The sequence below is a fragment of the Plantactinospora solaniradicis genome, from assembly GCF_042658085.1.
Classification (GTDB): Bacteria; Actinomycetota; Actinomycetes; order Mycobacteriales; family Micromonosporaceae; genus Plantactinospora; species Plantactinospora solaniradicis.
The window spans coordinates 238,753-354,095 of the sequence record NZ_JBHSPR010000037.1 but is presented as its reverse complement, the minus strand read 5'-3'; the positions used below and the strand labels follow the sequence as shown (position 1 = coordinate 354,095).

The 115,343-nt window shown below is 70.9% G+C and carries 79 protein-coding genes and 1 pseudogene (1 of these 80 running past the window's edge); 44 read left to right on the top strand and 36 right to left on the bottom strand.

From position 1 onward, the window contains the following. Nucleotides 1-181 precede the first annotated feature (181 nt). The 3 genes from ngcE to ACFP2T_RS32955 are packed head-to-tail and all read left to right on the top strand — an operon-like array spanning nucleotide 182 to nucleotide 3,576. The gene (gene ngcE / locus ACFP2T_RS32965) at nucleotides 182-1,687 is read left to right on the top strand and encodes an N-acetylglucosamine/diacetylchitobiose ABC transporter substrate-binding protein (protein WP_377428695.1); all 1,506 of its coding nucleotides are present in this window, start codon (nucleotides 182-184) and stop codon (nucleotides 1,685-1,687) included. Nucleotides 1,688-1,703: 16 nt separating this feature from the next. Then, nucleotides 1,704-2,642 (top strand): carbohydrate ABC transporter permease, encoded by a 939-nt coding sequence (locus tag ACFP2T_RS32960; protein ID WP_377428693.1) that lies wholly within the window; start codon nucleotides 1,704-1,706, stop codon nucleotides 2,640-2,642. A 13-nt stretch (nucleotides 2,643-2,655) separates the two neighbouring features. Continuing rightward, nucleotides 2,656-3,576: a carbohydrate ABC transporter permease gene (locus ACFP2T_RS32955; protein ID WP_377428692.1), complete on the top strand. Its 921-nt coding sequence runs from the start codon at nucleotides 2,656-2,658 to the stop codon at nucleotides 3,574-3,576. A gap of 179 nt (nucleotides 3,577-3,755) precedes the next feature. Here ACFP2T_RS32955 and ACFP2T_RS32950 read toward each other — a convergent pair whose 3' ends face one another. Then, complete coding sequence (locus tag ACFP2T_RS32950; protein WP_377428690.1) at nucleotides 3,756-4,400, bottom strand: TetR family transcriptional regulator; 645 nt, start codon at nucleotides 4,398-4,400, stop codon at nucleotides 3,756-3,758. Between the two features lie 92 nt (nucleotides 4,401-4,492). Here ACFP2T_RS32950 and ACFP2T_RS32945 point away from each other — a divergent pair, with 92 nt between their 5' ends. From ACFP2T_RS32945 to ACFP2T_RS32930, 4 genes are all read left to right on the top strand, one after another. Next, nucleotides 4,493-5,008 (top strand): GNAT family N-acetyltransferase, encoded by a 516-nt coding sequence (locus ACFP2T_RS32945; protein ID WP_377428688.1) that lies wholly within the window; start codon nucleotides 4,493-4,495, stop codon nucleotides 5,006-5,008. Nucleotides 5,009-5,021: 13 nt separating this feature from the next. Beyond that, entirely contained in the window at nucleotides 5,022-5,639 is a 618-nt protein-coding gene (locus ACFP2T_RS32940) for a GNAT family N-acetyltransferase (RefSeq protein WP_377428686.1), read from the top strand. Between the two features lie 23 nt (nucleotides 5,640-5,662). Next, a complete protein-coding gene (locus ACFP2T_RS32935; RefSeq protein WP_377428684.1) occupies nucleotides 5,663-7,423 on the top strand; it encodes a bifunctional 3'-5' exonuclease/DNA polymerase in 1,761 nt (586 codons plus the stop codon). Between the two features lie 118 nt (nucleotides 7,424-7,541). Further along, a complete protein-coding gene (locus ACFP2T_RS32930) occupies nucleotides 7,542-8,141 on the top strand; it encodes a nucleotidyltransferase family protein (RefSeq protein ID WP_377428961.1) in 600 nt (199 codons plus the stop codon). A gap of 37 nt (nucleotides 8,142-8,178) precedes the next feature. Here ACFP2T_RS32930 and ACFP2T_RS32925 read toward each other — a convergent pair whose 3' ends face one another. From ACFP2T_RS32925 to ACFP2T_RS32910, 4 genes are all read right to left on the bottom strand, one after another. After that, complete coding sequence (locus ACFP2T_RS32925) at nucleotides 8,179-8,988, bottom strand: metal-dependent hydrolase (RefSeq protein WP_377428682.1); 810 nt, start codon at nucleotides 8,986-8,988, stop codon at nucleotides 8,179-8,181. A 321-nt stretch (nucleotides 8,989-9,309) separates the two neighbouring features. After that, nucleotides 9,310-11,388, bottom strand: a complete 2,079-nt coding sequence (locus tag ACFP2T_RS32920; RefSeq protein ID WP_377428680.1) for a serine/threonine-protein kinase — start codon at nucleotides 11,386-11,388, stop codon at nucleotides 9,310-9,312. Between the two features lie 175 nt (nucleotides 11,389-11,563). Continuing rightward, nucleotides 11,564-12,895, bottom strand: coding sequence for a glycosyltransferase family 4 protein (locus tag ACFP2T_RS32915; protein ID WP_377428678.1), 1,332 nt, complete (start codon nucleotides 12,893-12,895; stop codon nucleotides 11,564-11,566). A gap of 147 nt (nucleotides 12,896-13,042) precedes the next feature. Then, on the bottom strand, nucleotides 13,043-15,022 hold the full coding sequence (locus tag ACFP2T_RS32910) for an amylo-alpha-1,6-glucosidase (protein ID WP_377428676.1): 1,980 nt from the start codon (nucleotides 15,020-15,022) through the stop codon (nucleotides 13,043-13,045). Nucleotides 15,023-15,147: 125 nt separating this feature from the next. Here ACFP2T_RS32910 and ACFP2T_RS32905 point away from each other — a divergent pair, with 125 nt between their 5' ends. Together ACFP2T_RS32905 and ACFP2T_RS32900 are read left to right on the top strand one after the other, a co-directional pair. Further along, nucleotides 15,148-17,802: an MGH1-like glycoside hydrolase domain-containing protein gene (locus ACFP2T_RS32905; RefSeq protein WP_377428674.1), complete on the top strand. Its 2,655-nt coding sequence runs from the start codon at nucleotides 15,148-15,150 to the stop codon at nucleotides 17,800-17,802. 235 nt (nucleotides 17,803-18,037) lie between these two features. Next, on the top strand, nucleotides 18,038-20,341 hold the full coding sequence (locus ACFP2T_RS32900; protein WP_417629215.1) for a S8 family serine peptidase: 2,304 nt from the start codon (nucleotides 18,038-18,040) through the stop codon (nucleotides 20,339-20,341). A gap of 53 nt (nucleotides 20,342-20,394) precedes the next feature. On the opposite strand, the gene ACFP2T_RS32890 is transcribed toward ACFP2T_RS32900, so the two are convergent. The 6 genes from ACFP2T_RS32890 to ACFP2T_RS32865 all read right to left on the bottom strand — a co-directional run bounded on the left by ACFP2T_RS32890 (nucleotide 20,395) and on the right by ACFP2T_RS32865 (nucleotide 28,230). Further along, the gene (locus ACFP2T_RS32890) at nucleotides 20,395-21,324 is read right to left on the bottom strand and encodes an acetamidase/formamidase family protein (protein ID WP_377428672.1); all 930 of its coding nucleotides are present in this window, start codon (nucleotides 21,322-21,324) and stop codon (nucleotides 20,395-20,397) included. Between the two features lie 70 nt (nucleotides 21,325-21,394). Continuing rightward, nucleotides 21,395-22,276 (bottom strand): carbohydrate ABC transporter permease, encoded by an 882-nt coding sequence (locus tag ACFP2T_RS32885; protein WP_377428671.1) that lies wholly within the window; start codon nucleotides 22,274-22,276, stop codon nucleotides 21,395-21,397. After that, a complete protein-coding gene (locus ACFP2T_RS32880) occupies nucleotides 22,276-23,217 on the bottom strand; it encodes a carbohydrate ABC transporter permease (RefSeq protein ID WP_377428669.1) in 942 nt (313 codons plus the stop codon). The genes ACFP2T_RS32885 and ACFP2T_RS32880 overlap by 1 nt, the downstream gene beginning before the upstream one ends. Nucleotides 23,218-23,292: 75 nt before the next feature. After that, nucleotides 23,293-24,639 carry an ABC transporter substrate-binding protein gene (locus ACFP2T_RS32875; RefSeq protein WP_377428667.1) on the bottom strand — a complete coding sequence of 449 codons (1,347 nt, stop codon included), beginning with the start codon at nucleotides 24,637-24,639 and terminating at the stop codon, nucleotides 23,293-23,295. Nucleotides 24,640-24,853: 214 nt separating this feature from the next. After that, nucleotides 24,854-27,037 carry an alpha/beta hydrolase gene (locus ACFP2T_RS32870; RefSeq protein ID WP_377428665.1) on the bottom strand — a complete coding sequence of 728 codons (2,184 nt, stop codon included), beginning with the start codon at nucleotides 27,035-27,037 and terminating at the stop codon, nucleotides 24,854-24,856. A gap of 131 nt (nucleotides 27,038-27,168) precedes the next feature. Beyond that, entirely contained in the window at nucleotides 27,169-28,230 is a 1,062-nt protein-coding gene (locus tag ACFP2T_RS32865) for a LacI family DNA-binding transcriptional regulator (protein ID WP_377428663.1), read from the bottom strand. Nucleotides 28,231-28,740: 510 nt separating this feature from the next. Here ACFP2T_RS32865 and ACFP2T_RS32860 point away from each other — a divergent pair. The 3 genes from ACFP2T_RS32860 (at nucleotide 28,741) to ACFP2T_RS32850 (ending at nucleotide 32,891) form a co-directional block, all read left to right on the top strand. Then, complete coding sequence (locus ACFP2T_RS32860) at nucleotides 28,741-29,475, top strand: ABC transporter ATP-binding protein (protein WP_377428661.1); 735 nt, start codon at nucleotides 28,741-28,743, stop codon at nucleotides 29,473-29,475. Continuing rightward, a complete protein-coding gene (locus ACFP2T_RS32855) occupies nucleotides 29,469-31,961 on the top strand; it encodes an FtsX-like permease family protein (protein WP_377428659.1) in 2,493 nt (830 codons plus the stop codon). Before ACFP2T_RS32860 ends, ACFP2T_RS32855 begins: the two co-directional genes overlap by 7 nt. Nucleotides 31,962-32,114: 153 nt before the next feature. After that, nucleotides 32,115-32,891: a thioesterase II family protein gene (locus ACFP2T_RS32850; protein WP_377428658.1), complete on the top strand. Its 777-nt coding sequence runs from the start codon at nucleotides 32,115-32,117 to the stop codon at nucleotides 32,889-32,891. Between the two features lie 29 nt (nucleotides 32,892-32,920). On the opposite strand, the gene ACFP2T_RS32845 is transcribed toward ACFP2T_RS32850, so the two are convergent. Beyond that, nucleotides 32,921-33,958: a polyprenyl synthetase family protein gene (locus tag ACFP2T_RS32845; protein ID WP_377428656.1), complete on the bottom strand. Its 1,038-nt coding sequence runs from the start codon at nucleotides 33,956-33,958 to the stop codon at nucleotides 32,921-32,923. Between the two features lie 228 nt (nucleotides 33,959-34,186). On the opposite strand from ACFP2T_RS32845, the gene ACFP2T_RS32840 reads away from it, so the two are divergent. The 4 genes from ACFP2T_RS32840 to ACFP2T_RS32825 all read left to right on the top strand — a co-directional run bounded on the left by ACFP2T_RS32840 (nucleotide 34,187) and on the right by ACFP2T_RS32825 (nucleotide 37,744). After that, nucleotides 34,187-34,930, top strand: a complete 744-nt coding sequence (locus ACFP2T_RS32840) for an AMIN-like domain-containing (lipo)protein (protein ID WP_377428654.1) — start codon at nucleotides 34,187-34,189, stop codon at nucleotides 34,928-34,930. A 104-nt stretch (nucleotides 34,931-35,034) separates the two neighbouring features. After that, nucleotides 35,035-36,006, top strand: a complete 972-nt coding sequence (locus ACFP2T_RS32835) for an FAD-dependent oxidoreductase (RefSeq protein ID WP_377428653.1) — start codon at nucleotides 35,035-35,037, stop codon at nucleotides 36,004-36,006. A gap of 665 nt (nucleotides 36,007-36,671) precedes the next feature. Further along, nucleotides 36,672-37,328, top strand: a complete 657-nt coding sequence (locus tag ACFP2T_RS32830; RefSeq protein WP_377428651.1) for a YeeE/YedE family protein — start codon at nucleotides 36,672-36,674, stop codon at nucleotides 37,326-37,328. Continuing rightward, nucleotides 37,328-37,744: a YeeE/YedE thiosulfate transporter family protein gene (locus ACFP2T_RS32825; protein ID WP_377428649.1), complete on the top strand. Its 417-nt coding sequence runs from the start codon at nucleotides 37,328-37,330 to the stop codon at nucleotides 37,742-37,744. Before ACFP2T_RS32830 ends, ACFP2T_RS32825 begins: the two co-directional genes overlap by 1 nt. Before the next feature lie 53 nt (nucleotides 37,745-37,797). On the opposite strand, the gene ACFP2T_RS32820 is transcribed toward ACFP2T_RS32825, so the two are convergent. The 3 genes from ACFP2T_RS32820 to ACFP2T_RS32810 form a co-directional block, all read right to left on the bottom strand. Then, nucleotides 37,798-39,825, bottom strand: a complete 2,028-nt coding sequence (locus tag ACFP2T_RS32820; protein ID WP_377428647.1) for a putative bifunctional diguanylate cyclase/phosphodiesterase — start codon at nucleotides 39,823-39,825, stop codon at nucleotides 37,798-37,800. Between the two features lie 155 nt (nucleotides 39,826-39,980). Beyond that, complete coding sequence (locus tag ACFP2T_RS32815; RefSeq protein WP_377428645.1) at nucleotides 39,981-40,265, bottom strand: hypothetical protein; 285 nt, start codon at nucleotides 40,263-40,265, stop codon at nucleotides 39,981-39,983. Between the two features lie 70 nt (nucleotides 40,266-40,335). Beyond that, on the bottom strand, nucleotides 40,336-40,767 hold the full coding sequence (locus tag ACFP2T_RS32810) for a RusA family crossover junction endodeoxyribonuclease (protein ID WP_377428643.1): 432 nt from the start codon (nucleotides 40,765-40,767) through the stop codon (nucleotides 40,336-40,338). Between the two features lie 611 nt (nucleotides 40,768-41,378). On the opposite strand from ACFP2T_RS32810, the gene ACFP2T_RS32805 reads away from it, so the two are divergent. The 5 genes from ACFP2T_RS32805 to ACFP2T_RS32785 all read left to right on the top strand — a co-directional run bounded on the left by ACFP2T_RS32805 (nucleotide 41,379) and on the right by ACFP2T_RS32785 (nucleotide 46,861). After that, entirely contained in the window at nucleotides 41,379-42,665 is a 1,287-nt protein-coding gene (locus tag ACFP2T_RS32805; protein WP_377428641.1) for an ABC transporter substrate-binding protein, read from the top strand. Nucleotides 42,666-42,696: 31 nt separating this feature from the next. Continuing rightward, nucleotides 42,697-43,674, top strand: a complete 978-nt coding sequence (locus tag ACFP2T_RS32800; protein ID WP_377428639.1) for a carbohydrate ABC transporter permease — start codon at nucleotides 42,697-42,699, stop codon at nucleotides 43,672-43,674. Nucleotides 43,675-43,738: 64 nt separating this feature from the next. Continuing rightward, on the top strand, nucleotides 43,739-44,569 hold the full coding sequence (locus ACFP2T_RS32795) for a carbohydrate ABC transporter permease (protein WP_377428958.1): 831 nt from the start codon (nucleotides 43,739-43,741) through the stop codon (nucleotides 44,567-44,569). Nucleotides 44,570-44,575: 6 nt separating this feature from the next. Next, a complete protein-coding gene (locus tag ACFP2T_RS32790) occupies nucleotides 44,576-45,784 on the top strand; it encodes an ABC transporter ATP-binding protein (RefSeq protein ID WP_377428637.1) in 1,209 nt (402 codons plus the stop codon). Nucleotides 45,785-45,988: 204 nt separating this feature from the next. Beyond that, nucleotides 45,989-46,861 carry a DMT family transporter gene (locus tag ACFP2T_RS32785; RefSeq protein WP_377428635.1) on the top strand — a complete coding sequence of 291 codons (873 nt, stop codon included), beginning with the start codon at nucleotides 45,989-45,991 and terminating at the stop codon, nucleotides 46,859-46,861. Here the strand turns inward: ACFP2T_RS32785 and ACFP2T_RS32780 are convergent. Next, nucleotides 46,854-47,525 carry a GNAT family N-acetyltransferase gene (locus ACFP2T_RS32780; RefSeq protein WP_377428633.1) on the bottom strand — a complete coding sequence of 224 codons (672 nt, stop codon included), beginning with the start codon at nucleotides 47,523-47,525 and terminating at the stop codon, nucleotides 46,854-46,856. The genes ACFP2T_RS32785 and ACFP2T_RS32780 overlap by 8 nt on opposite strands. A gap of 98 nt (nucleotides 47,526-47,623) precedes the next feature. Between ACFP2T_RS32780 and ACFP2T_RS32775 the strand changes: the two genes are divergently transcribed. After that, a complete protein-coding gene (locus ACFP2T_RS32775) occupies nucleotides 47,624-48,715 on the top strand; it encodes a winged helix-turn-helix transcriptional regulator (protein WP_377428631.1) in 1,092 nt (363 codons plus the stop codon). A 57-nt stretch (nucleotides 48,716-48,772) separates the two neighbouring features. On the opposite strand, the gene ACFP2T_RS32770 is transcribed toward ACFP2T_RS32775, so the two are convergent. Together ACFP2T_RS32770 and ACFP2T_RS32765 are read right to left on the bottom strand one after the other, a co-directional pair. Beyond that, nucleotides 48,773-50,107: a sensor histidine kinase gene (locus ACFP2T_RS32770; RefSeq protein WP_377428629.1), complete on the bottom strand. Its 1,335-nt coding sequence runs from the start codon at nucleotides 50,105-50,107 to the stop codon at nucleotides 48,773-48,775. A 184-nt stretch (nucleotides 50,108-50,291) separates the two neighbouring features. Further along, nucleotides 50,292-52,304 carry a chorismate-binding protein gene (locus ACFP2T_RS32765; protein ID WP_377428627.1) on the bottom strand — a complete coding sequence of 671 codons (2,013 nt, stop codon included), beginning with the start codon at nucleotides 52,302-52,304 and terminating at the stop codon, nucleotides 50,292-50,294. Between the two features lie 308 nt (nucleotides 52,305-52,612). Between ACFP2T_RS32765 and ACFP2T_RS32760 the strand changes: the two genes are divergently transcribed. From ACFP2T_RS32760 to ACFP2T_RS32750, 3 genes are all read left to right on the top strand, one after another. After that, entirely contained in the window at nucleotides 52,613-54,025 is a 1,413-nt protein-coding gene (locus ACFP2T_RS32760; RefSeq protein ID WP_377428625.1) for an FGGY family carbohydrate kinase, read from the top strand. A gap of 98 nt (nucleotides 54,026-54,123) precedes the next feature. After that, nucleotides 54,124-56,685: a sensor histidine kinase gene (locus ACFP2T_RS32755; protein ID WP_377428623.1), complete on the top strand. Its 2,562-nt coding sequence runs from the start codon at nucleotides 54,124-54,126 to the stop codon at nucleotides 56,683-56,685. Beyond that, complete coding sequence (locus ACFP2T_RS32750; RefSeq protein WP_377428621.1) at nucleotides 56,682-57,104, top strand: roadblock/LC7 domain-containing protein; 423 nt, start codon at nucleotides 56,682-56,684, stop codon at nucleotides 57,102-57,104. Before ACFP2T_RS32755 ends, ACFP2T_RS32750 begins: the two co-directional genes overlap by 4 nt. Before the next feature lie 41 nt (nucleotides 57,105-57,145). On the opposite strand, the gene ACFP2T_RS32745 is transcribed toward ACFP2T_RS32750, so the two are convergent. Both ACFP2T_RS32745 and ACFP2T_RS32740 read right to left on the bottom strand, forming a co-directional pair. Continuing rightward, nucleotides 57,146-58,159 carry a phosphotransferase family protein gene (locus ACFP2T_RS32745; protein WP_377428620.1) on the bottom strand — a complete coding sequence of 338 codons (1,014 nt, stop codon included), beginning with the start codon at nucleotides 58,157-58,159 and terminating at the stop codon, nucleotides 57,146-57,148. A 94-nt stretch (nucleotides 58,160-58,253) separates the two neighbouring features. Continuing rightward, on the bottom strand, nucleotides 58,254-59,753 hold the full coding sequence (locus tag ACFP2T_RS32740) for a GH1 family beta-glucosidase (protein ID WP_377428618.1): 1,500 nt from the start codon (nucleotides 59,751-59,753) through the stop codon (nucleotides 58,254-58,256). A 1,079-nt stretch (nucleotides 59,754-60,832) separates the two neighbouring features. On the opposite strand from ACFP2T_RS32740, the gene ACFP2T_RS32735 reads away from it, so the two are divergent. The 3 genes from ACFP2T_RS32735 to ACFP2T_RS32725 all read left to right on the top strand — a co-directional run bounded on the left by ACFP2T_RS32735 (nucleotide 60,833) and on the right by ACFP2T_RS32725 (nucleotide 65,778). After that, entirely contained in the window at nucleotides 60,833-63,742 is a 2,910-nt protein-coding gene (locus ACFP2T_RS32735; protein ID WP_377428616.1) for a glycoside hydrolase family 48 protein, read from the top strand. 408 nt (nucleotides 63,743-64,150) lie between these two features. Continuing rightward, nucleotides 64,151-65,062: a phosphatase PAP2 family protein gene (locus ACFP2T_RS32730; protein ID WP_377428615.1), complete on the top strand. Its 912-nt coding sequence runs from the start codon at nucleotides 64,151-64,153 to the stop codon at nucleotides 65,060-65,062. 35 nt (nucleotides 65,063-65,097) lie between these two features. Continuing rightward, nucleotides 65,098-65,778: a maleylpyruvate isomerase N-terminal domain-containing protein gene (locus ACFP2T_RS32725; RefSeq protein WP_377428613.1), complete on the top strand. Its 681-nt coding sequence runs from the start codon at nucleotides 65,098-65,100 to the stop codon at nucleotides 65,776-65,778. 25 nt (nucleotides 65,779-65,803) lie between these two features. On the opposite strand, the gene ACFP2T_RS32720 is transcribed toward ACFP2T_RS32725, so the two are convergent. After that, entirely contained in the window at nucleotides 65,804-66,637 is an 834-nt protein-coding gene (locus tag ACFP2T_RS32720; protein ID WP_377428612.1) for a DUF1028 domain-containing protein, read from the bottom strand. A gap of 109 nt (nucleotides 66,638-66,746) precedes the next feature. On the opposite strand from ACFP2T_RS32720, the gene ACFP2T_RS32715 reads away from it, so the two are divergent. Further along, entirely contained in the window at nucleotides 66,747-67,727 is a 981-nt protein-coding gene (locus ACFP2T_RS32715; RefSeq protein WP_377428956.1) for an LLM class F420-dependent oxidoreductase, read from the top strand. Nucleotides 67,728-67,737: 10 nt separating this feature from the next. On the opposite strand, the gene ACFP2T_RS32710 is transcribed toward ACFP2T_RS32715, so the two are convergent. The 8 genes from ACFP2T_RS32710 to ACFP2T_RS32675 form a co-directional block, all read right to left on the bottom strand. Next, nucleotides 67,738-70,158, bottom strand: a complete 2,421-nt coding sequence (locus ACFP2T_RS32710; RefSeq protein ID WP_377428610.1) for a transglutaminase TgpA family protein — start codon at nucleotides 70,156-70,158, stop codon at nucleotides 67,738-67,740. Next, a complete protein-coding gene (locus ACFP2T_RS32705; RefSeq protein ID WP_377428608.1) occupies nucleotides 70,152-71,306 on the bottom strand; it encodes a DUF58 domain-containing protein in 1,155 nt (384 codons plus the stop codon). The genes ACFP2T_RS32710 and ACFP2T_RS32705 overlap by 7 nt, the downstream gene beginning before the upstream one ends. Before the next feature lie 10 nt (nucleotides 71,307-71,316). Then, nucleotides 71,317-72,312, bottom strand: a complete 996-nt coding sequence (locus ACFP2T_RS32700) for an AAA family ATPase (protein ID WP_377428607.1) — start codon at nucleotides 72,310-72,312, stop codon at nucleotides 71,317-71,319. 30 nt (nucleotides 72,313-72,342) lie between these two features. Further along, nucleotides 72,343-74,991: a fibronectin type III domain-containing protein gene (locus ACFP2T_RS32695; RefSeq protein ID WP_377428955.1), complete on the bottom strand. Its 2,649-nt coding sequence runs from the start codon at nucleotides 74,989-74,991 to the stop codon at nucleotides 72,343-72,345. Nucleotides 74,992-75,241: 250 nt separating this feature from the next. Continuing rightward, a complete protein-coding gene (locus ACFP2T_RS32690; RefSeq protein ID WP_377428605.1) occupies nucleotides 75,242-76,612 on the bottom strand; it encodes a tetratricopeptide repeat protein in 1,371 nt (456 codons plus the stop codon). A 130-nt stretch (nucleotides 76,613-76,742) separates the two neighbouring features. Next, nucleotides 76,743-77,321 carry an LURP-one-related family protein gene (locus ACFP2T_RS32685; RefSeq protein WP_377428603.1) on the bottom strand — a complete coding sequence of 193 codons (579 nt, stop codon included), beginning with the start codon at nucleotides 77,319-77,321 and terminating at the stop codon, nucleotides 76,743-76,745. A 139-nt stretch (nucleotides 77,322-77,460) separates the two neighbouring features. Then, nucleotides 77,461-83,415 (bottom strand): HEAT repeat domain-containing protein, encoded by a 5,955-nt coding sequence (locus tag ACFP2T_RS32680; RefSeq protein WP_377428601.1) that lies wholly within the window; start codon nucleotides 83,413-83,415, stop codon nucleotides 77,461-77,463. Between the two features lie 254 nt (nucleotides 83,416-83,669). After that, nucleotides 83,670-83,888 (bottom strand): hypothetical protein, encoded by a 219-nt coding sequence (locus tag ACFP2T_RS32675; RefSeq protein WP_377428599.1) that lies wholly within the window; start codon nucleotides 83,886-83,888, stop codon nucleotides 83,670-83,672. 205 nt (nucleotides 83,889-84,093) lie between these two features. Here ACFP2T_RS32675 and ACFP2T_RS32670 point away from each other — a divergent pair, with 205 nt between their 5' ends. From ACFP2T_RS32670 to ACFP2T_RS32655, 4 genes are all read left to right on the top strand, one after another. After that, nucleotides 84,094-85,641 (top strand): golvesin C-terminal-like domain-containing protein, encoded by a 1,548-nt coding sequence (locus ACFP2T_RS32670; protein WP_377428598.1) that lies wholly within the window; start codon nucleotides 84,094-84,096, stop codon nucleotides 85,639-85,641. 716 nt (nucleotides 85,642-86,357) lie between these two features. Beyond that, nucleotides 86,358-87,785: an arylsulfotransferase family protein gene (locus tag ACFP2T_RS32665; protein ID WP_377428596.1), complete on the top strand. Its 1,428-nt coding sequence runs from the start codon at nucleotides 86,358-86,360 to the stop codon at nucleotides 87,783-87,785. 16 nt (nucleotides 87,786-87,801) lie between these two features. Continuing rightward, nucleotides 87,802-88,842 (top strand): type III polyketide synthase, encoded by a 1,041-nt coding sequence (locus tag ACFP2T_RS32660; RefSeq protein ID WP_377428594.1) that lies wholly within the window; start codon nucleotides 87,802-87,804, stop codon nucleotides 88,840-88,842. Nucleotides 88,843-88,885: 43 nt separating this feature from the next. Next, nucleotides 88,886-89,539, top strand: coding sequence for a sulfotransferase family protein (locus ACFP2T_RS32655; RefSeq protein ID WP_377428593.1), 654 nt, complete (start codon nucleotides 88,886-88,888; stop codon nucleotides 89,537-89,539). A gap of 304 nt (nucleotides 89,540-89,843) precedes the next feature. On the opposite strand, the gene ACFP2T_RS32650 is transcribed toward ACFP2T_RS32655, so the two are convergent. After that, a complete protein-coding gene (locus ACFP2T_RS32650) occupies nucleotides 89,844-90,248 on the bottom strand; it encodes a YkvA family protein (protein ID WP_377428591.1) in 405 nt (134 codons plus the stop codon). A gap of 237 nt (nucleotides 90,249-90,485) precedes the next feature. On the opposite strand from ACFP2T_RS32650, the gene ACFP2T_RS32645 reads away from it, so the two are divergent. The 5 genes from ACFP2T_RS32645 to ACFP2T_RS32625 all read left to right on the top strand — a co-directional run bounded on the left by ACFP2T_RS32645 (nucleotide 90,486) and on the right by ACFP2T_RS32625 (nucleotide 99,316). After that, entirely contained in the window at nucleotides 90,486-91,232 is a 747-nt protein-coding gene (locus ACFP2T_RS32645) for a hypothetical protein (protein WP_377428589.1), read from the top strand. 650 nt (nucleotides 91,233-91,882) lie between these two features. Continuing rightward, the gene (locus ACFP2T_RS32640) at nucleotides 91,883-94,756 is read left to right on the top strand and encodes an ATP-binding protein (RefSeq protein ID WP_377428587.1); all 2,874 of its coding nucleotides are present in this window, start codon (nucleotides 91,883-91,885) and stop codon (nucleotides 94,754-94,756) included. Between the two features lie 260 nt (nucleotides 94,757-95,016). After that, a complete protein-coding gene (locus ACFP2T_RS32635) occupies nucleotides 95,017-97,227 on the top strand; it encodes a tetratricopeptide repeat protein (RefSeq protein ID WP_377428585.1) in 2,211 nt (736 codons plus the stop codon). Between the two features lie 3 nt (nucleotides 97,228-97,230). Beyond that, a complete protein-coding gene (locus tag ACFP2T_RS32630; protein WP_377428584.1) occupies nucleotides 97,231-98,061 on the top strand; it encodes an AAA family ATPase in 831 nt (276 codons plus the stop codon). 151 nt (nucleotides 98,062-98,212) lie between these two features. Further along, on the top strand, nucleotides 98,213-99,316 hold the full coding sequence (locus tag ACFP2T_RS32625) for a hypothetical protein (RefSeq protein ID WP_377428582.1): 1,104 nt from the start codon (nucleotides 98,213-98,215) through the stop codon (nucleotides 99,314-99,316). Here the strand turns inward: ACFP2T_RS32625 and ACFP2T_RS32620 are convergent. Then, a complete protein-coding gene (locus ACFP2T_RS32620; protein ID WP_377428580.1) occupies nucleotides 99,296-100,057 on the bottom strand; it encodes a MerR family transcriptional regulator in 762 nt (253 codons plus the stop codon). The two genes, ACFP2T_RS32625 and ACFP2T_RS32620, sit on opposite strands and share 21 nt — an antisense overlap. A 405-nt stretch (nucleotides 100,058-100,462) precedes the next feature. Between ACFP2T_RS32620 and ACFP2T_RS32615 the strand changes: the two genes are divergently transcribed. The 4 genes from ACFP2T_RS32615 to ACFP2T_RS32600 are packed head-to-tail and all read left to right on the top strand — an operon-like array spanning nucleotide 100,463 to nucleotide 106,641. Further along, complete coding sequence (locus ACFP2T_RS32615) at nucleotides 100,463-100,642, top strand: hypothetical protein (RefSeq protein WP_377428578.1); 180 nt, start codon at nucleotides 100,463-100,465, stop codon at nucleotides 100,640-100,642. A 50-nt stretch (nucleotides 100,643-100,692) separates the two neighbouring features. After that, nucleotides 100,693-102,459 carry a thiamine pyrophosphate-dependent enzyme gene (locus tag ACFP2T_RS32610; protein ID WP_377428576.1) on the top strand — a complete coding sequence of 589 codons (1,767 nt, stop codon included), beginning with the start codon at nucleotides 100,693-100,695 and terminating at the stop codon, nucleotides 102,457-102,459. Continuing rightward, complete coding sequence (locus ACFP2T_RS32605) at nucleotides 102,456-105,557, top strand: FAD-binding and (Fe-S)-binding domain-containing protein (RefSeq protein WP_377428574.1); 3,102 nt, start codon at nucleotides 102,456-102,458, stop codon at nucleotides 105,555-105,557. Before ACFP2T_RS32610 ends, ACFP2T_RS32605 begins: the two co-directional genes overlap by 4 nt. Nucleotides 105,558-105,561: 4 nt before the next feature. Beyond that, nucleotides 105,562-106,641 (top strand): enolase C-terminal domain-like protein, encoded by a 1,080-nt coding sequence (locus tag ACFP2T_RS32600; protein WP_377428573.1) that lies wholly within the window; start codon nucleotides 105,562-105,564, stop codon nucleotides 106,639-106,641. Here ACFP2T_RS32600 and ACFP2T_RS48135 read toward each other — a convergent pair. The 3 genes and pseudogenes from ACFP2T_RS48135 to ACFP2T_RS32590 form a co-directional block, all read right to left on the bottom strand. Next, a complete protein-coding gene (locus tag ACFP2T_RS48135) occupies nucleotides 106,626-107,006 on the bottom strand; it encodes a glycoside hydrolase family 15 protein (RefSeq protein WP_417629214.1) in 381 nt (126 codons plus the stop codon). The genes ACFP2T_RS32600 and ACFP2T_RS48135 overlap by 16 nt on opposite strands. Nucleotides 107,007-107,128: 122 nt before the next feature. Beyond that, nucleotides 107,129-107,410: pseudogene (locus ACFP2T_RS48130) on the bottom strand (trehalase-like domain-containing protein); the annotation flags it as partial. 445 nt (nucleotides 107,411-107,855) lie between these two features. Next, on the bottom strand, nucleotides 107,856-110,243 hold the full coding sequence (locus tag ACFP2T_RS32590; RefSeq protein ID WP_377428571.1) for an ATP-binding protein: 2,388 nt from the start codon (nucleotides 110,241-110,243) through the stop codon (nucleotides 107,856-107,858). A 184-nt stretch (nucleotides 110,244-110,427) separates the two neighbouring features. Here ACFP2T_RS32590 and ACFP2T_RS32585 point away from each other — a divergent pair, with 184 nt between their 5' ends. Then, the gene (locus ACFP2T_RS32585) at nucleotides 110,428-111,300 is read left to right on the top strand and encodes a DUF4184 family protein (RefSeq protein ID WP_377428569.1); all 873 of its coding nucleotides are present in this window, start codon (nucleotides 110,428-110,430) and stop codon (nucleotides 111,298-111,300) included. Here ACFP2T_RS32585 and ACFP2T_RS32580 read toward each other — a convergent pair. Both ACFP2T_RS32580 and ACFP2T_RS32575 read right to left on the bottom strand, forming a co-directional pair. Beyond that, nucleotides 111,225-112,883 carry a pectate lyase family protein gene (locus ACFP2T_RS32580; RefSeq protein WP_377428567.1) on the bottom strand — a complete coding sequence of 553 codons (1,659 nt, stop codon included), beginning with the start codon at nucleotides 112,881-112,883 and terminating at the stop codon, nucleotides 111,225-111,227. The two genes, ACFP2T_RS32585 and ACFP2T_RS32580, sit on opposite strands and share 76 nt — an antisense overlap. 283 nt (nucleotides 112,884-113,166) lie before the next feature. Continuing rightward, complete coding sequence (locus ACFP2T_RS32575) at nucleotides 113,167-114,198, bottom strand: fatty acid desaturase family protein (protein ID WP_377428565.1); 1,032 nt, start codon at nucleotides 114,196-114,198, stop codon at nucleotides 113,167-113,169. A 114-nt stretch (nucleotides 114,199-114,312) separates the two neighbouring features. Between ACFP2T_RS32575 and ACFP2T_RS32570 the strand changes: the two genes are divergently transcribed. After that, on the top strand, nucleotides 114,313-115,343 hold the 5' portion of the coding sequence (locus tag ACFP2T_RS32570) for a sensor histidine kinase (RefSeq protein WP_377428563.1). It continues 271 nt past the right edge of the window; 1,031 of the gene's 1,302 nt are visible here — the first part of the coding sequence; it begins with the start codon at nucleotides 114,313-114,315; its stop codon lies off the right edge, out of view.

The following is a 115,343-nucleotide window of genomic DNA, read 5'->3' as shown; positions in this document are numbered from 1 at the left end:
CCGCGACGGGCGGGCCGGCACCGGCCGGCGCGTCCGACGGTTCAACGTCGGGTCGGAGGCACCCCTATCTGCCGCTGGCCCGATCGTCCCCGGCGGGGACGAGCTACCGCACCGCTGGCAGGTCCAGGTCATCCGGATCCGTCCGGCTGATCCGACCCGATTCTCAACTGAGGAGATGAAGATGTCCGCAAGCCCCGACCACACGTCGGACCGCGTTGATCCGTCGGCCACCACCGGAGCGGGCCTGCCGGCCGCGCTGGGCGCCAGCCGGCGTACGGTGCTGCGCCGGGCCGCCGCCGCCGGACTGCTGGCCACTCCGGCCGCCGGACTGCTCAGCGCCTGCGCCACCAGTGGTGGCGACGACGAGGGCAGCACCGACCAGGACACCGGCACCAAGAGCGCCACCAACCCGCTCGGAGTCAAGGAAGACGCCGCGCTGGAGATCATCATCTTCAACGGCGGCTACGGCGAGAAGTACGCCACCGACGTCCACGAGAAGTTGTACAAGACGGCCTTCCCCAAGGCCGAGATCAAGCACCAGGCGACCCAGGCGGTCTCCACGGTGCTCCAGCCGAGGTTCGCGGCCGGTGACCCGCCGGAGTTCGTCAACAACTCGGGGGAGAAGTTCCTCGACTTCGGCGCGCTGGTCGCCGACGGTCAGATGCAGGACCTGACCGAGCTGTGGGACGCGCCGTCGGTCGACGACCCGAACAAGAAGGTCCGGGACACCCTCATCCCCGGCGTCGTCGAGCAGGGCATGTTCAGCACCGCCGACGGTTCGCGCAAGCCGTACGTGCTGTACTACGTCTCGACCGTGTACGGCATCTGGTACTCCGGCAAGCTGTTCAAGGACAACGGCTGGACCGCCCCCACCACCTGGGAGCAGTTCACCGCGCTCTGCGAGCAGATCAAGGGCAAGGGCATCACCCCGTTCGGCTACGCCGGGGCGAACGCGGCCTACTACATGTGGAACGTCATCCTCACCCAGGCCGCCAAGGTCGGCGGGCCGGACGTACTGAAGAACATCGACAACCTCGAGGCCGACGCGTGGAAGGCCGAGGCGGTCATCTCCTCGGCCAAGGCCTGGGCCGAGATCGGCGCCAAGTACGGCGACAAGAGCTTCGAGGGGCTCAAGCACACCGACGTCCAGCTGCGGCAGAACCAGGGCAAGCTCGCCTTCTACCCCAGCGGCGACTGGCTGGAGAACGAGCAGAAGAAGGACACGCCGGCCGGCTTCGAGTACCAGCTCATGGCGGTGCCCAGCCTGACCGCCTCGGACAAGCTGCCGGCCGGTGCGATCCGGGCCGCCGGTGGTGAGGGGTACTTCGTCTCGGCCAAGAGCAAGAACCCGCGCGGCGGCATGGAGTACATGCGCCAGATGCTCTCCAAGGCGGGTGCCCGGGGCTTCACCGAGACCGTCGGGGCAGCCACCGTGGTGCCGGCCGGCAGCGAGGGCTACCAGTTCCCGCCGGGGGTGGCCAGCTCGCAGGCCGCGCTGAAGGCCGCCGGTGCGAACGTCTTCAACATGATGTTCGACAACTGGTACAAGGAGCTGGACACTGAGGCCCGGACGGCGACCAACGAGCTGATGTTCGGTCGCGCCTCGGCCGAGCAGTGGGCCGAGCGGATTCAGAAGCGCGCGGACGCCATCAAGAGCGACAGCAGCGTCGCCAAGTTCAAGCGCTGACCGGAGCGGAGTGATCATGCGGCGGGGCAAGCTCACGGTCCTGAAGGCGCGCTGGCGTACGTACCTGTTCGTGATCGGCTTTCTGTTCCTCCCGGTCGCGCTGTACTCGGTCTTCGTGATCGCGCCGTACGCCCAGGCGTTCCAGCTCGCGATGACCAACTGGCGCGGCGTCGGGAAGCCGGAATGGGTCGGTTTCGACAACTTCCAGAGGCTGTTCCAGGACGAGGCCTTCTGGAAGGCGGTCCAGCACCACGGGATACTGCTGCTTGCCCTGCCGCTGATCACCATCGCCATCGCGCTGTACTTCGCGTTCATGCTGAACGTCGGCGGTGGCAGCCGCAGCGGGCAGCGGGTCGGGGTCCGGGGATCCGGGTTCTACCGGGTGGTGTTCTTCTTCCCCCAGGTCCTCGCGGTGGCGATCATCGCGGTTCTGTTCCAGATGGTCTACCGGCCGAACGAGTCCGGCCTGATCAACGGCGTGTTGATGAAGCTCGGACTCGATCCGGTCTTCTTCCTGATCAACCCCAACCTCGCCCTGTGGTCGATCATCGGGGTGCTGGTCTGGCAGGCGGTCGGCTTCTACGTGGTGCTCTTCTCGGCCGGGATGGCGTCGATCCCGACCGAGATCTACGAGGCCGCCGAGATGGACGGCGCCACCCGCGTCACGCTCTTCTTCCGGGTGACGCTGCCACTGCTCTGGGACACCCTCCAGGTGGCCTGGGTCTACCTGGGCATCGCGGCGTTCGACTGCTTCGCCATCGTCGCGGTGCTCTCCGTCGACAGCGGTGGCCCGGACGGGGCCACCACCGTGCTGGCGGTGGAGATCTACCGCAACGCCTTCACCTACAGCCGATTCGGGTACGCCTCGGCGATGGGTGTGGCGCTGTTCTTCCTGACCCTCACGTTCGCGGCCCTGACGCTGCGGGTGTCCAAGCGGGAGAGCATCGAGTACTGAGATGGGACCGCACATGACGACGAAGACCGACCGCCCGGCGCCCGGCCCGGGAACCCGGAAGCTGACCGCCGGAACCCGCAAGGGCCGGGACCGTCGGGTGAAGTCCGAGGTACGGCTGCTCTCCCGCCTGGGCCACGTGGCCCTGGTGGTGTGGGCGGTGATCGTCATCGTCCCGATCCTGTGGACCTTCCTGGCCTCGTTCAAGAACACCACGGAGATCTTCAGCAGCCCCTGGACCCTGCCCGCCGAGCTGCGCTGGGAGAACTGGAGCCGGGCCTGGACCCAGGCCCGGGTCGGCAAGTTCTTCGTCAACAGCGTGATCGTGGTGAGCTGCGGTGTCGCCGGCACCATGCTGCTGGGCTCGATGGCCGCCTACGTACTGGCCCGCTACAAGTTCGTCGGCAACCGGTTCATCTACTACCTGTTCGTCTCCGGGCTGGCGTTCCCGGTGTTCCTGGCGCTGGTGCCGCTCTTCTTCGTGGTGGACAACCTCGGACTGCTCAACACGCACACCGGGCTGGTCCTGGTGTACATCGCCTACTCGCTGCCGTTCACGGTCTTCTTCCTGGCGGCGTTCTTCAAGACCCTGCCGACGTCGGTGGCCGAGGCCGGCATGATCGACGGCTGCTCGCACACCCGACTGTTCTTCCAGGTGATGCTGCCGATGGCCAAGCCCGGCCTGATCAGCGTCGGGATCTTCAACATCATCGGGCAGTGGTCGCAGTACCAGCTCCCGCTGGTGCTGCTCTCCAACGCCGAGGACAAGTGGGTGCTCACCCAGGGCATCGCCGACATCTCGACCAACGCCGGGTACGAGGCGGACTGGTCCGGGCTGTTCGCGGCGCTGACCATGGCGATCCTGCCGATGATCCTCGTCTACGGCATCTTCCAGCGGCAGATCCAGGGCGGCCTCACCGCCGGCGCCCTCAAGTAGTCCTCGGCCGGCCGGACCGCTGCGGCACCCGCGGGGAAACCGGCCACCGGCCGACCACCAGACCGGCCCCGATCTCTCACGAGGAGATCGGGGCCGCTCGCTGGATGGCGGGGACGTGCGGATCCGACGGGCCCGCGGCGTGGCCTCAGGTCGACCCGGTGGCGGGTCTGTCGGGCCCGTCAGCCGTACCGGGGCTCGCCGTCCGGCCGTGGCGGCGGTGCGTCGTCGTGTTGACGATGGCGGCCGAGGCTGGCGAGTTGGTGGTGGACCGCGGCCGTGGTGCGTTCGACGTCCCCGGTGGCGAGCAGGTCGAGCAGGGCTCCACGCAGAACGCCGAGCACGAGGGTGCGCCGGGCGACACCGACCGGGGTGTGCCGCTCCTGCGGCGGTTGGGCGGCGGCGAGCACCTGGAGCCAGTCCTCGACGGTGGCGCGGGCGAACCCGGCCCATGGACCGTCCGGGTCGACCAGGGACCGGGCGTAACCCTCGACCCAGAGGGTGAGCAGAGCCCGGTGGTCCTCGTTGGCCAGCCACGTCCAGACCTCCGCGGCCACGACGTGCAACCCGGTCGGGCGCTTCTCGGTGCTCGCTTCGCGCAGGCGCGCCAGCAGGTCCAGTTCATCGGCACGGGCGCGGGCCAGCAGAGCCCGCACCAGCCCTTCCTTGCTGCCGAACAGGTACAGCAGGACACGAGGGCTGGATCCCACGGCGGTGGCCAGGGGCCGCAGCGACAGGTCGGCCAGGCCGTGCTCCAGGGCGTACCGGTACGCGAGGTCGAGCAACTCCGCCTGCCGCGCCGAACGGGGTGGGCCGTCACCGGTCATGAGGCTAGTCTGACATACTGAAACAGTCGTTTCAGTGCGTCGGGTGCAGGCAGGTGAGGACGGATATGGCCGACGGAGAAGGTAGGCAAGCGTTGATCCGGCCCCTGGGGCAGCCCGGCGATCTGGGCTGGGTGGTCATGGCGCACGGGGAGGTGTACGCGACCGAGTTCGGTTGGGACTCCAGTTTCGAGGCCCTTGTCGCCCGCATCGTGGCGGACTATGCCACCGACCACGACCCCGGTCGGGAAGCCGCGTGGATCGCCGAAGTCGACGGCCGCCGCGTCGGATGCGTCTTCTGCGTCGGCGGCGACGCCGAAGGTGCTACCGCGAAACTGCGCATCCTGCTGGTGCACCCCGACGGGCGCGGTTACCGCCTCGGCGGCCAACTGGTCGACACGTGCATGGAGTTCGCCCGAGCCGCCGGTTACTCGCGGATGCAGCTGTGGACCAACGACGTGCTGGCCGCGGCTCGGCACGTCTATCTCCAGCGGGGATTCAGGCTCACCCGGCAGGAGGCCCACCACAGCTTCGGGCACGACCTCGTGGGCCAGACGTACGCCGTCGATCTGACCGACAGATCGAGCACGCCAATTGAGGTCACCGAGTAGTCATCATTAACGGATGCCATCGCTCGTCCCGCCAGTGCTGCCCGCCGGCTCGCTGCACTCCCTCCGCCAGCCCCACCTCGCCGCCGAGGGCGGGCTGCGCCTGCGGCCGTGGCGCGTGGACGACGCCGCGACCGTACGAGCCGCGTTCGACTGTCCCGAGATCCAGCGGTGGCACATGCGTCGGCTGGACACCGACGCCGAGGCGCGGGACTGGACGGCCCAGTGGCCGGCCCGCTGGGCGGCGGAGACCGACGCGAGCTGGGCTCTCGTCGACGGGCCCGTGGACCGGCCGGTCGGCCAGGTCGGACTGCGCAACGTCACCCTGGTCGAGGGAAGCGCCGAACTCTCCTACTGGGTGCTGCCCGCCGCCCGGGGCGCGGGCGTCGCCGGGCGGGCGGTCACCGCGCTGACCCGCTGGGCCTTCGACACCCTCGGCATCCACCGGCTCGTCCTGCTGCACTCGACCCGGAACCGGGCCTCCTGCCGGGTGGCCGGCAAGGTGGGCTACCGGACCGAGGGGGTACTGCGGCAGGCGATGCTGCACGCGGACGGCTGGCACGACGTACACCTGCATGCCCGACTGCGCTCCGACGGGGACCGCCCGGCGGAGCCCGAGCCGGGGCAGCGCTGACCGCACCGGGGATGCCGGCGGGGATGTCGGACGGGGCGGGCAGAATCGTCGGCGTGCTGGTGGCGGTGGTGCGGGACGAGGACGGCGACGGGGGTCTCCTCCAGTCGCTGCTTCCGGACGGCCGGCTCGCCGGTCCCGCCGAGCGGGTCGGCGACCTCGGTGCGGCGGTCGCCGCCCGGGAGACCGCCGCCCGGAAGCCGGGCGAATCGCCGCGCTGGCTCTGGGCCTCCACCGCCGCGACCTATCCGGGGCTGCTGCGCCGGGGCGTCCGGGTGGACCGGTGCCACGACGTCGAACTGACCGAGGCGCTGCTGCTCGGCCAGGCCGGGCGCTGGGGCGAGCCGCGCGGGCTGCCCGCGGCATGGGCCCGGCTGACGGGTGCGCCGGTGCCGGCCGATCCGCCGCCCCGGGCCGCGGCGCCGCCCGGCGACGGCCAGGGCGCGCTCTTCGAGGTGGTCTCCGGGCCGCCTCCGCTCGGGCTCGACGCGCTGGTCCGGGTGTACGCCGACCAGCAGGCCCGGATCGCCGCGACCGCGCATCCGGGCCGGTTCCGGCTGCTGGTCGCGGCCGAGTCGGCCGGTGCCCTGATCGCCGCCGAGATGGGCGCGACCGGGCTGCCGTGGCGGGCCGACGTACACGACGCGCTCCTGGTCGAGCTGCTCGGTGAGCCGTCGCCGATGGGTGGGCCGCCCCGCCGGCTCGCCGAGCTGTCCGCGCGGATCGCGGCGGCGTTCGGCGTACGTCAGCTGCACGCCGAGTCGCCGGCTGAACTGCTCCGCGCCTTCGCCCGGGCCGGATTCGACCTGCCCAACACCCGGGCCTGGGTATTGCGGGGTGTGGATCATCCGGCGGTGCCGCTGCTGCTCGAATACAAGGAGCTGTACCGGATCTGGACCGCGCACGGCTGGGCCTGGCGGGAGGCATGGGTCCGGGGCGGCCGGTTCCGCCCGGAGTACGTACCGGCCGGGGTGGTCTCCGGCCGCTGGGCGACCCGGGGCGGCGGGGCGTTGCAGATCCCGAAGGTGGTCCGCCGGGCCGTTCGGGCCGATCCGGGTTGGCGGTTCGTGGTCGCCGACGCCGGCCAGTTGGAGCCCCGGGTGCTGGCGGCGGTCTCCGGTGACGCCCGGCTGGCCGCTGCCGCTGGGTCCGGTGACCTGTACGCCGCGTTGGCCCGGGACAGCTTCGGCGGTGACCGGTCCCGGGCCAAGCTGGCCCTGCTCGGCGCCATGTACGGGCAGACGGGTGGCGAGGCCATTCCCGCGCTGGCCGTGCTCCGGCGTAGCTATCCGACCGCCTTCGAGTACGTCGAGGCGGCGGCGCGGACCGGGGAGGGCGGCGGGCTGGTGCGTTCCTGGCTCGGGCGTACCTGTCCGCCGTCCTCGGTCTCGGTCCGGGACTCGGAGGAGGGCGAGGGACCGGTCGTCGAGTCGGCCGGCGGTGATCCGTTCGGGCCCCGGGCCCGGGCAGCCGCGCGGGCCCGGGGCCGGTTCACCCGTAACTTCGTCATCCAGGCCACGGCGGCGGAGTGGGCGCTGACCCTGCTGGCCGGGCTGCGCAACGGGCTTGTCGGCCTCGGGGCGGGACTCGCCGGGTCCGGCGGCGCCGAGCTGGTCTTCTTTCAGCACGACGAGGTGCTGGTGCACTGCCCGGCGGAGCTGGCCGACCAGGTGACCGCCCTGGTGCACGAGGCGGCGGCGCAGGCGGGGCGGTTGTTGTTCGGCGACAGCCCGGTCCGGTTTCCGCTCGACGTCTCGGTGGTGGACTGCTACGCCGATGCGGCATAACTCCAAATTAGTCCGTTTAGTGCCGATACCTGGTTGACATCCGCTCGTTGGGTCCGGTGTGCGTGCGAGGGGGTCGCACGACAGGCGGAAGGTGACGCAGCTGAGTCGGATCGCAGGAATGATCATCGCCGCGGGCGGGGGACGCCGGATCGGTGGCCCGGAGGCGTTGCTGCACCAGGGGAAGCGACCCCTGGTGAACCACGTGCTCGACACCATGCGCGAGGCGGGGTGCGGACCGTTGGTCGTTGTGCTCGGCGCCGCGGCCGACCAGGTCCGGGCGACCGCCGACCTCTCCGGGACGATGGTGGTCGTGAACCGGTCCTGGGGCACCGGAATCGGATCATCGATCCGACTCGGCCTGGACGCCCTGCCCGATCCCCGGATCGAGGCGGTGGTGGTGGTTCCGGTGGACATGCCGGGCCTGAGCACGGCGGCGGTCCGCCGGGTGGCGGCGCTGCCCTACCCCGAGGCGCTGGTCTGCGCCACCTACGAGGGGTTGCGCGGCTATCCGATGCTCTTCGGTCGCCGGCACTGGGCCGGCATCGCCGCACTGGCCAACGCCGACGTCGGTGCCCGCCCCTACCTGATGGCGCACAAGGACGAGATCGTCGACATCGCCTGTGACACCGTGGCGGACGGCAGCCGGGCGAACACCCCCGAACTGCTCGCCGCCTGGGGACTGACCGTGCCGGTGCCGGCCCAGCGGGTCGCGGTCTGACCGACCGACGAGCGCGGACCGGCGGCAGCCCGGTCGGTCAGACCTCGATGTTGAACCTCCGGAGCACCGACGGCGCCAGCAGGCCAGCCGTGGCGAGCACGGAGACCACGGTGAAGACGCCGCGCAGTACGACCGTCTCCACCTTGCCGCCCACCTTGACGGCGATCTTGTTCGGGATGCCGATCATCATCCACATCCGACGCTTGATCGGGATCGGCCAGAGGATCGGCACACCGGCGCTGGTGATGATGTCGCCCATGATGTGCACGAAACAGCCGACGCCGACCGCCAGACCCAGCATCGGGTAGCCCCGGTCGCCCGGCAGGTGCAGGAAGGTGAAGTAGGCCGCCGCCAGCGACACTATCGTGACGATCACCCAGCCGGCCCGCTTCGCCCACTCGTCGAACAGGCCGCGCAGGGCCAATCCGATCATGAAGAAGAGGATGCCGATCACCGCCCACTTCCCGTACGCGGTGCAGAGGGCGGTCGTGCCCCAGCCGACCAGCGCGGTGAACGGGAGGGTGTGGGTCAGGGTGCGGTGACCGTTGTTGCGGTGCGGATCCTTGCTCAGCTTGGTGGCGTGGTAGACGCCGAGGGAGATCTTCTCCATCACCTCGGCGAAGAACAGCGACACCACGCCGAAGGTGCGGGCGACGGTGGCGCCACCCTGGTTGCGGGTGACCTTGCCCGACATGTCGAGGTCGGGAAAGAGCGCCCCGCCCGCGCAGACCGCCGTGCCGACCGCGATCGCCAGTGGCGACTGCTCGTAGCCGGCGAACTGGTTCAGTGCCCAGGACCCGGCCAACCAGACCGCAGCACCGGACAATGCATGGGATGGCCCCATCATTTTCGTACGTCCTCCCCCTGGAGCATCCACATGGCTCCGCCACTGTGCCAAACGGCGGATCGGCAGGCAATCACCGTTTGATCCACAGTGCTGTCCGGGTCGTTCCGGACCGGACCGTCGGCCTGGCACAGCCGCGCCGAACGCGACAGAAGATCACGTTCATCCGCAGCTCAGAGTGGGTGTCGCGGGTGGTCCTGGGCCCGCCGACGGCGGCGCGTACGCCGGCCGGGAGGGGCACCGGCCGGTGATCCCCGGCGTGTCGCCGCGAGATCGTCGGGACCGCCCCGGTAACGGGCCGGCACGGACCCGGACGGGGTCGGATCAGGCGGCCGGTCGGAAACTTGTCTGCAACATCCGCAGATAGCTCTGGTTGACCCCCCAGTCGAACTCCCGGGTCAACCAGGACACCGTGTATGCCCGCCGGGAAGACGTGTTGATCAGCATTCGGGCGGTCTGCACCCGGTCGCCGAGGGCGTTGGTCCAGCGACACTCCCAGGTCGCACCGCCGGCCCCGATGTCCAACGGTCCGATGGCGACCTGTTCGTAACCGGTCAGCGCACCGCGCCCGAGCAGGCGCCTCTCCTCCGCGAGCCAGTACGCCTCCGCGTCCCGGGTCGCCGGAGTGGTCGGATCGATGCTCAACATCCGGGCGGTACCGGCCACCGGCTCCCGGAAGCAGGTGACCGGGCCGTCGGCGTACCGGCGCCATCCGATCGGGACGGCGATCCGGAAGCCGGACGGGTCGGTGTACCAGGTCCAGTTCTCGATGAGTCCGAAGCGCTCGTTCGGCGGATGCGGCGCGGCGGTCACCGTGCTGCTCTGCTTCGGCGGCGGAGCGCAGGGAAACGCGGCCGGCACCTGCACGGTCGGCCCGCGGGATCCGGCGACCTCGGACGGGGCTCCGTCGCCGCGTTGGTTCCACAGCATCACGCCGGCGCCGATCCCGGTCAGCACGGCGAGCGTCCCGGCCGTTGCCAACACCCACCAGGCGCGCCAGCCGCGTCGACGCCCGCCGGCGGCTCGCCCCGACCGGTCGACCGGCTGGCCGGAGCGACCCTGCCGGTCGGGCTGTTCCGCCGCCGGCAGCCGGTCCGGAGTACGGCGGGTGCCGAAGACCCGGTGCGGCGGCGGCTCGGCCCGTTGGTCCGGTCCGCCGGTCCGGTCCGGGGCGTCGGACCCATCCCGATCACCGGGCCGGTTCGGGCCGCCGCCCCGGGCCGGTCCACCGTGCTGACCCGGTCCACCGTGCTGACCCGGCCCACCGTGCTGACCCGGCCCACCGTGCCGACCCGGTTCGTCGTGCCGATCCGGTTCGTCGTGCCGATCCGGTTCGTCGCGCCGGTTCGGTGTGAGTGGCTGGTTCGGTGTGAGTGGCTGGTTCGGCCGGAGTCGTTGGTTCGGCTGGGGACGCTGTCCGGGCTGGGGGCGTTGGTTGGGCGGGCGACGCTGCTTCGGCTGTTGCCGCTGATCCGGCTCCGCGTCGGCCAGATCGTCGGGACCGGGCTGGACGGACTGCGGAGTGACCGGCGGTCGGCGGGCGAGGGTACGGGCCAGGGTGAGCGGGTGTCGCCCGGACCGGGCGGGCGGCGGCTCGGTGATCCGGCGCAGCAGCCGCTCGACCTCGTCGGCGGTCAGCCGCTGCCGTGGATCCCGGCGGAGCAGCCCGTTCAGTACCGGCCGGAGCGGACCGGCCAGCCTGGTGGGGTCCGGCGGTGCCACGGCGAGCGCGGTCAGCGTGGCCATCGTGGTCGGCCGGCGGTACGGCGACCGGCCCTCCACGGCGGCGTACAGGGTGGCGCCCAGCGACCACAGGTCCGACTCGACGGTGGACGAGCCGCTGGCGGCCCGCTCCGGGGAGACGTACTGCGGGGAGCCGAGCACGACGCCGTCCCGGGTCAGCGCACCGTCACCGCCGTCCACGGTGGCCAGGCCGAAGTCGGTGAGCACCACCCGGCCGTCGTCGGCGATCAGTACGTTGTGCGGCTTGACGTCCCGGTGCAGCACCCCGTTGCGGTGCGCCTCGCGCAACGCGGCCAGCACGGCGAGGCCGACCTCGGCCGTCCGCAGCGGGGTGAGTGGGCCGTCCGCGTCGAGTGCCTGCTGCACGGAGCGGGACGGGACGTACTCCATCACGATCCAGGGGCACTCGTCGGAGTGCACGACGTCGTAGATCCGTACCACGTTGGGGTGGTTCAGCCGGGCCGCGGTCCGGGCCTCCCGCAGGGTCCGGGCCCGCAACTCGTGGCGCTCCTCCGGGGTCATCCAGTTCGGCGGGACGACCTGCTTCATCGCTACGGAGCGGTGCAGCATCTCGTCCCGGGCCAGCCAGATCCGCCCCATTCCGCCGCTGCCGACGGTGTCCAGCAGCAGGTAACGATCCGCGATTCGTACCTGCTGCACCGGCGGTTTCCCCTCTGTTACCCGCCGTACACGATAGCGAGCGGACAGTGTCTCTCGCATCCTCCATCGCGGCGTAGGTACTGCTCCGTGTGCTGATCGGAAAGGATTTCACCGACGCCGCCGGCCGAGGAGCCGGCGGCGTCGGAGCGGGCGACGTCGGGGGAGTCGGCCGGGATCAGCAGGCGGCGCCGTCGAGGGCGAGCAGGTTCCCCTCGGGTACGACGATCGGCGCCGAAACGCCGCCCAGCGCACCACCCCCGGACCGGGTACGCCCAGCCGTGCCCCCGCCGGCCGCGCTGGCGTACACGGCCGCGGTGCGGGCGGCGATGCTCGCCCAGCCGTACCGTTCGGAGACCATGGTGCGGGCCCGGCGGGCGACCCGGCGCGCGAAGACCTCGTCGCCGAGCAGCGAGTCGACGGCGCCGGCCAGCGCGTCCGGATCGCTGTGCGGGAACGTGACCCCGGTGACCCCGGGCTCGACGATCTCGGCGAGCCCGCCGGTGGCGGCGACCGCGAGCGGTGCCCCGGCGGCGGCCGCCTCCAGGGCGACCATCCCGAACGGCTCGTAGAGACTCGGCACCACCGTGGCGTCGGTGGCGGCGAGCAGCGCCGGCAACTGGCGCTCGGTCATGAACCCGGCGAACCTGACGCTGCGGTCCAGCCCGAGCCCCCGGGCCTGGTCCTGCAACTCCGACCGGTACGGCCCGTCCCCGGCGATCACCACCCGCAGTTCGGGATGCCGCTCCCGCAGCCGTGGTACGGCGTGCACGAGGTGTTGCACGCCCTTCTCGTAGACGAGTCGGCCGGCGAAGCCGATCAGCGGCCCGGGACCGGCGAACCGCTTGCGAGCGGCGGCGACCGCCCGGGGCTGCGCCGACCAGGCCCGGTCGTCGACCCCGTTGGGTACCACGTCGACACCGCCGGCGGAGAGCCCGAACAGGGACGTCACCTGGTCGCGCATGTAACTGGAGCAGGTGATGACCCGGTGTGAGGCGTGGCTGAGCCAGTGTTCGACCGAGTGGATGGTCCGGTTCATCTCGTCGGGCAGCCAGCCCTGGTGCCGGCCCGCCTCGGTGGCGTGGATCGTGGTGACCAGCGGGATGTCCAGGTGGTCGGCGAGGTTGATCGCGGTGTGTGCGACCAGCCAGTCGTGGGCGTGGATCACGTCGTACCGCTGGGTCCGGGTGGCGCGCAGGGCGGTCCGGGTGAGGGTGTGGTTGAAGGCCATCGTCCAGGCCAGCAGGCTCGGGGTGGCCAGCGGGAACCCGACCGGGTCCTCGGGGGCGCGCAGCACGTGCACCCCGTCGACGTACGCCTCGACCGGGACGCCCTCGGCGTGCCGGGTCACCACCGTGACCTGGTGGCCGGCGGCGGCGAGCGCGGTGGCCAGGGCGTGTACGTGCCGACCGAGCCCGCCGACCAGCACCGGCGGGTACTCCCAGGAGAGGATCAGCACGCGTTGCGGGTGGGCCGCGGGGAAGTTGATGACCTCGGCGTTCGGTGACATGGCCCAGCCCCCTTTGAGTTGATTCCCAGGCAGGCGCGAACAGACACCTGATGCGGGTGCCAACGCGTCATTGGGTTGGGGCCAATACTGCCGTCAGCGGAAAAACCGGTGAAGACGTCGCCGTTGCGGGGATGTAACGCCGGTTGGTCAGCTTGGTCGTACCCGTAGAAGTTCCGCGACCGACCACGCCTGGAACGGGGCTCCGGTGCCGTCGTGCGGTGCCACCGCGTCCGCGGTCTCGCTCACCGACCCGAGGCCCAACTCCGGCAGGTGCGCCGTCAGCCCCGCGAAGAGCTCGTCGGTGGGCAGCCCGGCGCGGCGGCAGGCGTCGGCGTACGGGCCGATCAGCCATGGCCAGACGGTGCCCTGGTGGTAGCCGGAGTCCCGCTCGGCCGGACCGCCCCGGTGCCGTTCGACGTAGCCGGGACTGCCCGGGGCGAGACTGCGCGGGCCGAGCGGGGTCAGCAGCGCCTCGGCGAGCCGGCGCAGGGTCGCCGGATCCGGATCCAGCGGGGCGTAGGGCAGCGACCAGGCGAGGAGCTGGTTCGGCCGGAGCAGGTCGTCGTCGTGCCGGGCGGCGGCGCCACGCGGATAGGCCGGCGGTGGGGCGTCGACCACGTCGTACAGCCAGCCGGCCGGGGACGGAAACCGGCGCCGGAACGCCGCGCGGGCCCGGTCCCGGGCGGCGGGCAGCGGACCGGCATCCTGGCCGAGCAGTTCCGCCAGCTCGGCGACCGCGGCCAGCCCGTTGATCCAGAGGGCGTTCACCTCGACCGGCTTGCCCGCCCGCTGGGTCACCGGCTCGCCGTCGACCCGGGCGTCCATCCAGGTCAGCGCCTCCCCGGCACAGCCCTGGGTGAGCAGCCCGTCGGTCGGATCCACCCCGATGCCGTACCGGGCGCCCCGGAAGGCCGCCGGCTCGGCGGAGGCGGCGACCCGGGGATCGGTACGGAGGTGGCCGAGCAGCACCGCGCGCAACGCCGGCAGCAGTTCGGCGGCGAGGTCGGTGTCCTTGGCGACCGCCACGTGCCGGGCCACCGCGTGCAGGAACCACAGCGTGCCGTCCGTGGTGTTGTACTCCGGTTGGCCGGTGTCGGCGGTGTTGGCCAGCATCCCGTCCGCCAGCGCCCCGGCGTACGCCCGGAGCAGGTCCCGGCCCTCGTCCGGCCGGCCGGTGCTCAGGAACAGCCCCTCGTAGGCGATCATCGTGTCCCGGGACCAGGCCCCGAACCACGGGTAGCCGGCCACCACGTCCGGGCCGGCGGCGGTCCGGACCACGAACGCGTCGGCGGCCAGGGTCAGCGTCGCGGCCACCTCGTCCGCCGGCTTCCCCGCCGCCACCACCCGCCGGTTGCGCCGCCGGGCCGCCTCGATCACCTGGTCGGCCGGTGGCGGCTCGTCGGCCAGGTCGCCGGCCCAGGCGAGCACCGAGACGGTGTCACCGGGCTGGTCGAGCGCGCCGGCGAACCGCCCCGCGTACCAGAGGTCCTCGTCCGGGGTCAGCCCACGGGCCGCCTCCTCCCGGTGGTACACGCCGTGCCACCACTGCCCCTCCGGCGTCCAGTCGGGCCCGGCCAGCCGGAACGCGTCCTCGACCACCGCGCCGCCGGCCGTCGACTCGATCCGGGGCGGCGGTCCCGCCGCCCGCCGCTCGCCGTGGCCGTCCCGCCAGGTGACCACCGCCGCGAGGCCGAGCCGGGCCGGGCCGCCGGAGACGAGCCGGTGCCGGACCGCCAGGCAGGACCGGCCGTACGCCAGCGCCAGCTCGCGCTCCAGCACCAGGTCGCCGATCCGCCACCGCCAGCGCGGCAGCCCGTCGACCAGGTCGAAGCGTTCCAGCAGCTCGTAGCCGCGCGGGTCGACGTCGCCGGACCGCCACTCGTGGACGCCGAGCCGCACCGTGGCGCCGGACGGCAGGATCAGTTCGGGGTCCAGGCTGACCAGCCCGAGCCGGCGGGACGCCGGAGTGTCCCCCGCGACCGTCAGCAGTCCGTGGTAGCGGCGGGTACGCAGCCCGCTCACGGTGCCCATCGCGTACCCGCCCAGGCCGTCCGGGACCAGCCATTCCCGGTCGGCGCCGGACTCCAGGTGACCGCAGACCCGCGGCCCGAACTCGATCGGCAGCATGGCGCCCATGATGCCCCCTGTGGTGACGGGGCGCACACGGGTGGTGCTGCCCTTCCAGGTTCCTGGCCGGGTATGACCGAACCGATAACAATGATCGGTAAGGATGACCGGGAAGGTTCGGTCGGATGACGGGCGGGGATCGGATGGATGACCGGCGGGACGCGGAGCGGACCCGGCTGGCCCAGGCGGATGCCGGGGAGGAACCGTGGCGCGCCTGGGGCCCCTACCTGTCCGAGCGGGCCTGGGGAACGGTCCGGGAGGACTACAGCGAGCACGGTACGGCCTGGGACTACTTCCCGCACGACCACGCCCGCTCCCGGACATACCGGTGGAACGAGGACGGGATGGCGGGGATCTGCGACGAGTGGCAGACCTTCTGCTTCGGGCTCGCCCTCTGGAACGGCGCCGACCCGATCCTCAAGGAACGGATGTTCGGGCTGGGCGGTGACGGCGGCAACCACGGCGAGGACGTCAAGGACTACTGGTGGTACCTGGACTCCACGCCGACCCACTCCTTCATGCGCTGGCGCTACCACTACCCGCAGGCCGCCTTCCCGTACGACGAGCTGGTCGCCGTCAACGGCGAGCGCGGCCGGGACGAGTCCGAGTACGAACTGGTCGACACCGGGGTCTTCGACGACGACCGGTACTGGGCGGTGACCGTCGACTACGCCAAGGCGTCACCGACCGACATGTGCGTGCTGATCACCGTGGCGAACCGGGGTGACCAGGAGGCCCGGCTGCACGTGCTGCCCACGCTCTGGTTCCGGAACACCTGGTCGTGGGGGCTGCCGGGCCGGGACCAGGTGCCGAAGCTGGTCGGCTCGCCGGGCAGGCTGGTCGGCGAGCACTGGGTGCTCGGTCAACTCGTGCTCTCCGGCGACGGCGAGCCGACGACGCTGGTCTGCGACAACGAGACCAACACCGACCGGCTGTGGGGACTGCCGGGCCGGAGTGCGTACCCGAAGGACGGCATCAACGACCACGTGGTGAACGGCGCCGACACGGTCAACCCGACGGGGGAGGGCACCAAGGGCGCGCTGCACTACGTCCTGGACGTGCCGGCCAGGGGCGAGGCGACGATCCGGATCCGGCTCAGCCGTACCTCCCCGCCACCGGCCAACCAGCCCGCGCCCGAGCTGGATCTCGGCGCGGACTTCGAGGCGACGATGGCGGCCCGGCAGGCCGAGGCGGACGAGTTCTTCGCCCGGCTGATCCCGGACGGGGCGTCCCGGGAGGAGGCACTGGTGGCCCGGCAGGCGATCGCCGGGCTGATGTGGGGCAAGCAGTTCTACCACTTCGACGTGCAGCAGTGGCTGAACGGCGACCCCGCCGCCACACCGCCGCCGGACGGGCACCGGTTCGGCCGGAACAGCTCCTGGCGGCACATGAACAGCTTCGACGTCATCTCCATGCCCGACCCCTGGGAGTATCCCTGGTACGCCGCCTGGGACCTGGCCTTCCACTGCGTCACCATCGCGCGGGTCGATCCCGGGTTCGCCAAGTCGCAACTGCTGTTGCTGCTCCGCGAGTGGTACCTGCACCCGAACGGGCAGATCCCGGCGTACGAGTGGGCGTTCGGCGACGTGAACCCGCCGGTGCACGCCTGGGCGGCGCTGAAGGTGTTCGAGATCGACGGCGGGCGGGACTTCGACTTCCTCGCCCGGATGATGCACAAGCTGCTGCTGAACTTCACCTGGTGGGTGAACCGCAAGGACATCGGCGGCAACAACGTCTTCGAGGGCGGCTTCCTCGGATTGGACAACGTCGGCCCGTTCGACCGCTCCGCCGCGCTGCCGGTGGCCGGGGTGCTGGAGCAGTCCGACGGCACCGGCTGGATGGCCATGTACGCGCTCAACCTGCTCGACATGGCGCTGATCCTGGCGGTGCACGACCCGACGTACTCCGACATCGCGACGAAGTTCTTCGAGCACTTCGCGTACATCGCGGCAGCGGCGAACGAGGGGCTCTGGGACTCCGAGGACTCCTTCTTCTACGACGTACTGCGACTGCCGGACGGGACCAGCACCCCGTTGAAGGTGGGCTCGGTGGTCGGCCTGCTGCCACTGGCCGCCGTCACCCGGCTCACCACCGCGACGTTGAACCGGCTGCCCGAGCTGACTGCCCGGCTGCGCTGGTTCCTGTCCAACAAGCCGGAGTACGCCGGGGTGATCGGCGCCCGCCGGCTGGGCGGTGACGGGCGGCAGCAGCGGCTGCTCTCCATGGTCGGCCCGGATCAGGTGGTCCGGCTGCTGGCCCGGATGCTGGACGAGGAGGAGTTCCTGTCCCCGTACGGGCTGCGCACGTTGTCCCGGCGGCACCTGGAGCAGCCGTTCACGGTGGAGTTGGGCGGACAGGAGTTCACCGTCGGCTACGAGCCGGCGGAGTCGACCTCCGGTCTCTTCGGCGGCAACTCCAACTGGCGCGGCCCGATCTGGATGCCGACAAACTTCATGCTGATCTCGGCGCTCCGCGACCACGCCGCGTTCTTCGGCGACGACCTGCTGGTCGAATATCCCACCCGCTCGGGCAGCAAGCACACCCTCACCGAGATCGCCGACGACCTCTCCGCCCGCCTCATCGCCCTGTTCGTCCCCGACGCCTGGGGTCGCCGCCCGATCTACGGCGCCTGCGAACTCTTCCAGACCCACCCCGACTGGAAGGACCTGATCGCCTTCCCCGAGTACTTCCACGGTGACAACGGCGCCGGCCTAGGAGCCTGGCACCAGACCGGCTGGACCGCCCTGGTCGCCGACCTCATCCTCACGCTCCGCCGGTAGAGGTGTAAGGAAGGGCCCCCCGTTATCGCTTTTTGTCGATAAAGGGCCCCTTCTTAACACCTATGCCACGCTAAGTGACCCAGCGCACAGGGACCGGATGCCGACTGACCTGCTGTCGGTTACTGTCCGCCATTTATTAGCCACTCCCCGTAGTGTCCCCGTAGTCGATCTCCGAGGCGACGTCGCGGCACCGCCGCGCGGGCCCCGGCACCGGCGGGAGGGGAGAAGGATGGGGATGAGGATTCCCAGTAGGTTCCAGCACCGGCAGACGGCGGTACCGCTCGCGATCGGGCTGGTGGCCGCGCTGACCGCGACCCTGACACCTGTGGCACCCGCGTCCGCGGCACCCGCGTCTGCCGCACCCGTTTCCGGGGCGCCCGCGTCCGCGACATCGGCCAAGGAGATGATCCGGCACCTCGGTGGGCCCACCGTGGTCGCGGACAGCTATCTCGTGGTCTTCAAGGACGCGTCCGTCGCCGCGGCCTCGGTGACCGCCCGGGCGGACACGCTCGCCGGCCGGGTCGGTGCCCGGGTCGCGCGGACCTACCGGTACGCGTTGCGCGGCTTCGAGCTGGCCGGCGACGTCGAGGCGGCCCGGCGGATCGCGGCCGACCCGTCGGTGGCGTACGTCGAGCAGAACCACCGGGTACGGATCTCCGGAACCCAGACGCCGACCCCGTCCTGGGGACTGGACCGGATCGACCGGCGCCCGCTGGCGCTGGACAACAGCTACACGTACCCGAACACCGGCGCCGGGGTCCGGGTGTACATCCTCGACACCGGCATCCGGTTCAGCCACAGCACCTTCGGCGGCCGGGCGGTCTCCGGGTTCGACGCGATCGACGGCGGCCCCGCGGACGACTGCCACGGGCACGGCACCCACGTCGCCGGCACTGCGGGCGGGAGCATCCACGGGGTCGCCAAGGGCGTGACGCTGGTCGGCGTACGGGTGCTCGACTGCTACGGCAGCGGCACCTACGCACAGGTCATCGCTGGCATCGACTGGGTCACCGGCGACCACGATCCCAGCGAGCGCGCCGTGGCGAACATGAGTCTCGGCGGATCGGTCTCGACCGCCATCAACACGGCGGTGGCGAACTCCATCGCCGACGGGGTCAGCTACGCCGTCGCGGCCGGCAACGAGAACGCCGACGCGTGTGGTGGCTCGCCGGCCAGCACTCCCGCCGCGATCACCGTCGGGGCCACCGGGGGCGTACAGGGCGGTCCCGGCCGCAGCGACGAGCGGGCCTCCTTCTCCAACCACGGCCGCTGCGTCGACATCTTCGCTCCCGGCGTGGCGATCACCTCGTCCACCAACACCAGCGACACCTCCAGCGAGTCGTGGGACGGCTCCTCGATGGCGAGCCCGCACGTGGCCGGAGCCGCCGCGCTCGTACTGGAGCAGAATCCGTCCTTCACCCCGCTCCAGGTACGCGACCACCTGGTCGACAACGGCACCACCGGACTGGTCACCAACCCCGGCACCGGCTCGCCGAACGTCCTGCTGTACGTCGCCGACGCCAGGCCGCCGGCACACGACTTCGCCGTCTCGGTCTCACCGGCGACCGGTTCGGCCCCGCCGGGCGGTTCGGTGAGCACGACGGTGGCCACCCGGATCACGGCCGGCTCGGCCCAGACCGTCACCCTGACCGCCACCGGCCTACCGGCCGGGGTCACCGCCTCGTTCAACCCGGCGGCGCTCCCCGCCGGCCGGTCGTCGACCCTGACGCTCCGGGTCGCGGCGTCGACCCCGCCCGGCACCTATCCGCTGACGGTCACCGGCACCAGCCGGTACGCCAGTCACACCGTGGGATACACGCTGACCGTCCCGAACCCGCCCGGCTGCGTGGGGACGAACAGTACCGACGTCGCGATTCCGGATCTGTCGACGGTCGAGAGCGCGGTGGCGATCTCGGGTTGTCCGGGTCGGGCATCCGCGTCGAGTTCGGTTCGGGTACGGATCGTGCACACGTTCCGGGGTGACCTGGTGGTCAGCCTCGTGGCGCCGGACGGCAGCGCGTACGTGCTGCACAACCGGACGGGTGGCGGCGACGACAACATCGACCGGAGCTACCCGGTGAACCTGTCGAGCGAGGTGGCGAACGGCAGGTGGCGGTTGCGGGTGCAGGATGCGGCGGGCATGGACGCCGGTCACATCGACAGCTGGACGGTGAACCTCGGTGGCAACGGTCCGGCGTTCTGCTCCGGCGGCAACGGCACCGACCTGGCCATTCCGGACCCGGGTACGGCGCAGAGCACGATCGCGCCCGCCGGGTGCTCGGGCGTCGCGGCCAGGACCAGCGAGGTCGCCGTGACGATCCCGCACGCTTACGTCGGTGACCTCGTGCTGCGCCTGGTCGCGCCGGACGGCAGTTCCTATCTGCTGCGCGACCGTGCCGGCGGCTTCGAGGGCGTCATCGACCAGGTCTTCGTGGTGAACCTTTCGCGGGAGTCCCGCACCGGCACCTGGCGGCTGCGCGTCCAGGACACGGTGGCCGGGGCCACCGGATACCTGGACGCCTGGTCGCTCACGCTCTGACCGGTTAGGAAGGGCCCCTTCTTATGCAAAAAGCGATAAGAAGGGGCCCTTCCTTACATGCGTACGGCGCTGTCGCGGAGCACCGCGTGTACGCCGACGGTCTGGTTGACGATCTGGGTGACCCGGACGTCCACCGCGACGCTGGCCAGCGCGACCGCGTCGGGTCGGCTCACCCCGTGTAGCCGTTGCAGGAGGGTCAGCATCGAGTCCAGCGCGGCGAATGTCGCCTCGTCGAGCGTCGGGCCCACGCCCATGGTCAGCCAGGCGTCGGCGGTCCGGGCGACCGGACCGGTGACCGGAAAGTCGTCCCGCAGGTCGAAGGTCAGGGTGACCTCGTCCATCGGACATTCGACGGCGGTTCCGCCGACCTCGCCGTCGCCCTGCGCGGCGTGTCCGTCGCCGACCGAGAAGAGCGCGCCGTCGACCGGGATCGGCAGCAGCAGGGTGCTGCCGGCGACGAGTTCCTTGCAGTCCAGGTTGCCGCCGTGCGGTCGGGGCGGGATCGTCGAGTGTCGTCCGGGCTCGGCCGGCGGCATTCCGAGCACTCCCATGAACGGCCGCAGCGGGACGGTGTGTCCGTGCTGGTTCCGGCCGGTCATCGTGACCGGGTCGAGTTGCCAGGCGTGCACGACCCCGGTCTCCTCGACGTCGTACCGCTGGTTGAAGGGGCTGGGCCAGCCGCCGGCGACCGTGGTCCCCCAGCCGGCCGGTACGACGGCGTCGATCCGTACCGCCAGGGTCTTGCCGGCCTCGGCGCCGCGTACGGCCACCGGGCCGATCAGCGCGTGGCCGCAGTCGGGCTGGTGCTGCGGAACGCGGGGTCGGTCCCGGTTGCGTCCGCCGGGGTAGGGGCCGGCAGACCACCAGCAGTCCAGGGTTCGGAACGTCACGGTGTCACCGGGGTCGATGGTGAGCACCGGCGGGAAGTCCCGGGAGAAGTGGCCGTGCAGGGTCGCGTCGCCGGGTTCGAGGGTGTGCCGCATCCGGGCAGGCTAATACTCCGAACGTCACGTGATGGCGAGGACGCGGGTGGCGGGGAGTCGGCGATACGGCTTACCTGAGGCCTCCGACCGACAGTCCGCCGCGCCAGTACCGTTGCAGGCTGAAGAAGGCGATGATGAGTGGAATCACCGACACCAGCGCGCCGAGGATGATGAGACTCCAGAGGGAGGTCCCGCCCGCGTTGTTCGCGGAGGCGACTCCCTGCCAGAGGCCGAGTCCGACGGTGACCGGGAAGAGACGGTTGTCGGAGAGCATGGCCAGCGGCAGGAAGTAGTTGTTCCACGACGCCACGGCGGACAGGAGCAGCACGGTGACCACCGCCGGACGCATCAGCGGGAGAGCGATCTGGAGGAACGTGCGTACCTCTCCCGCGCCGTCGACCCGCGCCGCGTCCAGGATCTCGTCGGGAACCGCGTCGCGCGCGTACACGTGCATCAGGTAGACCCCGAACGGGTTGAGCAGCGACGGGAGGATGACCGCCCAGATCGTGTTCGTCAGGCCGAGTCGGGAGAACATGATGAAGGTGGGAATGACCAGGGCGGTGGCGGGCACCATCAGCGCGCCGAGCACGATTGCGAAGCTGAAGCGTCGGGCGGCGAAACGGTACTTGGCGAATCCGTAGCCGGCCATGACGGCCAGGACGGTGGCGCCGATCCCACCGGCGAGTGCGTACAGCGTGGAGTTGAGGATCCACCTGCCGTAGATGCCGCCGCCGTAGGTGAAGAGCTGTTCGAGGTTTCCGAGGTAGTCGATGTGGTCGGTGAACCAGAGGGTGTTGTCGCCGCCGAACAGGCCCGGGGAGTCCTTGGAGCTGTTGACGATGACCCACCAGAACGGCACGAGGAAGTAGACCACCAGGAAACCGAGGAGAATCTGCATGGGGAGGTAGCGCTGCGGCCGGCGGCGTGCCCTGGCGCTGGTGCGGTCAGTCATCAGAGGAAGCTCCTCCGCTTGCGGGTGAAGAACAGGAAGGCGTACACGCAGATGAAGACGACCCCGCCGAGGGCGAAGGAGATCGCCGACCCGTAGTTGAAGTTGGCGAGCGCGAACGCCTGCTGGTACGCGTACATGTTGGGAGTGAAGTCCGAACCGATGGTTCCGGCGGCGAGGTACCGCAGGATCTGTGGTTCGTTGAAGAACTGCAGGGTGCCGATGAGCGAGAAGACCAGGATCAGGATCAGTGCCGGGGCGATCAGCGGAATTTTGATCCGGACCGCGATCTGCCATTTCCCTGCGCCGTCCATACGGGCCGCCTCGTAGAGCGTCGGCTCGATGCCCTGTAGCGCCGCGTACAGAATGATCATGTAGTACCCGGCCCACTGCCACGTGACGACGTTGAGCAGGCCGTAGAAGATCAGGTTACTGCTGAGGAAGTCGGGCGCGGTCATGCCGAACAATCCGAAGATGTCGGAGAGCGGCCCGAAGCTCCTGCTGTACAGGAACCCCCACATCACCGCGCCGATGACCGTGGGGATCGCGTACGGGAGGAAGATCATGAGGCGGGAGAAGCGGGTGAACAGGGATGTCACCGCGTCCAGGATGAGAGCCATCGCGAGCGCGATGACGATCTGCAGTGGAATGGCGACGAGCGAGAAGCGGATGACGAACCAGGCTCCGGACAGGAAGCTCGGGTCGGTGAACGCCTTGGCGTAGTTGTCGAGGAAGACGAAGCTGGTGCCGCCGATCAGCTGCTTCTGGAAGAGGCTGAGGTACAGCGCGTACGCCAGCGGCGCGATGAGCAACGCGAGGAAGACGATCCCGAAGGGCCCGACGAAGAGCCATCCCATCAGGTGCTCACGCAGGTGTACCTTGCCGCGGATCTTGTGCGTTTCCGCTTGGGCGCGCGGTGCGCGCTTGCCGATCAGGAGAGTCATCTTGGGCTCCGGGACGTGTGCGCTGGGGGTCGAGGGTGGGCCGGCCGGTCGAGGACGGCGCGGCCCACCCTTTGATTACTGAACGGTGAATCCTTGCTCCTTGGCGTACTTCGCCACGTCCTCCTGCAGCCGGTCAGCGGCCTGCGCACCGGTGATCGAGCCCTTGATGACCTCACTGATCTGCTTCGTCATCGCGTCGAAGTAGTACTGGCCGAAGGGGCTGTAGGTCATGCCCTTGTAGGCCTTCGACGCGGGGACGTAGACCTCCTTGTTCGCCTGCTGGCCGCCGAAGAACTTCACCTTCAGGTCCACGAACTCGGGACTGTTGAGCGCCGTGAGGTTCAGCGGGAAGATGACCTGGTTGGTCCAGCCGTCGGTGAGCGACTCCTTGTCGGCGTAGAGGCCGTACGCGGCCTTCGCCGCCAGTTCCGGCTTCTTCGCCTGCTTGGTCACCGAGAAGGCCGACCCGCCCCAGTTCACCTGCACCGGATTGTTCGCATCCCACTGCGGCAGCGGAGCCACCGCGAACTTGCCGGTGTCCTGGCCCTGGCCGACGCCCGCGCCGGTCAGGTAACCGGGCGCCCAGGCCGCCGAGATGTACGTCGCGTACTTCCCGTTGATCACGCCGGAGATGTACTCCGGGGTGAACTGGTCCTGCGTCCCGACCAGACCCTTCTTGGCGAGGCCGCCCCAGTAGTCGAGCACGTCCTTGGAGCCCTGGTCGTTCATCTTCACGCCGATCGACTTCGGCTGTGCCGGGTCGTAGGCGAACGGAGAGGCGCCCTTCTGGATCTGTAGCGCCATCATCACCGCCGGCACATTCGCGCCGAGGTCGCCGAACTGGGGGCCGCCGGCGTCCTTCACCTTCTGTGCCGCCTGTTCGTACTCGGCCCACGTCTTCGGCGGCGTGACGCCGTACTTGTCGAAGATGTCCTTCCGATAGATCATCGCCATCGGACCACCGTCGACCGGGACCCCGTAGACCGCGTCACCGACCGAGACGTCCTTCCACGCGCCCTCGCCGTAGTTGGCCTTGACGGCGTCGAAGCCGTACTTCTTGATGTCCACGATCGCGTTCTGGATCTGGAAGTTCGGGATCCGGTCCATCTCGATCATGATCACGTCGGGTGCGCCGGTGCCGGCCGAGATGGCCGTCTGGAACTTGTCGTACTCGTCACCGCCCTGTCCGACGTTGGTCCAGCAGACCTGCACCTCGGTGTTCTGCTTGTTGAAGTTGTCGACGACGAGCTGCATGTTGGGGTACCAGGCCCACATCGTGACGACCGGCAGATCCGTTTTGGTGATCTTGTTCGTACAGTTGCTCGCGTCAGTTCCGCCTCCGTCCCCGTCCGAGGAACAGGCGACAAGGCCGCTCGCGGCCACGAGCACGGCCGCCGCGGCGAGTATTCGTCTTCTCTTCATTGACATGTTTCCCTTCGGGATCGCAGCGCCCGGGGATCCGGGCGCCGTCACTGAGGGCAAGCTGTCGACCGGGGACGGGCCGGGGTGGGAAACCGCCACCTGCCCGTCGTGCCGGTCCTCCTGCGGGTGCGCGACACACTCCCGCATCCGGTGGGGCCGTCACCGGGGGCAGGATCAGCCCTGCCCCCGGTGACGTCGCCTGCGGCGGGTTCCCCTAGCGCTTGAACAGTCGCGGCGCCAGGTCGATGAGGTTCTTCTGCCACACGTCCCAACCGTGTGGTCCGGGGGTGACCCCGTCGAACTCGTAACGGATACCGACGTTGTTCATCGTGGTCAGGGACGTCATGAAGCTCGGGTAGACGAAGTCGGTCTGGTCGCCGACGTACACGCGCAACATCTTGGTCCCGTTGTTGATCGCCGCCGGGTCGACGCCGGTGGTGCTGCCGAAACCGGCCGAGAACGCCGCGACGTAGGCGAACTGGCCCGGATACGCCTTGAGCACCCCGAACGCGTGACCACCACCCATCGACAGGCCGGCGATGGCCTGCTGTGACGGGTCACTGGAGATGTGGTACCGGGCGCGAGCCGTCGGAACGATGTTCTCCAGCAGTTCGCGGTTGAAGCTGGAGACGTTGCCGTTGCCCATCACGACCACCATGGGGACCAGGTCCCCGTCCAGGAACTGGTGGTCGAGGATCTGCTTGGCGCGCCCCATCTCCACCCAGTCCGTGTAGCTCTGGCCGGCACCGTGCTGGAGGTAGAGGACGGGGTACGGCTGCGCGCGGTTCGGGTCGTACCCGGGCGGAGTCCACACCAGAGCGGTCCGCTCCTGGTTGGCCACGGTGCTCCGATAGGTCATGCTGGTCACCTCGCCGCCCCGGCCGGTCGGTACGTCCGTGAGCAGGCGGGCCCGCTCACCGGGGAGGAGGAAGGTGCTCCACATCGGCTCGGAGGTCACCTTCGTCGGGTTCGACACGTCCTTGACCGCGACCCGGTCGACGATGAACCGGTAGTAGTAGAACCACGGGTCCAGCGGACCCACGGTCGCCCGCCACCGGTCGCCGTCCTGCGACATCGGAACGCGCAGCCAGCTTCCGCCGGGCGCGATGTTCGCCCACACCGTGACGTGCTGGGCGTCCTTGTACTCCGTCGTGGTCTCGAAGGTGACGAATCCGTCCTCGGTCACGAAGGGCGTCGGGGTGGTGCCGGCCGGCGGCGGAGCGAACTCTCCCCTCAGCGGCTGGTGACCCGCGCTCGGGCCGTGATCCGACACGTGGCGGAACAGCCGGGGCACGAAGTCGACGAGGTTCTCCTGCCAGGCGGCCCAGTTCGCGCCGCCGTCCGGGTTGACCCCGTCGAACTCGAACCTGACACCGGCCCGGTTCAGCGCCTTGGTCAGGTGGTAGGTGGCGTTGTACGCGGGATCGGTCACGTTCCCGGTGTACAGGCGCAGCAGCTTCAGGTTGCGGTTGATCGCCTTGGCGCTCTCCCGGCTGACCTTCTCCGTCGCAAGGCCGGAGAACGAGCCGACGTAGGCGAAATCACCCGGCTTGGTGAACGCGGCTCGCAGCGCCTGTGTCCCGCCCTCCGAGACACCGGCGATCGCCTGGTGCGCCGGGTCGCGATGGACGCGGTAGTTGTCGGCGACCGCCTTCCGGAGGTCCTTGCGGCCCTTGTCGTCAGCGGAGGCGTCGCCGTCGCTGACCACGACCACCATCGGCTCCATGGCGTTCCGGGCCGACAGGTTGTCGAAGATCTGCTTGGCCCGGCCGAGGTCGAACCAGTCGGTGGCGGCTTCGCCGTCGCCCGACTCCAGGAACAGCACCGGATAGCGTTTGGCGCCCCTGGCCGAATACCCCGGCGGCGTCCAGACCAGGGCAGACCGCTGCTCCTTCCTGACCCGGTAGGTCAGCGTCGCGACCTTGCCGCCCGTTCCCTCGGGTACGTCCGCCAGCCAGCGCGCCGAGTCACCCGATACGAGGAAGGTGCTCCAGAGCGGCTCGGACGCCACGCTGGTGCTGTTCGTCGGGTCCTTGAGAACCTTCGTGTCGTCGCCCGTGACCTGGTAGGTGTAGAGCCCGGGCTTGAGCGGGCCGAGAACTCCCGACCACACGTCACCGCGACGGGTCAGACCGAATTCCGCCCAACTGGACGAGGGACCGAAGTTCCCCTCGATGACGACCTGCGACACCTGGCCCAGGTGTTCCTGGACGTAGGCGGCCGGGACACTGAACGACGCGTAGCGGTCCTCGGAAACGTCCAGCCACGGCGCGTCCGCCGCCGCCGGTTGCGGCGCGATCAATGCCACCGCGACTGCCATGACTCCGGCGGTGACGACCGCCGAGAGCCGGCGCACGCCGGTAGGGCGGAAGCGCCCGTGATACAGTGTTGTTCTCACTCTCCACTCCTTTCATGCGCCGGCAGCGGATGCGACCCGACTTACCGGCTCAACTCATCGGTGGAATATCGCGCCATGGGTTACGTGCCTGTACCTCCTTCACGAATTCGGCACCTGTGCGCCCGAACTGATCAGGCGTTGCGGCCGGGTAACTGCACCGCTCGGTGTGAGTTGTGGTTTCGGGGGGCCTTGGGTGGTGCGGTGGAGCCGCGGACCACGAGGCTGGTCGGAAGCACTATTTGGCGAGGCCCCTCCCACTCACCGGTCACCAGCGACTTCAGCATGCGCGCGGCCTCGTATCCGAGGTGGTACATCGACTGGTCCACTGTGGTCAGGCCCGATTCGGTCAACGCGGACTCCGGGATGTTGTCGAATCCGACGACCGACAGGTCGCCGGGTACGGTGAGCCCCAGTTCCTTTGCGACCTTCAGAACCTCCAGGGCCATTCCGTCGCTCGCGGCGAAGACCGCCGTTGGCGGGTCGGCCCGTTTCAGCAATTCGCGTGCCAACGGCGCTGCGGACTCGGGGTTGAAGTCCCCTCGGCCGATCAACGCCGGTTCGACCGGAACACCGGCTCCGGTCAGCGCTCTCCGATAGCCCTCCTCTCGCGACCACGCCGCCGCGAGGCTGGATCGGCCCGCGATGAATCCGATGCGCCGGTGGCCCAGGCCGAGCAGGTGCTCGACCGCGGTGGTGGCGCCCGCCAGGTTGTCCGCTGTGACCGACGGCGCCGTCGAGTTCCTGGCGGGGTCGATGGTCACGACCGGAGTTTGGCTCTGCACATCGCCCCAGGGCGTGACCACGATGCATCCGTCGGTGAGGGTGCCCGACAGGCGGGTCAGGTGCCGCTGCTCCCAGCCCTCCGCGTACGTCCCGTAGACGTCGCTGTTGGCATAGATGATCAGGTCGAAGCCCGAGCGGGTCAGGGCCTGCATCACGCCCTTGAGTACCTCGGCGGTATAGGACTGGAAGCTGTGGGTCACGAGACCCAGGACGTTGGTGCGGCTGCGCCGCAGGCTGGTGGCCACCAGACTCGACTCGTAGCCGAGTTGCTCGATGGCCGAACGGACTCGGGCCGTGGTGCTGGCGCTGACGCCGTAGTGCCCGTTGACAACTCGCGACACGGTGGCGGTGGAGACGCCCGCCGCCTGGGCGACATCGCTCATTGTGATCGGCGCACTGCCTTGGGCCACGTCGCCTCCTCTGGATTGCAATCGTTATCGGTTACGTTTCCAGGATGTTGCCAAAACGTGAGTCGTGTGACGAGGAACGTAACCAACAACGAATCCAAAGACAAGAGTTCTCGGGCCCTCCCGATCATGGCCACGGGTCCTGACAGGAGGTTTCCGCAGGCGGGACGGGTGGCAGCGGGTCCTGGCCGAGGTGCCGGGTGCCTCGCGGTCGGTACCGAGGGGTCGAGCCGCGCCATCCGGCGGCGAGACCATCGAGCGGCTCACCGGCACCAGCGGCGGCCGCTGGCGGCGGTGACCAGCGACCCGGCCCGCCGGGTCGACCGGGTCTCCCTTGTCGACAGTGCGCAACCGGAAATGGCCGTTCGCGTGGGGTACCGACGGTGTACGTCCCGGGCAGTGGATCGGGCGGGATCCGGAGGAAACCCGGGACAGCTCAGGGTCACCCGGTCCGGGGGTTCTCAGGGTGCTATCTCATGCGTCGATCTAACAATCGGTGATTGGATGCTCGCCATGAAGCAGGCTGTGCGGCTGGAACGGCTGAGCAAGACCTACGGTTCGGGCCAGAACGCGGTGACGGCCCTGACGGAGGTCTCGCTCGACTTCCGAGCCGGTACCTTCACCGCCATCATGGGCCCGTCCGGATCGGGTAAGTCGACCCTGTTGCAGTGCGCGGCGGGTCTGGACCGGCCGACGAGTGGTCGGGTGGTCATCGCGGACACCGACCTGACCGGGCTGAGCGAGACGGCGCTGACCCTGCTCCGGCGGGACAGGATCGGCTTCGTCTTCCAGGCGTTCAACCTGCTGCCGTCGCTGACCGCCGAGCAGAACGTGGCGCTGCCGCTGCGGCTGGCCGGACGCAGGCCGGGCCGGGACGAGGTTGCGGCCGTACTCGCCGAGGTGGGACTGGGCAACCGGGGCCGACACCGGCCGGCGGAACTCTCCGGCGGCCAGCAGCAGCGGGTCGCGATCGCCCGGGCCCTGGTGACGAAGCCGGCGGTGCTCTTCGCGGACGAGCCGACCGGGGCGCTGGACACCAGCACCGGCCGGGAGGTGCTCGCGCTGCTGCGTGGGCTCGTCGACAAGCACGGCCAGACCGTCGTGATGGTGACCCACGACCCGGTGACCGCCGCCAGGGCGGACCGGGTGGTGTTCCTCGCCGACGGGGTGCTGGCCGGCGAACTGGTGGACCCGACGGCGGAGGCGATCGCGGCCCGGATGACGCGCATGGAGGTCGGCGCGTGCTGACCGTCGCACTGCAGACGATCCGGGTCCGCTGGGCCGCCTTCGTCGGCACGTTCGTGGCGCTGACCCTGGGCGCCGGGATGATCGCCGCGATGGGGCTGGAGATCGGCGCGACCCTGGGCCTTCCGGAGCGCGCGCCGCAGCGGTTCGCCACCGCCCCGGTGGTGGTCGCCGCGCTCGACCCGGAGTGGGACCCCGCCCGGCACGATCCGGGCAGCCGGTCCCTGATCCAGGCCCGGGGCATCTCGGACGGGCTGGCCGCGCAGGTCGGCGCGCTGGGCCGGACCGTTCCGGTCCGCTCGTTCTACGCGCAGCTCGCCGGCGGCGAGACCGACCAGGTGGGGCACGGCTGGTCGACGGCCCAGTTCGCCCCGTACGGCCTCGCCGCCGGGCGCGGGCCGGAGGCGGACACCGAGGTGGTGGTACCGGCCGGTGGGGCCGGGCCGGGCGAACGGGTCACGGTGTTCACCGCCGCCGGGCCGAAGGACTACACCGTGGCCGGGGTGACCGTGCCGGTCGGCTTCGAGTCGGCCGTCTTCTTCACCGAGGTGGAGGCCGCGCGGCTCTCGCCCCGGGTGGAGGCGCTGGTGGCGTACGGGGCGCCCGAGGCGGTCCGGCAGGCGGTCGGCGGGGACGCCGAGGTGCTCACCGGGGACCGGCGCAACGTGCTGGACCCGAGCTACAACGCCGACCGGGAGGCGATCGACAACACCCGTACCCTGCTGCCGATCACGGCGGTGGTGGCCGGCTTCGTCTCGATCTTCCTGGTCGCCTCGACCTTCGCCTTCGCGGTGGCGCAACGGCGCCGGGAGATCGCCCTGCTGCGGACGGTCGGCGCGACACCCCGACAGGTACGGCGGATGGTGGTGAGCGAGGCGACGGTGGTCGGCATCGCCTCGGCGGTCGCCGGCTGTGCGCTGGGGTTGGGCACGGCACCGCCGCTGGCCGGCTGGATGGTCGACCTCGGGCTCGCACCGTCCTGGTTCACCGCCCCGGTCGGCACGGGCCCGGCCGTCTGGGTGCCGCTGCTGATCGCCTTCTGCATGGGCCTGGGCGTGGCGCTGGCCGGAGTCTGGGCGGCCTCCCGCCGGGCCGGCGACGTACGCCCGATCGAGGCGCTCCGGGACGCCGCGGTCGACTTCCGGACGATGACGTCGGGCCGCTGGCTCTACGGGCTGCTGGCGCTGGCCTTCGGGTTCGTCACCATCGGTTGGGTGGCGGCGGTGAACCCGGGCATGGTGATGGTGCCGACCCGGTACATCGGGGTGCTGATGTTCCCGATCCTCGCCTTCGCCCTGCTGGCGCCGGTGGTGGTCAAGCCGATCGCCCGGCTCGTCACCTGGCCGCTCGGCCGGTTCGGCGGCGCCGCCGGGATGCTGGTCCGGTCGAGCGCGCTGACCGCGGTGCGCCGGACCGCCGCCACGGCCGCGCCGGTGCTGCTCACCGTCGGGCTCTCCATCTCGCTGCTCGGCGCCGCCGCCACGATCGACCGGGCCAAGGACTCCGGCCGGCGCAACCAGGTCACCGCCGACTTCGTCGTCACCCCGGACGGCACGCCCGGGGTCAACGAGGCGGTGACCGAGCGGGTCCGGGCGATCCCGGGCGTCGACGTGGTCGCGGCGCTGCCGACCATGGTGTACGCGAAGGACGACGCGCGGCTGGCCGACTACGAGGCCCAGACGGTGGACCCGGCGGCGCTGTCCCGCACCCTGACCCTGCCCGTGGCGGAGGGGTCGGCGACGGAACTGCGCGACGACACCATCATCGTCAACGAGGACTGGGGAGTCGGGGTCGGCGACACGGTCGAGGTGTTCCTGGCCGACGGCACGATCGCGCCGCTGCGGGTGGTGGCGGTGCTCTCCACGACCTCCGGCAGCAACGACGTGGCGTACCTGAGCAACCGGTACGCGGTCACCGCCCGGTACGCCTTCACCGGCCTCGCCCAGCGGGTGTACGTGTCGCTGCGTCCCGGCACCGATCCGGCCGCCGTCCGGACCGCTCTGGACAGCGCCACGGCCGGACTCGGGGCCCGGGTCGTCCCGGCCGGGGACTGGCTCGGCGAGGAGAGCGCCGAGAACAGCGAGACCACCGCTCTCGGCATGCTTCTGGTGCTCGGCATCGCGATCGTCTTCTGCTTCATCGCGATCGTCAACACCCTGGTGATGGCGACCTCGGACCGGCTGCGCGACCTGGCGATCCTGCGCCTGGCCGGAGCCACCCCGAGACAGGTGCTTCGGGTCTTCGCGGGCGAGTCGCTGCTGGTGGTCGGCGTCGGCGTACTGCTGGCGGTCGGTGCCTCGGCGGTGAACCTGGCGGGACTGCGGCTCGCCCTCGGGCAGCTCGTCGGGGCGACCCCGGTCACCGTGCCGTGGGGGACGGTGGTGCTGATCACCGCCGTCAGCGCCGTGCTCGCCGTGCTGGGCGCGGTGGTGCCGGTCCGGCTCGCGTTCCGGTCCCGCGCCGTCGAGTTGGCCGGCGTACGCGAATAGGCCTCCACTTCGGGCCCTGCTCCGGGCCGCGGCACGGAGCGTCCAACTCCGTGTCGACGGCGCGAGCCGGGTCCGGTATTTTGCCATGACCTGGTGCGGGCGCTCGTCCTGCGGTGAGCCTCCCGCCCGGCCGAGCAGAAGGGTCTCCCGTCGGTGACCACGTACGTCCCGCGCGCGACTGACGGCTCCTGGTTGCTGCGCTTCCGATCCGCGCCCCGACCGGCGGTACGGCTGCTCTGTTTTCCCCACGCGGGCGGGGGCGCGACGTCGTTCCGGAAGTGGATCGACCTCGTGCCCGACTCGGTCGAGGTGATCGGGGTCCAGTACCCGGGACGACAGAACCGCTACCGGGAACCGTGCATCGAGGACATGAACGTCCTCGTCGCCGAGATCGTCGCCGCGATCCTGCGCGAGGTCTCCGGACCGGTGGCACTCTTCGGGCACAGCATGGGCGCGGTGGTCGCGTTCGAGGTGGCGCGACGACTGCGGACCAGCGAACCGATCTCGGTGCTCCGGCTGTTCGCCTCGGCCGGGCCGGCACCGTCGGAGCGGCGTTCGCGGGGTGTGCACCTGCGCGACGACGACGGCCTGGTCGCGTACGTCCGGGAACTCGGCGGCGGTGCGGATCTGCTGGAGGTCGAGGAGATGCGGCAGATCACGCTGCCCATGGTACGCAGCGACCTGCGGCTGATCGAAACCTACCGGTACGCGCCCGGCGAGCCGCTGAGCTGCCCGATCACGGCCATCGCCGGGGACCGCGACCACACCTTCAGCGCCGTCGACGCCCGCCACTGGGCGGCGCACACCAGCGCGGGACTCGACATCCACGCGCTGCCCGGCGGCCACTTCTATCTGAATGACCAGGCCAACCGGCTGGTGCCGCTGATAGTCGAACGAATCCTTCCCGGGCGGTCCTGGGCCGTGGCCTGAGGGCGGGTCCGAGCACCGCTCGCCGTCACTCACTCCTGCCGGCCGACGATGAGTTGACCGATCGCGGCGAGTCGCCCGGTGTCCACCTCGGCGCGGGCCAGCTCCGCCAGCGTCTCCCTGGCCAGTTCGACCTCGCGCCGGGCCGCCCGCTCCGACCAGGCGCGTCCGCCGGCCTTCTCGACCAGGTCGGCGAGATCCCGCAGGTCGGCGTCGGTGCTGGGCGTCGTGTCCGCGTAGCGGGTCCGCAGCCGCGCCGCGGCCGGATTGTCGGCGGCCAGCGCGGCGACAACGGGCAGGCTCTTCTTCCGACGCCGCAGGTCCGCCATCGCGGGTTTGCCGGTACGCCTCGGGTCGCCCCAGATGCCCAACAGGTCGTCCCGATGCTGGAACGCCATGCCCAGATGACGGCCGTAGCGTTCGAGTAGGACCCGGGTCGACTCACCGGCGCCGGCGTAGAGGCCGCCGAGCGCGCAGGCGCAGCCGAGCAGGGCCGCCGTCTTGGCGGCGGACATCCGCTCCCCGTCGGCCACGCTGACCAGGTTCGTCTCCTCGAAGGACAGGTCGAGAGCCTGTCCCTCGATCAGCTCGTCGGTGGTGCGGGCGAGTTGGGCGGCGGCGGGTCCGGCCAGCTGTGGTGGCGTGCGGGCCAGCACGGCGAACGAGAGGGCCAGCAACGCGTCCCCGGCGAGGACCGCGGCGGCCTCGCCGAACACCGTCCACGCCGCCGGGCGGTGCCGGCGGACCGTGTCCTGGTCCATCACGTCGTCCTGCAACAGGGTGCAGTTGTGCATCAGCTCCACGGCGACCGCCGCGGGGAGCGCCGCCCCGATCTCGCCGCCCACGGCGGCCGCGCTGATCAGCGTCAGCGCGGGCCGGATCAGTTTTCCGGTATCGGCCTCGACCGGCCGGCCCTCGCCGTCACGCCAGCCCAACTGGTACTCGCAGACCGCTCGCATCTGCGGTCGCAGGTCGCCGATCGCGGCCAGCATCGCGGGTCGTACCGCCGCCTGGCTCTCCGCCAGCCAGCCGACCTCGTCGCGGTCGAAGTGAATTCCGAGTTTGGTCACGCCGTCTGCCCCCCTCGCCCGTGGAAAGCGTCCCAGCTCGCCGATGACGAGCGCACTCACATTAGATCCACCTCCATGGATTTTGCGCACCAGGCGTGCGACGGTGCCGAACGGAGATCGGCGGGGGACGGCACGGATCCGCCCCGGCCGGTCGGACCGGTGGGGTCTTCCGGCCCGACCTGGGATGGCCGGGGTAAACCGATCGTCGGGGTGGCGCGTCACAGCGGCATGACAAGTCAGCGCGTACCTCTGCTCGCTCTCGCCCTGCTCCTGGGGCTCACCGGCTGCGAACCGACCCTCGGCGGCGGCTCCGGCACACCGGCCGGACAACCTCCGGTGACCACCTCGCACCCGACCGAACCGGCCGCGACCGTGGCGCCGGGCAACGGCACCGGGCCACCAGGGAGCACGGGCAGGCCCGCGCGGCCCGGCCCGGACGACGACGTCACCTCGTTCCGCACCACGTACGGGTGGGGGGTTCCGGCCGAGCCGGCACTGGTCCGCCACCGGGTCCGGCCGCCGATCGCCCCGCCACCGGCGCCGCCGCTGCCGTACCTCGTGGAGATCCGGGCGGCCGACCATCCGGAGGAGCGGCCCGGCTACAGCCGGGTCTCGTTCACCTTCCGGGGCGGCTTCCCGTCCTACGAACTCGGATACGTCGCACAGGTCCCCGCCGAGGGGACCGGCGAGCCACTCCGGCTGCCGGGCAACGCCTTCCTCCGGATCCGGTTCATCCAGGCGCAGGCGCACGACGAGCGGGGCCGGTGGTCGGTCACCGCCTCGCCCCGACCGGCGCTCGGCTACCCCACACTGCGCGGGTACGAGTTCGGTGGCGACTTCGAGGGGTACGTCAGCTACGGACTGGGCATCCAGGTGGCGCCCGAAAGCGACCAGGCGCTGCCGGTGCGGGCACTGGAACTGACCCGGACGGACGGCCGCTACGTGATCGCGGTGGACGTCCGGCGCGGTTGACCGGCGGTCGTGGTCCCGGACCGCCATGCCCACGTCCGGCAGGACACCCGGCAGGCACGCCGATGGTGGTGGACGTCCGGCGGGTCCTGCGGCACGCTGGTCGAATGGCGGACGTGGTCGTGGTGGGCGCGGGAGTCGTCGGCCTGACCTCCGCGGTGCGGCTGGCCGAGGCCGGCGCCCGGGTGGCCGTGCTGACCGCCGACGAGCCGGCCCGGACCGTCTCCCGGGTCGCCGCCGCGGTCTGGTACCCGACCCGGACCAGCCCCGATCCCCGGGTGCTGGACTGGGCCCGCCGGACCTTCGACGAGCTGGCCGCCCAGGCCGGCAACGGAGTGCCCGGTGTGGTCATGCGGCCGACCCGGATGCTGCTCCGCGCCCCGGTCGACGGTGCCCCGTGGTGGTCCGCCGCGGTACCCGACTTCCGAACCGCCGAGCCTCCACCCGGGTACGCCGGGCAGTGGCGGTTCACCGTGCCGACGGTCGAGATGGGACCGTACCTGGACTGGCTCGTCGCCCGGCTCGATCAGCTCGGGGTGGAGGTACGCCGGCACCGGGTGGACACGCTCACCGAGGCGGCCGACGTCGCGCCGGTCGTGGTCAACGCGACCGGGCTGGCCGCCGGAACCCTGGCCGACGATCCCGCCGTGCACCCGGTCCGGGGCCGGATCGTGCTGGTGGCCAACCCCGGACTCGTCACCTCGGTCCGCGACGAGGGCAATCCGGCCGGGATCACCTACATACATCCGCGCAGCCGGGACGTGGTGCTCGGCGGCACCTTCGAACCGGGTGAGGCGGAGACCGAGCCGGACGAGGCCGTCGGCCGGGCGATCCTGGCCCGGTGCGTCGCACTCGTCCCGGAGTTGGCCGGGGCAGCGGTACTGGGACAGCTCGCCGGACTGCGACCCGCCCGGCACGGCGGGGCCCGGGTGACGGTGGATGCCGCTGCGACCGGCGGCGGATTCCGACTGGTCCACAACTACGGGCACGGCGGCGCCGGCGTCACCCTGGCCTGGGGCTGTGCGGACGAGGTGGCCGCGCTGGCCGATCCGGCCGCCCGGGTCTCCCTTCGGGCCTGACGAGCCTGCCGGCGGACACGGGTACGTCTGCGCCGCACCGCACGGCACCTCGGATCGACGGCGGTCGGCCCGCCGTGGGCGTACAACGCCGAGGCCGGTGATTTCATGATCAATGGTGGAATGCGAATATGCTGACGATGTTCTATGCTTGCTCGCTGGATCGGGCAATCGGGATTACGCCAGACCGCCAATCCGCTCGGTGACGCATGTCGATCAGACTGGAGCGATATGGGCTGCCCGCACACTGAACGATGCCCCTTGTTTCCACTGCTCAGAGCCAGTTTGCGCAGCTGGCGGGATTACTACTGTGACAGCGGGGACGGTTGGCGTGGCTGTGCCCGATACGAGCTGTCGCTCACCGGTGCCGTCGTGCCGATCGTGCTGCTCCCGAACGGCGCCCACGCGCAGCATCTGAGGCGCGCCGCCGCTGATGTCGATCGGGCCGGTCCGGCACAGTCGACACAGGCCCGGTGGCCAGGGCCGGATTCCCGGCAGGCCTGGGCTCCAGCGCCTCCGGCCAATTTCGAGGGGATCCGGAGCCCGGCCCAACCGGTGGAGCCCGCACCACCCGCACACGTCGTGCAGGTCCCAGGAAACCCACCAGCGGCGCCGGAAAGGCGGCGCGGCTGGTGGGCCCGCTTCGCTGATTGGATCTCAGGTCCCGCATGAGTGATTACTGGCCCTGGTGGGCGGGCGCGCTAGGGCTCGCCGTCGTCACCATCAACTACACCGTCACCACCGACCGATCGTTCGGGGTGTCCTCGGCCTGGGAACGCGTCCTGCAGTGGCGGGCCGAGCGTCGGGTGGAACGAATGGAAGCCCAGTTCACCGACGATCGCGTTCTCACCGAGGCTCTCGCGACGGCCACCGCTGAGCAATTCGGAACCCGCCCCGGGGCACCGGCCCCGCCGTACTCCGCGGCCGGCGAGGCAGCGGCACCCGGCCCGGAGGTCGGGCCGACCACGAGCGAGCGTGCCACGGCCACGAGCCCGCGCCCGGCACCGCTGGTCAGCCAGGCCGCCCTGCTCCTGTCGATCCTCGTCGGTGGATGGCTGGCGGCAGTCACCGCCGGCCGGTTCGACCTTCGGCTGGACATGGGCGACGGCTTCCGCGACGTGGTGACCGACAGCCCACCGCACATGATCGGCGTGTTGTTCGTCGGCGGTGTGCTCGTCGGCTTCGGCACCCGTCTCGCCGGAGGGTGCTCGTCCGGACACGGCCTGCACGGCTGCGGCCGACTGCACCCGGACAGCATGGTCGCGACGGCGGTCTTCTTCGGTACCGCCGTCGTCGTGTCGTTCCTCCTGTGGAAGGTGGTGTGATGCGTACCCGGGGTGGGGTTCTCGTCGCCAATATCATCGCCGGGCTCGCCCTCGGCTTCACCGTCGCCAACATCGGGTTCGGCGACTACGCCGAGCTGAACCGCATGTTCACGTTCCAGGACCTGCGCATGCTCCTGGCGTTCGGCGGCGGCGTGGCGATGATCGTGGTCGTCTTCGCGCTGATCCGGGTCCGCCGTACACCGGGGAAGATTCACGCGGGCGTGATCCCCGGCGCGGTGCTGTTCGGCACCGGGTGGGCCGTCTCGGGAGGATGCCCGGCGATCCCGATCGTCCAAGTCGCCACCGGCTACCTCCCGGCCCTGGTCACGATCGTGGGCCTCGTGGTCGGCGTCCGGCTCTGCCGCTGGGTCAACGCGAGATACCTCCACCTCGACGTCGGATCCTGCGGGCGGTAGGAATCGGCCGCGGCCGGCGTCGCAGCGTCGCTGGTCGGCGGGGACCTGTTCGTTCAGGCGATGGTCGCGGGCAGGCCGCCCCGGGCGGTGGTCCGTTCCATCAGCAGGTGCAGCGGCTCCGGTCGGCCGAGGTGGTAGCCCTGTCCACAGTCGACGCCGAGCTGCCGGAGCACGGGTACCAGCTCGGGCCGGTCGATGTGCTCGGCGACGGTACGCATCCCGAGCCCGTGTGCGGCGCGGACCACGGCGTCGATCAGGATGGGATCCGAGCCGCCATGGTCGGCCTGCCGGACGAACTCGCCCGCGATCTTGACCGTGCTGAACGGCAGGTGCTTGAGGTACACGAAGGATCCGTAGCCGGCGCCGAAGTCGTCGAGGCTGAACCCGCAGCCGGCGGAGGTGAGCGTGGACGCCAGCCGGCGCGCGGCGTCCAGGTTGGCGATGGCCGTGGTCTCGGTGATCTCCAGGCCGAGCTGGGTGGCGGGTACCGCGGCAGCGGCCAGGGTGGCGACCACCCAGTCTCCGAAACTGGGGTCCTCCAGTGACCGGCTGGAGATGTTCACGTCGAACCGGAGATCGACACCGGCGCTCCGCGCCGAGGCGAGCGCCTGGGTGGCGGTCTCCACCACCCAGCGGTCCAACTCGTAGATCATGTCGCCCCGCTCCAGCGCGGGTAGGAAGTCGCCGGGCCCGATCTGCCGGCGCTGGTCGTCGCGGACCCGCATCAGGAGTTCGTAGCTGCGTACCCGTTGGTCGGCGAGGTCGATGATCGGCTGCGCGTCGAGCTGCAACTGGCCGGTGTCGAGTGCCTTCCGGACCCGGGACACCAGGTCGACCCGCTGGGCGGCCAGGCGCTGCTGCTCCGGCGCGAACAGCCGGGCCCGGTTCCGACCCTCGCCCTTGGCCTGGTACAGCGCGAGGTCGGCGTGGGCGAGCAGCAGCGTGTCGCCGTCGGAGGTGTCCAGCGGGGCGGCCCCGATGCTCAGGGTCACCCGCAGCGGCTCTCCCCGTACCGCGAACGGGGTGTGCGCGACCAGGTCGCAGAGCCCGGCGCCGATCGCGAGCGCCCGGTCGGCGTCGCAGGACGGCAGCAGGACCGCGAACTCGTCGCCGCCGAGCCGGCCGAGCACGGCACCTGACGGCAGGTGATGGGTCAGCAGCCGGGCCAGCAGCCGGAGGACCTCGTCGCCGACGACGTGACCACGCAGGTCGTTGATGTCCTTGAAGTTGTCGATGTCGATCAGGAGCAGGGCGGCCGACGTCGGAGCCCCGGTCGAGGTCAGGTCGCTCATCCGGGCGGTGAGGGCCCGGCGGTTCGGCAGGCCGGTCAGCGGGTCGTGCTCGGCGAGGTACGCCAACTCGTCCTGGACCTGCCGGATCTCGGTGATGTCGTGCGCCGTGCCGAGCATCCGGAGCGGCTGGCCGGACTCGTCCGTGAAAACCTCGCCGTAGCACTCCAGGATCCGCATCTGCCGGCTGTGGGCCTGGAACATCCGGTGGGTGTAGGTGAACGACGTGCCGCCCCGGATCGCCTGGCTGAGGGTCGCCTCGATCATGTCGACGTCGTCCGGATGGATCATCGTCCGGTAGGTCGGGTAGTCCAGAGCGGTGTCCGGGGCCAGCCCGATCATGGACTTCAGGGTCGGCGACCACACCACCTGGTCGGTCGGCAGGTGCCACTCCCAAGTGCCGACCCGGGCAAGTTGTTCGATGTGGGTCAGCCGCCAGGCGTAGTCGTCGGCGCGGCGCCGGTCGGCCCGCTGCTCGGTCACGTCCGTCAACTCGTAGACCAGCCGGGCCGGTGTCGTCGGGTCCTCGCCCCGCAGCGGGGACAGCCGACGGCAGGTCACCCGCAGGTACCGGGTCGTGCCGCCGACCGTCGGACAGCGCAACTCGACCGGCGGACCGTCCGGGGTCGCCGTCGCGAACGGCAGCGAACCGACGTCGGCGCCGATCAGGTGGCCGAGTCGCTGCGCCGCCCGGTTGTGCCAGGTCACCTCGCCTTGCTCGGTCGCGGTCAGCAGCGCGATCGAGGTGGTGTCGAGCACCGCGGCGGGCACACTGGACGGCAGTGCGGGCACTGGGCCTCCCGTAGAGATCGACCGGATCCCGGCAGAGGACGCCAGACGAACACAGTCGGCCGTGACGGCGCACTGAGTGTACGGAGGCCGGCCACCATCAGCCAATGGGCAACCCGAGGCGGGGCGGCCGTCGGCATCGCGCCCCTCGGCTGTGGTCAACGGTCCCCGGGGATCTCGCGCCGGACGATCGCCACCGCCACCCGGCACAACTCGTCCATATCAGGGTTGAATCCCTCGGCGATGTCGTGATGAAGCCCTGCCCGGGTCTCGTCGAGCAGCCGTCGGCACACCTCTTCGACGGGTTCGCCGGCGTACTCCGCCCGGACCCGCTCGGTCGCCACCCGCAGTGCCGAGTTGAGCTGTTCCTCCAGCGGCCCCCGCAGGTGCTGCTGCGCCTGGTCGAGCTCTCTGGGATCGAGGGTGATGTGTGGCTCCGACATTGCTGCTCCCTCCGTCGCGGGTCCGGGTTACCCCGCCACCGGGGGTGACGAAACCGACGCTTCCCGGCACTCAGGCCGGCGTCGCCAGCGTGCTCACCCGGACCAGGTAGGACATCTCCTCGGCCGGCTCCTCCCGGTACGCGATTCGTTGGATCTGCCGGTCGTCGACGTAGAGCGCCACGTCGGCGAGCACGCCCAGGTGTGCCAGGCCGATGTCGGCGGCCCGCTTCTTGTCCTGGAGCACCGCACCGATCCCGCCGAGCAGCGTCGCCGCGTCGGCCGTACGTCGCCCCGGTGGGCAGCGCAGCACGACCTCCAGACCGACCGGCTCGGTCAGGGCGGTCCATCCGGTGCGCTGTGCCGCACCGCAGGCGGCCTCCAACAGCGTCCGGACCCGGGCGGCCTGCCGGTGCCCGGCCGCGAAGATCGACAGTGCCTCGGTCCTGACCGGTGGTGGCCCGGGAACTTCGAAGGACAACGTGAGCGCCCTGGTGTTCTGCACGGCGGCACCTCCTCTTGCAGACGATCCTGCCGAAAGGATCGCGGGACGGGGCGCGTTTCGGCGATCGGCGCGGGGTGCCGACCGGGCGGCATGCGCTGGTCCGGGAGCGTGTCGGCGTCGACGGCGACCTGCTGGGGCCGGAGGTGCGACCCACGCTAGCGGAGGCGGCGGTGCCGGGGAATACCACTGTGGACCCGATGGTGTCCGTCGGCGGCGCCGGCTTTTCGACGGGTGGGGTCAAGGCCCGTCAAACCGCCCATCCGGGCACTCGTCGAGGCCCCGGGCGGGACCGAGGTTTCGCCTCGTGGACGACCGGGCAGTGGGAGGCGCAGGACACCTACGCCCGGTCGGCAGTTCGGTTACGGCTGGAGGCGGGGTGCTTTCGCCGTGTGCCGGGACGGATGGCGTTCCGGTCGTCGTGGGAGAGGAAGGCGGCGTGATGAGCGGTCACCGGGTGCGCGACGTGTGGTCGGCGTGGTCCGAGCAGTGCTCACGATGCTCCGAGGTCGATGTGGGCGGGACGTTGGTGGGCCGGTGGTCCCCGACCGGCCCGGCTCCGGCCGGGGACGTTCTGGCCGGGACGGCTCCGGATCCGACAGCGGGGTGCCGACATGGCTGAACCCGACCGGGGCGGCCCGGTCCGGAGCGGCCGGCTGCGGCTCGCGGCCGGCGCGGTCGCGCTGGCCCTGTTGGCCCCGATGGCCGCCTGCGGTTCCGGCGAGGACGGCGGAGTCCCCACCCTCAACCTCTACTACTCCCCGGAACAGAATCTGCAGAAGGTGGTCGACGACTGCAACGCCCAGGCGGGCGGACGTTACGAGATCGAGTACCGGGTCCTGCCCCGGGCCGCCGACGACCAGCGGGTGCAGTTGGTGCGCCGGCTGGCCGCCGAGGACTCGGGAATGGACATACTGGGCCTGGACGTGACCTGGACCCAGGAGTTCGCCAGCGCCGGCTGGCTGCTGGAGTGGACCGGCGAGCGTCGTGCCGAGGCGGAGCGCGGCACGTTGGCCGGACCGCTCGAAACCGCCCGGTACGAGGACAAGTTGTACGCCGCGCCGAAGAACACCAACGTGCAACTGCTCTGGTACCGGACCGACCTGGTGTCCCAGCCGCCCCGGACCTGGGACGAAATGATCAACTTTGCGCTCGGTCTCAAGGGGCGCGGCCAGCCGTACCGGGTGATCACGATGGGTGCCCAGTACGAGGGCCTGGTGGTCCTCTACAACACGCTGGTGGCCAGTGCCGGCGGGCAGATCCTGAATTCCGACGGTACGAAGGCCGTCTTCGACGCCGGAGCGGTCCGGGCCCTGGAGGTGCTCCGCGACTTCGCCAACGCCGGAATCACCACCTCGTCGTTCTCGAACACGATCGAGGACCAGGCCCGGCTCGACTTCCAGGCCGGTGCCGGCGCCTTCCAGCTCAACTGGCCGTTCGTCTACCCGGCGATGCAGGAGGCCGATCCGGAACTGGCCAAGAAGGTCAGCTGGGCCCGGTTCCCGGGAGTGGATCCGAACACGCCGAGCAAGGTGACCATCGGCGGTGTCAACCTCGCGGTCAGCCGCTACTCCCGGCACCCCGAGGAGTCCTTCGAGGCCGCCGCCTGCCTGCGTAACCCGGAGCACCAGAAGTTCTCGGCGATCAACGACGGGGTGCCGCCGACCATCGAGAGCGTCTACGCCGAGCCGGAGATGGCCGAGGCGTACCCGATGCGGGACACGATTCTCGAGGAACTGAAGGACGCGGCGACCCGACCGCTCAGTCCGGCGTACCAGAACATCTCGACCGTGCTGTCGGCGACGCTCTCCCCGCCGTCCGACATCCAACCGGAGCGGACCGCGGACCAGATGCGCAAGGCGGCACAGGACGCGCTCGAGTCCAAGGGGGTTCTGCCATGAGCGAGCGCAGCGAGCGAAGCGAGGTGACGGCATGAGCACGGACTCCACGACTGTCGACCGGGCCGATGAGGCGGGGGCGGCCGTCCGGGTGCCGGCGCCTCGGCGGGGTCGTGGCCGGGTGGCACTGAGCGAGGGCAAGCGGGCCGAACGCAAACTGGGCTGGCTGCTCTGCGCCCCGGCCGCGCTGGTGATGCTGGCCGTCACCGCGTATCCGATTTTCTACTCCGTCTGGCTGTCGTTGCAGCGCTTCGACCTGAAGTTCCCGGACCAGCGGGAGTTCGTCGGGCTGTCCAACTACGTCACGGTGCTCAGCAACGACTACTGGTGGACGGCGTTCGGCGTGACCATGCTGATCACCGTCGTGACGGTCGCGGTCGAGCTGGTGCTGGGGATGGGCCTGGCGATCGTGATGCACCGGACCATCGTCGGGCGCGGGCTGGTCCGGACGTCGGCGCTGATCCCGTACGGGATCGTCACCGTCGTGGCCGCCTTCTCCTGGCGGTTCGCCTGGACGCCGGGCACCGGTTACCTGGCCACCCTGTTCGGCGAGGGGGCGCCGCTGACCGAGCGGGCCAGCGCGCTGGCGATCATCATGGTGGCGGAGATCTGGAAGACCACCCCGTTCATGGCACTGCTGCTGATGGCGGGCCTGGCCCTGGTGCCGGAGGATCTGCTCAAGGCGGCGTCGATGGACGGTGCCTCCGCCTGGCAGCGGTTCATCAAGGTGATGCTGCCGGTGATGAAGCCGGCGATCCTGGTCGCGCTGCTCTTCCGCACCCTGGACGCCTTCCGGGTCTTCGACAACATCTTCGTGTTGACCGCAGGCTCGAACGAGACGTCGTCGGTGTCGATGCTCGCCTACAACAACCTGATCCGTGGGCTGAACCTGGGGATCGGGTCGACCATGTCGGTGCTGATCTTCCTCACCGTGGCGATCATCGCGTTCATCTTCGTGAAGCTGTTCGGCACGGCTGCTCCCGGCAGCACCGACGAGGGAGGCCGCAGGTGAGCGCGAGAAGTGCGGCGGAGCGGAGCACCGCAGTCGCGAACGGAAGGAGAATCTGATGGCCGCCATGGACACCACGGCCGCGGCCAAGTGGCGGTGGGGGTTGCTGGACGTCGTCGTGGTGGTCTTCGCGCTCGTTCCGGTGCTCTGGATCGCATCGCTGTCGTTCAAGACCACCGGCACGCTCACCGACGGGAACTTCATTCCGCGCGAATGGACCCTGGACAACTACCGGACGATCTTCTCTACCAACCAGTTCGTCCGGGCGTTGGTCAACTCGATCGGCATCGCGCTGATCGCGACGACGATCGCCGTGGTGCTGGGCACCATGGCGGCGTACGCGGTCGCCCGGCTCGACTTTCCGGGCAAGAAGGCGCTGGTCGGGGTCTCCCTGCTGATCGCGATGTTCCCGCAGGTGTCGCTGGTCTCCCCGCTGTTCGAGATCGAGCGGTCACTCGGGCTCTTCGACACCTGGCCGGGTCTGATCCTGCCGTACATCACGTTCGCGCTTCCGCTGGCCATCTACACCCTCTCGGCGTTCTTCAAACAGATCCCGTGGGACCTGGAGAAGGCCGCCAAGATGGACGGGGCCACCCAGGGGCAGGCGTTCCGTAGGGTGATCGCGCCGCTGGCCGCACCCGGGGTCTTCACCACCGCGATCCTGGTCTTCATCTTCTGCTGGAACGACTTCCTGTTCGCGATCTCGCTGACCTCCACCGAGCGGTCCCGCACGGTGCCGGTGGCGCTGTCGTTCTTCACCGGGGAGTCGCAGTTCGAGGACCCGACCGGGGCGATCTGCGCCGCGGCCGTGGTGATCACGATTCCGATCATTCTGTTCGTGCTGTTCTTCCAGCGTCGCATCGTGTCGGGCCTGACGTCCGGCGCCGTCAAGGGGTGAATCGCAGTGGCTGACATCGTGCTGGACAAGGTGAGCAAGAGCTTCCCGGACGGAACGGTCGCGGTGCGCGACGTCGACCTGGAGATCGCCGATGGCGAGTTCGTCATCCTGGTCGGTCCGTCGGGCTGCGGTAAGTCGACCACGCTGAACATGATCGCCGGACTGGAGGACATCAGCTCCGGGGAACTGCGGATCGCGGGGCAGCGGGTCAACGACAAGGCGCCCCGGGACCGGGACATCGCAATGGTGTTCCAGTCGTACGCGCTCTATCCGAACATGACCGTACGGGAGAACATGGCCTTTCCGCTCCGGCTGGCCAAGCTGGACAGGGCGACGATCGAGCAGAAGGTCAACGAGGCGGCGAAGGTGCTGGAGCTGACCGCGCTGCTGGACCGCAAGCCGGCGAACCTCTCCGGCGGGCAGCGCCAGCGGGTGGCGATGGGTCGGGCGATCGTACGCAGCCCGAAGGCGTTCCTGATGGACGAGCCGCTCTCCAACCTCGACGCCAAGCTGCGGGTGCAGATGCGTACCGTGGTGTCCCGGTTGCAGAAGCAGCTCGGCACCACGACGGTGTACGTCACCCACGACCAGACCGAGGCGATGACCCTCGGCGACCGAGTGGTGATCATGCGGGGCGGCTCCGTGCAGCAGGTCGGCCCGCCCCAGGAGCTGTACGACCACCCGGCCAACCTCTTCGTCGCCGGGTTCATCGGCTCGCCGTCGATGAACTTCCTGCACGCGGCGGTCGAGGACGGCAAGCTGCACACTGCGGTGGGTGACGTGCCGCTCGGTGACCGGATCCGCCGGGAGTTGGCGGCGGAGGACGCCCCTCGTGAGTTGATCCTCGGCATCCGCCCCGAGCACTTCGAGGACGCGTCGCTGATCGACGACGACACCCGGGCCCGGGGGATGGAGTTCGAGGCGCCGGTCGAGATCGTCGAGTCGATGGGTTCGGACAAGTACGTGTACCTCACCGTGGAGGGCGAGCGGGCCAGCGCCGCGGAGTTGGAGGAACTCGCCGCCGATGTCGGCGCCGAGGACCTCACCGGTTCCGGGTCCAGCCTGGTTACCCGGCTGTCGGCGGAGTCCACGGCCACCGAGGGGGAGAGCCGGCGGATCTGGTTCAACCTGGAGAAGATCCATCTCTTCGACCCGGCGAACGGCCGGAACCTCACCCTGCACGAAGGGCGGGCGGCCGGGGCACTCGCATCCTGACCGCCTTCTCCTCCGTTCCCTGACCGCGGCGCGACCGGGGACCCGGGTCACGGGGCTGCCACAGCACCCGCGACCCGGGTCCCCGGGTCACGGCGGGGTCACGTCGCACCGCGAACCGCCGTTGAGGAGAGCGGAGATCACGTAGCGTAACGACGTGCGTACGGTATCCGGGATGTCCCGTGGCGGCGGCGACGGGACCCAGGCGTGACGATCGCCGCGGTGCTGCTCGCGCTCGCCTCCGCGAGCTGCTTCGCGCTCGGGGCCGCGTTGCAGCAGCGTGCCGTACGCCTGGAACCGCCGCACGGTACGGCCGACCTCCGGCTGTTCCTCCGGATGGTCCGGCGCAGGCGCTGGCTGCTCGCCAAGCTCCCCGACTTCACCGGTACCGCCCTACAGGCTCTCGCCCTCCGGTTCGGGCCCCTCACCCTCGTCCAGCCCCTGCTGATCAGCGGAATGTTCCTGGCCATCCCTCTGGAGGCGGCGCTCGACCACCGCCGGCCGCACCCCCGGGACGTCACGGCGGTGGCCTCCTGCGTGTTCGGTCTGGGAGCCTTCCTCGCCGCCGCGCAGCCCAGGGCAGGTGTCTCCGAGCCCTCGCTGATGGGCTGGCTCGGGGTCGCGCTGATCGGCGGTTCGCTGATCGGGGTCTGCCTGGTCCTCGCTCACCGGGCCCGGGGTGCCCTCCGGGGAACCCTGCTCGGGATCTCCACCGGTCTGCTCTACGCCGGTACGGCGTCCGTGCTCAAGACCTTCGCCGAGCGGGTGTTCAGCGACCCGCTCTCGACCCTGACCGACTGGCACCTCTACGCGCTGGCCGTGACCGGGATCGCGGCGGTGGCGCTGAACCAGAACGCCTTCCAGAACGGTCCGCTCGCCGCGCCGTTGACGGCGATCACCCTGGTGGACCCGGTCAGCAGCGTCGTCATCGGTGTCACCGCCTTCCACGAGACGTTGTCGTTCGGCGGGCTCCGGCTGCTGGTCGAGGTGCCCGCCGTACTGGCGATGATCTTCGGTATCTGGCTGGCCAGCACCCGCCCGTCCGGCCGGGAGGGATTCGAGGGAGCGCCGACTACCTGACCGGTGGGGCCGCCGGGGTCGTCGGGGCGTCGCGTCGGGGCTCGCGCCACATCGGTTGGATGCCCGGCCCGCCCTCCGGCAACCAGATCGGCTCGCCCCGAGCCCGGAAGCCGTGCCGTTCGTACAACGCGCGGTTGCGGGGCGAACTCGCCTCCAGGTACGCACCGACCCCGGCGGCGTCGGCCCGGGCGAGCTGGTGGCGCAGCATCGCGGCGCCGAGTCCCCGGCCGCGCGACGCGGGTACGACCACCATCTGTTGCAGGTACCAGTGCGGCTCCCGCTCCGGGTGGCGTTCCCGGGTCAGTTCGCCGACCAGGGCCATCCGGGGCGCGTACTCGCCGTAGGCCCGCGCGACGAAGGCGGCCTGCTCGGCGGCGGAGACGGGATCGGGCCGGGCCGGACCGTCGGGGAGGAACTCCCACACCGACAGGCCGAGGATCTCCCCGGTGTCCTGCTGCCCCACCAGGATCTCGCCCGTGTCGAGCACACCGGACACCCACCCCTGAGCATGGTCGGTCCATGCCTCGACCAGGGCACGTCGGGCCTGTTCGTCCGACACCACCCAGCCGAAAACCGTCTCGTCCAACCCGGCCCGGCCGAGTGCTGCCGCGATCGCCCCGGCGTCGTCCCGCCCGGCCGGTCGTACCGTCATGGTCTCGGTCATCCTCACCCCACCACCTCGATTTCGGCGGGTACAGTGTACGCGACCGCGTGCGAAGTACGCGAGCCACCGACGGGGGCGAGAGTGGAGGGTGGGTGCGGATGGGAACCGACCAGAGCCACGGGCGCGGATCGGGGCTGGGCCTCGACCGCATCGTCCGGACCGCGGTCCGGCTCGCCGACGTGGACGGCCTGGAGACGCTCTCGATGCGGCGGGTCGCCACCGCGCTGGACGCCGGCGTGATGTCCCTCTACCGCCATGTGCCGGGCAAGAGGCAACTGGTCAGCCTGATGGTGGAGACCGTGTTCGGTGAGATCGACTATCCCGATCCCGGCCCCGCCGGCTGGCGGGCGAGGATCGAGTTCTCCGCCCGGCGGGAGTGGACGATGTACCAGCGGCACCCGTGGGTGCTGTCGATCGTCGCGGGTACCAGTCGGCCACCGCTCGGGCCGAATGTGCTGGCCAACGTCGAGTGGGTGTTGCGGGCGGTCGACGGCTTCGGGCTGGACCGGGCGACGATGACCCAGGTCTACTTCACCGTCAGCGACTACGTGCAGGGCGCCGCGCTGTACGTCCGGAACGAGACCGAGGACGAGCGGCGTACCGGCGTGACCGCCGAGCAGTGGTGGGCGGCCGAGACGGCGACACTGGCCAGGCTGCTGTGCAGCGGTCGGTTCCCGCTGGTGTCCGGGCTCTTCGACCAGGCCGCGAGCGCGCCGACCCTGGTGGTGAAGGACTTCGAGTTCGGCCTCCGGCGGGTGCTCGACGGCCTCGAGGTCTTCCTCACGCAGCAGCGACCCCGACCCGGAGCCGCCGGAGCCGGCGCGCCGACGCTCGAAGTAACCAAGTTTGAAAAAGTAACCAGTATTGGGGGCAGGTCGCCGTCCCCGGCCGCCGCTACGGCGCTGGAGCTGCTCGGCCGACGGTGGACCCTCGAACTGCTCTTCGTGCTCAGCCACGGAGAGGCCCGGTTCAGCGATCTCGTCGAGGCGGTCCCCGGCGTCTCCCGGCGGGTGCTCACCGAACGGTTGCGGCAGCTCGCCGACGAAGGCCTGCTGCGTCGCCAGGTCGTGACCGGGCCGCCCACCCGAATCAGCTACACGCTGACCGACCGTGGTGCCGGGCTACGGGGCGCGCTGGCCGAGATCGACGCCTGGGCCGGGAACAGTTCCGGGCCGGACGACGGCCGCTGATCAACCCGGCACCGCCCGATCAGCCCGGCTCGGTCCGATCAGGTCGGCGCTGCCTGATCAGATCGGCACCGCGATCCGTACCGTCGTGCCCGGTCCGGTGGCGGCGCCGGGAACCGCCGGTCCGAGGGTGAGCACGCCGGACACCTGGTCGACCCGCGCCCGCATCGCGGTGAGGCCGTAGCCGTGCGACGGTGACGGTCCGGCGGTGGCCGGCTCGGTCAGGCCCCGGCCGTCGTCGGTGACCTCCAGCACCACCGTTTCCGGGTTGAAGGCCAGCCGCACCGTGACGCTTCCGGCGTCGGCGTGCTTGCGGACGTTGGTCAACGACTCCTGTGCGGCGCGGAGCAGCACCACCTCGGTCCGGGTCGTCAGCGGTACCGGAGTGCCGTCCCGATGGAACTCCGCCGCGAGGCCCGTCTCGGCACCGAATCGGGTGACCAGTCGGGCGAGGGCGTCGGTCAGCGACGACTCGGTCAGCGCCGCCGGGGTCAGCGCCGCGATGAGGTCGCGGGCCTCGGCGAGTTTCTCCCGGGCGGTACGCGCGGCCAGCGCCAGATGCCCGTGCGCCCGTTCGGGGTCACCGTCGAGGTCGGCGTCGGCGGCCTGGACCAGCAGCACCACGCTGGTCAGCCCCTGGGCGATGGTGTCGTGGATCTCGCCCGCCAGCCGCTGCCGCTCGGCCAGGATGCCCGCCTCGTGGGACAGCCGTGCCACCTCGCTCCGGGACCGGTCCAGTTCGCGGATCAGGCGGGCCCGCTCCGCACTCTGCGCGACCACCCGCTGGATCCAGCTTCCGAACGTCGCGGAGAAGACCACCACCAGGGCCGCGATCGGGAGCGGATGCGTCGCTACCTCGACCGGGTCGACGCCACGGGCCAGCAGGACCGTCAGGTGTACGGAGTTGAACACGATCACCGCCACCGTCGCCGGTACCGGCCCGGCCAGCATGTACGCCTGCGGGCAGAGCGCGAACAGGACGAACGACGCCGATCCGTTGAGCAGTACCGCCGGTACGTACAGCAGGAAGGCGCCGGCGAGGTAGCCGTACCCGCGCCAGTCCTCGACCTCGTCGCGCATGAGCCGGCGACCGTAGCCGACGTACCAGCCGGTCAGCCCGGCGAGGGGGAGCAGGACGGCGAGCCGTTGTGGCATCGGCTGCGGATCGCTGGCCACCGTGAACCCGGCGACGGCCAGGACGACCAGCCCGAAGTAGGCGTCCCAGAACCGGTAGCGGGCCTGCCAGTCGCTGGTTTCCGCGTGGTCGGTGCCGGATCCCGGATCGGAGGGCGGCACGCCGGAGTGGGCAGGCTGGGCCGGGACGACCGCCGTCCGCCGGATCGCCTCGGCGGCCGCTCGCCCGACCTGACCGGGCACCGGGACGTGCTCAGACACCGCAGCGGACCTCCAGAGCGCGGGGCCGTACGCGGGTGTCAGCGGTTGACGATGGCGTTCCCGGCCGGGTGCGTCCATGTTCGCACGGGCGGATACGCCCCGGTCGGGACGGCGGTACGCGGTCAGGACCGGTGGCCCGGGCAGGGGCTCTCAACCCGCCCGGACCGCCGGCTTACTCCAAGGGCTACCCGGGATGCCGGGAAGTATGCGGCTCGGGCGTGCCATGGCCGGTCGGCGCGGTCGGGGCCGGCAGCAGCCACCCCAGCAGATCGGTCAGCACCGCCATGCCGTCCTGGCTCAGTACCGACTCGGGATGGAACTGCACCCCGGCGTACGTCGGCCCGCGTAGTGCGTGCACCGTGCCGTCCGCCGCGTCCCGGGCCAGCCGTACCGACCCGTACCCCGTGACCACCTCGTCGGCATCGGCGAGCGTGGTGTAACTGGAGTAGAAACCGACCCGCCGGAGGGCGCCGAAGATCTCGATCTCCCGGCTCAACCCCTGGTAGGGCGTGGACCGACGATGCAGGGGCAGGCCGAGCCGCCCGGCCAGCAGTTGGTGGCCGAGGCAGACCCCGAGGGTGGGGTGCCCGGTCTCCAGCAGACGGTCGACCACACCGCGCAGGGCGGTCATCTTCGGATCGGTCGGACTCCCCGGGTCGCCGGGCCCGGGGCCCAGCACGGTCAGGTCGGCGTCGGTCGGATCGAACCGCCCGTGATCGACGGCGTCGCCCCAGGGCCGCGTCCGGACGGTCAGTCCGAGCGCCCGCAACTGGTGCGTGAGCATCCCGGTGAAGGTGTCCTCGCCGTCGACGACCAGCACCCGCCGGCCGACGAGCCACGGCAGTACCCCGGTGCCCGGCGTCCGTTCCTCCAGCCAGAACGGGGCGAGTCCGTGGTTGCGGGCGGCGAGTGCCGCGCGTACCGCCGGATCCTCGGCGAGGCGGACCTCCGCCGCCGGCACGGCCCCGACCGCCGTCGGTCCGGCGTTCGTCGGTCCGGCGTCCGCCGGTCGGCCGACCGGCGCGGCCGAGGTTGACCGCAGCCCCAGCGCCGCCAGCACCCCGGCCGCCTTGGCATGCGTCTCGGCCACCTCGCCGGCCGTGGTGGAGTGGCGTACCAGGGTCGCGCCGACCGGCACCCGCAGCGCTCCGGCGGGGGAGATCTCGGCGGTACGGATCAGGATCGGCGCGTCCAGGGTCTGCCGGCCGGCGTCGTCCCGACCCAGCAGTGCCAGTACGCCCCCGTAGTAGCCCCGGCCGCGCCGCTCGTGCCGGGCGATCACCCGGCAGGCGTTCTCCATCGGGCTGCCGGTGACGGTGGGGGCGAACATGGTCTCCCGGAGCACCTCCCGAACATCCAGCGACCCGCGTCCGGCGAGCAGGTACTCGGTGTGGGTGAGGTGCGCCATCTCCTTCAGGTACGGCCCGATCACCTGTCCGCCCTGCTCGGCCACTGTCGCCATCATCTTCAGTTCCTCGTCGAGCACCATGTACAGCTCGTCGATCTCCTTCGGATCGGCGAGGAACCGCAGCAGGGACTCCCGGTCCGCCGCGCCGTCCGGGTGCCGGAGCGTGCCGCTGATCGGGTTCATCATGACCAGGCCGTCCTCGACGCTGACGTGGCGTTCCGGGGAGGCGCCGACCAGGATCCGGGTTCCGGTGTACACCAGGAACGTCCAGTAGGCGCCCCGCTCGCTCTGGAGCAGCCGGCGCAGCGCGGCCAGCGCCGCCGGCAGGGCCGGCCCGGCCAGGGTGCCCATGAACGAGCGGGAGATGACGAAGTTCGCGCCCTCGCCCCGGCCGATCTCGTCGCGCAGCACCCGCTCGACGATCTCCGCGTACGTCTCGTCGGGGAGGTCGAAGGCGGCGTCCCGGACCGGTGACGGCGTCTCGGGCAGCGCGGCGAGCGCCTCCGCGAGCGGGACCCGGACGTGCCCGGAGAGCACCAGACACTCCAGCGGGGCGCCGTCGTCGACGCAGGCGAAACCGCGCTCGGTGATCTGCCGGTACGGCACCAGGGCGAGCGTCCGTGGCCCGGCCGGGCCCGGCGGTAGCGGTATGTCGGCGAGCCGCGACACCGTGCGCGGCATGCCGGTGAAGACGTCCAGGCCGGCGGCGCCGTCCCGGCGGACCAGGGCGAACGGGCCGGGATCGGCGCCGGCCACGGTGGTGGTGAGCAGGTCGTGCAGCAGGTTCATCTTCGGTCGTCCCTCACAGCCGGGGCCGTCCGCCGTGGCGGCCGGAAGGCTGGAGGAAACGCTGGCGGCCGCCGCGTGGGGCGGCCGCGTGGAAGAGCTACGCGCGGAGGTCGGCCGCCGGGATGGCGGGCCACCAGGAGTGAAGTCGCGCGAGCATGCCGGGAAGTCTAGGGCAGCGGAGCCCGGACCGGCACCGGTGTCGCCGAACCGCCCACCTGGTGGGCGGTTCGGCGCGCGGCGGCACCTCTTCCGGCCGCTCCGCGCCACCTTGGCTTCGGCGGCACGCCGAACGGGTACGGTTTTCGTCGATGAGGATTCTCGCTCTCGACCTGGGTACGTCGTCGGTGCGTGGCCTGGTGCTGGACGCCGCCGCCCGACCGCTGCCGGGTGCGCTGGCCCGGCGCCCGGCCGACGTCATGATCGGCGACGGCGGCGAGGCGACCCTGGACGCACGGGCGTACCTCGGCGCCCTCATCGAGTGCCTGGACGAGTTGGCCGGGGCCAGGCACCTCGACGGGGTCGACCTGGTCGTCGCGTCCGCGCAGTGGCACTCGGTGGTGCCCCTCGGTCCCGGCGGCGCCCCGCTCGGGCCCGTGCTGACCTGGTTGGACACCCGACCCGTGGCGCCGGCCGGGGTCCGGGGCCCGGAGGACGCCGACGCCTTCCATCGACGGACCGGGACCTGGTGGCACCGGTTCTACTGGTCCGTCCGGCTGCCCTGGCTGCGGGAACGCGCAGGTGACGGCCAGATGCGCTTCGCCGGCCTGGTCGAGTACATCTTCGGCATGCTGCTCGACGAGGACGTCATGTCGATCTCCCAGGCGTCCGGTACGGGCCTGCTCGACCTGCGCACCCTGGACTGGGATCCGGAGGCGTGCGAGCTGGCCGGGGTCCGGCCGGGAGAGCTGCCGGCGCTGGCCGCACGATCCTGGGTCGGCCGGCTGCGGTCCGATTTCGCCCGCCGCTGGCCGGCGCTGCGTACCGCGCGATGGGCACCACCGTGCGGTGACGGCGCCGCCTCCAACGTGGGCTCCGGGTGTTTCGACAGTCGTCGGGCGGCGGTAACGGTCGGCACCTCGGCGGCCGTCCGGCTGGTGCAGCGCGTCGAGGCCGGGGCGGAACTTCCCCCGTTACCGGAGGAGCTCTGGCGGTACCGGGTGGACCACGACCACGTGGTAACCGGAACCGCGTTCTCCGGTGGCGGCAACCTCTACTCCTGGGTCCGGCGGGAGATGCGGCTGCCCGACGGGCCGGAACTCGACCGGGCACTGGCCCGGGTACCGCCCGGCGGTGGGCTGCCGGCCGACCCCCGGCTCGGTGGTGACCGACCGCCCGGACTTGCTCCGGCCGGCTCCGGCATGCTGGCCGGACTCGGATTCAACACGACCTCGGTGGACATTCTGGCCGGGTTGATGGGCGCACTCTGTGTCCAGGTCGCGGTCGGCGTCGCCGCTATCGAGTCCACCTTGGACGAGTCTGTCCAGGTGGTACTCGGTGGCGGTGCGGTCGCCGCGTCCGGGTGGTGGCGACGGACCTTCGCGGTCGAGCTGGCCCCACGCGAGGTACATCACGTCCGAAATCCGGAGATCGGTGCGGTCGGTGCGGCTTTGGTGGCGATCGGTCGACTCAATGGGGCGACCGGACTTGAACGCATCGTCCGGACGGATGAGGACGAGTCGGCGACAGCGACAAGATCTGATCGCCCGCAGTATCCTTCGTGAGCTGTTCTGCCCACTGGATCATTGACAGCGAGACCGGGCCTGATTTGAAATAGCTCCGCTCCTTGGCGCGCCCGGCATCGAGGACGGTAGGAGGCGTGGTGGCTGTTGCCCCGGATCCGTCACACGGCGCCGTCTCGCGTCACCGCCGGCGCCGTCTCGACGTCCGGGTCGTACCGCACCGCCGCCGTTCCGCGTTCCGGCTCCGGGACTGGCGGATGCGGACCAAGCTGGGCGCCGTCCTGGTCGTTCCGTCGATCGCCTTCCTGGTACTGGCCGGCGCGCAGACCGGAGCGCTGGTCAGCCAGGCGGGCCAGCTCGGCGAGTTCGCCGACCAGGTCGGGGTGGGACGTGAGATCACCGCACTGATCCACGAGTTGCAGCGCGAGCGCGACCAGACGGCCGGCGAGTTGGCGGCGCTCGCTTCGGCACCCGGTGGACAGTTGGAGCCGGGTCAGGCCCTGCCGGCGCTCGAACCGGTGTATCCGGTCGCCGACCGGGCGATCAACCAGTTCCGGGTGGCGGCGGAGCCGTTGGCGCGCGGCGAGGCGTCCTGGCGAATCTCCTACGACCGGGTCGACGAGGCGCTCAAGCGGCTGCCCGAGGTCCGGGCCGCGGTGCCGGCCGCCGGGTTGACCCCTAATCCGGTGCTCAGCGAGTACGACCGGGTCATCGAGGTGCTGCTGGTGCTGCTGGCCGAGCCGTCGCCCGGTACGGACCGTGCCGACCTGACCGACGCGGTACTGCGGTACGTCGAGTTCGCCCAGGTGAAAGAGGTCAACTCGAAGATCCGGGGTCATCTCTACGCCGCCGCCCGGGCCGGGCGGTACGAGCCGACCGACCTGGTCGCGCTCACCGACCTGCGGGCCCAGCAGCTCACCGGGCTCGCCGACTTCCGGCTGTCGGCGACCGACCGGCAGATCGAGCGGTACAACAGCGCCGCCGGCAATCCGAACTTCGTGGCCGCCGTCCGGATGGAGGAGACCACGTTCGCGTCCGGCGACCGCATCGCCACGGTGCTCAAGCCGACGACCTGGTGGACGATCAGCCAGCAGCGACAGGATCTGCTCCGGCAGGTCGAGGCGGGTGCGGTCGCCGACGCGGTCGATCTGGCGGAGAGCCGCAGCGGCGAGCAGTTGCGCCGTACGCTGCTCACCGCCGGTGGTGTGCTGGCCGTACTGCTCGCCGCGCTGTTCACCTCGATCGCGATCGGCCGGTCCGTCGCCAGTTCCCTGCGGATGCTGCGGAGCCAGGCGCTGCGGGTCGCCCAGATCGAGCTGCCGGAGACACTGGAGCGGCTGCGTACGGGCGATCCGGTGGCCGCCGAGTTCGAGGTGCCGCCGGCCGACGTACGGTCGATGGACGAGATCGGCGAGGTGGCCGAGGCCTTCGTGGCGGTGCACCGCAGCGCCGTGACGGTGGCGCTGGAGCAGGCGGTCATGCGTCGGCACGTCAACGCGATGTTCGTCAACCTCGCCCGGCGCAGTCAGGTGCTGGTCGAGCGCCAGCTTGAGCTGCTGGACGAGCTCGAACAGGACGAGGGCGATCCCGATCAGCTCGAGAACCTGTTCAAACTGGACCACCTCGCCGCCCGTATGCGCCGGAACGACGACAGCCTGCTCGTGCTGGCCGGCACCGAGGCAACCCGGCGGTGGAACCGCCCGGTGCTGCTCTCCACGGTGATGCTCGCTGCCGTCGCCGAGATCGAGCAGTACCAGCGGATCCGGCACAACGTGGCCGACGAGCTGTACATCGTCGGTCACGCCGTTGCCGACCTGGTGCACCTGCTCGCCGAGCTGCTGGAGAACGCCTCCTCGTTCTCCCGGCCGGACACCGTGGTCCGGATCGACGCCGCCAGTCAGCGGGACGGCAGCGTGCTGGTGGAGATCGTCGACGAGGGTCTCGGGATGAGCCCGACCGCGCTCGAACAGGCCAACGAGGTGCTCGCCGTACCGCCGGCGGCGGACGTGTCGGCGTCGGAGCGGATGGGTCTGTTCGTGGTCAGCCACCTGGCCGCCCGGCAGGGCGTACGGGTGCGGTTGCGACCCACCGATTCCGGTGGACTGCTCGCGACGGTCTGGCTGCCGGCGAACCTGCTGGCGTCGGCACCCGCGTCCGAACCGATGGACGGGCGGGGCCGCCGGATGCTCACGGTCGTCGCGGGTGCGGTGGCCGGCACGAACGGGACGCACCCGCCGGCCGGTGGACGGCCGGGCGGCGGTGTTCCGGGCGAGGCGGCGCAGGCGCGGCGTACGGTCCGGCGGGAGACCCCGACCCGGGCCGAGGACGTGCTCGGGCAGGCCTCCGACGGCGGTCCGGAGCCCGGCAGCACCTGGTGGGCCCGGCAGGGCCGGTCCGGATCGGCGGCCTTGTCGGCCACCCCGCACGCCCCACTGCCCACCGGGAACGCTCCGCCCGCGGTGCCGGTGACCGGTGGAATCAAGCCCAGTGGGCTGCCGATCCGGGTGCCGATGGCACAGTTGCCGGTGAAGTCCGAACCAGTCCGGCCGAGGATCCCGGTTCAGCGTGAGGAGCCGGATCCGGAGCAGGTGGCCGGGACGCTGTCGCGGTACTACAGCGGCGTCCGGCGGGCCGAGGCTGAGGACACGATTGTCATGCCCATGGCGCCGGCCGGCGCGCGCAGCGAAGAGGAGCAGTATTGAGTACGCTCAGTCAAGAGGCACGGGATCTGAACTGGCTGGTGAGCGGGTTCACCGAACGGGTACCCGGAGTGGCCCACGCGATCGTTGTCTCCGCCGACGGACTGCTGGTGGCGGTCTCCGAGCACCTGCCCCGGGACCACGCGGACAAACTCGCGGCGGTCACCTCGGGTTTGTGCAGCATCACCACCGGAGCCGCCGAGATGTTCGACGGCGACATCGTGAAGCAGACGGTGGTCGAGATGGGCCGGGGATACTTCCTGGTGATGCAGATCAGGGACGGTTCGATCCTTGCCACCCTCGCCGCCAACGACGCCGACATCGGTGTGGTGGGCTACGAGATGGCGAAGCTGGCCAAGGCGGCCGGCGAGATGCTGACTCCCGCACTGCGTGCCGAACTCCAGCAGGCACTGCCCCGCTGACCGACGGCGGTCGGTCAGCGGGGCAGCGGAGCTGGTCTGCCTCATCCGCGCCGCACCTGGTCGAGCCGACCGAGCTCGGTGTCGAGCAGACCGATCAGCCACTGTTCGTACTCCGACCGTTCCGGGCCGTCCCAGCCCCGGGTGGCGCCCTCGATCGCCATGATCAGATAGAGGTAGATCGTGTAGAGGGTGAGCCGGCGTCGGGCCGCGTCGGTCAGTTCGAGCCTGCCGTGCCCGGCCGACGCGTACCCGGAGAGGATCTCCGGCTCGTCGTCCAGTTCGCGGAACAGGGTCATCGAGACCAGCTCGGCCAGTGGATCGCCGAAGAACGCCCGTTCACCGTCGATCAGGCCGGTCACCCGGACCGTGCCTGCGGCGTCGGCGGCGATGAAGACGTTGCCGTCCCACAGGTCGAAGTGGACCAGCGCGGGCCGGCGTACCTCGTCGAGCGCGTCCGCGTGCCGGCGTAGCAGCGCGCCGATCCGCTCCGGTGGGCTGGGCAGCGCGCTGCCCAGCCGGGTGGCGTCGGCGAGGATGTCGTCGACCATGGCGCCGAACGCGGCCCGCCAGGAGGGTTGCCAACTGCGGCTGCCCCGTAGCGGATACCCGTACGCCGGGCCGGTGACCGTGTGAAGCCGGGCCGCGATCGCGGCGATCTCCCCGCGTACGGCGGCGAGCTGCGCCGGGGTCAGGTCGTCCCGGGTTCGGTGCAGGTCGGTCCCGGCCACCCGGCTCAGGAACACGAAGTCGGTGCCGATCAGGTCCCGGCCGAAGTCGAAGTAGACCACGTCCGGTACGGCGACGTCGGCCCGGCCGGCGCGGCGGTAGAAGTCCACCTCCGTGCGCATCAGGTCGACCTCGTGGCTGAGCAACTTCAGCTCCGGCGGCGGCGCGACCTTGAGCACCAGGTCGGTGCCGTCGACCAGGGTGATGGCGTACGCGGCGTTGTAGGTGCCGCCGGTCAGTTCCTGCCATCGCTCGATCTCGGCCCGGTCACCGAAACCACGGTGGACCAGTGATCGGAGTTCGGGCTCGGTGACGTGCCTTCTGGTCAAACTGTGGATCTCCATGGAACCCCCCCCGTCTTCGGCGGTTGCGGTCGGGCGGTCGCGGTACACGCCCGAGTGGTGGCCGATACGCCGATGGGGGTCAGAGGGTGTTGGCGGCGATCACCCGGCGGTACCAGTTGGCGCTGCGCTTGGGGACGCGGCGTTGGGTCGGGAAGTCAATGTAGATCAGTCCCCATCGCTGTTCGTACCCCTCGTTCCACTCGAAGTTGTCCATCAGCGACCAGACGTGGAAGCTCTCCACCGGCACCCCGTCGGCGATGGCCCGGTGTACGGCCGCGAGGTGGTCGCGCAGGAAGGCGATCCGCCCGGGGTCGTCGACCGTGCCGTCGGCGGCGAGGATGTCGGGGGTGGGCAGGCCGTTCTCGGTGATGGTCAGCGGCACGTCGCCGTAGTCCCGGGTGACCCGGGTGAGGATGTCGTACATCCCGTCGGGGTAGATCTGCTGCCAGCTCGCCTCGGAGGTCGGCCACTTCCGTACCATTCCGCCGTCGCCGGTGACGTAGATCGGGGTGTAGTACTGCACCGCGAGCAGGTCCACCGGAGACGAGATGATCTTCAGGTCGCCGTCCCGGATGCCCCGGACCATCCGGTCGTCCGGGCCGAGATCGTCGAGCACGTCAGCGGGGTAGGCGCCCTTGAAGATCGAGTCGAGGTAGAGCCGGTTCTCGTAGCCGTCGTAGAGCCGGGTGGCCTCGGCCGCCCCCGGATCGTCGTTGGCCGGGTAGCAGGGGTGCAGGTTGAGGGCCGGGCCGATCCGACTGTCGCTGCCGGTGGCGCGCAGCGCGCGTACGGCGAGCCCGTGCGCCAGTTGCAGGTGGTGTGCGACCAGGTAGGCGGCGGCCGGGTCCTGTAGGCCTGGGGCGTGGTGTCCCTGCAGGTAGCCGTTCTGCACCACCGTCTTGGGCTCGTTGATGGTCAGCCAGACGGGCACGCTGGCGCCGAGCGCCTCGAAGACCGCCTCCGCGTAGTCGGCGAAGCGGTAGGCGACGTCCCGTGACTCCCAGCCGCCGATGTCCTGGAGCGACTGGGGGAGGTCCCAGTGGAACAGGGTGGCCATCGGGGCGATGCCGCGCTCGTTCAGGCCGTCCACCAGGCGCCGGTAGAAGTCCAGGCCGCGCTGGTTCGGTGCGCCGGTGCCGTCGGCCTGGATCCGGGGCCAGGAGATGGAGAACCGGTAGGTGCCCAGTCCGAGGTCCTTCATCAGGTCCAGGTCTTCGACGTACCGGTGGTAGTGGTCGGCGGCGATGTCGCCGGTGTCGCCACCCCGGACCCGTCCCGGGGTGTGGCTGAAGGTGTCCCAGACCGACTCGCCCCGACCGTCGTCCTTGGCAGCGCCCTCGATCTGGTACGCGGAGGTGGCCGCGCCCCACCCGAAGTTGTCCGGAAAGCGGAGGCCGAGCTGCGCCTCGGGCGCCGAGAGGCGCTCGTCGTCGGCCTCGGACTCGCCGTCGCATCCGGCGGTCGCCGTGCCAGCGGTGGCGGCGGTGACGGTCGCGCTCGTCGACAGGCGGGCGGCCGGGACGGCGCTGGCGGATAACGCGGCGCGGCGCAGCAGATGCCGCCGAGTCAGTACGGACATGCTGTCTCCTCGTGAGTGGGGCCCTCCGCAGGACGCCCGGGAGCGCTCCCAAACAAGAGCGTAGCGATCTAGCGGGCGAATGCGTATGGGATGTTCGGATGGCAATGGCGGGTCTGGGCCTCGTCCATTGCCCGTCCCCACGTGCACCATGACCACGGCGACCGGCGCCTGTGCGTCGCGTCGCGACGAGGCCGGTCGCCGTCGGAGTGCCGATGACGAAGCCGGTCGACCGGTTCGGCGCCGAGACGCTGTACCGATGACCGATTTTCCCGTCGTTGGCGGGGGGTTAGTGTGTGGGGACGGGGAGGGCAACCCCCGTCCCCACCGTGAGTTACAAACACGCACGAGCGGAATTGGCGTCCATGTCGTGCGTGCCGCGCGGGAGCCGGGCCACGCGAGTGGCTCTGGTTCCACCTCCTCTCGACGGTGGTGAGATGACCGACGGCGGAGTCCGGGCTGGCCCGCCGCCAGCCTTGTGGCTGAGCGGTCGGCGACTACGTCATACTTCCCGTAGCTCGCCAACGGAACTGGATCAACCCGGCGGACCGGATGTTCACAGTCTCCGTAGCTGGTGCGATCCAAAGCTACTTACATCTTCATCGATGGAAGCGCTCCCATCGACGTTGATTGGACTGTAGCCCGCGTCACGGTTTTGTGAAAGACCCAAAATAAGATCGAAACATCAGGCCAACGTCGATGAAACTCCGTTGTGCTTGCCTCGATCGACTCCCTCGCAGGTCAGTGGCGTTCTCCGACCGTCTGTAGTGGAGCGGCACGGGGTTCCACTTGCTGCGGGAGCGCTCCCATGCCACACTGTCGAGCATCGCGGTAGGGAGCCACAAGCTGACGCGATCGCGGGCCGCCGAGGGCATCCGATTTTCGGTACGGCGCCCCCTTGAGTACCGATCGGAGCCGCCACGTCCGGCGTCTCCTCCGGCGTCCGCCGACCCCGGTCCGGGACGGGTTGACCACCACCATTCTGGCGCCTACCCACCCACGCGCACCGCTTCCGCTCCATGCGCAGGAGGCGCCACAGCCGCGGCAGCACCGCGGCCCGGTCCGCGAGGAGAAGTCACGAAATGAAGTTGAGCTTAGGAAGACGCCGGGTGGCGATGGCTGCCGCAGGCGTACTTGTGGTCGGGGGTGTCGCCGTCGTCCCCGGTACCGCCTACGCGGCCCCCGCCTGCGACGTCACCTATGCCACCAACAGCTGGGGCTCCGGATTCACCGCCGCCATCACCATCCGGAACGTCGGCGACCCGATGACCAGCTGGAACCTGGGATTCACCTTCCCGGGCAACCAGCGCATCACCCAGGGCTGGTCGGCCAACTGGACCCAGTCCGGCGCCAACGTGACGGCCACCAACCTGTCCTACAACGGCAACATCGGCACCGGTGGTTCGACCAGCATCGGATTCAACGGCTCCTACTCGGGGACCAACGCCAGCCCGACCGCCTTCACGATCAACGGCGTCGCCTGCAACGGCGCGCAGAACACCGCGCCCACCGTGGACATCACCGCACCGGCCAACGGCGCGACGTTCACCGCACCCGCCAACGTCACCGTCTCGGCAACCGCGAGCGACGCGGAGGGCCCGGTCCAGCGCGTCGAGTTCTACCGCAACGGCCTGCTGGTCGGCACCGACACCAGCGCGCCGTACAGCTACACCAACAGCGCGCTGCCGGCCGGGTCGTACACCGCCCAGGCGCGTGCGTTCGACAGCGCCGGACTCAGCGGCATCGACGAGGTGACCTTCACCGTCGGCGGCACCAGCCAGGCGAGCGTGGTCCTTCCCGCCACTGTGACGGTGGCCGAGGGCAGCACCGCGCCGCTGAACGTCAAGCTCAGCGCCGCGCCGACCAGCAACGTCACCGTTTCGCTGGCCAGGACCGGCGACAGCGACGTGACGGTCAGCCCCACCAGCGTCACCCTCACGTCGTCGAACTGGAACACCGGCGTCAACGCGACGGTCAGCGCCGCGCAGGACGCCGACTCCACCAACGACAGCGCGACGATCACCGGAAGCGCCAGCGGGCGTACGCCGGGGAGCACCGCGGTCACGGTGACCGACGACGAGGGCGGCGACCCGAGCGGCGAGTACGGCGAGGAGTTCCTGGAGCTCTACAACAAGATCAAGGCTCCGGCGAACGGCTACTTCAGCCCCGAGGGCGTGCCGTACCACTCCGTCGAGACGCTGCTGGTCGAGGCCCCGGACCACGGTCACGAGACCACCTCCGAGGCATTCAGCTACTGGCTCTTCCTGGAGGCGATGTACGGCCGGACCACCGGACAGTGGGGTCCGTTCAACAACGCCTGGCAGATCATGGACCGGTACATTATCCCGTCCGAGACCCAGTCGAACTACAACGCCAGTGACCCGGCGGACTACGCCCCCGAGGCCAACCGCCCGGACCTCTACCCGCAGCAGGGCGGCAAGCTCGACGCGAACGTCCGGGTGGGTCAGGACCCGCTGGCCGCCGAACTCCAGTCCACCTACAACAGTGGCCGGGTCTACGGCATGCACTGGCTGCTCGACGTCGACAACGTGTACGGCTACGGCCGCTGCGGCGACGGCACCACCAAGCCGGCGTACATCAACACCTACCAGCGTGGCCCGCAGGAGTCGGTCTTCGAGACCGTTCCGCACCCCTCCTGCGAGACGTTCGCCGACGGTGGCCCGAACGGCTACCTGCCGCTGTTCATCGGCGACTCCTCGTACGCCCAGCAGTGGCGCTACACCAACGCTCCCGACGCCGACGCGCGCGCCGTCCAGGCCGCGTACTGGGCGCTGAAGTGGGCCAAGGAGCAGGGCAACCAGAGCCAGATCAGCACCACCATCCAGAACGCCGCCAAGATGGGCGACTACCTGCGCTACGCGATGTACGACAAGTACTTCAAGCAGCCCGGTTGCGCCTCGCCGTCCTGTGCGGTCGGCACCGGCAAGAACAGCTCCGCCTACCTGCTGTCCTGGTACTACGCCTGGGGCGGCTCGCAGGGTGGCAGCAGCAGCTGGTCCTGGCGGATCGGCTCCAGCCACAACCACGGCGGTTACCAGAACCCGTTCGCGGCCTGGGCGCTGTCCACGGTCACGGAGCTGATCCCGCGGTCGCCGACGGCGCGTACCGACTGGGCGACCAGCCTCACCCGGCAGATCGACTTCTACACCTGGCTGCAGTCGGCCGACGGTGCGATCGCCGGTGGCGCGACCAACAGCTGGAACGGCGACTACAGTGCCCGCCCGGCCGGCGTGCCGACCTTCTACGGCATGGTGTACGACGTCAAGCCGGTCTACCACGACCCGCCGTCGAACCAGTGGTTCGGCTTCCAGGCGTGGAGCATGGAGCGGGTCGCGGAGTACTACCACGAGAGTGGTGACGCCCGGGCCAAGGCGCTGCTGGACAAGTGGGTCAACTGGGCGCTGGCCAACACCACGGTGAGCGGCTCGAACTACCAGATCCCGTCCACGCTGAGCTGGAGCGGCCAGCCGGGTGGGAACTGGACCTCCGGCACCACCTCGGTGAACAACAGCAACCTGCGGGTCTCGGTGGTCGACCACACCACGGACGTCGGTGTCGCGGGTGCGTACGCCCGGACGCTGATCTACTACGGTGCCAAGGCCGACCACGCGGCGGCCAAGACGACGGCCAAGGCGCTGCTCGACGCCGTCCTGCAGCACAAGGACGACCTGGGCGTGTCGGTGACTGAGACGAAGGCGGACTACAACCGGTTCGACGACACCTACAACTCCAGCACCGGCCAGGGTCTGTACATCCCGTCCGGCTTCACCGGCACCATGCCGAACGGTGACCCGATCAACTCCCAGTCCACGTTCCTGAGCATCCGCTCGTTCCTCGAGGACGACCCGGACTGGGACAAGGTGGAGGCGTACCTGAACGGCGGCGCGGTGCCGACGTTCAACTACCACCGCTTCTGGGCGCAGATCGACGTGGCGATGGCACTGCACGACTACGACCGGCTGATCGGTTGATCCCGGTTCCCATACGGGCCTGATTCCCACGGTCAGGCCAAACGTGGCGGGTCCGGCCGGATTGGCCAACGCAGCGATCCGGTCGGCCCGCCACTCCCTCCTCCGGCAGCACGCTCCGGACGAGCGGCACAGAACTGCGGACGGGCGGCACCTGGGGTGCCGCCCGTCCGGCTTGGCGCCGGGCCTGTCGACAAACCGGGTGTCCAACCCCTCCGTGCTCCGGATGCTGAGTTTTCAGTCAGCCTGTCGTGCCCTCGGGCGGGGAACGGAGTAGCCTGACAGACAGCAGGAGGGGCCGCTTCCCCCGTGGCGGCCCCTCCTGCTTCTCGCTGTCCCGATCCGCCGACGGTCGCCCGCGAGACGATCGGAATGTTCAGCGCGTGGCAATCGGGTGGTGCGGTGCCGGGCATGCCCGGCACGTCCGTTACGGTGTGCCGCGTGCGTGGGCGGAGCAGCATCCTGACAGGCGCCTGGCTGGTCGTGCTGACCGTGGCGCAGATCCTGACCGTCGTCGTGGTCTGGCGGTTCGCCGTCGGCACCGAACAGGGGCAACTACTCGACACGATCGCCCTGAACGGCAACACGATCGGGCGGCAGCGGATCGAGGGCATCGTCGGCGGCGTGCTCGACGCGGTATCCCTGCTGTCGATGGTGGCCGCCACCGCGGTCATCGGGTTCATCGCGTTGATCCGCCGACGGCTTCTGCTCGCGGTGGTCACCGTACTGCTCATCGTGGGCGCGAACGTGACCACCCAGGCCCTCAAGTACTTCATCCAGCGGCCGGACTTCGGCGTCGACCCGGAGCGCGAGACGGCCGGCAACAGCCTGCCCAGTGGACACACCACCGTGGCCGCCGCGGTGGCGATCGCGCTGGTCATGGTGCTGCCGCCCCGGGTCCGCGGCTGGGGCGCGCTGATCGGCGCCGGCTACGCCGCGGCGGCGGGGGTCGCCACCCTGTCGGCCGGCTGGCACCGGCCCAGCGACTCCGTGACGGCCCTGTTGATCGTCGGTGCCTGGGCGACCGCGGCCAGCTTCGTACTGCTGCTGCGGCAGAGCGACGACATGCAGGTCGAACCCGCCGACGGAAACCGGCGGGTGTTCAGCGTGCTGGCCATCGGAGGGCTGGTCCTGCTGCTGGCCGCCGCGATCGCCATCGGCTGGACCGACGGCGCCCGCTCGACGCCGATCCCGGAGTTCGACCGCCGCCAGCTCCTGGTCGCGTACGGCGGCAGCGCGGCGGGCATCGCCGGCACGGCCGCCCTGGTGACCGCCCTGGTGCTGCTCACCATGCATCGGGTGGTACCCCGGCACACCGCTTGACGTCGCCCCACGCCGCGTCGGATAGCGTTCCCGGCGTGCTGACACGTGACATCTTCCAGGCCGAGGCCGAGCGGCTGTCCGAGGTGCTGGCGGGGCTGACCGAGGCGGATCACCAGCGCCCCACCCCCTGCCCGCCGTGGAACGTCCGAGGACTGGCGGCACACGTGCGTACCGGCGCCGGCCGGGTGATCGGCATGCTCGCCGAGCCCGCGCCACCGCGCGCCGAGGTCGACGCCGTGGACTACTTCGGGCCGGCGAAGTTCGCCCCGCAGACCGACGCCGCCCGGGTCGACAGCGCGCAGCGGGAGGGCGACGAGTTCGACAGCGGTCGCGCGCTGGCAGAGGACTTCGACCGCACCTGGCGGGCCGCGTACGCGGCCACCGGCACGGCGGAACCCGGCCGGGTGGTACGCACGAGGCACGGCGACCCGATGACGCTCGACGACTTCCTGGTGACCCGGGTGGTGGAGCTGGGCGTGCACGGGCTGGACCTGGCCACGGCGCTCGGGCGGGCGCCGTGGTTGACCACCCCGGCTCGGGACCTGATCGCCGGTCTGCTGACCCGGGCGGCGGGCGTGGCCGGTGCCGGACTGGCCGACGAACTCCGCTGGGACCGGCTGACCCTGATCGCCAAGGCCACCGGTCGACGGCCGCTCGCCGCCGCCGAACAGGCCGAGATCGACCGGCGGGGCGTACGCTGGCCCGCCTTCGGCTGACCCTGCCGACGTCCCGGTCGCCGGGTCAGGACTGGGCGCGCAGGTGGGCCAGCACGACCGGGTCGATCCGGGCCGGCACCAGGCGCTCCTCCAGGTTCTCCACCCCGGCCCAGGCGGCGAGCCGGTCGTCCAGCCCCGATCCGTCGTCGGGATAGCCCAGCGCGCCGAGCAGCGCCGTCACCTCGTCGGCGAGGTCACCGGTCAGGTCGAGCAACGTCTGTGGGTCCGGCCGCCCGAAGAGCATGGTGTGCACGTCCAGCAGCCGGGCCAGCTCCGTCACCGGATCGGGGTGGTCGTCCACCCGCAGGTCCAGCACGACGTCGCTGCCGCCGCCGTACCCGCCGCCCCGGGCGACCACCAGCAGCGCCGCGCTCTGCCGACCACGGCGATCACCGCCGGCCCGGTCGCCGGCACTCAGCGCCGCGAGGAGCCGGTCCGCGAAGCGCCGGTCGGCGAGCGCCAGCCACGCGTCGCGCATCTCGTCCAGCACCTCCGGGCCGGTCAGGATGTTGCCCTGGACCGCCCAGCCGGTGCCGGCCTGTCCACCGGCCCAGTCGTGGCAGCCCGGCCCGGTGTAGCTGGCCCCCTCGCCGTCGGCGCCGACCACTCCGAGCTGCCGCTGCGCCCGGCCCGAATCCGCGGCGACCAGCCCGGCCACCACGTCGGCCGCGGCCAGACCCGTACGGAGGAAGGCGAGTCCCTGCGGTCGGTAGGCAAGATTGGCGTACGCCTGGGTGGCCAGCGCGCCCACCTCGGCCTCGGCGGCGGGCACCACGGCGCCGACGGCGAGAAACTTGCTCGCCACCGCGACGCCGTGCATCCTGCCGTCGTCGGACCGCGCGACTATCGAGAAGGTCACGTGGCCGAGGCTACCAAGATCGGGTCCACTCCCGGGGGACCAGCGGCGCGGGATCTTGCCCGGCAGACGGCCGACCAGGCACCATCGACCGATGACCACACGCTGGGGGATGACCGTGCCGTTGAGTGGCGTTCCGCTCGCCGGGCACGCCGCGATCTACGCCGCACTCGCAGGCGCCGGGTTCACCGACCTGTGGTCCTCCGAGGTGGCCGGGAGCGACGCGTTCACACCGCTGGCCCTCGCCGCCGCCTGGCAGCCGGACGTGCGGCTGGGCACCGCGGTCGCGCCGGTATACACCCGGGGGCCCGGCCTGCTGGCGATGAGCGCGGCCGCGATGGCCGAAGCCGCCCCGGGACGGTTCTCGCTCGGCATCGGGGCCTCGTCACCGGTGCTGGTCCAGGACTGGAACGCCACCCGGTTCGTCGAGCCGTACCGCCGGACCCGGGACATGCTGCGCTTCCTGCGCGCGGCGCTCCGGGGCGAACTGGTCGACGAGGTCTACGACACCTTCACCGTACGGCGGTTCCGGTTGGAGCGGCCGCCGGTCGCGCCGCCGCCGATCCTGCTGGCCGCGTTGCGACCCCGGATGCTGCGGCTGGCCGGCGCCGAGGCCGACGGCACGATTCTCAACTGGCTGGCCGCCGAGGACGTGCCACGGGTGCTCGCCGAGCTGGGTGAGCGCCGGGCCGGCTTCGAGGTCGCCGCCCGGATCTTCGTCTGCCCCACCGAGGACGTCCAGCACGCCCGCGCGCTGGGCCGCCGGCTGATCACCACCTACCTGACCGTGCCGGCGTACGCCGAGTTCCACCGCTGGCTCGGCCGGGAACCGGTACTCGGTCCCATGTGGCGTGCCTGGGCGGCCGGCGACCGTCGAGGGGCCGGCGAACTGCTCCCGGACGAGCTGGTCGACGCCCTGGTGATGCACGGGTCGCCGGACGCCTGCCGCACCCAGATCCAGCGGTACGCGTCGGCCGGAGTGGACGTCCCGGTGCTCGCCCTGCTACCCACGCCGGAACTGGCGGCCGGCGGAGCCCCGGCGCTGGCCACGACCATCGCCCAGCTCGGCCCGGCGACCGTGGAGGCCACCTGAGCCGAGTCGCTCAGCTCCGCCAGCGGAGCGGGCCGGGATGCAGGGACCAGAGCACCCGCCGCCACCACGGGCGGTCCGCGCGCAGTTCGCCCGCGTACGTCAGGGCCAGGTCCGCAGCCTGGCGGGCCTGGTCGTCGGTGGCGTTGCCCGGCGCGAACGCGGCCAGGTTCACCAGTACGGCCAGGTCGTCGATCGGTGGAACGGCTCGGCGCAACGTCCCCGGGCGGGTCGGATCCGTCGGGTCGGCCGGGGCCGGAACGCCGTCCCCGGAGCCGGCGGGCCCGGTCGGAGCCGAGGGGGCGGTCGGGCCCTGGCCGCTGGACCGGGCGTGCTCCGCGACCTCCGTCGCCGCCAGGTGGTTCGGCACCGGACGGCCGGCGAGGCGCAACGCGTCGGTCACCTCCCGCCAGGCACCGTAGATCCGTTGCGCCGGAGATCCGTCGGCGAGCCGGCGGCGTCGCTGGGCCCGCCGCAGGCTGACGACCACCACCGCCAGGCCGGTCAGCAGCAGTAGCAGGCCGCCGGTACCGCCGCCGACCACCACCGGTGTGCCCAGGCCGCCGCGCCGGTTCGGGGCGGCCGCCGGGCCGGGCGTACCGCTCGGGGTGGGTTCGGCGGTCTCGGTGGCCTCGTCCGGCGGCGGGGTCGGGTCCTCCGGCTCCGGCTTGAAGTCCTCCTCGACCGGCCGGGGCTTGGTGTTCGGCTTCGGCAGCGGATTGAACGGCACCCAGCCGAGCCCGTCGAAGAGCACCTCCGGCCAGGCGAGTGCGTCCGCGGCGCGTACCGGTCCGCTGCCGGTGGACGACTGGAAACCGACCACCACCCGGCTGGGCAGGCCCATCATCCGGGCCAGTACGGCGAACGAGGCGGCGAACTGCTCCGAGGTGCCGCGTTGCCCGCCACCGTTGCTCGGTCCGAAGAGGAAGAAGTTGAGGTTCGGATAGGCGTGCCCGCTCGGCGCGTCCGGGACCACCCGATAGTGCTCGGCGAGGAAGCTCTCGATCGCCGCGGCCCGGCCGTACGGGGCGCCGTTGTCCTCGGCGAGTTGGGTGGCGAGCCGCTGGAGCTGCTCGGGTGCGCCCGCCTCGACCCGGAGGAACCGGGCGACCGCGTCGCCGGACGGCACGTTCGCCGCCGGCAGGAGGTCGTAGTCGGGGCGCTCGCGTACCGAGGTGACCGAGTAGGCCAGCCCGGACTTCAGCCCCTCGGGCCGGATCATCGTCCCGCTGCTCTGGTCGTATGCCACCCGGGCGCCGGTCACCTCGCGCGGGGTCGGCACGGCGGGCAGCAGCCGCCCGGTCAGGCCGTCGATGATGATCTGCTGTTCGACCCGTTCCGTCCGGACGTCGGGTACCGACTCCACCGCCGGCAGGACCCGCCCGGCGTTGCGGTACGTGGCGCCGACCCGCCAGGTCACCCCGTCGTAGTCGTTCAGCACGGCGAGCCGGATCCGTACCCCGGCCGGTTGCTTCAGCTCCTCGACCGGGTCCGGCTCGGCCGGCGCCTCGTCGGCGTCCGGGGTCGGTTCGGCACCGCCGTCCGGGGCTCCGGTAGCCGGCCCGGCCGCCGCCGGCACGCCGGCGGTCGTCACGTCGAGCAGCTTCTGGTCCGGGCTCAACGCCCAGCCGGAGATCCGGATGAGCGGGTTCTCGTCGAGGCTGTCCACCTGCGGTGGCTGCACGTATCGGCGTGGGTCGACCGGGGTGGTGCCGACCTGGCGGGCCACCAGCGGTGCCAGCAGGGCGGCGAGCCCGACGACCAGGGCCAGCCCCGCGGCGGTGCCGGCGAGCAACCGGAGCCGCATGGTGGCCCGGACCGCCGGAGGAAGCTCGGAACCGGGATCGGGCGAGCCCGGGGGCGGCTGACTCGGCCGCCCGCCCGCGGCGAGCGCCACCGCTCCCGCCGTGGCGAACGCCAACGTCGGCCAGATGGTCGGTTCGGCGTTCGGTCCCACCACGTAGAGCGCCCCGGCGTACAGGCCGGCGGGGGCGACCAGGCCGAGCAGTACCCGGCTGGCCCGGATCCCGACCTCGGCGCCGGCCAGCCCGGCCAGCCAGGCGGTGACCAGTGGCACGATCACGGTATCCGGCATCGGCTCGACCGGAATCAGCGCGGTGAGCAGCCGGGGGATGCCGTTGCGGGCCGCGTCCGCCGCCACGTCACCGAGCGCGCCCGGCAGGTCGGCCCGCTGCGCGGTGAACCACAGCGCGAACGCGGTGTAGCCGAGCAGCGCGCCCACCGAGAGCGGTGCGACCAGCCAGGACGGCAGGCGCCGGGCGGCCAGGCTGACCCCGACTGAGCCGACCGCCGCGCCGAGCACGAGTTGGGTGAGCAGCGGATCGGCGTACACCCGGCCGAGCACCGCGCCGGCGAGCCCGATCATCGCGATCAGCGCCAGCGGCACCGGCAACGCCCGCAGCAACCTCACCACCGCCGGACTCCGTCCCACTCGGCGGCGAACTCCGCTCCGTCCGCCGCGTCGATCACCACCAGACCGGACACGGCGCCCGGGGTCTGCCCGCCGGCCGCGAACACCCCGGCGACCACCGACGGGTACGCCGGTCGTAACGCCCCGAGGTAGCCCAGGTCGGCGCGGGCACCCGGCCCGGTGAGGAAGACCAGGGTGTCGCCGAGCCGTTCCTGCCGGAGCCGGAGGGTGACGGTACGCAGCGGGTCGCGGTCGTCGCCCCGTGGCCCGGACACCAGGTCGGCGGCGGCGAGCCGGTCGAGGAACTCCCCGGTCCCGTCGTCGTCGGCGACCAGCAGCAGGGTCACCGGCAGATCCTCGCGGCGGGCCGCGGCGACCACCGAGGCCGCCGCCTCGCACGCCGACTCGAAGGTCTCGGCGATTCCGTCGGTCCGGTCCGGATGGGCACCCGCCCGGTTGTCCAGCAGTACGACGATCCGGGGCAGGCTGGTGTCCACCTGCTCGCGGACCATCAGCTCGCCGACCTTGGCGCTGCTCCGCCAGTGCACCCGGCGCAGCTCGTCGCCGACGACGTACTCTCGGAGCGAGTCGAAGGTGATCGACCCCTGCGGCACCTTGTCGTGCCGGCCCTCCAGACTCCGGGACACCCCGCTCGGTACGGCGGACAGCAGGTGGATCCGGGGGTGCACCCAGACCTGCGCGGTCCTGCCGTGTGACCGGGCGACGACGATGAGCCCCAGGGCGTCCCGCCCGGTGACCCGGAGTGGACCGACGGCGATCACTCCTCGTCGGTGGGTGGGTACCGGATAGCTGACCGTGGTGTCGCGGCCGGGGCGCAGCCGGAGCAGGGGCACCGGGACCGGGCGGCTGCCACAGCGGTCCTCGGCGATCAGGTTCGCCGACCGCAGCCGGGCACTGTTCCGCACCGTGAGGGTCATGGTGGCCGGCTCGCCCCGGCCCACCCTGTCCGGATCGGCCACCCGGGACACGTCGAGCCGGGGCCGCCAGGCGGCGTTGCCGGCGGCGCAGGCCACCGCGATCGCGGCGGTGGCGCCGAGCAGGGCGAGTTCGGGGTAGCCGAAGCGGAACCCGGCGGCCAGGAGCAGGGCGGCACCGGCGAGCAGACCGATGCCGCGTGCGGTGATCGTCATGGTGCCGGGGTCAGGTGCCCGCGGAGGCGAGCTGCCCCGAGGGGAGCGGCACCGGCACCGACGCCACCGCCTCGTGCAGCACCTCGGCCGCGGTGACGCCGCGTACCTGGGCGTCGGGGGAGAGCAGGATCCGGTGTGCGAAGACCGGCTCGGCCAGGATCTTGAGATCCTCCGGCATGATCCAACCGCGCCCGTCGATCAGCGCGTACGCGCAGGCCGCCCGGGTCAGCGCGATCACGCCCCGGGGGCTGACCCCGACCCGGACCTGCGGATGGTTGCGGGTGGCCGCGGCCAGGCGGACCGCGTACGCGTAGAGCGGATCGGCGATGTGCACCCGCTGTGCCATTCGGACCATCTCGCCGACGGTGGCGGTGTCGGTGACCGCCTCCAGAGCCTCGGGAGACCGGACGGTGGCACCGCGCAGCACCTCGATCTCGACCACCTCGTCGGGGTACCCGATGGACAGTTTCACCAGGAACCGGTCGAGCTGCGCCTCGGGAAGCCGGTACGTTCCGTCCATCTCGACCGGGTTCTGGGTGGCGACCACCAGGAACGGCCGGGGTACGGGGTGCCGAACCCCGTCGACGGTGACGTTCCGTTCCTCCATCACCTCCAGCAGCGACGACTGGGTCTTCGGGGAGGCCCGGTTGATCTCGTCCGCGATGACGATGTTGGCGAACACCGGCCCGGGATGGAACTCGAAGGCCCGGGTCGCCTGGTTGAAGATGGTCACCCCGGAGACGTCGGACGGCAGCAGGTCCGGGGTGAACTGGATGCGCCGCCACTGCCCGTGCACGGTGGCCGCGATCGCCCGGGCCAGGGTGGTCTTGCCGACCCCGGGCACGTCCTCCAGCAGGACGTGCCCCTGGGCGAACAGCGCGGTCAGCGCCAGCCGGACCACGTGCGGCTTACCCAGCACCACCGAGTTGATGTTGTCGGCGATCCGGGCGGCCAGGTTGGCGAAGCCCTGCACATGGTGCGGGGTAAGCGGCTCGTGGTTGTTCACGGCTGTGGTGCTCCTTGCGAGGTGGTGCGATCAGCAGGTCGGCAGGACGTTGATGTTGTCGCCCCCTTCGAGGTTGAGCCAGGCCCACGGGATGTAGTTCTGGCCCTCGTACGCCACCCGGACCCACCAGGTGCTTTGCTTGTTGCTGTTGTAGATGTACGCGTCGACGTCTTCGCCCGACTTCTTGCAGAACGCCTTCAACCGGGTGCCATTCGGCACCCAGCCGACCTGTCGGTTGTTGTCCTGCTGGGTCACCGAGAAGATCTCGTTGCCGTTGCGACCGGGCCCGTCCCGGTCACAGTACGTCGCGGTGTCACCGCTCGCACCGTTGCGGCAGGTGGCGACGCCGTAGAGCGCATCGGTCGCCCTGCTGGTGGTGTCGGTATTACTACCGGCCGCGTTGGTCACGGTCACCGTCAGGTCGTACGTCGTGCCCGGCGTCAGTCCGGTGACCCTGATGCTGGAACAACCCCCGTTGACCTTCGCCCGGCCCGCCGGGGTGACCGAACACTGCGCCGTTCCGCCGCCCGCGTTCACGGTGAAGTTGACCGTGACCGAGGTGGTGTCCGCCGTCTTGGTGTTCTCGTCGATCGTCACCGTGGGCTCCGCCACCGTGCTTGCCGTGTCGGTGGCGGCGGTCCCGGGACCGGCCTCGTTGACGGCCTGCACCCGGACGTTGACGTTCGTGCCGTCGGGCAGACCACCGACGGTGGCCTGGGTGTCGGTCACCTCGCTCTTCTTGCCACCCGCCTCGACCACGTACTTGGTGATCGGCCGGCCGTTGTCGGGGGGCGGGTTCCAGGTCATCGAGATGGTGCCCTTGGACCCGCCGACGGTCTTCGCGTCCAGGTTGACCGGCGCTCCCGGGGTGGTGAACGGCACCACGCTGTTGCTGACCGGCGACGCGGCCGAGCCGGCACCCTTCTCGTTGATCGAGATCACGGTGAAGGCGTACTGGTTGCCGTAGTCGAGCTCGCCCGCGGGGATTACCAGCTCGGTCTTGGTCGACTCGCCGGCCGGGGCGTTCGCGCCGGCCGAGATCGCGGTCACCGCGTACTTGTTGATTTTGTAGCCCTGGCCGTTGGCCGCCGCCCACTTGACCAGCACCGTGCCGTCCGGTCGTTCCTCGGCGGTGATGCTGGCCGGCGGGTCGGGAACCTCGGAGGTCGGTACGACCGGGTTGCTGTTCCGGGCCGGACCGGCGCCCTTGCCGTTCACGGCGTGCACCGCGAACCGGTAGGTCTCGCCGTTGGTCAGGCCGGTCACCTCCACCGAACGCTGGTTCGCGCCCACCTCGAAGGTCCGGCCGGCGCCCTGCACCACGTACCGGGTGATCGCCGAGCCGTTGGGCGCGGCCGCGCGCCAGCTCACCCGCGCCTGGGCGTTTCCGGCCGAGGCGGTCACCGACTTCGGCGCGCCCGGCTTGCTGATCCGTGGCTTCGGCGGCGGCGGTGGGGCCGGCGGGTCCGGCGGCGGATCGCCGCCGAGGATGTTGTCCGCGTACTTGTCGACCTCCTGGACGTGGTGCTGGTCGTCGATCACGCGGGCGGTGGCGGAGTTCGGGGCGTTGATGAACAGGTGGTTCTCCCGGACCTCCAACTCCAGCGGACCGTTGGCACCCTTGATCTCGATCTTCTCGATCAACTTGCCGTCGAGGTCGAACGAGTAGACCGTCCCGGTGTCCTCGTCCGCGCAGTAGAACCGGCCGGCCCAGGAGACGGCCGGGCTGAGCTGGGTCCCCGCTCCGGGCACCTTGAACTGCCGCCCGACCGTGCCCTTCTCGGACACCACGACGTTCCGGTCGTCGGTCACGGTCACCGGCACCTGCGGACCGGTGGTGCGCTCCGGCAGCGCGCCGGGCCCGGTGAGCGGGAGCTTGACCGGGAGCTTGTCTCCGTCGCCGATCAGCGTGGTCAGCGTGCTGGTGGTCCGGTCGAGCACCGCGACGCCGTCGTCCAGGGTGGAGATCCTGAGGTCGTGGCTGGGCTCGGCGACGTCCACGCTGCGGATCTGCTTCGGGCTGATCCCGCCGCCCGTGCCGCCGCCAGCGGCGGAGTCGGCCGCGGCGAGGTCGGCGGCGGTGATGGCGGAGACGGTCCCCTCGCTGGGCACCGCGATCCAGAGTCGACCCTTACCGTCGAAGGCGCCACCGGTGATGCCCGGCGGATAGTTGATCTGCTCGCCGACCGGGGTGAGGGCGCGGGGGTCGAGCTGCCGGACGATTCCCTGCACCGCGTCGACCACGAATGCCGAGTCCTCGTGCAGCGCCACGTTCACGCCGATCCCGGCGGTGGTCCTGGTGGTCGCGATGATCTGTAGCGTCGCCAGGTCGAGCGAGCTGACCTGCCCGGTGTTCAGGTCGCGCAGGATCAGCAGGCGGTCCGTCTGGACGACCTGCATCTGGTGGCTGCGACCCTGCGGGATCTGGACCCGGGTGTCGACCTTGCCGGTGACCCCGTTGACCCGGGCCATCTCGCTCTTGGCCATGCTCCACAGCCAGGAACTCGCGTCGTAGCTGGCCACCGCGTTGTCCGCCGCGCCCAGCCCGAGAACGGTCAGACCCATCGCGGCGGCCAGCGCCGCCACGGTCGCGATGGTGACCAGGCCACCGCGGAGGCGGGACCGGCGACGAGCCGGGGGCGTGCCCGGCGCCACGCCCGCGGAACCCTCTCCGCCGATGCCGTCACTAACTGTGAAGCCGTTGCCTGTGGTGACCACAGCCGGCCGCCCTCCCCACCGTTGGCGGTCGTGTCCACCGCCGTCGTCAGCGAATCTCCCCGAAACCGGGTGCCATCATATGGCCAGCCCTTTGTACGCGGGTACCCGGAACATGTCGCTGTGGACGGACGCGCTGCGAATTGTGGATAACCTTGCGCCTCCGTGGCTGTCCTCGCAGGTCAACGGGGATGCAATCGGTGTCGAATTGTGATCAGCGAGGAGTTGCCGTCGCGCCGCCCCGGTTTGTGCAGACCAGGTCCGACGGGGCGTATTCGTTCGTGGAATAGACCGCCAGCACTGTGAAGCAGTAATCGAGCCGGGGATTCAACGCGTTGACCTTGTACGTGGTCTCACCCGCGCCGGGGGTGCCCATCGCCTTGGTCTCCTGGTTGGCCCGGGCACCGGCAACGATGAACGGCACCGTGCCGCCGCTCGGGTCGGTCCAGGTGATGGTGATCGCCGTTCCCTCGTCGAGCAGTTTCACGTCCGTCGGCTTCTCACCGGCGATGACCGGCTCCCCGCCCTTGTCACCCTGATCGGCGGTGTTCGGCGGCGCGTCCCGGTCGGCGACCACGGCGAAGACCACCACGATGGCGGCGATCACCGCGGCGGCCGCCGCGATGCCCGCGGCCACCGTCGCGCCCCGGCCCCGGGCCGGTTCGACCGGCGCTGGCGCCGGAGCCGGCACCGGCGGCGGGTTCGTGGCGATCACCGGGTACGGCTCCGGCTGCACCGACCGCGAGGAGTACGGCGGGTACGTCGACGCCGCCTCCTCGGCCTGTGTCGGCGTGTAGGACGAGGACGAGTGACCGGCCGAGATCGACGGGTACGTGGAGGTGGGCTCGTCGAGCGCCGAGTAGGCCGGCCCGCTGGTCGGGGCCGGCGCCCACTCCCCGCCGACTCCGGTCGTTGACGGGTACAGCCCGCCGGCCTGCGGCTGGAGCGGCCCGGGTGACGACGACACCGGTGCCGACACAGGAGCGTGCGGCGCGGAGACGGGCGCGTGTGGTGCCGACACAGGAGCGTGCGGTGCGGAGACCGGCGCGTGTGGCGCGGACACGGGTGCGGGTGGTGCGGAGAACGGTGCGTGCGGCGCGGAGACCGGTACCGGAGGAGACCCGGATGGCTGTTGAGCCGTGCCGCCGCCGCTGGATTGCGCGTCGCCGAGGTAGTCCCGGGCGGCCCGGACCTGCCAGTTGTCGTCACCGAGCACCCCGGGCCCCAGCGTTGCCACCCGGCCGAAGTTGCGGCGGGCCTCGTGCCGGTTGCCCAGCTCTTCGGCGACGGTACCCAACTCGAAGGTCAGTGCGAGCATCAGCGGATCCGCGTCACCGAAGCGGTGCTGGCCGTCGATCAGCGCCTCTTCGAGAATTCGGCGGGCCGCCGCCGGATCGTCGGCCTCCCGGTGCCACTGGGCCAGCAGGTGCACCGTGGCCAGCACCTCGGGATGGTCCTTGCCGTACGCCGGCCGGGCCGCTTCGAGCGCCTGTGCGAGCAGCCGCCGGGCGGCCGGATCGTCACCGCCGTCGCGGAGCGCCCGGGCACGGCCCTGTACGGCGGCGAGTTGTGGAGGCTGGGACACGCCCGCCATGCTGCCCCCTCGATGGGGTTACGCGCCAGCCGGGTCCCGGCCCGGAGCCACCGTCTCGTCGTCGCCGTCTCGTCGTCGCTGGTGGGCGCGTGTCCGGCGTGGGCACGCGCCCGGTGGCGGCTCAGCGGCTCTGCAGGGCGTCCAGCCCCACCGCCATCGCGATGACCAGTCGGCGGTCGAGCTGCGGCTGGTGGATCTCGATGACGTACCGGTCGCGCAGGCCCCACTTCTTGATGACCGAGAACGCCGGCTGCCCGCCGATGGTGAAGTCGAAGTGGTACGGCAACCAGGAGAGCGAGTCGATGAAACGACGGAGCAGTGCGACGGGGAGGCTGCGCTCCTGGCCGGTGGCCTGCCCGAGGCCGGGCTGCTCGACGTGCCAGGTGGAGCGGAGCAGGGACGCCTTGAAGTCCTTCCGGAACAGACCGATCGGGTTGCCGTTCGCGTCGGTCACGTCGTAGGTCGCGCCGAGGTCCATCACCTGGCGGGCCTTGAATCCGAGCACCGGCTGCTGCTTGGTGTCGTCCGTGTAGAGCGTGACCTGTTCCTTGAAGGCCATCCGCTTCTGCTGGGCGAAGGCGAGCATCTCGCCCTCGGAGCCGTCCGGTGACACCGCGTGGACCTGGTACTGGTTGACCATCAACCGGACCCGCTGCCGGACGTGGAACTGACTCTGGGCCTGAAGCATGTCGAGCTGCATTCGGGGGTTCCTTTTTGTGTGTGGGGGTGCCCGCCGTGATCGGCTGGGTGACCTCGGAGTTCCGCGCCATGGGCGCAGCCTCGGAGTCTTGCACAGCGGGCCCAGCTTTGGGTTACCCGTCGCCGCCCCGTCGACCGGCTCAGCCGGCCGTCGACCGGCGCTCCGAGTCGTCGAACAGCCGCAGCACGAACGCCGCCAGCTCGTAGAGCAGATGCTCCTGCTCGTGCTCCGTCAGCCCGCTCAGCGGCTTGCTCGGCGGGTTGAACGCCTGGAAGCCGGCGACCTCCGGCAGGCTGGTGAAGAGGCTCGGCTTGACGATCAGCGGCAGGATCCGGCAGCCGTCCTCCCGAGCCGCCCGCAACATCGTGGGCAGCTCCACCTCGTCCACGAAGGCCGAGGCGAAGAAGTCCGCGGTCACCAGCAGGATGGCGGCCCGGGCCCGGCCCATGGCCGCCTCCAGCTCGTCGCGCCACATCTCGCCGGCGCTGAGCCTGGTGTCCGCCCAGACGTCGACCAGGCCCCGCCGGACAAGCGGCTTGAGATGCTGATCGAGGCGGGCGAGCCAGTCGGCGTCCCGGTGGCTGTAGCTGATGAAGACCTGGCTCCGACGCGGGCTGATCCGCTTCCCCACCGCCTTCGCCAGCTCGTCCTGGCGCTGTCGGCGTAGGTAGATCAGAAACTGCGGATCCTCGATGATCAGCTGGCGGGCCCGGGCGTCGAGGAAGAGGTGTTCGTCGAGCTGGTCGTGCCCGTTGAAGCCGCCCGGAAAACGGCGGAGCAGGTGCAGGTCGATCGCGGCCGAGAGTCGCGGATCCTGCTCGGCCGCCTCGTCGAGCGACAGTACGCCGTCGGTGGCCGCCAGCATCAGCAACAGTTCGATGCATGCCTGCTGCCGTTCACCGTCGAGTGCCGCGAACGACCGCACCACCTTCTGGTACCTCGCCGCGAGTGTCCTTTCGACCTCCTGCAACGCCTCGTCAAGCCCTCGCTCGACGGACACCGATCCGAACTGGGTCTGTTCGATGCCGTTCTGGGTGGCCAGGTACCAGCAGAGCATCTGTGCGGTACTCAGGCTGCCGCGGGAGAGTTCGACGATCTCCCCCGCCTGCGCGAACGACACGTTGAGCGCCGCCTCGCCCTTGCGCACCATTTCGAGGATCAGCGCGTCGGTGGCGGTCGGTACCTGGAAGATCTGGATCCGGGTGGCCAGGTCCGACGCGAGTTCGACGAGGTGGCGGCCGGTCCCGGGGATCCCGACGATGATCAGCCGATCGTCGCGCGACTCCTCGTCGGCCAGCAGCTTGAGGTGATCGGTCAGGGACTCCCGCAGTTCCGGCGCGAGCCGGTGAAAGTCGTCGATCGCCACCACGCCCCGCCCACGCGTGGTCGGAAGGGTCCTGATCGCCTCCACGTCGTCCCGCCGTCTGGCGCTGAGTACGGGGATTCGCAGGCCCCGCTCACGTTCGAGCCGGACCGCCCGCTGTAGGACCGTGCTCTTGCCGATCCCGGACGGCCCCTCGATCACGATGCCCAGGCCCGGCTGGCGCAGGGCCATCCGGAACATCGAAAAGTTCGGTGGCTCCACGAAGGTCAGCGTCGGAATGCCGTTCCGCTTGAAGACATCGCTGAGCTGATACGTAAAGATGACGTCACCTCTACTTTTCGTTCCTGGCTGCGACTCGTCGGTGGGGTCGGTCACCTGGCCGGGCAGGTTCAGCGGCGCACCGCCCCCGATGCTGGGCAGATGGTCGGAATCCGCGCCGGGGAGCCAGGTGATGGCCTGACCCGCGTGGCGCCGGAACCCGGGATCCGGGTCGCTGCGGGCGAGTTCGGCCAGCAGGGCGCGGGTCTGTCCGTCGTCGCCGAAGTGGGTGCCCAGGGCCAGGACGGCGGTGGCGCGTACCGACCAGTCCTGGTCGCGGAGCCGTTCGGTGAACAGTTCGCGGACTTCGGGGTGTTCGGCGAGGTGTTCGCCGAGGACCCGGAGCACCGCGCGGCGGACCTGTACGGCGGGGTCGTTGCCGGCCCGGTCGATCAGTAGGTCCCGGACGGCCCGGTCGGTACCGAAGAATTCGCCGAGGACCCGTGCCGCCGCGACGCGGATCTGCATGTCCTCGCCGCTGGCGCGGATCGTCAGGACCTCGCACTGCTCGGCGTCGGTGCCGGACCGGGTGGCGAGTTGGACGGCCGCCTCTCGGAACAGCCCGGCATCGGGGTCGTGTCGGATCCGTTCCAGGAGGGCTTCCCGGGCGTCGGCGTCGATGCCGAAGTGCTCGATCAGCAGGCGTACGGCGGTGAGCCGGACCCGGGCGTTGCCGTCGCCACGGATTCGTTCGGCGAGTAGTCGCCGCAGCTCTGCCCGGGAGCCGGTTCGACCGATCAGCGCCGTCGTGGCCAGGGCGAAGACCCTGGCGTCGCGGTCACGATAGGCCAGGTCGAGCAGCACCTGGTAGACCTCGTCGGTGATCGTCGAATCACGGGTGAGGGCGTGCAGGGCGGCGAGTCGGATCTCGGCATCGTTGTCGCTGAGGGCCCGTTCGATGAGGGCGTTCCGGATCGCGGGGCTACGGCGTGCGGTGTCGGCGAGCGCGTTGACAGCGGCGAGTCGCACGAGGGCGTCGACGTCGTCACGGGCGAGTCCGGCGAGTATCTCGGCGACCTCGGTGTCCACGCCGACCCGCTGGGCGAGGGCCTGGACGGCGACCAGCCGGATCCGGGCGTCGTGGTCGCCGTGGGCCAGTCCGCGCAACAGCTCGTTGAAGAAGGGGTCGGCGCCCGCCTGGTCGCTAAGGGCCCGGGCGGCCACGAGTCGTACCTCGGCGTCCCGGTCCCGCCGGGCGATGCTCGCCAACAGGTCACGCGGTGCAGCGTCCCGTCCGAAACTGTCGATCAGGACCTGTAGTGCGATGCGGCGCGCGATCTCGTCGGCATCCTCCCGGCTCCGTTGGACGAGGATGTCGCGGGTGGCGGCGTCGGGGCCGTACCGGGCGATCAGGGCCTGGGCGGCGGCGCGGAGGACCCCTGGGTCGCGGTCGGCACGGACCAGATCGACGAGCAGGACGCGGACCCTGTTGTCGCTGGGGAACAGTTCGCCGAGGACGCGTACGGCGGCGCGTCGGGTGACAGCGTCGGTGCCGGTACGGACGCGTTCGATGAGCGGATTGCGGATCTCGTGGCCGGCGCCGAACCGTTCGGCCAGGACGTGTGCGGCGGTGCGGGTGACCTCGGCGTCGGGGTCGGTCCGAAGGCACCTGACGAGGGCCTCGCGGAGTTTGGAGTCGCCGCCGTAACGATCGCCCGACAGCCGTACCGCGACGAGGCGGACGCCGGGGTGCTCGTCGGCGTGGACGCGTTCGATGAGCAGCATCCGGAGCAGGTCGTGGCCCGGGGGCTTCTCCCGGAATCCCTCGCCGAGGGACTGCAGGGCGGTGAGGCGGACCCCGGCGGATCCGTCGGCCCGGATGCGTTCGATGAGCAGGCTGCGGACTTCGGGATCGGTGCCGAATCGTTCACCGAGGGCCTGGACGGCGGCGAGGCGTACCCCGGCTCGGTTGTCCTCCCGGGCCCGTCTGACGAGCCGGGTGCGGGTGCGGGCGACGGTGTCCCGATGCGCGAGGTTGTCCTCCGCGCCGGCGGTGAGCTGGGCGACCTCGGTGAGGCCGGCGACGGCTGCGTAGGCGGCGGGGCTGTCGTCCATGGCGCCGAGTACCTCGTCGAAGAGGTCGTCGATCCGTTCGGCCGGGGTGGAGAGCATCGCGGCGAGCCGGGCCGCGTGGGTGGAGACCGGATTCCAGACGATCCGGACACCGCGCCGGCGGTACCAGGAAAGGTAGATCTGCCGGCCCGGCCAACCGGGACCGATCGCCTTCACGGCGGGCAGGATCCTCTCCTCGATCAGTCGGGCGGTTTCCCGGTCGTCGATCGAGACGCAGTGTTCGAGCAGCAGGACCAGTTGTCGAAGTAGCGCCTGCGCGGGCCCGGCGGCGGCCGGCAGGTCGCGGACCTCGGCGAGGCACTGCACGGCGAGGGCCAGGTTCCACGGCGGTGGAACGAATTCGCCCGGTGGCCAGGACTGGTTGACCTCGACGGTGAGCAGCTGGATGAGCTGCGCGGTGTGGTTCTGGTGCAGCGCGCCGGCGAGCAGCCGGAGGACCTCCCGCCAGGACGGATCGGCCCAGTGCTGGCGGAACAGGTCCTTCAGCTGCTCGAAGGAGAGGACCTGGTCGTACTGGAACCTGGTCAGGATCGCGTCGGCGCAGAAGAACTCCAGGAAGGCGCGGTGCACGAAGCCGTACAGGTGCGGTCCGTACCGGCCGAGGATGAAGTCTCGCTCCCGGAACTGATTGATCATCGTCAGCGCCATGGCCCGGGCGGTGGAGGGGTCGCGTCGGTACCGCTCGACCAGGTACTGCTCGAAGACCTCGCTCAGTTCCTCCCGGTCGATGTAGTTCACGGTCAGGCCCCGCTCGACCGACTGCATCCGGTACGCCAGCCGGCGGAGCAACTCCTTCCTGTCCTCGGTGTCGAGGAAGTTGGCCGCCGGGGACTGCTCCCGCAGGTGCCGATCGGTGTCCCAGTGCTCCACCAGGATGGTGGCCGCGTGGTCGTACAGCCGCCACCGCTCCCGGGGCAGGGCCTGGTGCCTGCCGATGATCGCCAGGATCGTCAGCAGCAGCGGGTTTCCGGCCAGTTCCCGGATCGCGGGTGAGTGCCGCATCGCCTCCAGCGACCTGGCCTGGAGGAACCGCACGTCGTCCGGCTGGTCCCTGGCGGTCAGCCGGTACCAGTTCGACAGGAACTCCGCCGTCTGGTCCTCGGTCAGGTCCTGCAGGGTGTAGTGAGTGAACCCGACATCGGTCAGGACGCGCCGGGAGTAGCCGATGATGCGAGAGGTGACGATGATCCGGACCTGTGGGTACTCGGCGGCGAATCCGGCGATCTGTCGGGCCACATCCTCCCGCCGACGCCGGTCGAGCACCTCGTCCAACCCGTCGAAGATCACAAGCGTCCGGCTACCCAGGCTGAGATGCCGTTCCAGCAGCACCCGCTCGATGCCGAGCCCGTCCGTCTGGGCCTGGTCGTCGAGGTAGTCGAGAAAGTTGTCGCATCTGCCCTCGGCGACCAGCGTGGCGTAGACGCGCACCTCGATCAGCAGCGGCAGGTGGTCGGCGAGCGCCGCCAGCCGGATGTCGGTCGGGCCGTCGGTGAGACTGAGCGCCAGGTACCGGGCCGCCGTGGACTTGCCGGAGCCGGGATCGCCGAGCAGCACGATGGCCCGCTGGTCGGGCCCTCCGAGTACGTCGAACAGCCGTCGCAGCGGCTTTGCCCGGTACGACTCGTGCAGATGCACCAGCTCCTGCGGGTCCACCTCCTCGGGCAGGTCCTCGGTGCCGATGCGTCCGTCGGACTGCATCCGCTGCCGCCACTCCCGGGGCAGTTCGGCCGGCGGGGGATCCTCGCGTACCCACTGCTCCACGAAGACGGACATCAACTGGACGTGCAGGTATTCCTCGGCCTGCTCCGGCGTCAACGCGTCCAGGTCCAGCACCCCGTAGTGCTGCCGCAGCCGACTGAAGTACTGCCGTAACGTTTCCTGGCTGAACAGTTGCAGACCGCCACCGGCCGGCCGGTCCTCATCGGTCAGGCAGTTGGCTACCGCCACCGTGACCAGGGCGGCCAGGTCGGCCGGATCCCGGAACGTGCTGCACATGTGCCGGTCGACCAGTTCGGCCCGGAGTGCCTCGATCTTCTCCGCCTCCGAACCACGGTCCATCAGGCTCCGCGGCCAGGGCGCTTCCTCGTCCAGGAGGAAGATCAGGCACGGCTTGCCGTCGGCGACCGCCGCCCGATACTCCAACTCGGTGATCGACCGGTCGTACCCGTCCGGGACGAAGCCGTAGCGCCAGGCGAAGATCCCGACGTAGATGTCACACTCCGCGACGTCCGCCAGGCAACGTTCCAGCGGCCGCCGGTCCTCGGCCACGTACGACTCCATGGCCACGTCTTCGACCCGTAACCGCCGCAGCGCCAACTGGACCGCAGCACGAAACTCCTGCAGGTCTCTGAACGTTGCCGAGACGTAAACCCTCGTCACTGGCGCTCTCCGGGTCGAGTGCCGGGCGTGACACAGAACGTAGCATCTCCGACCACAGAGGAAACCCGCCTCGACGGCGCCGGTGTTGGGCATAGTCTCCGCAACGGTCACGGCCGGATGATCCGGGTACGACGTAGCCGGCCCGACCAGACCGGCCGACAAAAACACCTGCCCGCGCGCCCTGTACGTAGCGTGCTGATCAAGTGGTCGGCGGTACAGGGGATGTCAGGCAGCAGACGTGTTTGCTGACAGGCTTACAACCCGAAACGACGCTTAAGCTCGGCAGCGCGACGAGCCAACCGGGTCGACTGGGTGAACTCGGCGATCGACCCCGCCTCGATGACGGCGGCACCGGCCTCGTCCCGTTCGCCGGCCGCAGCGTGCGCGAGCCCGAGGTGCACCAGATAGTCGCCGACCCACTCCGCGCGGCGGGCACCTGGCTCCCCCGGATCGACTGCTATGGGTCGCGGCATGGCGTGCTCCCACATCAGGGCTGGGTTGTCGGCGGCCGTACGCCCAGACGGCCACTTCGGACCGTATACCGATCCGTCGCGAACCGTGACGGTCGTGCGTACGGCTGGTGACGAAGATTCTTGCCATAAGCAGAGTGGCAGGCGACAATATCTTTCGCGATATCCGTCAATGTTCCATCTCGCCACTGCTCTCGCAGGAGACGCCATGCGACGACCAGCCCTCGCTGTCCTGTTGTCCGCATCGATCGCCCTCGTCGGTCTCGGTGCGGCGCCCACCCCCGCGGTCGCGGTCATCGCCGGACCCGACGTCGGCACGCTCGCGACCACGGCGCTCGCACCCGGGCTCTCCCTGAGCAACACGACGGCGACCGGTCCCAATCGGATCAACATCCTCACCGCGAACCTGGCCGAACCGACCCTGAAGCCGAAGTACCTCAATCCGGGCACCGTCGGCGCCACGGCCACCCTGACCACCCAGGCCAACCGGGTGGGGGCGATCGCCGCCGTCAACGGAGACTTCTTCGACATCGGTGTCACCGGGGCGCCACGCGGCATCGGGCTGGACAACGGCACCCTGCTGGGCGGCCCGGCATCCGGCTGGAACAACGTGGCCGCGCTGTACGCCAACGGCGCGGGCAGCCGGGGCGGCCTGGCTCAGATCTTCCTCGACGCCAGGGTCACCCTGCCCGGTGGCACCCAGCTCACGGCCACCAACCTCAACTCGCCGAACATCGCTGCCAACGGCATCGGCGTCTACAACTCGCTCTGGGGCGACGAGGCCCGCAGCCAGGTGCTCGATGGCGCGACCCGCGCCCGCGAGATCGAGATAACGGCGGGTCGGGTCAGCAAGGTCAGCACCACCGCTGGCGGCAAGGTGGCCGCTGGCACCGTCGTCGTGCTCGGCGCGAACGCCGGTGCCGATGCCCTGGCCGGAGTCGCGGTCGGTGACGCCGTCACGGTGAACTACACGCCGCGCGGCGGGGACGGAGCGGCGCAGGTCGCGATCGGCGGCAACCTCGTACTGGTCAGGGACGGGGTGGCGACCACGGAATCGCATCCGCGCAATCCACGGACCGCCGTCGGCTTCTCCGCCGACGGCCTGAAGATGTGGATGGTCGTCGTCGACGGCCGGGCCACCAACAGCGTCGGGATGACCTACGTCGAACTGGCCAACTACATGAAGTCGATCGGCGCCGACGACGCGATCAATCTCGACGGCGGTGGGTCGAGCACCATGGTCGCCCGGATGCCCGGTGACACGTCGGTGTCGGTGCGCAACACGCCGTCGGATGGCGCACAACGGCTGGTGCCCAACGGAATCGGATTCGTCTCCACCGCCCAGGCCTGGAGTTCCACGGTCGACAACACGACCGCCGGCCGGTTCACCGCGAGTGCGAACTGGGGCACGTCGGCCTACTCCAGCCAGCGGTACGGCACCGACTACCGGTTCGCCGACCCGGTCCTGTCCAGCGATGTCGCCTGGTACAAGGTGAACATCCCGGCGACCGCCAGTTACGAGGTCTCGGTCTGGTATGCGGCCGACCCGGGCTACAACGACTCGACCCCGTTCATCGTGGCCACCACCACCGGCAACCAGACGGTACGCGTGAACCAGCGTGCCAACGGCGGCCGGTGGGTGTCGCTCGGGGTCTTCTCGTTGGCCGCCGGGGACGGAGACAAGGTGGGGGTGAGCCGGTGGACGTCCGGCACCGGTTACGTCATCGCCGACGCGGTACGGGTCACGCCGGCATGAAAGTGGGTATCGAGCGGCGTCGATAGCGGGGAGTTGCCGGCTGCCGTGGGCCCGACCACTACGAAGGCCGACCTGGCAAAGCTGGCGTTATCACGTCACCCTCAGTGTCCGCCGCCCATGCCTTCCTCACCCTGCGCCGGCTCGCCCGACCAGAAGCGACAGCGCCGCCGTGACCCTGCACGCGGCACTCCGCGGACTTCAGCACCTACTCATCCGCCTGGCCGGCGGCCGGGTCGGTTCGGCTCGACGTGTCGTCGGCGCCCGCCCAGCCTGCAAGACCTACTTTCCCACACGGGAACCGCGAGACCAATACCGACCACGACAAAGCGTTACTAGACCTTCAGCGGCGGACCTGGTGGCGTCCGGGGCTTGCGACCGGCAGACCGCGTTTCTCTCACGCTTGCACCGACTGGCTGGCCCGGCGGGATGTTCGTCGCCGGGCCTCCGGGAGGTGGTGCCACATAAGCCGGCCAACTGTTCCTTGGATGCCAGGACGCCCTGAAGTGCGCCTGGACCACGGACTTTCCGCCTGTTCAACTGCGGACAAGGACATATTGACACTCATCCAGATCTGTTGCATGATCCTCTCGGATCGCCCGAAATTTACCTCGTCAGACACTTATCGTCGACATCCGCCCGGTAGCGCATCCATTGTGTACATAAATTCTGGGGAGGCAACCCGCGTGAAGAATCCATCGCCTTCAGTGCCTCGCTCTTTGCTCGCCAGGGTCGCCTGGCTGGCGGTGTGCGTCCTGGCGTTGATCGCTGGCGCCACACCGGCGGTAGCGGCCGACGAACCCCCACCGCCACCGCGGGAGCAACGGCCCGCGCCCGTCACGGTGCAGACCCTGCGACCCGGAACCGCACCTGGCCTGCTATTCCTCGCCCCGCAAAGCACGCGGGACGTCTACCTGCACGGCCCGCAGATCCTCGACAACCAAGGGCGCCCAATTTGGTTCCATGAGATCGACGAGGGGGCGTTCGCGACCAACTTCCGGGTCCAGACTTATCGCGGCCAGGAGGTGCTGACGTGGTGGGAGGGCGGTGCCAACAACACGGGACAGGGTTGGGGCGTCGGTTATATCGCCGACAAGAATTACCAGATAATTGCTACCGTCGGCGCTCCCGATGATCGGTTGGATTTTCACGAATTCCGGCTCACTGAGCGGGGGACGGCCCTCGTCATGCTGTTCCGGACGCGGCCGTATGATCTTACGCCGATCGGCGGACCGCCGGATGCGAACATGGGGGAAAGCGGGTTCCGGGAAGTCGACGTGGCGACCGGCGAGGTGATCCGCGAATGGTGGAGCCTGGACCACGTCCCGCCCACCGAAAGCTACGTGACGGGCTCGGTACTGGAGAAAAGCTACTTTCACATGAATTCCGTCGCCCTGGACGTTGACGGCCACTACCTCCTCTCAGCCCGACACACCAACACCGTTTACAAAGTGCACCGGCAGACGGGCGAGATAATCTGGCGACTTGGTGGGCGGCGCAGTGACTTCCAGCTCGACGACGGGGCCACCTTCAGCGGGCAGCACGACGCCGAACCAGAGGGTCGGAACATCTACCGAATCTTCGACAACGCGCTCACAGAGTCCCAGCCGGGCAACGAATCGCGGGTCATCTGGCTCAAGGTGGATCCGCTCCGCAAGGTCGCCAAGCTCGTACGCGAGGTTAGGCACCCGGAGCGGATGTCCGTGGAGGCGGAGGGCGGCAGCTTCCGCCTCCCGAATCACAACACCATCGTGAGCTGGGGAAGAAGCGGACGGGTCTCCGAGTTCACCGCCAGTGGGTCGCTCGTCTTCGACGCCGCGCTGCCGCCAACACACAGCACCTATCGGGCTTATCGCTTCCGCTGGCACGGGCGCCCGCTGACCGGTCCCACGGTCACGTTGGCGGGAGACGGCACCACGGTGAACGCGGTCTGGAACGGCGCGACCGGCGTTGCTCGTTGGCGGGTGTTGGGCGGTCGAACGGAGACCAGCCTGAGGCCCATCGCAAACGCCGCCTGGAACGGGCTCGACACGTCGATAGGGCTTCCGGACGGCGTCGGCATGGGCCTGAACTACCTCCAGGTGCAGGCGTTGGACAACTGCAGCAGGGTCATCGGCACTTCGCCGGTCACTCCGGCCGGGCACTGAACGGGGGGGAAAAAACATGCCGGCGGCACGAATAGTGGAAGTCTCCTTCCAGACACCACCCCTGGTGGAGATGGGGGAGTTTGCCAGCCACTTCGCGGCGGATCCCGGCGGTGACGTGGTCGCGCAGGTTGTCTCCAACTCGGCCATCGCCACCAAGGGAATGGCGGTGAACGCCCTCATCGAGGATCCACGATCGTGGACGACCGGACAGCGGATGGACCGCAGCCTGAGCGAGGCCAGAACTCTCGGCGCCCAGACGATCTCCCGGGCCCTGACCAACGCCGGCCTGCACCCGGAGGACGTCGGACTGTTCACGACGGTGACGACCACCACGCACTCCGCACCCGGCCTCGACGGCCTCGCCGCCGAGCTGGGCATGCGCAGCAGCGTCCAGATCCTGTCGCTGGGTCCGATGGGCTGCTACGCCGCGCTGCCAGCCCTGTCCACCTGCGCGGACTGGGTGACCGTGCACGACCGGCCGGCGGTGCTGCTCGCCGTCGACCTGTTCTCGCCACATATCCAGCCGCCCCCGTACAGCAAGGAGGCAGCCGTCATCCTCACCCTGTTCGGCGATGGCGCCGCAGCGGTGGTTCTCCGCCCCGGGCGGCCGGGACTGCCCGGCGTCGACATCGTGGACGTCGAACAACTCACCGTCCCGCAGTACGCCGAGGACCTTCAGGTGCACGCGGGCGATCTCGGGATGCGTATCCGGCTGTCCGCCTCGATGCCCGACGTCGTGTCGTCCGCGGTGGGGGAGCCGGCGAAGGCACTGCTCACCCGCAACGGAATCGGCTGGGACGAGGTCGCCTGGTGGGCCGTACATCCGGGCGGCCGCCGCATCCTCGACCAGGTAGAGGATGCGCTCGCCTTGCCGGAAGCCTCGGTGCGGGCGTCCCGCGCCGCCATGGGCGCGTGGGGCAACACTGCGGCGCCTGCCGTGCTGGGCGTACTTGAGCGGCTATTGAGCAGTGCGCCGCTCGAGTCCGGCCAGCACGGCGTCGCGCTCGCTTTCGGCCCCGGAGCCACGATCTGGTCCCTGCTCCTACGCGGTGCATGAGGATCACGCTCGCGATCGCCGTCATGTCCAAGGGAGAGAGAGCATGCTGCACGTCATCGGTGCCGGCTTCGGACGGACAGGCACCACATCGCTCAAGGCCGCGCTGGAGCGGCTAGGGCTCGGTCCCTGCCACACGATGCTGGACCTGTTCTCGCATCCGGAGCAGATACCGCTGTGGCTTGAGGCAGCGCGTGGGAAGCCGGTGAACTGGACGCAGGTCTACGCGGAGTACGGATCGACGGTCGACTGGCCCGGGGCGCGGTTCTGGCGCGAGATAGCGGCCGCGTTCCCGGCTGCCAAAATCGTCCTGACTGCCCGCGATCCAAAGGCGTGGTACGACAGCGCCCGCAGCAGCATCTACGCCGCGGCCATGGAACCGTTACCCGCGTCCGGAGCGGATCCGGTGTTCGCAAGCCTGTGGCACATGTCCCGGGAGGTGGTCTGGGACGGTGTCTTCGACGGGCGCTTTGACGACCGGGAGCACGCCATTCGGGTGTACGAGGAGAACAACCGCCGGGTGATCGAGGAGGTCGACGCCGACCGCCTACTGGTCTTCGAGGTGACCGAGGGCTGGAAACCACTCTGCGAGTTCCTTGGCGTGCCCATCCCAGACGAGCCGTTTCCCCATGCCAACGACCGTGCTGAATTCACGGCGAAGATCCACGGACGCAGGACCGCCGCAGACACTCCCGGATAGCCACGGCACGGCCATCGACCGCTTGTCGGTGAATCGTCTGACACTGCCTCTCGGCAGGACCGTCGGCGACCACGGCGCTCACCTGCTCCTCGACCACGGAGTGAACAGCGCGTAACGAGCATGCCTTCCACGTCGCCCGACCGGCTGGGCGGTTGGCTGGGCCCGAAGAGCGGCTGTCACCTGCTGCGCGCCTTCGAATCGCGGTGAGTAGGGAGATCAGAAGGCCGGCGAGGATCGCCATGGCTCCACGCGTACGCAGGTTGTCAGACCTTGGCACGGCGAGCGCGCAAACCAGTCCCTCCGGTCAGGACTGCGGTCTCGATCCGGGTACCGCTGGCCGCTTCGGTGGCCCTTCGAGTTTCGGCTCCATCGGTCGATCACCAATAATCCCGTGCTTTCTCGCCAGATGTCCGATGTAGGTGATCGCCCCGACGATGACGCCGATGTCGTCGAGATAGATGGGGTCGGGAAGGACGTCGACCGGAAAGATGCTGTAGACGATGGCGGCCCAGAAAGCGACCTTTCCCTGTACGGGCATCATCTCGGCCCGGACGAGCCGGCCCATCTTGAGAAGCTTCACGAGGAAGTAGATCGCGACCCCCAGCACAGCGACGAGGGCCACCCCGAGCGCGATCAGAAGCGCGACGTCAACCGACGAGTCCACGAGTCTCCCTTCAACTGTCACGGAGAACAACCCTGTGGCTGCCACTCGGCGTTGCTCCTCCGTCAGGCACCAAGATTACCGGCGTGATTTCGTCCGTACGGCGACGAACTCACCTGCACGATCAGTAGGCTTTACCACTACCCATCGTCCGGGCGATCCGAAACAACCGAGTAGCGATCGCTCGATCAGTCGGGGCGCCGACGGGGGTACGTCCGAGCCGGGCAGGATTGGACCGCTGGCCAGCGGGTACGCGGCGGATCTCGTCTTTCCTGGGGGTGGCACATGTCGGAACGGCACACCGTAATGCGCTCGATCCACGATCTCGGCCTGGCGGCCTGGTTCGGGGGCTCCCTGATGGGAGCGATCGGGGTCAACGGCGCGGCGGCGAAGGTGAGCGACTCGACGCAGCGACTCGGGGTGGCATCGGCCGGCTGGGCCCGGTGGACACCCGTCAACGCGGCGGCGATCGGCGCCCACGTGGCCGGCGCGGCCGGTGAGTTGATCACCGAGAGTCCTCGGGTGTTCGCCCAGTCGGGTGTGGGGCGGATGAGCGTCGTCAAGACCGGGCTCACCGTCGCGGCCCTTGCGGTGACGGGCTACAGCCGGCTGCTCGGCATGCGGCTGGAAAAGTTCAGTGGGGTGCCGGTGACGGGGGTGACCGAACCCGATCATGGGACGCCTCGACAGCTCGCCTCTCGGCAGCGCCAACTGAGGGTGTTGCAGTGGGCCGTCCCGGCGCTCACCGGCGGGCTGATCATCGTCACCGCGCTTGCCGGTGAGCAGCAGAAGCCCGGCCAGGTAGTCAGGGGAGTCCTGAAGCGCATGAGCGGGCTGACCGCCATGTCCAAGGGCATGCCGACGGTGATGACGAAGGGTTTGTCGAAGGGAAGGTCGAGGGGCGTGCCGATGGCGTTGTCCAAGGGGATGTCGAGGCGTATGCCGATGGCCATGTCGAAGGGCATGCCGATGGGGATGCGCAAGGTCGGCATGCGCGTGGGGCAACAGGCCATGGCGAAGGTGCGGCACTGACCGATCCGGCCAATGCCACGCTGGACCCGGTTCATCCGGACGAGATTGATCTCGTTCTTGCGGACCGCGATAAGGTTTCCGTCGTATTTGTGACCAGAACTTTCCGGTGGGCGAGGCGAGCGGCGGCGGGCATTGTGCCGAGGAGCGACAGTGCCCGCGATCGTCAGTTCGGTCACATCGGCAGGACGGATCGCGTGGACCTGGGGACCGAAAGTGGATGGCTGGCATCGGTTCCGGCGGCAGTGGGAGCAGTTTCCGCGCATGCCCGAACCCCTACTGGACGGGACTGTTCCAGTGCACTGTGGAATGGTCCCGCCTGCGGGACCGGCCCGTCTCGCATTCCGGGAGGTGGTGCGGCTCAAATGTCACTAAGTTGGTCAGCCGGCGGGCGCTACCCGGAAGCCGTGGATCGCTATCGACACCCCCAGACCGGGTCGCAGGTACTGGCCCGATGCCCAGCCCACCAGCCCGACCCGGCAGGCATGTCCCGCATCGTGGAAACGTTGGACGATTGGACGCCATAGATTCCCGTCGCGCCGGTGTCAATGGACTGATGACTGCCTATAGTCCGGCCTGATCGGTCTGGCATGGATAACGGTCAACGCGGTTACCTCGGGACAGGTTGTTCGCATGTCCATGGAGGTGCCGGGGTGCAGGTCGAATCGACATCGGAGCCTTCCACTGTCCCGAAACAGACGACAACCGGGATCAGCGAGCTTGTCGGGCGCCAGGACGACCTGACCCGGATGGTCGATCTGCTCGACGAATCCGTATCGCGGGCGCGTTTCCTGGTGCTGGAGGGGGAGCCCGGCATCGGTAAGAGCAGACTCGCCACCGAGTTCGCGAAGATCGCCGGCGACCGTGGCCGTACCGTGCTGCTCGGGCGGGCGACCGAATTCGAGCGCTTCCTGCCGTACGGTGTCGTGCTCGACGCCCTGGCCGCCGTACCGGATCATCGGTCTGACCTGCACGTGTTGCTGGACGCGCTCGCGCTGCCGGAGCCCGACGGCGGCGGCGACCCCGGTCCGGGGGGCGGCGCTCCGGCGACGGGCGCGGTCGAGCGACACCAGCGGCACCGGCGGCTGCGCAACCTGCTCACCGCGGTCGCCCGGCCCACCGGGGCGTTGCTGGTCTTCGACGACGTGCAGTGGGCCGACGACGCCTCCGTGGAGTTTCTCGGATATCTGATGCGGCATCCCCCGGAGGCCCGGGTCACCGTGGTGCTCGCGTTCCGCTCGGAGCAGTGCCCCGCGCGGCTGGCCGAAGGACTCGCCCACCTGGTGCCGGTACCCACCCGGCTGCACCTCGGCCCGCTCTCCGGCGCCGACGTCGACCAGTTGCTGCCCGCCGAGCCGGCGTCCCGACGCCGGCTGCTGCACCAGGTCAGCGGTGGCAACCCGTTGTACCTGGAACTGCTCGCCGGCACCTCGACGCAGGTCCTCGGCGCGCTGCGCCGGGGCGACTTTCCCGACGAACCGGTGAGCGCGGCCCTGCACGGGGCGATGGCGGTCGAGGTGCGCGGGCTGGCGCCGACCGAGCGGCTCGTGCTCCAGGCGATCGCGGTGATCGGTCCCGGTCTCGACGTGGCCGCCGTGGCCGCCGCAGCCGAGCTGGATCCGCTCCGGACCACCACCACACTGGACGCGCTTGTCGAACGGAACCTGCTCCGCCAGGTCGGTGGGCAACTGGACTTCCGGCACTCGCTGGTCCGGGCCGTGGCGTACTGGATGGCAGGTCCGGCGTGGCGACTGGGCGCGCACCGCCGGGCGGCGGCCCACCTGGAGCGCTCCGCCGCCCCGCTTCCGCTCCGGGCCCACCACCTGGCCAAGGCCATCGAGCCGGGCGACGAGGCCGCCGTCGAGGTGCTGGCGATGGCGGCCAGAAGCACAATGGGTACGGCGCCGAGGAGCAGCGCCGCATGGCTGCGTGCCGCCCTGTCCGCCCTGCCCGACGGACCGGGCCACGCCGACCGCCGCGCCGATCTGCGGCTGCTGTTCGCCAAGGCCCTCGGAGTCACCGGACAGTTCGACGAGGCCCGGACCGTGTTGCACGACCTGGTCGCGGTCGCCGGTCCCCATCGGCACGCGGCCGTCGAGCAGTTGGCCGTCCTGGAACGGCTCGCCGGCCGGCTCGACGTCGCCAGTGCGCTGCTCAGCACCGAACTGGAACGACTCGACGTCACCGGTGCCACCCAGGCGATGCTCCGGCTGGAACTCGCCGTGACCGAGATGTTGGCCGGTCGCTGGCGCGCCGGCGCCCGGCACGCGGGCAAGACGATCGAGCGGTCCCGCTCCGGCGGGCACCGGGGCATCGAGGCGGCCGCGAGCGCCGTACTCGCCGCCTGCGTCGTGGCCAGCGGTCCATTGTCGACCGCCCGGGTACGGGTGTCGTACGCCAAACGGATGATCGACTCCCTGGGGGACGTCGCACTCCGGGACGAGCTGGGGGCGATCGCCCTGCTCGCCTGGATCGAGGCCATGCTGGACCGGGTCGACGACGGGCTCGCCCACGCGGAACACGGCATCGAGGTGGGGCTGCGGTTCGGCCGGATCCATGTGCACCCACTGCTCTACTCGGCCCGCTCGGTCCTGTACGGCGCCGTCGGCCGGGTCGACGAGGCACTGCGGGACGCCGAGGAGGCGGAAGAGATCGCCCGGTGGCAGGGCAGTGCCGAGTCGGCGACGCTGGCCGCGGCGGTCCGGCTCCGCCCACTGCTCTGGCTCGCCGGCCCGGACGCCGTACGCCCGGCACTGGACCGGCTCAAGGGCAGTGCCGCGCCACGGTCCACGCTGTATCGGGCCGTCGTACAGACTCACCTGGCGGAGGCCTGCGACGCGGTCGGGGATCACGCCGACTGCCAGCGTCTGATGGCCGACCCGGACACCTACCGCTGTCTCGGACCGGCCGAGGCCACCATCCTCGCCCTGCGGGCCCGTTCCGTCGGCGTGCACGGGGCGATCGACGGATCGGGGGGCGACCCGCCGCAGGTGGGGCGCTGGCTGACCCGGGCCGCGACCATCGCCGGCGACCTGCCCGCCCGGCTCGGTGCGGTCGGCATGGCCAGGGCGGCGCTGTCGCTGGCGCAGCACCGTCCGGACGAGGCCGTCGGGCAGGCCGCCCCGGCGATCAGCCACTTCACCCGGGCCAGCATGCCGGTGGCTGAGGGGGAGGCGCGGATGCTGCTCGCCGAGGCGCAGTTCGGGACCGGGAACCCGCACCTCGCCCGCGAGCAACTGGGCCGGGCCAAGCGGCTCTTCTCCGGCAGCGGCGCACGCTGGCTGGCCGGACAGGCGGACCGGGCCCAACGTCGACTCGCCGCCCGGCTGCCCCGGCAGCGTACGGACGGGCCGGTCACCCTCTCGGCCCGGGAACGGGAGGTCGCCGAGCTGGTCGCGCAGGGACTGACCAACCATCAGATCGCCGGTCAGTTGGTGCTGAGCCCACGCACCGTGGAAACCCATGTCACCCGGATCATCGCCAAGCTCGGCGTTCCGTCCCGGGCCGCAGTGGCCCGCCAGCTGTGAACCCGGGTTAGGTGTTTCCCCGGATCCTAAGTCAGTCGTCCCAGGTGCACAGTGAGGCACTGATCGTAGTGAAGGAGGTGAATCTCGTGTCGCATCCGTCCCGGGGCCCGCCCCGCCGCCGCACAGGGCTGGACGAACTCGTCCGGTCGGGTCGGGCCCGCGACGCGACCGGACGACGTCCGGCCCCGGGCGGAGCGCACAAGCCCCGGCTCCGCACCGTCGAGACGTCACCGCCGAGGGAATAGCACAGGGAGACGAGCATGCTCCAGACGCCGCACCGTTGGATCCGCGCGCGGCACGGGCACGACCGCCGCCGAGAACTCGCCGCCGGTGCCACCGGACCGCTGCTGGCCAGCCTCGACGCCCACCGGCGTCGCCGGGGGCCGTACACCGCTGCCGGCGAGCTGTTGCGGACACTGGTGCCGGAGGCATGGCCGAGCTGGCCCGAGTTGGTATCCCGGCACGAAGTGGAGATCCTCGCCATCGCCCCGGAGCTGCGGGACCTGCTGCCGGCCCCCCGGCACACCCCGACCGCACCGGCGGCGCCCGGGGAACGGATCTGCCCACACCCCCGGCCCGGTACCCTGCGGTTCGCCCACGGGTTGGTCGAGTTCCTCAACGCGTACCTGGACCGGCTCGGTGGTGGTCGCCGCGATCTGCTTGTCGACAATCTGCACGAGGCGGACCCGACCGACCAGGAGCTGTGCGTCGTACTGCTGCGCCGGGCCGACCGGCGCCTGCTGCGCCTGCATCTGGCCACCGGTACCGACCCGTTCGGCGATCCGTTCGGCGATCCGTTCGGCCCGGTCAACGTGTCCCTGCCGGCGGCGCTGCACCGGCACACGATCCCGGTGCGGGTGACCGCGAGCGAGCTACCGGGGTTGCCCGCGCCGCCGACGCCGCCCGGCCGGGAGCCGGCCGCCGTCGATGATCTGGCCGCCGCCGTCGATCTGGCCACCGTAGACGATCTGGCCGCCGTCGAGGACCTGGCCCGCCGGTTCGTCGCGACCGACGGCACCGACGACGATCCCCGGGTACGGGACGCCTACCAGCGGCTCGACCCGGAGCGGCGGGCCCGGCTGCACGACGAACGGGCCGCCCGGTTGACCGGTACCGGCGACCGGTCGCTGCGGTGGGGGGCGCTCGCCTACCACGCCGAGCACGGCGGTGACCCGGCCGGCGTCGGCGCCCGGGCCCTGCTGGCGGCCCTTGACCACTGCGTCGACCAGGGGTTCCACCACGCCGCCGTCGACTATGGACGGCGCGGCCGGGCGCTGGTCGACTGGACCGGCCATCCGGAGCACTCGTGGGCGCTCGTCAGCCGGATGACGACCGCACTGGCCGAGCTCGGCCTGCCGGAGGAGGCTCTCGGGCTGTACCAGGAGGCGCGGGCGTACTCGAGCAGCCCGATGGTGCACCTCCGGGCGGCGTACGGGACCGCGATGCTGCACATCCGGCACCTGCCGAAGGGAGGTCAGGACCGGGACGCCGCCCGGGGCTGGGCCAACCTGGCCAGCGCGCTCGCCCAGTGCCTGCCCGACCCGGTGACCCGGGCCGTCGAGACCGCGTTCCAGCAGAACGGGCTGGCCTCGGTCGCCGTACACGAGGGTCGGCTGGGCGAGGCGCTGCGGCTGGTCGACGCCGGGCTCGACGGGCTCGACCGGGAACTCGGCGCGACCGGGCACGGCTGGCTCCGGTCGATGCTCACGCACCACCGCGCCCGGGTGCTGGTGGCGCTCGGCCGGTACGACGAGGCACTGTCCGACGTCGAGACGGTGATCGCCGCCGACCCGGGCCGCCCGGAGTACCACGTCGACCGGGGCGACCTGTTACGCCGGCTGGCCCGCCCGGCCGAGGCGATCGTCAGCTACGAGCGGGCGATGGATCTGTCTCCGCCGTTTCCGGAGGTGTACCACCACCGGGGTGAGGCCCGGCTCGCGCTCGGTGACGTCGCCGGTGCGGAGGCGGATTTCGGCTACGTGCTGGAACTCGACGAGTCCCAGCTGGACGCGTACGTCAACCGGGCGGTACTCCGCTACGACCTCGGCGACACCGACGGTGCCTGGCAGGACGTCGACCACGGGCTGGCCCTGGAGCCGGACAGTCCACGCCTGCTCTGCGTACGGGCTCAGCTTCTGATGGTTGAGGATCCGGGGGCGGGTGAGGCGGCGCTGACCGAGTTGGTCGACGCGCACCCACAGTTCGCCGACGGCTGGGCCGCCCGGGGCGTCGCCGGTTACGAGCGTGGCGACCTGGCCGCCGCGGCCGCCGATTTCGACCGCGCGCTGGCGCTTGCCGACAACCCCGCGACCCGGTTCAACCGAGGCATGGCACTCGTCGAGGCGGACCGGTACGAAGAGGCACTCGCCGACTTCACCGAGGTCCATGCCGCCACCGGCGATCCGGCGGCGCGCAGACAGATCGGGATCTGCCTGGACCGGCTCGGCCGGGCGACGGTGCGGGCGGGCTGAACGGTGACACTGACAACCGACCATCAGCGGGCGGCGCCCTTTGTCGGCCGGGAGGCGGAACTGGCCGTCATCCGGGCGGCGGTCGCCGCGCTCGACGCCGGACGGCAGGTGATCGTCGAGGTGATCGGTGGAGCGGGTACCGGCAAGTCCCGGCTCATCGCCGAGGCGCTGCGCCGGATCGACCGGCCCGGCACGGAGATCTTCACCGGAGCGGCGGCAGAGGCGGAGCGCCAGATACCGTTCCACGTGTTCCTGCACGCCTTCGGCGACGAGGCGGCAGAGCACCTGGGGCCGGGGAACCAGTTGTGGGCCGAGGTGGCCCTGCAGGGCTGCGGCGGACTGCTCAGCGTCGCGCGGTTCCAGCTCTACCGTGGATGGCGGCGGGCGGTCGCCGACCGGGTGGGGACAGGGATGGTGCTGGTCCTCGACGACCTGCACTGGGCGGATCCCGCCTCGGCGGAGCTGATCGACCACCTGGCGCGGTATCCGGTCCGGGGCCCGCTGCTGCTGATGCTCGCCGGGCGGCCGGGTACGCCACTGCCCCGGCCCGCCCGGTGCGCGGTCGGCGACGCGGTGTCCCGGCGCATCACCCTGGAGAGCAGCCCTGCGGCGGTGCCGGACGTCCCGGACCCGCTGGCGCTGTTGACGTCGCGGGAACGGGAGGTCGCCGAACTGACGGCCACCGGTGCCACCTCCCGGCTCATCGCCCGGCAGTTGCAGGTCAGCCCCCGCACGGTGGACGCGCATCTGATGCGGATCTACCGCAAGCTCGGCGTCGCCTCCCGGGCCGCCCTGGTCAGCCTGCTGGCCCGAGGTCCGGGCTGGCCGGGCTGATCCCGCCGGCGCCGGCCCAGGCGACGGTACGCGGATCCGGGCGACGATCTGCGGATCCAGGCGACGGTCCGTGGATCGGGTGACGGTCTGCGGATCCGCGGCGACGTTCTCCCGGTGCTCCGGGGGCCGTCCACTGGACTACCGTTGTCCGATGCGGATCGGCTGGCGAGGCGTGGTCGGTGTCGGTTCCGCGATCGGTGCGACGGTGTTCTGGGCGATCGGGCTGGCGGTGCTGCAACGCCTGTCCGAGCCGGTCGGCCCGGACGCGTACGCCGAGAACAACACCTACTGGGTGCGGGACCTCCGCTTCATGGCCGTCATCGTGGTGGTACTCGGGCTGCTGCTGGCGTTCGGTGGTGCCCGGGTGAGCGTCGGGCCGATCCTGGCCCTCGGCGTGGCGTGGATCGCCGCCGACATCGCCCTGGACCGGGCCGGTCCGGCCGGTGCCGCCACGGCTGTCATTCTGGCGGTGGTCGGCTGTGTGGCCGTCCTGACGGTGGCGCTGTCGCTCGCCCGACGAGCGCAGTCGGGCGACGATCGCGGGGCGGGTCCGGGCGACGATCGCGGGGTAGGTCCGGGCGACGATCGTCGGGTGGCGGGGCGCGACCGCGTGGTGCTGCTCGTGGTGGCCTCCGTCGGAGCGGCGCTGGCACCGTTGGCGGCCGCGATCGAGTCGCCCACCGACACGGAGTCGGCCCTCACCCCGTCCGCCGTGATCGTCGGCGTGCTGCTGGTCGCGACCACCGTGGGGGCCGCCCTCGCGCTGGTGCCGGCGGGGTCGACCGGCTACCGGATCGGCGCCGGTACGCTGGCGGCCCTCGGCGGTGCCGGCGTGATCGCGGTGCGGCAATTCGCCCCACCCGGCCAACTCGTCCCGATGATGCTGCTGGCCACGGTGCTGATCGGCGGGGTGTCGCTGTTGACCTCGGCATCGTCGGGCCGGCGGCCACGGTGGCGCCGTCAGGTGCCGGTGTTTCTCGCCGTGCTGGTCGGTTATCCGGTCCTGACGATGTTCTCGCTGCTGTTGACGGTCTTCGGCGTACCGGTCGCGGCGTGGTTCACCGCGCTCGCCGGCAGTGCCGAGGTCAACGCCGCCGACTCGGACACCCTGTACGCGCTGATCGGGCTGGCCACCGGCCTGATGGTCGGTGGACTGCTGACCCTCGCGGCCAGGGATGCCCCGCCGGCCGGCGGTGACTCGGCCACCGGCGCGGCCCCGGTCGCCGGAGGCGTCTCAGCGGCCGGGGCCGCCTGACCCGTCCGGCTCCTCGACGTGCCGCTCGACGGGTGCCGGCCCGGCCACGAACTCGGCCATCGCGGCCTCGCCGGAGTTCTCCGCCACCACCCGGAACGCCTCGCTGAGCAGGCGGATCAGGCTCTGGGTCAGCGCGGCGGCCTCGTGGTCCGACTGCCCCCGGGCGGTGGCGGCGGATCCCGGCCGACGCATCGCCAGCATCCGGGTGCCGGCGTCGCGGACCAGTTCCTCGGCGACGAGACGTAGCTCGTCCAGGACCTCGCTCAGCAGGGTCAACCCGGCTGGTACCGGCACACCGGCGTGCTGGAGATCGAGCGCCGGCTGGACGGCCCGGGCCCGCGTCACGGTGACCGCCCCGTCCGCACCGTGCGCCAGCACGCCGTGCCGGGCCAGGGTGTAGACGATGGCGGGATGCTCGCTGGCCAGCCGGGAGAGCGCGGCGGTCAGCGGCTCGGTCGGCGGTGTCGCCGCACGTCGTACCCCGAGCATCGCCTCGATGGCCACCAGGTTGAAGCCCTGCCGTTGCAGCAGCTTGATGCTCTCCAGCCGGCGTACGTGTCCGGCGGCGTAGTAGGCGGTACGGCCGTGCCGGGTCGGGGGTGCGAGCAGGCCCCGGGCCTGGTGTGCCCGGATGTTGCGGGGTGACATTCCGACCACCCGGGCGAGGCTGTCGATGGTGTACCGCTCCGGGGGCGGCGCGGCCGCGGCACGGTCGCCGAGGTGGGAGGCGGTCGCCGTCACGGTTGCTCCTTCCATCGGGTGGCAGGGCGAACGTACCCAATGGGGCCGGGCGGCGGATATAGGTGAAATTACTACATCCGGGCGTGCGGAACCGCTCACATCATCGATGACTCCCGACTGCTCGGGCATCCGCGCGACCCCGTCGGCGGTGCTGGTCGGCGGTGCCGGCCGGAGTGGAGCGGCCTTAGGGCGGCGGAGGCGGAATTTACTGTCCGTCTCGTTCTCCCGAAACAATTAGTTATGGTCGGTTAGGTCCCGGTTGTCGCCCCGTCTGCGCGTCGTCCGCGCGGCGGAGGCGCTGCCGAGCACCACGGCCGCGAGCACCACGGCCGGGCGACCGGCCGGGGCACGACGGCGGGTGGCGGCGGCCTCCGGCCCGGAGGTCCACGTCGAAGGGAACGGGGCATGTCTGACGGACGAGTCGGTGACCTGGTGACCGGTGTGATCGGTACCGCCGCCGGCACTGTCGTGGACCCCAAGCAGGGGATACGACAGGTCCGGAGCCATCTGACCGTGCCGGTCCTGATCGCGGTCGGTGTTGTCGTCGGCTACCTGCTCGGCCGCCGGATGCACCGGCAGCGCTGAGACCGCGACCGCCGGCCAGGCCCACGACAGCACAGCACGGGGGGACCGCAATGCGTGAGATCGTCGGAGAGGCACTGGCCAAGCGCCTGGTCGACTGGGGTGTCGACACGGTTTTCGGGCTGCCCGGCGACGGCATCAACGGGCTGATGGAGGGCTTCCGCCGGCAGCGCGAACGGCTGCGGTTCGTCCTCGTCCACCACGAGGAGGCCGCCGCGTTCATGGCGACCGGGTACGCAAAGGCGACCGGCCGGCTCGGCGTCTGCGCCGCCACCTCCGGGCCCGGCGCGATCCACCTGCTCAACGGGCTGTACGACGCGAAGCTCGACCACGCGCCGGTACTGGCGCTCACCGGCATGCAGGAGACCTCGGTGCTCGGTTCGCTCTACCAGCAGGAGGTGCACACGCCGCAGCTCTACGAGAACGTCGCCGCCTACAACCTGATGGTGACGAACCCGCAGCAGTTGCCGGGCGTGGTCGACATCGCCATCCGTACCGCGCTGGCGAAGCGGACCGTGGTGCACCTGAGCTTTCCGAACGACATCCAGGTGGCCGAGGCGTCCGCCGACCCGTACCGGCACGTCAGCCCGGGTAAGCCGCCGGTGAGCAGCCCGGTGCTCTCCCGTCCGCCGGTGCCGGCGGCGCACGACGAGCTGGACCGGGCCGCCCAGGTGCTCAGCGAGGGCGGCAAGGTCGCGATGCTGGTCGGCATCGGTGCCCGGGACGCCCGGGACGAGGTGCTGGCCGTCGCCGACTGCCTCGCCGCGCCGATCGTGAAGACCCTCTCCGGGAAGCAGGTGGTGCCGGACGAGCACCCGCTGACCACCGGTGGCCTCGGGCTGCTCGGCACGAAGCCGAGCGAGGAACTGATGGAGGAGTGCGACACCCTGCTGATGGTCGGCACCTGTTTTCCGTACGCCAGTTACCTGCCGGCGCCGGGGAAGGTCCGGGTGGTGCAGATCGACCGGGAGGCCAGCCGGATCGGCCTGCGGCTGCCGGTGGAGGTCGCGCTGGCCGCCGACGCCCGGACGGCCCTGCGGCAGTTGCTTCCGCTGCTGAACCCGACCGCCGACCGGTCGTTCCTGGAGAAGTACCAGCGCGGCAGTGCGGAGTGGCGGACCAGCATGAAGGCGTTGCGGGATCCGTCGCGGCATCCGATCGCGCCGTCGTACTTCATGGGGTGCATCGACGAGCTGGCCGCCGACGACGCGATCCTGACCTGCGACTCGGGCACCATCGCCACCTGGTCGGCCCGGCACTGGACGATCAGGGGCGGTCGGGAGTACTACCTGTCCGGAAACCTCGCCACGATGGCGCCGGGGTTGCCGTACGCGATCGCGATGCAGCATGCCTTTCCCGGCCGGCAGGTGATCGCCTTCGTCGGGGACGGCGGCTTCGCGATGCTGATGGCCGAGTTCCTCACCGCCGCCCGGCACGACCTTCCGATCAAGGTGATGGTGAACAACAACAACTCGTACGGGCAGATCCTCTGGGAGCAGATCCTCCTCGGCTATCCCGAGTACGCGGTGCGGCACCGGGAGCCGGAGGCCGACTTCTCCGGCTGGGCGCGAAGCTGTGGCGGCTACGGCGTCAAGGTCACCGATCCGGGCCGGCTGCCGGACGCGGTCCGGGAGGCCCTGGCGCATCCCGGGCCGGCCCTGGTCGACTGCAGCGTCAACCCGAACGAGCCGCCGATGCCCGGCAAGGTGCGGTACGAGCAGGCGAAGGAGTTCACCGAGGCGTTCCTGCGTGGCCAGCCGCACCGGATCGCGACCTTCGCCACGGTGGCCCGTGACAAGATCAACCAACTCCGGTCATGAACGAGTTCAGCCAGCGGATCGGCGACCCCGACCTGAAGCGCCTCGAAGCCGACCTACGGGCCGCGGTCGACGGAGAGGTGCGCTTCGACGCCGGTTCCCGGGCGACGTACTCGACCGACGCCTCCAACTATCGTCAGGTGCCGCTGGGCGTCGTACTGCCGCGGACCGTCGACGCGGCGGTCGCGGCCGTGCAGGTGTGCCGGCGGCACGGTGCGCCCGTGCTGTCCCGGGGCGGCGGCACCAGCCTGGCCGGCGAGTGCACGAACGTGGCGGTGGTGCTGGACTGGTCGAAGTACTGCAACCGGCTGGTGGAGGTCGACCGGGATCGGCGTACCTGCGTGGTGGAACCGGGGATCGTCCGGGACACGCTCAACGAACTGCTGGCTCCGGTCGGGCTGGAGTTCGGCCCGGAGCCGGCCACCCACGACCACTGCACGGTCGGCGGCATGCTCGGCAACAACTCCTGCGGGGCCAGCGCCCAGCGCACCGGCAAGGCGGTCGACAACGTCGTCGAGCTGGAGGTGCTGCTCTACGACGGCACCCGGATGTGGGTCGGCGAGACCGGCAACGACCGGTACGCCGAGATCCAGCGCCAGGGCGGTCGGCCGGCGGAGATCCATCGGCAGCTGCGAACCCTGCGCGACGAGTACCTCGACGAGATCCGTACCCGCTATCCGGACATCCCACGCCGGGTCTCCGGCTACAACCTGGACAGCCTGCTGCCGGAGCGGAACTTCCACGTCGCCCGGGCGCTCGTCGGGTCCGAGGGAACCCTGGTGACGATCCTGCGGGCCCGGCTGCGCCTGCTGCCCGTGGTGCGGGCCCGGTCGCTGGTCATCCTCGGCTACCCGGACATCGCCACCGCCGCCGACGACGTGCCGCGCATCCTGCCGCACCAGCCGATCGCGTTGGAGGGGATCGACGACAAGCTGATCAACTTCGAGCGGGAGCAGAACCTGCATCCGGTGGCCCTGCACGAGTTGCCCCCGGCCGGTGCCTGGTTGATGGTGCAGTTCGGCGGGGACACCCCGCAGGAGGCGGCCGCCGCGGCGGACCGGTTCAGCGAGGCCATCGACCGGGCCGGCGGTCCCACCGTGGTCCGCTTCGAGTCCGAGGCGGACGAGGTGCAGTTGTGGGCGGTCCGCGAGTCCGGCCTCGGTGCCACCGCCCATCCGACCGTCATGCCCGACACCTGGCCCGGCTGGGAGGACTCGGCGGTGGCGCCGGACCGGCTCGGCGACTATCTGCGCGGCCTGACCCGGCTCTACCAGGAGTACGGCTTCGAGCGAGCCTCGATCTACGGGCACTTCGGCCAGGGCTGCGTGCACAGCAGCGTCCCGTTCGAGCTGCGTACCGCCGACGGGATAGCCCGGTTCCGGACCTTCGTCGAACGCGCCGCCGACCTGGCGCTCGCGCACGGTGGTTCCCTGTCCGGTGAGCACGGCGACGGACAGGCCCGGGGCGAACTGCTGTCGAAGATGTTCGGCGACCCGCTGGTCCGGGCCTTCGGCGAGGTCAAGGCGATCTTCGACCCGGACGACCGGATGAACCCCGGCAAGGTGGTCGCGCCGCACCCGATGGACGGTCAACTACGGCTCGGTGTCGACTACAACCACGGCATGGTCGACACCGTGTTCCGGTACCCGGACGACGGGGGCAGCTTCGGACAGGCCGTACTGCGCTGTGTCGGGGTCGGCAAGTGTCGGCGCCAGCACGACGGGGTGATGTGCCCGTCGTACATGGTGACCCGGGAGGAGGAGCACTCGACCCGGGGTCGGGCCCGGCTGCTCTTCGAGATGCTCGACGGCGCCGCCCGGGGCGGGACGATCGCCGACGGCTGGCGCTCGGACGCCGTCCGCGACGCCCTCGACCTCTGTCTGGCCTGCAAGGGCTGCAAGGCGGACTGCCCGGTCAACGTCGACATGGCCACCTACAAGGCGGAGTTCCTCTCGCACCACTACGCCGGCCGGCTGCGTCCCCGAACGCACTACTCGATGGGGTGGCTGCCGGTGGCGGCGGTGCTGGCGTCGCGGGCGCCCCGGCTGGTCAACACGGTGACCCACACCCCCGGGCTGGCCCGGCTGACCAAGGCCGTCGGGGGCGTCGACCAGCGGCGTGACCTGCCGCTCTTTGCCGAACAGACGTTCGCGCGCTGGTTCGCCGGCCGGAAGCCGGGCGGGACGGGTGCGCGGGGCGACGTGGTGCTCTGGCCGGACACCTTCACCAACCACTTCCATCCGGCGGTGGGCCGGGCCGCGGTCGAGGTGCTGGAGGCCGCCGGCTGGCGGGTCCGGGTGCCGCAGCGTCCAGTCTGCTGCGGACTCACCTGGATCTCGACCGGGCAGCTGCACACCGCGAAACGGGTGCTGCGGCGCACCGCCGAGACGCTGCGCCCGTGGTTGCGCGCCGGCACCCTCGTGGTCGGCCTCGAACCGAGCTGTACGGCGGTGTTCCGGGCCGATGCGGCCGAGCTCTTCCCCGACGACGAGGACGTCAGCAAGCTGCGGCAGCAGACCGTCACGCTGGCCGAATTGCTGCACGAGCACAGCCCCGGCTGGCGGGCGCCGCAACTTCCCGGCAAGGCCCTGATCCAGACGCACTGTCACCAGCACGCCATCCTCGGCACCGCCGCCGACCGCTCGGTGCTGCACGAGGCGGGGGTGACCGCCGATTTCCTCGACTCCGGGTGCTGCGGGCTGGCCGGCAACTTCGGTTTCGAACAGGGCCACTACGAGGTCTCCGAGGCATGTGCCGAGCGGGTGCTGCTGCCCGCGTTGCGCGCCGCCGACCCGTCCGACGTGATCCTGGCCGACGGGTTCAGTTGCCGTACCCAGATCGAGCAGGGCGAGGTGTTCGGGCGTCAGGCGATCCACCTCGCCGAACTGCTCCGCGCCGGGCTGCGCGGCGAGCGGCCGGATCCGTTGCCCGAGCGGCGGTGGGCGCCCCGGCCGGCGGCTCCGGCCTCCCCGGTCCGTGCCCTGGTCGGCGCGGCCGTCGGGCTCGTCGCCGCCGGGCTGCTGGCCGGGGCGGTGACCGCGCTGGGCGGTGGCCGGACCGCCGGCAGCGGGCAGCGGGACCGCGCCGCTCCGAGGTGGTGAGCGGATGCGCCTCGACGCCCGCGCGTACCGGATCCCGACCGACGCGCCGGAGGGCGACGGCACGCTGACCTGGTCGGCCACCACCCTGGTGCTGGTCCGGGCCAGCGCGGACGGGTCGGTCGGGATCGGCTGGACGTACGGGCCGGCGGCGGTCGCGGCGGTGGTACCGGAACTGCTCGCTCCGGCCGTGGCCGACCTCGACCCGGACGATGTGCCGGCCGCCTGGCTGGCGATGCGGCGGCAGTTGCGCAACGCCGGGCGACCGGGCATCGGTGGGCTGGCGCTGTCCGCAGCGGACAACGCGATCTGGGACCTCAAGGCCCGTCGGCTCGACCTGCCGCTGGCCCGGCTGCTCGGCACCGTGCGGCACCAGGTGCCGATCTACGGCAGCGGCGGCTTCACCACGTACGACGGCGAGACCCAGCACCGCCAGTTGGTCGGCTGGACCCGGGACCACGGCATCACCCGGGTGAAGATCAAGATCGGCGAGAGCTGGGGCGCCGACGAGGACCGCGACCTGGCCCGGATGGCCGCCGCGCGGCGCTCCATCGGCCCCGATGTCGAGCTGTACGTCGACGCGAACGGCGGCTACACCCGCAAACAGGCCGTCCGGGTTCTCCGGTCCGCCGCCGACCTCGACGTCCGGTGGTTCGAGGAGCCGGTCAGCTCGGACGACCTGACCGGGCTGGGCATGGTCCGGGACCAGGTCTGTGCCGACGTCGCGGCCGGCGAGTACGGCTTCGACCTGGTCTACTTCCAGCGCATGGTGCCGTACGTGGACTGCCTCCAGATCGACGTCACCCGGTGCGGCGGGATCACCGAGTTCCTGCGTGTGGCGGCGGTCGCCGCGGCGGCCGGGCTGGAGGTGTCGGCACACTGCGCCCCGCACCAGCACTCCGCGGTGACGGCGGCGATCCCGAACCTGCGGCACCTGGAGTGGTTCCACGACCACGTCCGGATCGAGTCGATGCTGTTCGAGGGCGCGGTGCCCGCCACCGGGGGAACGGCGCCGGTCAACCTCACCGAACCCGGCAACGGCCTGGTGTTCCGGGAGACCGACGCGGACCGTTACCGGGTCGGCTGACCGGCGGCCGTACCGCCATCCGGTCCGCTCAGCGTCACCGCCGTCTCCAACAGGAGCACGTGGACGAAGGCCTGCGGCAGGTTGCCCCGCAGTTGGCGCTGCTGGACGTCGTACTCCTCGCTGTAGAGGCCGGGTGGGCCGCAGCCGGCGCGGTTGCGTTCGAACCAGCGGGTCGCCGCGACCGGGTCCCCGGCCTGTTGTGTGGCCAGGGCGGCGATGAAGCCGCAGAGCAGGAAGGCCCCCTCGGCGTCGCCGAGCGGTCGTTCGTCCGGGGCGAACCGGTAGAGATAGGTGTCCTCGGCGAGCGTTCCGAACACCGCCTGCCGGGTCGCGTCGCCTGCTGGAACCGGGTGGTGCTGGTGCACCGGGCGGTGCTGGTGAACCGGAGGTGCAGGGGGCCGCTGCGGGCCGACCAGGTTCCGCCGGTCCGGTGCAGGTCGCGTATTGGTTCCCGGCCGAAGTCCGCGCGGGGTTCCAGCCAGACCGAGAGCTGGGCCGCGTGGTCGAGCGCGCGGATCCGGCGCATCAGCACCAGGCGGGACTCGTCTCCCGGGAATGCCAGGGCCTCCCGTGACTCCATGATCCCGTCGGTACCCACCCACCGGCTGGTCCAGATCAGCGAGCCGGACTCGTAGTGGCCGCCCCAGGTGAAGCGCGGGTCGGTGGGTGTGATGCTGTACCGGCCGGCGCCGCCGAGCAGGCTGCTGAAGACGGCCGGGCTGTCCCAGCCTGGTGCGCAGAGCCAGCCGACGTTGCCGGCGGGGTCCACCAGCCCGCCGCGATGGCCGTCGGCGAGCAGCGCGTACTCGCGTAGCGGGTATGCGCGGGTCTGACGCTCTTCCGTCGCCGAGCGCCGGTCATCCGGCTGGCCAGGCCGCACCCTCGCTCCTCACCTCGGCTCCACGCGCGTGTGCCGTCGGGGCACCGACTACCCCGCGGACGCGGCGCTACGCCAACCTGGTGTCGAAGCGGCGACGGGCAGACGCACGTCCAACCGTGTCCAACCGTGTCCAGGATCATTCTGGCCGATGACCGCCGCTGGGCAGGATCGGTCTCCTCGCACCCGGTGGGTTGGGGCGCGGACCGACGGGACGAACGCCGCTGCCGAGGGGGACAGCGGGGGTCCGGTGCCCACCGTCGCCGCGGCGGGCGGCGCGCGCGACCGGCGCGGTGCCCGCCGGCGGGACGTTGCGGGGTGTGACCGGGTCGGCGCCTCAACGGCGCCGGCCCGGTGTGCCCCGGCCGACCCGGTCGAGCCGAACCTTCAACTGCTCGGCGTCCGGATGGTCGAGTTCGTCGAGGATGTCGAGCGCCCGGTGCCAGGTGTCGGTGGCCGCGTCGAGGTCGCCCAGCGCCGACTGGGTGTCGCCGAGCCGGGCCAGCAGGTCCGCCTCCTGGTAGCGGTGGCCGAGTTCCCGCCACAGCGCGTACGAGCGCTGGTACGAGTCGGCCGCCTCCCGGTACCGGCCGAGTTCGTGCTGGGCGTGGCCGAGACTGTCCCACGCGTCGGCGGCGCCGAACCGGTCGTCGAGTTCCAGCAGCAGGTCGAGGGCCCGTTGGCAGTACCCGACGGCGTCGGAGTGATGACCGAGCCAGCTCAGGCACCAGCCGATGTTGTTCAGCGCCCGTCCCTGCCCGGACCGGTTGCCGGCACTGGTGAACAGGTCGAGCGCCTCCCGGCTGTGCCGGAGCCCCTCCGGGTACCGGTCCTGCCGGACCGCGATCCAGCTCAGGTCGAACTGGACCCGCCCCTGGCCGACGCGGTCGTCGGTGTCGCGGTAGAGCGCGAGTGCGGCGCCGAGGTGCGCGGCGGCCACGGCGGTCCGTCCGAGGTGCACCTGGGCCCGCCCCAGGCTCCGTCGGGCGTGCGCCTCCTCGGCCGGGTCGGCCAACCGCTGCGCCGCGCCCAGGGCGAGTTCCTGGATCGCGGCCCACCGGTGCCAGTGACCCCGGCGCTCCAGGAAGTGCGCCATGCTGCGGGTGAGCCGGCAGAGATGCCGGTCGAACCCGGCCGGCCCGGCCTCCTCGGCGGCGGCCAGCAGCGCCGGCAGCTCGGCGTCGAACCAGGCCAGCGCCGCGCCGTGGTCGGTGGTCTCGACGGGAGTCACGCCGGGATCCGCCGGCAGCAGCGGGATCGGGTCGCGGTGCGGGTCCAGTCGGCGATCGGCACCGTGCGCGCTGTGCAGGTAGTGGTCGAGTGCGCGGCGGGTGGCCGACCGCCGTTCGTGGTCGGAGTCGACGGCCTGGCTCAGCTCGGCCGCGTACGCGCGCAGCAGGTCGTGACAGGTGTACCGGCCGGGGCCCTGCTCCGCGACCAGGTTGGCGGAGGTCAGCTCGGCCAGCAGCGGACGGGTTCGGGCGGGTGGCAGCCCGGCGAGGCTGGCCACCGCCGGACCGCTGGCGCTGGGCCCGGGATGGGACGCCAGCAGCCGGAACAGCCGGGCGGCGCCGGAACTGAGGGCCCGGTACGACCAGGAGAAGACCGCCCGTACGTCGGAGACCGGATCGGCGCCGGTGAACGCCTCCAGCCCACCGCGTGCGGAGCGCAGCTCGCCGGCCAGCGCGGTGAGCGGGAACTCGGGATGGAACGCCGCCCTGGCCGCCACGATGGCCAGGGCCAGCGGCAGCCGGGTGCAGGAGGCGACGATGTCGTCGACCGCCTCCGGTTCGGCCGCCAGCCGGTCCGCCCCGATCCGGGCGGCCAGCAGTTGTCGGGCCTCGGTGACGGGAAGCAGGTCGAGGCTGATCGGCCGGGCGCCTCCGGTGCTGACCAGCCCGGCGAGTTGGTTGCGACTGGTCACCAGCACCCGGCAGGCCGGTCCGCCGGGCAGCAGTGGGCGGACCTGGTCGGCGTCGCGGGCGTTGTCGAGGACCAGCAGCACCTGCCGGTCGGCGAGCAGCCCCCGGTAGAGGGCGGCCTGCGCCTCCAGCGTCGTGGGGATCCGCCGTGGCGGCACCCCGAGGGCGTCGAGCAGCGTACGGATCGCCTCGGCCGGCGCGACCGGCGAACCGCTGGGGTCGAACCCGCGCAGGTTGAGGTAGAGCTGCCCGTCGCCGAACCGGTCGGCGACCCGGTGGGCCCAGTGCAGGGCCAGGGCGGTCTTGCCGACTCCGGCGGTGCCGGAGACCGCCGTGATCAGCGCCACCGGGGTCGGTGGGGCGGCGTCCATCAGGCGGTCGAGCTGGGCGAGTTCACTGGCCCGGCCCGCGAAGCCGGGTACCGCCGACGGCAGTTGGCGCGAGGTCGGAATCGCCGGAGGCCCGGACTCGGCGGTGCCGCCCGACCGGCGGGATTCCTCGACCCGGTCCCGGGCGGTCGCCAGCCAGCCCTGCTCGGCCGCGGTGGCGCCGAGGAGTCGGATCAGGGCGTCGAACCGGTCGGTGGGCGGCAGGACCCCACCGGCGAAGTATTCCCCGATGATGCCCCGGGACCATCCGGTCTTGGCGGCCAGCTCGCGGTAGGTGAGCGGACTCGCACCCTCCTGCCGGGCCTCCCGGCGGCGGAGCTGGCGCAGCAGTGCGGCCAACTCGGCGACAGTCGCCACCCGCGCCATCGCCTGCGGGTCCAGGTCCGGCAGTTGTCCGCCCGACTGGTCGACCACATGTCCTCCATACGTAGCGGACATCGACGTGCACAGTGTGTGTGACGGGCACGGCCAATCTACATGCATCACTTCGATGGCGCGTCGCCACGACATGGGCCCGGTATCGATGCCCAACAGATCTTCACGGAGCCCGCACACGACCGGCACCGTCGACCGAGCGGCCGTTCGTACTCTGTTGATCATGCCCCTGACGCTGCCCACCCATCCCACCGTCGTCATCGTGCTGAAACGGTGGCGTCCGCGCTGGTTCGACGGGGTGGCACTGACGATCGGTGCGGTCGCGCCCGACCTCGCGTTCGCCGCCGACGGTTACGGCGTGACGATCCACAGCCACGCGTGGCACGCACCATTGTGGTGGGCGCTGCCGCTGGCCCTGGTCGCCACCCGGCTGGTCCGCTGGGCGGCGCCGACGATCGCCGCGCAGTTGCCCTCGGGCGGCCGGTTGGCGCTGCGCGACTACGGGACCCTCGGCCTGGCGCGTCATCGCTGGCAGGTCACCACGATCTCGGCGCTGGTCGGTGCGGCCACCCACATCGGGTGGGACGCGTTCACCCACCCGACCGTCGACGGCGGCCGCGTCATCTTCCCCTTCCTGCACGAGCAGGTGTGGCCGGGCATGCCGTGGTGGGAGTTCCTCTCCGTCGCCTCCGACCTCTTCGGCCTCGTCGCCGGTGCGGTGCTGGTCGTCCAGATCGGCCGTTCGGGGCTGCTGCGGCGGTGGTACGGGCCGCCGCCGGCCACCGTGCGACGGCCCCTACCGTTCTGGTCCGTCGCCGCCGTGGTGTTCACGCTGGGCCTGGCCCTCCTGCCGGCACAGCCGGTACGGCTGCCAGCCGACCAGGCCGTGCGGGTGCTGCTGATCACCGCGGTGGCGCTGCTGGCCGGTGCCGCCGCGGCACATGGGCCGAGGGCGGCCGGTACGGGGGTACCGGCCGCCCTCGGCGGTGCGGGTTGCTCGGTGAGCGGTGGCGAAGGGGCCTACGGAATGGTGTCCGCACCGCTGGATCCGGCACCCGCCGACGGTGGACTGGAGGACGCCGAGCCGGCCGAGTAGCTGTACGGCGGTCGCGCGACGGTGTTGTTGGCGCGCAGCCAGTCCTCCATGGTCTTGCCGCTGTCGTTGGCCCGGGTGATCGTGGCCACGTCATAGAAGTTGCTGCTCGTCCAGGTGAGACTGGCGTTGCCGAAGTCCTCGGTGATCGTCTTGGCGCCGCGTACGTAGTTGCTCTCGGCGTAGATCCGGCCGTCCACGCCCAGGCCGATGAAGTAGTCGCTGATGTCCACGTAGTTGGCGAACACGTGCGCGTACCCGAACCGGACTCTCGGGTGCCGGGTGGCGGATCCGTCGAACCAGTTGTGGTGGTAGGTGACGCGTAGGTAGCCGGTGTCCTGGGCGCCGTTGCTGTCGCTGTGCCCCAGCAGCATGGACTTGTCCGTTCCCGCGTACCTGTTGTAGGAGACGGTCACCAGGTCGGACCCGCGCTTGACGTCCACCGAGCCGTCACTGGCCGGGTAGAACGTGTTGTGGTCGATCCACACGTGGTGGGAGTAGCACTGCACGTTGACCGAGTCGTCCGGGGAGTTCCGGAACGACAGGTTCCGGATGATGACGTTCTGGGTGCGCGTGAACCGGTCCCGTTCGGCGGGGTCGCAGAGGTCACCGCCCCAGGCCACCTCGTCCGGGCCCCAGCCGTTGACGTCGAGACCGAAGCCGCTGATGGTCGCGTTGGATCCGACCCCGATGACGGTCTTGTTCGAGCCGACGTCCAGCATGTCGTCGCCGCTGCCGCTGATCGTGCCCGACACCCGGACGATCCGGGGCGCGTCGTCGGCCACGGCCGCCGCGAGTTGCGCGTACGTGCTGACCGTCACCGTGGGGCCGCCGGTCCCACCGTTGGTGCCGGTGCGGTCGTACCCGCTCATGGTCGCGAAGCCGACCAGGCCGGTCGCGTTGCCGGGCGGGCCGGTGGGCGGCGGGGTCGAGGGGCCGGTCGGCGTCGGCGTGGGCGTCGACGGGCCGGTGGGGGTGGCGGTCGGCCGGGTGGGGCTCGGGGTCGGCGTGGGCGGCGGGGTGCTGCCGCCGGTCGTCACCGTCACGTCGTCGAAGGAGGCCGAGGAGTACGAGGTCTGTAGGCCGATCCGGCCGGCGGAGGAGAGGGAGCTGGAAGCGGAGGCGAACTGGGCGCCGTCGATCGACCCGGTGACGGCCGAGCCGCTCGTGGTGATCGACAGGGTGTACCAGGTGCCGTTGCCGACGGCCCGCGACGAACTGCCGAGCACCGTGACGGAGCTGCCCTGCACCGCCTGCAACTCGGCCCGGCTGGGCAGCAGGGCCAGGCGGTAGAAGACGGTCGCCCCGCTGGACCGGGCCAGCAGGCCGACGAAGCCGTTCGAGCCGATGCTCAACGGCTTGACCCTGGCCTGGACGGTGTAGTCGGTGAGATTGGTGGGGGCGTTGAACAACCGGGCGTTCTCGGCGTCGGTCTTGGACTGGCGGGCGACCTGGGATCCGTCGCTGACCACCGCCCAGGTGCCGCCGGACTTGGACCAGCCGCTGATGCTGCCGTCCTCGAAGCCGGCGGTGAAGACGGTGGCGGCGCTGGCCAGCGGCGCGAAGACGGCCGCGGCGGCGGTCATCACCGCGATTGCCCCACCGATGATCGGCCATCTGCTGCGCGACCTGACGGGCGACGGAGCGCGTGCGTCCATTGCGGACCTCTCTGGGAGGGGTACCGAGCGCCGAGCCGGTTGGCTAGGAAAGCGCTTTCCTGGCAACCGATCGTAACCACGCCACTCAAAGGTGTCAATATCCGGACGCCCGAGGTTGGTGATCCCGCAGGACGGCGAGGATCCCCGGCCCGGCCGGCGACCCGGCCAGGAGGGGATCCTCTCGGTGCAGTTCGGTTGGGGCGGGACCGCCTCAGCGTGCTCGGTGTTCGACGCGGGCCGGCGCACCGACCTGGTGCAGGTGTCGCAGCGCCTGTCGGTAGGAGGTGACGAGGCTGGTCTGCTCGTAGGCGACGCCGAGTTCGGCGCAGTACGCCTGGACGATCGGCTGGGCCCTGCGCAGGTTGGGGGTCGGCATGCCGGGGAAGAGGTGGTGCTCGATCTGGTAGTTCAGGCCGCCCAGCGCCGCGTCGGTGAGCCAGCCGCCACGGACGTTGCGGGAGGTCAGCACCTGCTTGCGGAGGTAGTCCTCGTCGCCGGTCGGATGCGGCATGCCCTTGTGGTTGGGTGCGAACGTCATGCCGAGGTAGACGCCGAACAGTGCCTGGTGTACCAGCAGGAAGGCGATGGCCTGCAACGGCGAGAGGACGATCAGCAGCGCGGACAGGTAGCCGACGGCGTGCAGGACCAGCAGCGCGGACTCCAGGCCGGGGCGCTTCACCGTGCCGTTGCGCAACGCCTTGACGCTGGACACCTTCAGGTCGATGGCGAGCAGCGTGAGGAGCGGGAAGAACAGCGCGGCCTGGTGCCGGGTGATGAAGCCCTTCAGCCCACGCCGGCCCAGGGCCGACTTCGTGGCCCAGATGAGCACCTCGGGCGCGACGTCCGGGTCGAGGTCGTCGTGGTTGGGGTTGTTGTGGTGGCGGGTGTGCTTGTCCATCCACCAGCCGTAACTCATCCCCACGCCGAGGTTTCCGGCCAGCCGTCCGGCGAATTCCCCGGGTCGTTTGGTGCGGAACACCTGGCGGTGGGCCAGGTCGTGCGCCACGAGCGCGACCTGGGTGAACGTGACAGCGAGGAACACGGCCGTCACCAACTGCCACCAGGACGAGCCGATGACGAAGAACGCGGTCCAACCGCCGATGAGCATGAGCGCGACGACGCTCAGCCGCGCGGCATAGTAGGCGGGTCGGCGCTGCATCAGCCCCTCGCCGCTGATCCGGCGGGACAGGGCGGCGAAGTCGCTGCCGGCCGTTGTCCTGGACGGCGTCATGGTGATCGTCATGCTTCTATCAAACCGCTCGGCGCCCGGATCGTCAGGAGCGCTACGTCCTCCGGCAGGGAGGTGCTAGCACCACCATTGAACCCGGCATCCGTGGGCACAATATGACCTGTGGACATGGCCGGGACTGGCGAACGGCTGGGCCGATGGGCCCGGCGCGGTGGGCACGCCGTGCTCGGCGGCATGGCCGGGATCGGTCTGGCGTTCACCAACCTGCCGCTGCTCGCCGTGTCCGTCGTCGCGTTGGCCCTGACTCCGGTGCCGTTCCTCGGTCTGGCGCTGGTGCCGTGGACGATGACGCTGGTCCGGATGCGCGCCGACCTCGAGCGCAGACGTGCCTCACGGACCGGGGTCCTCGTGACACGTCCGTACCACCCGCCGCCGGAGGGAGCCGGGGCCGGTGGCTGGCAGCGCTTCCGGTGGACCGTGACGGACCCGGCCACCTGGCGCGACCTCGCCTGGCTCATGCCCGGCGCGATCGTCGGACTCGGGCTCGGAACGATCTGTGTGGCGGTGCCGCTGTACGGGCTCGCGGGTCTGACGCTGGCGCCGTCGTGGATCTGGCTCGGCACGGGCTGGTACGGCTACGGCGCCCTCTGGTCCATCGACACGTTCGGCGACGGCCTGCTCTGCCTGCCGCAGGGCGCCGTCATCCTCGCCGCCGGCCTGTGGGCGGCGCCATGGCTGCGTCGCGTCGACGCGTACTTCGTCCGGCTCTTCCTCGCGCCGACCAGGGCCGCCGAACTCCGGCTGCGCGTCACGCAGCTGACCGTGACCCGCGCCGACACGGTGGGCGCCCAGGCGGCGGAACTGCGCCGGATCGAACGCGACCTGCACGACGGCGTCCAGGCGCGCCTCGTCTCGCTGGGCATGATGATCGGGCTGGCCGACGAACTCATCGACCGGAACCCGGTGGCCGCCCACGAGCTGCTCGCCGAGGCGCGTGAGTCCAGCGGCACGGCGCTCGTCGAGCTGCGGCACCTGGTCCGCGGCATCCACCCGCCGGCACTTGCCGAGCGTGGGCTCGGCGGTGCCGTCCGCGCGCTGGCGCTCAGCCTGCCGGTGCCGATCACGGTCGATGTCGACCTGCCGGGACGGCCCGACACACCCGTGGAGTCCGCGGCGTACTTCGCCGTCGCCGAGACACT

What these genes read in the sequence shown, in the direction of transcription:
- ngcE (WP_377428695.1), top strand. Translation starts at nt 182, where the DNA reads ATGTCCGCAAGCCCCGACCACACGTCGGACCGCGTTGATCCGTCGGCC.
- ACFP2T_RS32960 (WP_377428693.1), top strand. Translation starts at nt 1,704, where the DNA reads ATGCGGCGGGGCAAGCTCACGGTCCTGAAGGCGCGCTGGCGTACGTAC.
- ACFP2T_RS32955 (WP_377428692.1), top strand. Translation starts at nt 2,656, where the DNA reads ATGACGACGAAGACCGACCGCCCGGCGCCCGGCCCGGGAACCCGGAAG.
- ACFP2T_RS32950 (WP_377428690.1), bottom strand. Translation starts at nt 4,400, where the DNA reads ATGACCGGTGACGGCCCACCCCGTTCGGCGCGGCAGGCGGAGTTGCTC.
- ACFP2T_RS32940 (WP_377428686.1), top strand. Translation starts at nt 5,022, where the DNA reads ATGCCATCGCTCGTCCCGCCAGTGCTGCCCGCCGGCTCGCTGCACTCC.
- ACFP2T_RS32935 (WP_377428684.1), top strand. Translation starts at nt 5,663, where the DNA reads ATGTCGGACGGGGCGGGCAGAATCGTCGGCGTGCTGGTGGCGGTGGTG.
- ACFP2T_RS32930 (WP_377428961.1), top strand. Translation starts at nt 7,542, where the DNA reads ATGATCATCGCCGCGGGCGGGGGACGCCGGATCGGTGGCCCGGAGGCG.
- ACFP2T_RS32925 (WP_377428682.1), bottom strand. Translation starts at nt 8,988, where the DNA reads ATGATGGGGCCATCCCATGCATTGTCCGGTGCTGCGGTCTGGTTGGCC.
- ACFP2T_RS32915 (WP_377428678.1), bottom strand. Translation starts at nt 12,895, where the DNA reads ATGTCACCGAACGCCGAGGTCATCAACTTCCCCGCGGCCCACCCGCAA.
- ACFP2T_RS32910 (WP_377428676.1), bottom strand. Translation starts at nt 15,022, where the DNA reads ATGCTGCCGATCGAGTTCGGGCCGCGGGTCTGCGGTCACCTGGAGTCC.
- ACFP2T_RS32905 (WP_377428674.1), top strand. Translation starts at nt 15,148, where the DNA reads ATGACGGGCGGGGATCGGATGGATGACCGGCGGGACGCGGAGCGGACC.
- ACFP2T_RS32900 (WP_417629215.1), top strand. Translation starts at nt 18,038, where the DNA reads ATGAGGATTCCCAGTAGGTTCCAGCACCGGCAGACGGCGGTACCGCTC.
- ACFP2T_RS32890 (WP_377428672.1), bottom strand. Translation starts at nt 21,324, where the DNA reads ATGCGGCACACCCTCGAACCCGGCGACGCGACCCTGCACGGCCACTTC.
- ACFP2T_RS32885 (WP_377428671.1), bottom strand. Translation starts at nt 22,276, where the DNA reads ATGACTGACCGCACCAGCGCCAGGGCACGCCGCCGGCCGCAGCGCTAC.
- ACFP2T_RS32880 (WP_377428669.1), bottom strand. Translation starts at nt 23,217, where the DNA reads ATGACTCTCCTGATCGGCAAGCGCGCACCGCGCGCCCAAGCGGAAACG.
- ACFP2T_RS32875 (WP_377428667.1), bottom strand. Translation starts at nt 24,639, where the DNA reads ATGAAGAGAAGACGAATACTCGCCGCGGCGGCCGTGCTCGTGGCCGCG.
- ACFP2T_RS32860 (WP_377428661.1), top strand. Translation starts at nt 28,741, where the DNA reads ATGAAGCAGGCTGTGCGGCTGGAACGGCTGAGCAAGACCTACGGTTCG.
- ACFP2T_RS32840 (WP_377428654.1), top strand. Translation starts at nt 34,187, where the DNA reads ATGACAAGTCAGCGCGTACCTCTGCTCGCTCTCGCCCTGCTCCTGGGG.
- ACFP2T_RS32835 (WP_377428653.1), top strand. Translation starts at nt 35,035, where the DNA reads ATGGCGGACGTGGTCGTGGTGGGCGCGGGAGTCGTCGGCCTGACCTCC.
- ACFP2T_RS32830 (WP_377428651.1), top strand. Translation starts at nt 36,672, where the DNA reads ATGAGTGATTACTGGCCCTGGTGGGCGGGCGCGCTAGGGCTCGCCGTC.
- ACFP2T_RS32825 (WP_377428649.1), top strand. Translation starts at nt 37,328, where the DNA reads ATGCGTACCCGGGGTGGGGTTCTCGTCGCCAATATCATCGCCGGGCTC.
- ACFP2T_RS32815 (WP_377428645.1), bottom strand. Translation starts at nt 40,265, where the DNA reads ATGTCGGAGCCACACATCACCCTCGATCCCAGAGAGCTCGACCAGGCG.
- ACFP2T_RS32805 (WP_377428641.1), top strand. Translation starts at nt 41,379, where the DNA reads ATGGCTGAACCCGACCGGGGCGGCCCGGTCCGGAGCGGCCGGCTGCGG.
- ACFP2T_RS32800 (WP_377428639.1), top strand. Translation starts at nt 42,697, where the DNA reads ATGAGCACGGACTCCACGACTGTCGACCGGGCCGATGAGGCGGGGGCG.
- ACFP2T_RS32795 (WP_377428958.1), top strand. Translation starts at nt 43,739, where the DNA reads ATGGACACCACGGCCGCGGCCAAGTGGCGGTGGGGGTTGCTGGACGTC.
- ACFP2T_RS32780 (WP_377428633.1), bottom strand. Translation starts at nt 47,525, where the DNA reads ATGACCGAGACCATGACGGTACGACCGGCCGGGCGGGACGACGCCGGG.
- ACFP2T_RS32775 (WP_377428631.1), top strand. Translation starts at nt 47,624, where the DNA reads ATGGGAACCGACCAGAGCCACGGGCGCGGATCGGGGCTGGGCCTCGAC.
- ACFP2T_RS32765 (WP_377428627.1), bottom strand. Translation starts at nt 52,304, where the DNA reads ATGAACCTGCTGCACGACCTGCTCACCACCACCGTGGCCGGCGCCGAT.
- ACFP2T_RS32760 (WP_377428625.1), top strand. Translation starts at nt 52,613, where the DNA reads ATGAGGATTCTCGCTCTCGACCTGGGTACGTCGTCGGTGCGTGGCCTG.
- ACFP2T_RS32740 (WP_377428618.1), bottom strand. Translation starts at nt 59,753, where the DNA reads ATGTCCGTACTGACTCGGCGGCATCTGCTGCGCCGCGCCGCGTTATCC.
- ACFP2T_RS32735 (WP_377428616.1), top strand. Translation starts at nt 60,833, where the DNA reads ATGAAGTTGAGCTTAGGAAGACGCCGGGTGGCGATGGCTGCCGCAGGC.
- ACFP2T_RS32730 (WP_377428615.1), top strand. Translation starts at nt 64,151, where the DNA reads ATGCCCGGCACGTCCGTTACGGTGTGCCGCGTGCGTGGGCGGAGCAGC.
- ACFP2T_RS32715 (WP_377428956.1), top strand. Translation starts at nt 66,747, where the DNA reads ATGACCGTGCCGTTGAGTGGCGTTCCGCTCGCCGGGCACGCCGCGATC.
- ACFP2T_RS32705 (WP_377428608.1), bottom strand. Translation starts at nt 71,306, where the DNA reads ATGACGATCACCGCACGCGGCATCGGTCTGCTCGCCGGTGCCGCCCTG.
- ACFP2T_RS32685 (WP_377428603.1), bottom strand. Translation starts at nt 77,321, where the DNA reads ATGCAGCTCGACATGCTTCAGGCCCAGAGTCAGTTCCACGTCCGGCAG.
- ACFP2T_RS32675 (WP_377428599.1), bottom strand. Translation starts at nt 83,888, where the DNA reads ATGCCGCGACCCATAGCAGTCGATCCGGGGGAGCCAGGTGCCCGCCGC.
- ACFP2T_RS32670 (WP_377428598.1), top strand. Translation starts at nt 84,094, where the DNA reads ATGCGACGACCAGCCCTCGCTGTCCTGTTGTCCGCATCGATCGCCCTC.
- ACFP2T_RS32660 (WP_377428594.1), top strand. Translation starts at nt 87,802, where the DNA reads ATGCCGGCGGCACGAATAGTGGAAGTCTCCTTCCAGACACCACCCCTG.
- ACFP2T_RS32655 (WP_377428593.1), top strand. Translation starts at nt 88,886, where the DNA reads ATGCTGCACGTCATCGGTGCCGGCTTCGGACGGACAGGCACCACATCG.
- ACFP2T_RS32645 (WP_377428589.1), top strand. Translation starts at nt 90,486, where the DNA reads ATGTCGGAACGGCACACCGTAATGCGCTCGATCCACGATCTCGGCCTG.
- ACFP2T_RS32635 (WP_377428585.1), top strand. Translation starts at nt 95,017, where the DNA reads ATGCTCCAGACGCCGCACCGTTGGATCCGCGCGCGGCACGGGCACGAC.
- ACFP2T_RS32625 (WP_377428582.1), top strand. Translation starts at nt 98,213, where the DNA reads ATGCGGATCGGCTGGCGAGGCGTGGTCGGTGTCGGTTCCGCGATCGGT.
- ACFP2T_RS32615 (WP_377428578.1), top strand. Translation starts at nt 100,463, where the DNA reads ATGTCTGACGGACGAGTCGGTGACCTGGTGACCGGTGTGATCGGTACC.
- ACFP2T_RS32610 (WP_377428576.1), top strand. Translation starts at nt 100,693, where the DNA reads ATGCGTGAGATCGTCGGAGAGGCACTGGCCAAGCGCCTGGTCGACTGG.
- ACFP2T_RS32605 (WP_377428574.1), top strand. Translation starts at nt 102,456, where the DNA reads ATGAACGAGTTCAGCCAGCGGATCGGCGACCCCGACCTGAAGCGCCTC.
- ACFP2T_RS32600 (WP_377428573.1), top strand. Translation starts at nt 105,562, where the DNA reads ATGCGCCTCGACGCCCGCGCGTACCGGATCCCGACCGACGCGCCGGAG.
- ACFP2T_RS32585 (WP_377428569.1), top strand. Translation starts at nt 110,428, where the DNA reads ATGCCCCTGACGCTGCCCACCCATCCCACCGTCGTCATCGTGCTGAAA.
- ACFP2T_RS32580 (WP_377428567.1), bottom strand. Translation starts at nt 112,883, where the DNA reads ATGACCGCCGCCGCGGCCGTCTTCGCGCCGCTGGCCAGCGCCGCCACC.
- ACFP2T_RS32575 (WP_377428565.1), bottom strand. Translation starts at nt 114,198, where the DNA reads ATGACGATCACCATGACGCCGTCCAGGACAACGGCCGGCAGCGACTTC.